The organism is Pilosibacter sp. NGB245 (genome assembly GCF_057397225.1).
Genome location: NZ_CM171584.1, coordinates 2,211,529 through 2,326,871 on the forward strand (window position 1 = coordinate 2,211,529; position 115,343 = coordinate 2,326,871).

General features: G+C 48.4%; 96 protein-coding genes, 1 tRNA gene, 1 other RNA gene and 6 pseudogenes (2 of these 104 only partly in view). 17 read left to right on the plus strand and 87 right to left on the minus strand.

The genetic code is table 11. From position 1 onward, the window contains the following. The 30 genes and pseudogenes from ACXMYH_RS10065 to ACXMYH_RS10210 form a co-directional block, all read right to left on the minus strand. On the minus strand, positions 1 to 737 hold the 5' portion of the coding sequence (locus ACXMYH_RS10065) for an IS3 family transposase (RefSeq protein ID WP_118655573.1). It extends 109 nt beyond the left edge of the window; 737 of the gene's 846 nt are visible here — the first part of the coding sequence; the start codon lies at positions 735 to 737; the stop codon falls past the left edge of the window. Then, the gene (locus ACXMYH_RS10070) at positions 731 to 1,084 is read right to left on the minus strand and encodes a helix-turn-helix domain-containing protein (RefSeq protein WP_118655571.1); all 354 of its coding nucleotides are present in this window, start codon (positions 1,082 to 1,084) and stop codon (positions 731 to 733) included. The genes ACXMYH_RS10065 and ACXMYH_RS10070 overlap by 7 nt, the downstream gene beginning before the upstream one ends. A 145-nt stretch (positions 1,085 to 1,229) precedes the next feature. Further along, on the minus strand, positions 1,230 to 2,348 hold the full coding sequence (locus ACXMYH_RS10075; RefSeq protein ID WP_118529645.1) for a galactose ABC transporter substrate-binding protein: 1,119 nt from the start codon (positions 2,346 to 2,348) through the stop codon (positions 1,230 to 1,232). A 247-nt stretch (positions 2,349 to 2,595) separates the two neighbouring features. After that, on the minus strand, positions 2,596 to 3,609 hold the full coding sequence (locus ACXMYH_RS10080; RefSeq protein ID WP_486554822.1) for a galactose ABC transporter substrate-binding protein: 1,014 nt from the start codon (positions 3,607 to 3,609) through the stop codon (positions 2,596 to 2,598). Between the two features lie 12 nt (positions 3,610 to 3,621). Then, positions 3,622 to 4,593 (minus strand): substrate-binding domain-containing protein, encoded by a 972-nt coding sequence (locus tag ACXMYH_RS10085; protein WP_486554823.1) that lies wholly within the window; start codon positions 4,591 to 4,593, stop codon positions 3,622 to 3,624. Then, positions 4,583 to 6,382, minus strand: a complete 1,800-nt coding sequence (locus ACXMYH_RS10090; protein ID WP_486554824.1) for a sensor histidine kinase — start codon at positions 6,380 to 6,382, stop codon at positions 4,583 to 4,585. Before ACXMYH_RS10090 ends, ACXMYH_RS10085 begins: the two co-directional genes overlap by 11 nt. Positions 6,383 to 6,413: 31 nt before the next feature. Then, complete coding sequence (locus ACXMYH_RS10095) at positions 6,414 to 8,060, minus strand: response regulator (protein ID WP_118529642.1); 1,647 nt, start codon at positions 8,058 to 8,060, stop codon at positions 6,414 to 6,416. A 139-nt stretch (positions 8,061 to 8,199) separates the two neighbouring features. Further along, positions 8,200 to 8,760, minus strand: a pseudogene (locus ACXMYH_RS10100) (site-specific integrase); the annotation flags it as partial. A 106-nt stretch (positions 8,761 to 8,866) separates the two neighbouring features. Continuing rightward, positions 8,867 to 9,970: an IS200/IS605 family element RNA-guided endonuclease TnpB gene (gene tnpB, locus ACXMYH_RS10105; RefSeq protein ID WP_486554825.1), complete on the minus strand. Its 1,104-nt coding sequence runs from the start codon at positions 9,968 to 9,970 to the stop codon at positions 8,867 to 8,869. A gap of 17 nt (positions 9,971 to 9,987) precedes the next feature. Next, positions 9,988 to 10,387, minus strand: a pseudogene (tnpA, locus tag ACXMYH_RS10110) (IS200/IS605 family transposase). A gap of 76 nt (positions 10,388 to 10,463) precedes the next feature. Next, a pseudogene (locus ACXMYH_RS10115) lies at positions 10,464 to 10,832 on the minus strand (site-specific integrase); the annotation flags it as partial. Positions 10,833 to 10,851: 19 nt separating this feature from the next. After that, positions 10,852 to 11,298: pseudogene (locus ACXMYH_RS10120) on the minus strand (restriction endonuclease subunit S); the annotation flags it as partial. 90 nt (positions 11,299 to 11,388) lie between these two features. Then, positions 11,389 to 11,880, minus strand: coding sequence for a riboflavin biosynthesis intermediates N-glycosidase (ybiA, locus tag ACXMYH_RS10125; RefSeq protein WP_486554826.1), 492 nt, complete (start codon positions 11,878 to 11,880; stop codon positions 11,389 to 11,391). Continuing rightward, positions 11,880 to 12,296 carry a hypothetical protein gene (locus tag ACXMYH_RS10130; RefSeq protein WP_182426731.1) on the minus strand — a complete coding sequence of 139 codons (417 nt, stop codon included), beginning with the start codon at positions 12,294 to 12,296 and terminating at the stop codon, positions 11,880 to 11,882. The genes ybiA and ACXMYH_RS10130 overlap by 1 nt, the downstream gene beginning before the upstream one ends. 5 nt (positions 12,297 to 12,301) lie before the next feature. Continuing rightward, a complete protein-coding gene (locus ACXMYH_RS10135) occupies positions 12,302 to 12,703 on the minus strand; it encodes a DUF3990 domain-containing protein (protein WP_243022215.1) in 402 nt (133 codons plus the stop codon). Between the two features lie 124 nt (positions 12,704 to 12,827). After that, on the minus strand, positions 12,828 to 22,334 hold the full coding sequence (locus ACXMYH_RS10140) for a Cna B-type domain-containing protein (protein WP_486554827.1): 9,507 nt from the start codon (positions 22,332 to 22,334) through the stop codon (positions 12,828 to 12,830). Positions 22,335 to 22,800: 466 nt separating this feature from the next. Beyond that, positions 22,801 to 23,742, minus strand: coding sequence for a translation elongation factor Ts (gene tsf, locus ACXMYH_RS10145; protein ID WP_486554828.1), 942 nt, complete (start codon positions 23,740 to 23,742; stop codon positions 22,801 to 22,803). Positions 23,743 to 23,843: 101 nt separating this feature from the next. Continuing rightward, entirely contained in the window at positions 23,844 to 24,569 is a 726-nt protein-coding gene (gene rpsB / locus ACXMYH_RS10150) for a 30S ribosomal protein S2 (RefSeq protein WP_147557269.1), read from the minus strand. A 527-nt stretch (positions 24,570 to 25,096) separates the two neighbouring features. Then, on the minus strand, positions 25,097 to 25,879 hold the full coding sequence (codY, locus tag ACXMYH_RS10155) for a GTP-sensing pleiotropic transcriptional regulator CodY (protein ID WP_118296924.1): 783 nt from the start codon (positions 25,877 to 25,879) through the stop codon (positions 25,097 to 25,099). Positions 25,880 to 26,276: 397 nt separating this feature from the next. After that, positions 26,277 to 28,379 (minus strand): type I DNA topoisomerase, encoded by a 2,103-nt coding sequence (gene topA / locus ACXMYH_RS10160; protein WP_486554829.1) that lies wholly within the window; start codon positions 28,377 to 28,379, stop codon positions 26,277 to 26,279. A gap of 21 nt (positions 28,380 to 28,400) precedes the next feature. Then, a complete protein-coding gene (gene dprA / locus ACXMYH_RS10165; protein WP_486554830.1) occupies positions 28,401 to 29,534 on the minus strand; it encodes a DNA-processing protein DprA in 1,134 nt (377 codons plus the stop codon). Between the two features lie 49 nt (positions 29,535 to 29,583). Then, entirely contained in the window at positions 29,584 to 31,119 is a 1,536-nt protein-coding gene (locus ACXMYH_RS10170) for a YifB family Mg chelatase-like AAA ATPase (RefSeq protein WP_486554831.1), read from the minus strand. A 351-nt stretch (positions 31,120 to 31,470) separates the two neighbouring features. After that, positions 31,471 to 32,400: pseudogene (locus ACXMYH_RS10175) on the minus strand (alpha/beta fold hydrolase). Between the two features lie 384 nt (positions 32,401 to 32,784). Beyond that, positions 32,785 to 33,696, minus strand: a complete 912-nt coding sequence (argF, locus tag ACXMYH_RS10180; protein WP_118515049.1) for an ornithine carbamoyltransferase — start codon at positions 33,694 to 33,696, stop codon at positions 32,785 to 32,787. Positions 33,697 to 33,699: 3 nt separating this feature from the next. Further along, entirely contained in the window at positions 33,700 to 34,878 is a 1,179-nt protein-coding gene (locus tag ACXMYH_RS10185) for an aspartate aminotransferase family protein (RefSeq protein WP_118651582.1), read from the minus strand. Positions 34,879 to 34,890: 12 nt separating this feature from the next. Further along, positions 34,891 to 35,760: an acetylglutamate kinase gene (gene argB / locus ACXMYH_RS10190; protein ID WP_118515053.1), complete on the minus strand. Its 870-nt coding sequence runs from the start codon at positions 35,758 to 35,760 to the stop codon at positions 34,891 to 34,893. A gap of 90 nt (positions 35,761 to 35,850) precedes the next feature. Then, positions 35,851 to 36,789 carry an N-acetyl-gamma-glutamyl-phosphate reductase gene (gene argC / locus ACXMYH_RS10195; RefSeq protein ID WP_215702692.1) on the minus strand — a complete coding sequence of 313 codons (939 nt, stop codon included), beginning with the start codon at positions 36,787 to 36,789 and terminating at the stop codon, positions 35,851 to 35,853. Positions 36,790 to 36,850: 61 nt separating this feature from the next. After that, complete coding sequence (locus tag ACXMYH_RS10200; protein ID WP_329751505.1) at positions 36,851 to 37,081, minus strand: hypothetical protein; 231 nt, start codon at positions 37,079 to 37,081, stop codon at positions 36,851 to 36,853. 23 nt (positions 37,082 to 37,104) lie between these two features. Beyond that, the gene (locus tag ACXMYH_RS10205; RefSeq protein WP_346011223.1) at positions 37,105 to 37,458 is read right to left on the minus strand and encodes a sigma factor-like helix-turn-helix DNA-binding protein; all 354 of its coding nucleotides are present in this window, start codon (positions 37,456 to 37,458) and stop codon (positions 37,105 to 37,107) included. Between the two features lie 7 nt (positions 37,459 to 37,465). After that, complete coding sequence (locus ACXMYH_RS10210; protein WP_107000081.1) at positions 37,466 to 39,295, minus strand: recombinase family protein; 1,830 nt, start codon at positions 39,293 to 39,295, stop codon at positions 37,466 to 37,468. A 90-nt stretch (positions 39,296 to 39,385) separates the two neighbouring features. Here ACXMYH_RS10210 and ACXMYH_RS10215 point away from each other — a divergent pair, with 90 nt between their 5' ends. The 4 genes from ACXMYH_RS10215 to ACXMYH_RS10230 all read left to right on the plus strand — a co-directional run bounded on the left by ACXMYH_RS10215 (position 39,386) and on the right by ACXMYH_RS10230 (position 42,626). Next, positions 39,386 to 39,760 (plus strand): TnpV protein, encoded by a 375-nt coding sequence (locus tag ACXMYH_RS10215; RefSeq protein WP_107000082.1) that lies wholly within the window; start codon positions 39,386 to 39,388, stop codon positions 39,758 to 39,760. Between the two features lie 234 nt (positions 39,761 to 39,994). After that, positions 39,995 to 40,360 carry a BlaI/MecI/CopY family transcriptional regulator gene (locus ACXMYH_RS10220; RefSeq protein WP_107000083.1) on the plus strand — a complete coding sequence of 122 codons (366 nt, stop codon included), beginning with the start codon at positions 39,995 to 39,997 and terminating at the stop codon, positions 40,358 to 40,360. 3 nt (positions 40,361 to 40,363) lie between these two features. Continuing rightward, entirely contained in the window at positions 40,364 to 42,295 is a 1,932-nt protein-coding gene (locus tag ACXMYH_RS10225; protein WP_233430164.1) for a M56 family metallopeptidase, read from the plus strand. Between the two features lie 151 nt (positions 42,296 to 42,446). Next, a complete protein-coding gene (locus ACXMYH_RS10230) occupies positions 42,447 to 42,626 on the plus strand; it encodes an immunoglobulin-like domain-containing protein (RefSeq protein ID WP_416346971.1) in 180 nt (59 codons plus the stop codon). A gap of 224 nt (positions 42,627 to 42,850) precedes the next feature. Here ACXMYH_RS10230 and mobQ read toward each other — a convergent pair whose 3' ends face one another. The 10 genes from mobQ to ACXMYH_RS10280 form a co-directional block, all read right to left on the minus strand. Next, positions 42,851 to 44,557, minus strand: coding sequence for a MobQ family relaxase (gene mobQ, locus ACXMYH_RS10235; protein WP_117504978.1), 1,707 nt, complete (start codon positions 44,555 to 44,557; stop codon positions 42,851 to 42,853). 346 nt (positions 44,558 to 44,903) lie between these two features. Further along, a complete protein-coding gene (locus ACXMYH_RS10240; protein ID WP_107000084.1) occupies positions 44,904 to 45,122 on the minus strand; it encodes a DUF3847 domain-containing protein in 219 nt (72 codons plus the stop codon). A 142-nt stretch (positions 45,123 to 45,264) separates the two neighbouring features. Next, positions 45,265 to 46,113 (minus strand): ATP-binding protein, encoded by an 849-nt coding sequence (locus ACXMYH_RS10245; RefSeq protein WP_107000085.1) that lies wholly within the window; start codon positions 46,111 to 46,113, stop codon positions 45,265 to 45,267. Further along, the gene (locus tag ACXMYH_RS10250; RefSeq protein WP_107000086.1) at positions 46,110 to 46,829 is read right to left on the minus strand and encodes a replication initiator protein A; all 720 of its coding nucleotides are present in this window, start codon (positions 46,827 to 46,829) and stop codon (positions 46,110 to 46,112) included. Before ACXMYH_RS10250 ends, ACXMYH_RS10245 begins: the two co-directional genes overlap by 4 nt. Positions 46,830 to 46,865: 36 nt before the next feature. Next, positions 46,866 to 47,237 carry an adenylate cyclase gene (locus ACXMYH_RS10255; protein ID WP_117504976.1) on the minus strand — a complete coding sequence of 124 codons (372 nt, stop codon included), beginning with the start codon at positions 47,235 to 47,237 and terminating at the stop codon, positions 46,866 to 46,868. A 2-nt stretch (positions 47,238 to 47,239) separates the two neighbouring features. Continuing rightward, entirely contained in the window at positions 47,240 to 48,157 is a 918-nt protein-coding gene (locus tag ACXMYH_RS10260) for a ParM/StbA family protein (protein WP_486554832.1), read from the minus strand. 244 nt (positions 48,158 to 48,401) lie between these two features. Beyond that, on the minus strand, positions 48,402 to 49,247 hold the full coding sequence (locus ACXMYH_RS10265; RefSeq protein WP_118655573.1) for an IS3 family transposase: 846 nt from the start codon (positions 49,245 to 49,247) through the stop codon (positions 48,402 to 48,404). Continuing rightward, positions 49,241 to 49,594 carry a helix-turn-helix domain-containing protein gene (locus ACXMYH_RS10270; protein ID WP_118655571.1) on the minus strand — a complete coding sequence of 118 codons (354 nt, stop codon included), beginning with the start codon at positions 49,592 to 49,594 and terminating at the stop codon, positions 49,241 to 49,243. Before ACXMYH_RS10270 ends, ACXMYH_RS10265 begins: the two co-directional genes overlap by 7 nt. 96 nt (positions 49,595 to 49,690) lie before the next feature. Next, complete coding sequence (locus tag ACXMYH_RS10275) at positions 49,691 to 50,323, minus strand: helix-turn-helix domain-containing protein (RefSeq protein WP_107000089.1); 633 nt, start codon at positions 50,321 to 50,323, stop codon at positions 49,691 to 49,693. A 99-nt stretch (positions 50,324 to 50,422) separates the two neighbouring features. Next, positions 50,423 to 51,718, minus strand: coding sequence for an ATP-binding protein (locus ACXMYH_RS10280; RefSeq protein WP_107000090.1), 1,296 nt, complete (start codon positions 51,716 to 51,718; stop codon positions 50,423 to 50,425). 583 nt (positions 51,719 to 52,301) lie between these two features. Here ACXMYH_RS10280 and ACXMYH_RS10285 point away from each other — a divergent pair. Continuing rightward, positions 52,302 to 52,664, plus strand: coding sequence for a hypothetical protein (locus ACXMYH_RS10285; protein ID WP_486554833.1), 363 nt, complete (start codon positions 52,302 to 52,304; stop codon positions 52,662 to 52,664). 14 nt (positions 52,665 to 52,678) lie between these two features. Continuing rightward, complete coding sequence (locus ACXMYH_RS10290; RefSeq protein ID WP_233430194.1) at positions 52,679 to 53,284, plus strand: transposase; 606 nt, start codon at positions 52,679 to 52,681, stop codon at positions 53,282 to 53,284. 189 nt (positions 53,285 to 53,473) lie between these two features. On the opposite strand, the gene ACXMYH_RS10295 is transcribed toward ACXMYH_RS10290, so the two are convergent. The 3 genes from ACXMYH_RS10295 to ACXMYH_RS10305 all read right to left on the minus strand — a co-directional run bounded on the left by ACXMYH_RS10295 (position 53,474) and on the right by ACXMYH_RS10305 (position 57,526). Then, complete coding sequence (locus tag ACXMYH_RS10295; protein ID WP_117504970.1) at positions 53,474 to 54,403, minus strand: CPBP family intramembrane glutamic endopeptidase; 930 nt, start codon at positions 54,401 to 54,403, stop codon at positions 53,474 to 53,476. 53 nt (positions 54,404 to 54,456) lie between these two features. Next, positions 54,457 to 54,744 carry a hypothetical protein gene (locus tag ACXMYH_RS10300; protein ID WP_107000094.1) on the minus strand — a complete coding sequence of 96 codons (288 nt, stop codon included), beginning with the start codon at positions 54,742 to 54,744 and terminating at the stop codon, positions 54,457 to 54,459. 469 nt (positions 54,745 to 55,213) lie between these two features. Next, on the minus strand, positions 55,214 to 57,526 hold the full coding sequence (locus ACXMYH_RS10305) for an NB-ARC domain-containing protein (RefSeq protein WP_117515771.1): 2,313 nt from the start codon (positions 57,524 to 57,526) through the stop codon (positions 55,214 to 55,216). A gap of 292 nt (positions 57,527 to 57,818) precedes the next feature. On the opposite strand from ACXMYH_RS10305, the gene ACXMYH_RS10310 reads away from it, so the two are divergent. Beyond that, on the plus strand, positions 57,819 to 57,962 hold the full coding sequence (locus tag ACXMYH_RS10310; protein WP_233430165.1) for a hypothetical protein: 144 nt from the start codon (positions 57,819 to 57,821) through the stop codon (positions 57,960 to 57,962). 20 nt (positions 57,963 to 57,982) lie between these two features. Here ACXMYH_RS10310 and ACXMYH_RS10315 read toward each other — a convergent pair whose 3' ends face one another. The 4 genes and pseudogenes from ACXMYH_RS10315 to ACXMYH_RS10330 form a co-directional block, all read right to left on the minus strand. Then, entirely contained in the window at positions 57,983 to 58,459 is a 477-nt protein-coding gene (locus ACXMYH_RS10315) for a helix-turn-helix domain-containing protein (protein ID WP_158553078.1), read from the minus strand. Between the two features lie 122 nt (positions 58,460 to 58,581). Next, positions 58,582 to 58,869 (minus strand): annotated as a pseudogene (locus tag ACXMYH_RS10320) (sigma-70 family RNA polymerase sigma factor); the annotation flags it as partial. A 182-nt stretch (positions 58,870 to 59,051) separates the two neighbouring features. Beyond that, a complete protein-coding gene (cas6, locus tag ACXMYH_RS10325) occupies positions 59,052 to 60,005 on the minus strand; it encodes a CRISPR system precrRNA processing endoribonuclease RAMP protein Cas6 (protein ID WP_118529624.1) in 954 nt (317 codons plus the stop codon). A gap of 69 nt (positions 60,006 to 60,074) precedes the next feature. Continuing rightward, positions 60,075 to 60,431, minus strand: a complete 357-nt coding sequence (locus ACXMYH_RS10330) for a hypothetical protein (protein WP_486554834.1) — start codon at positions 60,429 to 60,431, stop codon at positions 60,075 to 60,077. A 318-nt stretch (positions 60,432 to 60,749) separates the two neighbouring features. Here ACXMYH_RS10330 and ACXMYH_RS10335 point away from each other — a divergent pair, with 318 nt between their 5' ends. Together ACXMYH_RS10335 and ACXMYH_RS10340 are read left to right on the plus strand one after the other, a co-directional pair. Continuing rightward, on the plus strand, positions 60,750 to 61,277 hold the full coding sequence (locus ACXMYH_RS10335) for a DUF8052 family protein (RefSeq protein ID WP_118529623.1): 528 nt from the start codon (positions 60,750 to 60,752) through the stop codon (positions 61,275 to 61,277). Between the two features lie 210 nt (positions 61,278 to 61,487). After that, on the plus strand, positions 61,488 to 63,215 hold the full coding sequence (locus ACXMYH_RS10340; RefSeq protein WP_486554835.1) for a carbon starvation CstA family protein: 1,728 nt from the start codon (positions 61,488 to 61,490) through the stop codon (positions 63,213 to 63,215). A 248-nt stretch (positions 63,216 to 63,463) separates the two neighbouring features. Here ACXMYH_RS10340 and ACXMYH_RS10345 read toward each other — a convergent pair whose 3' ends face one another. From ACXMYH_RS10345 to ACXMYH_RS10360, 4 genes are all read right to left on the minus strand, one after another. Further along, complete coding sequence (locus ACXMYH_RS10345) at positions 63,464 to 64,774, minus strand: ABC transporter permease (protein ID WP_215702687.1); 1,311 nt, start codon at positions 64,772 to 64,774, stop codon at positions 63,464 to 63,466. Continuing rightward, positions 64,761 to 66,677, minus strand: a complete 1,917-nt coding sequence (locus tag ACXMYH_RS10350; protein ID WP_486554836.1) for a COG1361 S-layer family protein — start codon at positions 66,675 to 66,677, stop codon at positions 64,761 to 64,763. Before ACXMYH_RS10350 ends, ACXMYH_RS10345 begins: the two co-directional genes overlap by 14 nt. A gap of 87 nt (positions 66,678 to 66,764) precedes the next feature. Further along, positions 66,765 to 67,613, minus strand: coding sequence for an ABC transporter ATP-binding protein (locus ACXMYH_RS10355; RefSeq protein ID WP_486554837.1), 849 nt, complete (start codon positions 67,611 to 67,613; stop codon positions 66,765 to 66,767). Positions 67,614 to 68,063: 450 nt separating this feature from the next. Beyond that, positions 68,064 to 68,978, minus strand: coding sequence for a hypothetical protein (locus tag ACXMYH_RS10360; protein WP_486554838.1), 915 nt, complete (start codon positions 68,976 to 68,978; stop codon positions 68,064 to 68,066). A gap of 354 nt (positions 68,979 to 69,332) precedes the next feature. On the opposite strand from ACXMYH_RS10360, the gene pyrB reads away from it, so the two are divergent. From pyrB to ACXMYH_RS10375, 3 genes are all read left to right on the plus strand, one after another. After that, a complete protein-coding gene (gene pyrB / locus ACXMYH_RS10365; RefSeq protein ID WP_118529617.1) occupies positions 69,333 to 70,256 on the plus strand; it encodes an aspartate carbamoyltransferase in 924 nt (307 codons plus the stop codon). Further along, positions 70,250 to 70,672, plus strand: coding sequence for an aspartate carbamoyltransferase regulatory subunit (locus ACXMYH_RS10370; protein ID WP_142410475.1), 423 nt, complete (start codon positions 70,250 to 70,252; stop codon positions 70,670 to 70,672). Before pyrB ends, ACXMYH_RS10370 begins: the two co-directional genes overlap by 7 nt. 244 nt (positions 70,673 to 70,916) lie before the next feature. Further along, complete coding sequence (locus ACXMYH_RS10375; RefSeq protein WP_142410476.1) at positions 70,917 to 72,266, plus strand: ATP-binding protein; 1,350 nt, start codon at positions 70,917 to 70,919, stop codon at positions 72,264 to 72,266. A 221-nt stretch (positions 72,267 to 72,487) separates the two neighbouring features. On the opposite strand, the gene ACXMYH_RS10380 is transcribed toward ACXMYH_RS10375, so the two are convergent. The 19 genes from ACXMYH_RS10380 to ACXMYH_RS10470 form a co-directional block, all read right to left on the minus strand. Continuing rightward, positions 72,488 to 72,889: a hypothetical protein gene (locus ACXMYH_RS10380; RefSeq protein WP_486554839.1), complete on the minus strand. Its 402-nt coding sequence runs from the start codon at positions 72,887 to 72,889 to the stop codon at positions 72,488 to 72,490. A 211-nt stretch (positions 72,890 to 73,100) separates the two neighbouring features. Continuing rightward, the gene (locus ACXMYH_RS10385) at positions 73,101 to 74,219 is read right to left on the minus strand and encodes an RNA-guided endonuclease TnpB family protein (RefSeq protein WP_486554840.1); all 1,119 of its coding nucleotides are present in this window, start codon (positions 74,217 to 74,219) and stop codon (positions 73,101 to 73,103) included. Beyond that, the gene (tnpA, locus tag ACXMYH_RS10390) at positions 74,182 to 74,622 is read right to left on the minus strand and encodes an IS200/IS605 family transposase (protein WP_142410931.1); all 441 of its coding nucleotides are present in this window, start codon (positions 74,620 to 74,622) and stop codon (positions 74,182 to 74,184) included. The genes ACXMYH_RS10385 and tnpA (ACXMYH_RS10390) overlap by 38 nt, the downstream gene beginning before the upstream one ends. Before the next feature lie 268 nt (positions 74,623 to 74,890). Next, positions 74,891 to 75,628 carry an SLC13 family permease gene (locus ACXMYH_RS10395; RefSeq protein WP_486554841.1) on the minus strand — a complete coding sequence of 246 codons (738 nt, stop codon included), beginning with the start codon at positions 75,626 to 75,628 and terminating at the stop codon, positions 74,891 to 74,893. A gap of 102 nt (positions 75,629 to 75,730) precedes the next feature. Beyond that, complete coding sequence (locus ACXMYH_RS10400; protein ID WP_486554842.1) at positions 75,731 to 76,408, minus strand: hypothetical protein; 678 nt, start codon at positions 76,406 to 76,408, stop codon at positions 75,731 to 75,733. Then, positions 76,396 to 77,130, minus strand: coding sequence for a hypothetical protein (locus ACXMYH_RS10405; RefSeq protein ID WP_118532989.1), 735 nt, complete (start codon positions 77,128 to 77,130; stop codon positions 76,396 to 76,398). Before ACXMYH_RS10405 ends, ACXMYH_RS10400 begins: the two co-directional genes overlap by 13 nt. Before the next feature lie 210 nt (positions 77,131 to 77,340). After that, positions 77,341 to 77,685, minus strand: an RNA gene (rnpB, locus tag ACXMYH_RS10410) — RNase P RNA component class A. A gap of 134 nt (positions 77,686 to 77,819) precedes the next feature. Then, complete coding sequence (locus tag ACXMYH_RS10415) at positions 77,820 to 79,475, minus strand: uridine kinase family protein (RefSeq protein ID WP_486554843.1); 1,656 nt, start codon at positions 79,473 to 79,475, stop codon at positions 77,820 to 77,822. Between the two features lie 20 nt (positions 79,476 to 79,495). Then, complete coding sequence (locus ACXMYH_RS10420; RefSeq protein WP_118532985.1) at positions 79,496 to 80,296, minus strand: Nif3-like dinuclear metal center hexameric protein; 801 nt, start codon at positions 80,294 to 80,296, stop codon at positions 79,496 to 79,498. Further along, positions 80,274 to 81,071 (minus strand): class I SAM-dependent methyltransferase, encoded by a 798-nt coding sequence (locus ACXMYH_RS10425; protein ID WP_486554844.1) that lies wholly within the window; start codon positions 81,069 to 81,071, stop codon positions 80,274 to 80,276. The genes ACXMYH_RS10420 and ACXMYH_RS10425 overlap by 23 nt, the downstream gene beginning before the upstream one ends. A gap of 26 nt (positions 81,072 to 81,097) precedes the next feature. Next, positions 81,098 to 82,222, minus strand: a complete 1,125-nt coding sequence (gene rpoD, locus ACXMYH_RS10430) for an RNA polymerase sigma factor RpoD (protein ID WP_486554845.1) — start codon at positions 82,220 to 82,222, stop codon at positions 81,098 to 81,100. A gap of 24 nt (positions 82,223 to 82,246) precedes the next feature. After that, complete coding sequence (gene dnaG / locus ACXMYH_RS10435) at positions 82,247 to 84,013, minus strand: DNA primase (protein WP_118651548.1); 1,767 nt, start codon at positions 84,011 to 84,013, stop codon at positions 82,247 to 82,249. Between the two features lie 28 nt (positions 84,014 to 84,041). Beyond that, positions 84,042 to 85,049, minus strand: coding sequence for a deoxyguanosinetriphosphate triphosphohydrolase (locus ACXMYH_RS10440; RefSeq protein ID WP_486554846.1), 1,008 nt, complete (start codon positions 85,047 to 85,049; stop codon positions 84,042 to 84,044). Between the two features lie 357 nt (positions 85,050 to 85,406). Then, positions 85,407 to 86,870, minus strand: coding sequence for a M20 family metallopeptidase (locus tag ACXMYH_RS10445; RefSeq protein ID WP_486554847.1), 1,464 nt, complete (start codon positions 86,868 to 86,870; stop codon positions 85,407 to 85,409). Positions 86,871 to 86,993: 123 nt separating this feature from the next. Further along, positions 86,994 to 87,719 (minus strand): amino acid ABC transporter ATP-binding protein, encoded by a 726-nt coding sequence (locus ACXMYH_RS10450; RefSeq protein ID WP_117469609.1) that lies wholly within the window; start codon positions 87,717 to 87,719, stop codon positions 86,994 to 86,996. A gap of 10 nt (positions 87,720 to 87,729) precedes the next feature. After that, positions 87,730 to 88,419, minus strand: a complete 690-nt coding sequence (locus ACXMYH_RS10455; protein ID WP_118532977.1) for an amino acid ABC transporter permease — start codon at positions 88,417 to 88,419, stop codon at positions 87,730 to 87,732. 160 nt (positions 88,420 to 88,579) lie between these two features. Then, entirely contained in the window at positions 88,580 to 89,551 is a 972-nt protein-coding gene (locus ACXMYH_RS10460; protein WP_118532975.1) for a transporter substrate-binding domain-containing protein, read from the minus strand. Positions 89,552 to 89,912: 361 nt separating this feature from the next. Further along, positions 89,913 to 93,113 carry a carbamoyl-phosphate synthase large subunit gene (gene carB / locus ACXMYH_RS10465; protein WP_329752693.1) on the minus strand — a complete coding sequence of 1,067 codons (3,201 nt, stop codon included), beginning with the start codon at positions 93,111 to 93,113 and terminating at the stop codon, positions 89,913 to 89,915. Then, positions 93,113 to 94,186 (minus strand): carbamoyl phosphate synthase small subunit, encoded by a 1,074-nt coding sequence (locus tag ACXMYH_RS10470; RefSeq protein ID WP_486554848.1) that lies wholly within the window; start codon positions 94,184 to 94,186, stop codon positions 93,113 to 93,115. Before ACXMYH_RS10470 ends, carB begins: the two co-directional genes overlap by 1 nt. 354 nt (positions 94,187 to 94,540) lie before the next feature. On the opposite strand from ACXMYH_RS10470, the gene udp reads away from it, so the two are divergent. Next, positions 94,541 to 95,332 (plus strand): uridine phosphorylase, encoded by a 792-nt coding sequence (gene udp, locus ACXMYH_RS10475; protein WP_118532965.1) that lies wholly within the window; start codon positions 94,541 to 94,543, stop codon positions 95,330 to 95,332. Positions 95,333 to 95,431: 99 nt separating this feature from the next. After that, complete coding sequence (locus ACXMYH_RS10480; protein ID WP_215703563.1) at positions 95,432 to 95,764, plus strand: hypothetical protein; 333 nt, start codon at positions 95,432 to 95,434, stop codon at positions 95,762 to 95,764. 208 nt (positions 95,765 to 95,972) lie between these two features. Here the strand turns inward: ACXMYH_RS10480 and ACXMYH_RS10485 are convergent. The 12 genes from ACXMYH_RS10485 to ACXMYH_RS10540 form a co-directional block, all read right to left on the minus strand. Beyond that, a tRNA-Gly gene (locus ACXMYH_RS10485) sits at positions 95,973 to 96,043 on the minus strand. A gap of 269 nt (positions 96,044 to 96,312) precedes the next feature. After that, positions 96,313 to 97,551: a peptidoglycan-binding protein gene (locus tag ACXMYH_RS10490; RefSeq protein WP_215703564.1), complete on the minus strand. Its 1,239-nt coding sequence runs from the start codon at positions 97,549 to 97,551 to the stop codon at positions 96,313 to 96,315. A gap of 188 nt (positions 97,552 to 97,739) precedes the next feature. Then, complete coding sequence (gene ytvI / locus ACXMYH_RS10495) at positions 97,740 to 98,849, minus strand: sporulation integral membrane protein YtvI (protein ID WP_118532959.1); 1,110 nt, start codon at positions 98,847 to 98,849, stop codon at positions 97,740 to 97,742. Between the two features lie 85 nt (positions 98,850 to 98,934). After that, on the minus strand, positions 98,935 to 100,131 hold the full coding sequence (locus ACXMYH_RS10500; RefSeq protein ID WP_486554849.1) for a pyridoxal phosphate-dependent aminotransferase: 1,197 nt from the start codon (positions 100,129 to 100,131) through the stop codon (positions 98,935 to 98,937). Next, positions 100,128 to 101,465, minus strand: coding sequence for an O-antigen polymerase (locus ACXMYH_RS10505; protein WP_118532955.1), 1,338 nt, complete (start codon positions 101,463 to 101,465; stop codon positions 100,128 to 100,130). Before ACXMYH_RS10505 ends, ACXMYH_RS10500 begins: the two co-directional genes overlap by 4 nt. A 6-nt stretch (positions 101,466 to 101,471) precedes the next feature. After that, positions 101,472 to 101,735, minus strand: a complete 264-nt coding sequence (locus tag ACXMYH_RS10510; RefSeq protein WP_486554850.1) for an HPr family phosphocarrier protein — start codon at positions 101,733 to 101,735, stop codon at positions 101,472 to 101,474. A 15-nt stretch (positions 101,736 to 101,750) separates the two neighbouring features. Then, entirely contained in the window at positions 101,751 to 103,190 is a 1,440-nt protein-coding gene (locus ACXMYH_RS10515; protein WP_486554851.1) for a CdaR family protein, read from the minus strand. After that, positions 103,171 to 104,040, minus strand: coding sequence for a diadenylate cyclase CdaA (cdaA, locus tag ACXMYH_RS10520; RefSeq protein ID WP_118532949.1), 870 nt, complete (start codon positions 104,038 to 104,040; stop codon positions 103,171 to 103,173). Before cdaA ends, ACXMYH_RS10515 begins: the two co-directional genes overlap by 20 nt. Before the next feature lie 18 nt (positions 104,041 to 104,058). Beyond that, positions 104,059 to 105,021 (minus strand): ABC transporter permease, encoded by a 963-nt coding sequence (locus tag ACXMYH_RS10525; protein ID WP_118532947.1) that lies wholly within the window; start codon positions 105,019 to 105,021, stop codon positions 104,059 to 104,061. After that, on the minus strand, positions 105,018 to 105,467 hold the full coding sequence (locus tag ACXMYH_RS10530) for a hypothetical protein (protein ID WP_243022360.1): 450 nt from the start codon (positions 105,465 to 105,467) through the stop codon (positions 105,018 to 105,020). The genes ACXMYH_RS10525 and ACXMYH_RS10530 overlap by 4 nt, the downstream gene beginning before the upstream one ends. 256 nt (positions 105,468 to 105,723) lie before the next feature. Then, positions 105,724 to 107,220, minus strand: a complete 1,497-nt coding sequence (gene galT, locus ACXMYH_RS10535) for a UDP-glucose--hexose-1-phosphate uridylyltransferase (RefSeq protein WP_118532943.1) — start codon at positions 107,218 to 107,220, stop codon at positions 105,724 to 105,726. A 251-nt stretch (positions 107,221 to 107,471) separates the two neighbouring features. Next, a complete protein-coding gene (locus tag ACXMYH_RS10540; protein WP_118296977.1) occupies positions 107,472 to 107,990 on the minus strand; it encodes a Gx transporter family protein in 519 nt (172 codons plus the stop codon). Between the two features lie 139 nt (positions 107,991 to 108,129). Here ACXMYH_RS10540 and ACXMYH_RS10545 point away from each other — a divergent pair, with 139 nt between their 5' ends. Then, complete coding sequence (locus ACXMYH_RS10545; protein ID WP_118296978.1) at positions 108,130 to 109,158, plus strand: FAD:protein FMN transferase; 1,029 nt, start codon at positions 108,130 to 108,132, stop codon at positions 109,156 to 109,158. A gap of 72 nt (positions 109,159 to 109,230) precedes the next feature. Next, positions 109,231 to 109,605, plus strand: a complete 375-nt coding sequence (locus ACXMYH_RS10550) for a NusG domain II-containing protein (protein ID WP_243015976.1) — start codon at positions 109,231 to 109,233, stop codon at positions 109,603 to 109,605. A gap of 148 nt (positions 109,606 to 109,753) precedes the next feature. On the opposite strand, the gene ACXMYH_RS10555 is transcribed toward ACXMYH_RS10550, so the two are convergent. Together ACXMYH_RS10555 and ACXMYH_RS10560 are read right to left on the minus strand one after the other, a co-directional pair. Then, complete coding sequence (locus ACXMYH_RS10555) at positions 109,754 to 110,356, minus strand: hydrolase (RefSeq protein ID WP_118532939.1); 603 nt, start codon at positions 110,354 to 110,356, stop codon at positions 109,754 to 109,756. Between the two features lie 167 nt (positions 110,357 to 110,523). Then, a complete protein-coding gene (locus ACXMYH_RS10560) occupies positions 110,524 to 111,870 on the minus strand; it encodes a D-alanyl-D-alanine carboxypeptidase family protein (RefSeq protein ID WP_486554852.1) in 1,347 nt (448 codons plus the stop codon). A gap of 126 nt (positions 111,871 to 111,996) precedes the next feature. Here ACXMYH_RS10560 and ACXMYH_RS10565 point away from each other — a divergent pair, with 126 nt between their 5' ends. Next, a complete protein-coding gene (locus ACXMYH_RS10565) occupies positions 111,997 to 112,917 on the plus strand; it encodes an RluA family pseudouridine synthase (protein ID WP_486554853.1) in 921 nt (306 codons plus the stop codon). Positions 112,918 to 112,931: 14 nt separating this feature from the next. Here the strand turns inward: ACXMYH_RS10565 and ACXMYH_RS10570 are convergent, their stop codons facing one another. The 3 genes from ACXMYH_RS10570 to ACXMYH_RS10580 all read right to left on the minus strand — a co-directional run. After that, a complete protein-coding gene (locus ACXMYH_RS10570; protein ID WP_486554854.1) occupies positions 112,932 to 114,428 on the minus strand; it encodes an RsmB/NOP family class I SAM-dependent RNA methyltransferase in 1,497 nt (498 codons plus the stop codon). 126 nt (positions 114,429 to 114,554) lie between these two features. Then, a complete protein-coding gene (locus ACXMYH_RS10575) occupies positions 114,555 to 114,956 on the minus strand; it encodes a DUF6465 family protein (RefSeq protein WP_486554855.1) in 402 nt (133 codons plus the stop codon). Positions 114,957 to 115,325: 369 nt separating this feature from the next. Continuing rightward, a protein-coding gene (locus ACXMYH_RS10580; RefSeq protein ID WP_329752686.1) for a DUF5722 domain-containing protein crosses the window boundary here: on the minus strand, positions 115,326 to 115,343 show its 3' portion. It continues 1,644 nt past the right edge of the window; the window shows 18 of its 1,662 coding nt (coding positions 1,645-1,662); the start codon falls outside the window, past its right edge — the gene reads right to left on this strand; its stop codon occupies positions 115,326 to 115,328.

Here is a 115,343-nt window from a genome sequence, read left to right on the forward strand (position 1 = left end):
TTGAAGTGTTCCATGGATTGAAATTCTTGCAGATATAACAGTTCACTTTTGAGCAGTCCGAAGAAATTTTCTATCACAGCATTGTCCAGACAGTTTCCCTTGCGGCTCATGCTCTGTCGGATCCCCTTCTCGCGAAGCATCCGCTGGTACTGCTTGTGTTGATATTGCCAACCCTGATCAGAGTGGAGAATCAGGCGTGTTCCGGCCGGGATCTTTGCAAACGCCTCGTCCAGCATGGTGGTTACCATGCTGAGTACAGGATGATCCGATATGGTGTAACTGACCAGATCGCTGCTGTGCAGATCGAGAATCGGGGACAGGTAGAGCTTCTCTCCAAACAGGCTGAACTCCGTCACATCCGTGACCCATTTCTGATTCGGCTTTTCGGCATGGAAATCCCGATTTAGCAGATTTGGTGCGATTTTGCCCACTTCTCCCTTATAAGAGCGATACTTCTTCATCCTGACACGGCAAACTAAGCCCAACTCTTTCATAAGCCGCTGGACAGTCTTGTGGTTCACAGAGAATGTACGCTTGCGAAGTTCTGCCGTGATCCGGCGATAGCCGTATCGACCCCTGTTTTCATGGTAAATCGTTGTGATTTCTTCCTTAACAGATGCATATTTGTCTTCTTTCTGCATCTGCTTCAAATGATAGTAGAAAGTTGCACGGGGCAGTTGAGCGATTGAGAGCAGAATACTGAGTGCGTGTTTTTGCCTTAGCTTCTGAACTACCAGCGTTTTTTGTGCTGGTGTCGCTCGTCTTCCAAAACCAAGGCTTGCAAATTTTTTAGGTAATCGTTCTCCGCACGCAGTCGCTGCACTTCGGCCAGCAGATCTTCTTCTACCTGCTTCGGCAGCTGCTTTGGCGGACGACCCTTACTGCTGCGGCCACGCCGTTCGACGGCAAAGCCTTCCGGCCCTTCCTCCAGATAGATTCGCTCCCATGATTTGATTCGATCTCTGCTGTTTACCTCAAATCTACGACAGGTTTCGCTGTAACTTAATTTCTCTTCCTGCATAGTTTCAATCACCAGTTTTTTGAATTCCGGCGTATATCGTTTGTTTGGTACTCCTTTTGGCATAACAAAACACCCCACTTGTTAGATAGTATACCATACTGTCTAACAAATGGGGTGCAGTTCACTCCGGGTGGCATATTTTTTAAGTTTTAAGTTCAGAGAACCGGGTGTGCCAGACACACCCGGTTCTCATTTGTTACAGTATCAATTACTTTAACATATCAAGGATTTCCTGAGCGTTATCCTGAGTAACCTTCTCGTAGTTGACCATGTTGACAGCATCAACCTTCTCGCCGCCTAAGAACTTAACAGCGATATCGCTTGCAGCCTGAGCCTGTGCGAAGTGGTTATTGAATACAGTACCTGTCTGTTTGCCGTCGATTACGTTCTGAACAGCCTCTGTAAGAGCGTCAACGCCTACAAGGTAGATATCCTCGTTAACTTTACGTCCTGCTGCTTCGATTGCCTGTAAAGCACCAAGTGCCATAGCATCGTTGTTGCAGAAGATAACCTCGATCTTGTCGCCGTACTGAGTTAAAGCATCCTGTGCGATCTGCTGAGCCTTAGCCTGATCCCAGTCACCACGCTGTTTTAAGAGTTCCTCAACTTCTACGCCTGCATCTGTAAGAGCCTTAACAGAGAACTCTGTTCTGTACTGAGCATCTACGTTCTCCGGATCGCCCTGGATCATGATGTAGGAAACTTTGCCGTCGCCGTTGATATCGCCCTTGTTTGCTGTCTCAAGGATCTCTTCGCCCTGGTATGTACCGGACTGTCTAGCGTCGCAGCCTACGTATGTAGCGTTGATGCCTTCAGATTCCCATCTCTGCTCTTCTGCCTCATCCGGCTCACGGTTGATGTAAACAACCGGGATACCAGCTTCGTTACACATATCTGTGATCTCCGGTGCGGAAGAAGCCTGTACAAGGTTTAAGATCAGAACATCATATTTCTGTGTGATGAAGTTCTGGATCTGGTTTGTCTGCTCTGCCTGGTCACCCTTACCATCCTGAACAACTACGTTCTCAGCCTTGAATCCAAGGTCTTCTGTTAAGTAGCGGACTAACTCTGTTCTGTAAAGAGTCATGAAGTTATCGTCGAACTTGTAGATGCTGATGCCGACTTTCTTGTCTGCTACATCTACAGTTCCAGCTGCCTCAGCTGCAGTTGTTGCTGCTTCGGATGCTGCCTCAGAAGCTGCTGCGGTTGTAGCTGCCTCGGTAGCCGCTGCTGTTGTTGCTGTTGTGGAAGAGCTTCCGCATCCTGCTAAAGACAGGGCCATCATGGAAGCCAGTGCCATTGCTGTTACTTTCTTTGTCATTCTCATGTTTTTGAATCCTCCCATTCAAAAAATAATTTTGACCGTTTAGGCATTTTCCCTTAACGACAAGTTAATTATAGCTTGTCTTTGTGCATTTTTCCATACTTTTTTTTATGATAAATTATTGAAATTCTTTGATTTATGTAAAAAAACCACAATTTTTTGTCATATCACGGCAGAAAAACGCTTAATTGGCACTACCAGTCCCGGATCCAGGGCTGCTTTTCCATCAACTTTTACAAATGGATCCGGATCAGTTTGCGACCATATGCTGCGGGCACCAGAAGTATTTTTCCTGTGTGACCTCTTTTCCCATCGCCAGTTCCTCCGCCGTGTCAAAGATCCGCTTCGCATAAGCCTCCCTGTCCGATTCCACCGTTCCGAAAAGTTTTCCCTCGCGGAATGCCTCCTGACCGGCCGGAGTCCCGTCGATCCCGACGAGTTTGATCGTCCCGGCCATGATCCCCTCCCGCTCGATCGCATCGATCGCCCCGAGCGCCATATCATCGTTGTTGCAGATCACAAGTTCGATCTCATCCCCGTAATCGGAAAGCCATTCTTCCATGAGTGCAGACGCCTGGTTTCTCTCCCAGTTCGCGATCCCGCTCGTGATCCTCCGGATCGGGACACCGCCGTCCTTTAAGGTCTGGATCGACCACTCCGTCCGGATCAGGGAATCCTGGTGGTTCGTCTCCCCCTCAAGAAGGACGTATGAGACGACCCCGTCCCCATTCCGGTCAAGGGATGCCGGATTCTTCCGGTAGGCATCAACGAGGATCTGCCCCTCAAGGACCGCCGACTCTTTCGCATCCGCCCCAACATAATAGAGTTTTTCCCAGCGCTTCATATCCTCCGACACAGGTTCCCGGTTGAAGAACACGATCGGGATATCCGCCTCCATCGCTTTGTCGATGACACCGGAAGCTGCCGAGCGGTCAACCATGTTCACACAGAGCACATCACAGTTTAAGCCGATCATCCGCTCCGCCTGGCTGTTCTGGGTCATCTGGTTTCTCTTCGCATCCCGGACATCCAGGGTTACCCGGATCCCCGTCTCCTGTTCATACTCCTTTGCAGCCTGCTCCATGGAACTCCGGAGTGTCCCGATAAACGTATCATCCCCGCGGTACAGGAGAACCCCGATCCGGAGAGAAGTCTTTTTTTCTTCCTGCGCACCGTTTTCCAGAGCGGCCCGCCACACGGTGATCCCAAGCAGTGCTGCCGCCGCAAGCGCGATCATCATGACCGGAAATCTGTTCTTTTTCATTCTGGCATCCTCCTATTCCATCGGATACAGCAGTTTCTCATAGGTCCCGCTCTTTAAGATCCCATCATCGATATATTCCGGCGTCAGTGTGATCTGTTTCTCATTCCACTCTCCGCCTGCCGCCTGTACGGCTTTTTCCACGCTTAAGAATCCTTCATCAAAGCGGTTCCACGCCATCAGACCGGTGACGATCCCCTTGTCCATCTGGTTTAACAGTTTTGTCGTACTTCCGATCCCGTAAAGCGCTGTTACATGTTCCCGGTACACGCCGCTTCCCTCCAGAATATCCGCGAGATCCGACAGTGCGCCTACATCCATGCCGACTGCCATAAATTTTCCGTTTTCCGGGTACACGGTCCCCTCGATCGTTTTCCGGTAAGTGTCCTCATTTCTCTTCTCGATCAGACTGACTGAAAAGCCGGCCTGGTCGAGCACAGAACGAAGTCCGTCATATGTATCGGTATTTCCCGTGTAGGAAAGTCCTTCCGTAAACAGACAGACCGGAATCTCCGGTGTCTCATTTTCCACGATCTTCTCGCCGAGGCTCCGCCCCATCTCGTAGCGGTCCACCGAGATCGAACATGCGACCGAACTGCTGATCGTCGAGGCGCCGAGAAAGATCACCGGGCAGCCAGGCGAAATTTCATCCAGCTGCATGACCGCGTGATCTTCCCGCACCGGGGCGAGGATGATCGCGTTCGTTCCGTCCTTCACTTCACGTACGATGAGTTCATCCTGCTGTTTTTCATCATTTTCTGCATACAGCGTGATAAAATTCACATCCGCCTGATACTTTTTTTCCGCCATGTTCATGCCTTCGCGGAAATTTCCGTAATAATTGTCGTTCACCTGGTCGACGATCACCGACACCCGGAAGATCTCCTTTTTTTTCTCCTTGATGATCAGATCCGTCGAGGACAGCAGATACAGGATCACCAGCAGGATCACCCCGGCACACCAGCCGATCTTTTCTTTATTTGACATTGATCTTTTCCCCCTCTGCCGTCTCCGAGTAAGGGATCGCCTTCATGTGGATCGTCACGGTCGTCCCCTCGTCAAGCTCCGACTCGATCGAGAGACCGTAATCCGATCCAAAATACAGGCGGATCCTTTCATTGACATTCCGGACGCCGATCCCGGAGCCGCTCTTTGAGGCCACATGTTTTTTGTCGGAGAACATGTTTTCGATCTGCTCCTTCGTCATTCCGAGTCCGTTGTCAGAGACCTTCATATAAAGGTCATCGCCATCCCGGTATACATGGATCCGGATCTCCCCATCCCCGTCCATGAACTCCATGCCGTGATAGATCGCATTTTCCACAAGCGGCTGAAGGATCAGCTTTACACTCGCAAGGTCCATAACCGACTCATCCGCCTCGATCCCGTAGGTAAAGCGATTTTTAAAGCGCATATGCTGGATCGTCAGATAATTTCTCACATGTTCGATCTCATCCCGGACGGTGATGATGCTCTTTCCACGGCTCAGGCTGATCCGGAAGAATCTCGCCAGCGCCGTCACGACCTTCACAGCGTCCGCCTGTTTTTCATTCTCGATCATCCAGACGATGATGTCCAGCGTATTGTAAAGGAAGTGCGGGTTGATCTGGGACTGTAGGACGTCGAACTCATTCTTTCGCTTTGATTCATGCTCCGCGACGATGTCATCCATCAGCCGCCGGATCTGGGTCGCCATGTTCTGAATGGATGTGCCGAGATGGCGGATCTCATAGGAGCCGCCCACATAGACATCCGCATTCAGGTTTCCCGCCTCGATCTCGTTCACGGACTTCTCCAGCGCTTCGATCGGGGTCGTGATCCTCGTGGAGATATAGGCGTTGATCACCGCGAGAAGGAAGGCAACAAACACCACGATAAACGTGATCAGAAGACGCGTCTTCAACGCATTCAGGGTGACTCCGCCCGTCGGCGCCGCCCCGATGATCTTCCATCCGGTGTATCCGACCGTCTTGACAGTCACCGCCCGCTTTTTCCCCTGGAACATCTCCTCGTGGATCCCGTCGCGGTAGCCGGCCGCCGCCTTGAGGTTTTCCTCTTCCAGCCCGGAATACAAAAGCTGGGCTTCCGGATGGTAGATCAGCTCTCCGTCCGTTCCCATGAGATAGACATAGCCGCCGTTCCCGAGCGTGATCTCATCAAACAGCTGTTCCAGACTGTCATAGCGGATATCGATCAAAAGTACGCCCTGTTCCGTGGAGGAACCCTCCGTGATCTCGACCACGCGGGCCGCCGAGATCACCCAGCGGTACTGGTTTTCGCTCACATCAAAGACCCGCTGGACGTGGGGAACCGAAAAATGAAGGTTCTCCGTCTTGCTCAGTGCCGCCCGGAACCACGATTCCTCCGTCGGATCCACACCGGTCTTCAGGCGGGAAGCGGGAACTGCCTCCAGAAGCTCCCCGCTTCTGGAAAACAGGGCGATATTCTCCACATTGTCCTGGTTATTGTCGTAGAGCAGCATCATCTCCCGGTTGACGCGCTCGTTCTCCAGATCCGCATTTTTGATCACGTCGTAATACAGGGAATCGGAAAGCTTCATGATGCCGCGGAGCCACACATCCACCGAGCGGTTCACCTGGTCGATCAGGATCTGATTTTCCTCCTGCATCGTGTCGGACATCTGTTTTGACATCCGGCTGTACAATGACAGTCCGATAAAGATGCTGGCCGCAAGTGCCGTCACCGTAAAGTACACGAAGATCATATAGCGGATACTGGTCCGTTTCAGAAATCCGTTCTCGTTTTCTGGTTTCATACTGCTCTCCCCTGTTTTTATTCACCGCCCTTTAATTTCCGGGTCTGCTTCCCCTGAATTTTGTCGGTGAGACGCCGAATTTCTTTTTAAAAACGTAACTGAAGTAATTCTGCTCCTGATATCCGACCTTCGCGGCGATCACATATGTCTTGTCATCCGTCATGTTCAGAAGCTCCACCGCCTTATTGAGGCGGACGTCCGTCAGATATCCGATGTACGTCTGCCCGGTTGCCTTCTTGAACATCGTTGAAAAATACGCCGGGCTCATATGAAGGATCCGGCAGATCTGTTCGACCGAGAGATCCGGATCCTGATAATTTTCCATAATATACTGCTTGGCGCGTTCCATGCTCTGTCTCGTCGTGTTGTCGCGCTCCTTATTCATCGCGCCGTTGATCTTTAACGCTGCCCCGAGGAGCCATTTTGAGAACGTCTCCCGGTTCATGACCTGGTGGATGATCGTAAACGGATCCGCCCCCACCTTTGAGTCAGCAAAAAGCTCGTCCATCTCCAGATCATACTGCTGGATCAGCTGGACCAGGCAGTTTGCGACGCTCAGGATGTAAGTCTGGTATTGTCTCGCGTGAACCTTCGCGTCCGACATCCGTCCGATGATCCGCGCGGTCACTTCCCGGATCTTTTCCTCCGGCCCGAATTTGACTGCCTGGATCAGTGCTGACTCATCTTCCGAAGTGAACTGAAGTTTTCCGGTGTTCATCGGCTCCACGTCGTTGATATAGATCGTACTGCCGACACCGACGATCGCGCGATATCCAAGCGCGTCGAGTGCTGACTGGAAAGATTCACAGATCAGTCCAAGCTCCGTCCGGCTGTGACCGATCCCGATCGTGACCGGAATCATTAAGATCTTCCGGATCTCCTTGCAGATGTCGCTCAGGATATCGATCAGTCCGGTCTGGGAGTTTGTCTCATCCACCGCGACGATCCCTGCGATCTCCGCATCCGCCGCCCCCGAGAATGAAAACAGGGAAAAGCGGCAGTAATTTTTCAGATTTTCCTCCAGGATCTGCATCACGGAGATCGGGATCAGGTCCCGCTCTTCATGAAGCGGCAGGATCACCTCGCCGGAGACAGCCGAAAGCTCCGCCTTGACTGCGATCGAGATCCATTTTTTCGCACCTGCCAGCGGGATATCATACTGTTCCAGGCGCTCCGCCACCGTCATCTCATCCATCTGTCGGCTCACAAGATCCTTTAAAAACTGCTCCCTGAGGATCGGCAGACTGCGCTTGTAATTTTCCCGCAGAAGACTCACGTCCCGCTTCTGCTCAATCTCCTCGTCGAGACTCGCCTGGATCTTCTTTAAGATCGCCGTCAGCTCCTCCACATTCACCGGCTTTAAGATATATTCCGTCACATTTAACTTGATCGCCCGCTTCGCGTACTCGAAATCGTCATATCCGGAAAAGATCACAATCTTCATCGACGGATATTTCTGGCGGATCTTCTCCGCAAGCGTAAGACCATCCATATATGGCATCCGGATATCCGTGAGGACAACGTCCGGCTCCAGATTCTCGATCTTCTCCAAAGCGTCCTCCCCGTTCTCCGCATCGCCGACCACGGTAAAGCCTACCGACTGCCAGTCGATCTTTCGGATAATGCTCTTTCGCACTTCTTCCTCGTCATCCACAAGGATAATTCTGTATAAATCCATTTCCTGCTGCTCCTATCTGAACCGGCGGGATTCTTGCGCCGGGTCGTTTTCATGCCTGTTTTCATTTTACTATAGATCCGCACTGTTTGCAAATGGTTCGCTCCCTGCCAGCGCAGCCGGGATCTGTTTCTTTTTCGTTTTAGTTCAGACTGGACAGAGATCTCATGACAAGGTCAATATCCTTATTTTCCAGTTCCTGAATAATATGCAGGTATGTCTTCTGCGTTGTTGTCATACTCGAATGGCCAAGTCTTCTCGCCACACTTGCGATCGAGACACCGGTAAACAACAATAGTGAGGCATGTGTATGGCGCAGACCATGGATCGATATGACCGGGATCTTACACTTTTTGCAATGCCTGCTCAGGATATCATTTACCGTTGAATTGTACACCTTTGTTTTTGCGAAGATCGGCTGATCCTCCGGTAAATTTTTTACCAGCTCTGAGAACTGGATCACCGTCTGCCAGTCGATCTGGATCTTCCGGACAGATGATTTGTTCTTTGTCGGCTGGAATCCGCCGTCACCCTTATAATTCCATGTTTTGCTGATCGACAGTGTCTGATGGGAAAAATCAAAATCCTTCGGGGTCAGGGCAAGTGCCTCCGAAAAACGCATCCCTGTCTTTGCGACCAGAAGAATAAAATAATCCCAGTTGACCTGGTCCTTCAGATCCAGCGAAACAAGCAGCGTATGCAGGTGAACTACCCATTGTCTTAAGCCAATGGGCTTCCTGCTTCATCGACCTCGTAACCTACTATCTCCACAGGCGTTAATTTGGGCAGTCCCTGCCCTATATATTTCTTTATGCTATTTGTCTTAATCCTTCTGTCAGTATATTTTTCGCGGCATTGATATCCCTGTCATGTCCTGCTCCGCATTTCGGGCATATCCATGTCCTCACTGACAAATCTTTTGTATCTGGATTCTGATACCCGCAAACAGAACATAATTGACTACTGGCATAAAATGTATCTATTTTGATGTATTTCCTGCCATTCCATTTTGCCTTATACTCTAACTGTCTTGTCAGCTCATACCATGATGCATCACTTATGGCTTTTGCCAGATGATGATTTTTTACCATGTTTTTTATCTGTAAATTCTCTGAAACTATCACTTGGTTTTCGCTGATAATCTCATGTGAAACTTTATGTAGATAATCTTTTCTCATATTCCTTATTTTCTCATGGCATATTGCTATCTTTTTCTTTGTTTTATAATAGTTCTTACTTCTCTTTCCTTTATGTGACAGTTGCCTTTGCAGCTTTACAAGCTGTTTCTCGTATTTTTTTATAATTTTTTGATTCTCATATACCTTCCCATCGGAAATAATACATAAATCTTTAAGTCCTAAATCGATTCCTATGTTATGATTTGTATGTGCCAGTTCCTTATGCTCCGTTTCTACAAGTATGGACACATAGTATTTTCCACTGGAAACCTGCGAAACGGTCGCTGACTTAATCTGCCCACGATATTCCCTGTGTAACCTTGCTTTTACCGCTTTTAATTTTGGCAATTTTATCTTCCCTGTCTCAAAATCTACCGCTATATTTCCATTTGTGAAGTTTGTTGTGTATGATTTATGGTTATCGTGTTTGCTCTTGAATTTCGGATATCCTGCATGTTCCTTAAAAAATTTTTGATATGCAGCGTCCATGTGATAGATTGCGTTGGTCAGAGCAAATTTATCTATTTCTTTTAACCATTCATAGTCTTTCTTTAATTCTCTGTTACAGTAATTATTACAATCCGTTTTACTAACTGACTTTTTCTCTTTCTCGTATATTTCTTTCCGATATGCCAATGTCTGATTGTAAACAAAACGGCAACAGCCAAATGTTTTTGCAATCTGAATTCTTTGTTCGCTATTAGGATATATCCTGTATTTATATGCTTTTAACACCCACTGTCGCCACCTTCCTACCCTTGATTTTCTATATATTTTCTCAACATCTCTTCTGATACATTTCCTACACTGCAGACAAAATATCCGTCCGTCCAAAAAGTATGTTCTTTCCAGAAATGTTTTCGTAGATAATCCGGATATCTTTTCCAAATATGATAGGTTGTATAACTCTTCATCAGATTTACTATTTTACTGATAGACATTGTTGGTTCTGTTTCTATCATGTAATGAATATGATCTTTATCTGTCTCCATATATCTGATAATGACTTTATGCTTTTGACATATCTCATAAGAAAACTGCTTTATATCATCTGATATTTGTTTTGACATCAGCAATTTCTTTCTATACTTGCATACGAATATGATACTGTAACAAATATTTGTGTCTGTTTTTTGATTTCCACGTTTCCATAACGCAAGTATAGCACAAGCCTCCGCTTCCGGCTACCTTAACCCACCGTCTAAAGCCAGTGGGATTGCGGTAGCCCTATTTCAAACTGATTCAGATACTTGATCTTTTTTACCGAGGGCCCCTTTCCCTTTATAATTGCTTTTCTTGTCGGGTCCCGGTCGATCAGACCTTCATCCACCGCATCCAGGATGGCGCCCTTCAACTGATGATGAAAGTCCATGGTTGTCTGCCGTTCATGGTACTCCGTATAGTCATTTAACAGCTGCTGATAGGCGATACGGTTCATCTCTCTGATCTTCAGCTCCGGGATCAGCTTTTCCAGCCATTTCTGCGTCATCAGGTATTTGTCCATTGTGACTTTGCGGATTGCTCCCTTTTTATATACCATGATCCACCGGGCATAATACTCACAAAATAAATCTTCCTTTTTTGTTTCACTTAACATCGCTCGCGTTCCTCCATTTTCACAGCGGCACACGCTGGCAAAGGTTGATAAGGTTGTCGAGATTTGCAAAGTACTGACCACTTATCTGTTGTTCGTTATAAGAGGGAAAATCCACAACCAATTCTTTTACGATTACACCTGATAGATTTCCTTGCCCACCTTGCAAATATGTTTCTACTATGTTGCGTTTACTCTTTCGCAGCCATTGTGATAAATATTCTGCATCGTAATTATCCATTGGCTTAATCGCTAAAATAGCCTGATTTATCGCACCTTCAAGCCTTGCACGACCCACTTCACCGCTTGTAGCACCATATAAGGCATAAAGGATATCTCCTTTTGAAACGAGCCGTGTCGAAGAACCATTCAACCCTTTTTCGGATATAAAAAGTTCGGTGCTTTCGCTATTGATTTCAGCGGAACGGATAAATGGTATTTGACCATCATAATACTCTTTTACGCCAACCGTTGGAGTGCCGCCTGAGTACGATGTTGTTACTTCTCCAACCTTACGCTGTTCCCAAGCATCCGTCTTTTTCGTCCATTTTCCTGTCTTTTACTGCCCGGAATGATGCCTGATCTGATCCCGCGCCATCATTAACGCGTATCCAAGCAGATTTTGACCTCGCCACTGGGACGGATCAAGCCGTTTTGGATCGTCCATCGCAAGTCCAATTCCCCAGATCCGGTCTTTGACAGCACATTCTGCTAGAATCGCATCCCCGGTATTCAATAATTGTTCACAAAGTTCCGAATTTTGTGAAAATTTTTTGATCAGTCCTTCATATACCACCATCTGCCGGATTCCACTCCAGATCAAATCCTCATATCCGGCTACCATCCGCCCGAGTTCCTTGATCCTCGCAGCGTCCTCCGTTGCAAGGATCTTCTCCGCAATCTCATGATCCTGAAACCACACGGCTTTTCGGTACATCATAAACTGCTCCATCGATGTGAAGCAGATTCCGTCCACAACAAATTTTGATGGATACCAGTTGCTGAAAGCTCCATACTCCTCATCCGGATTGTGAAAGCCTATCACACGCATCAGACCCGCCCCACTTTCCGGACTGCAAGCTCCAGTTCTAGATCGTGCAGTCCATAGTATGCTTTTTCAAGAAAATCCAGAGGGATCTTCTTCACTAACTCCGCACTCGGAATATTGTAATACCACTGATAATACGCATAAAATTCACCGATCCAGTCCGGCATAAATCCACCGATCGACTTTCCCGGCTTCATCCGGTACTGTTCTGTCTCCGTAAAATAATCCCAGAGTTCTCTGGCATCCATGGTATTGACATATGCCTTCGCCTCGTCGATACTCTTTCGTGTTTTACTGGACATATACGCCTTAATAAAGTCTCCTGTATCTTTGTCTGGAAACGACTGTGCAACAAGATCAAACAGTTTTCCTTGATTTTCCACTACATCTTCCAGATATGCATCGGAATATGCCCTCATATCCATCACCTCTCAAGCAGCGTACTAAATACGTTTGTTACCGTATTTGCATCCGAATTTACCAGATCCCGCATCTTTTTTCGTGCCATAATATCTCTTGCGTTATATCGGTCATTGAATTCTGTGTACTCGACGGTTTCCAGCTCATCTTTTAATTCATGCAGTCCGGCATATGCCCGCTCTGTCTTGATACAGTACTGGATTCCGAGACCGCCGAGGGATAACAGTTCTTCCAGAATATCAACATCGATATTGTCACGCACAAACTCTTTCGCGATGTAAAAGTAGGACGCATTCGCTCGCCAGCCTTTGATCACGTCGTACGTTTCCGTGTCAATTCCATATGTCGATTCATCCCTTTCTCTCACTCCCAGTAAGAGTGCAGACTGCTGTGTCCAGTATACCATACGAGCGAAAATATTCCAAATAAAAAGAATATGCCTCGACACATTCCAAAGGAACTTCCTACAAAAAAGCTCCCCCGGACCGCCAGAATCTCTCTGCAGTCCGAAGGAGCTTTTTCATTTTCTGCTACTTCATATGTTCTTCGTTCTCGTCATCTTTCTTCACCCTGTGCAGCATGATCGCACCGAATGCGGAGAGGATCATGAGAACCGCCCATATCCAGGTATGGGTGGAATCCCCGGTTTTCGGGTTATCCCTGTCATCATGATCCGGCTCTGTGCCGGATTCTGTCACGGTTTCCGCCGTGGCAGTTTCTTCGATATTGGTTTCGGTCTCCGAAGAGGTTGTTTCCGTCCGGCTTTCCGCAGTCTCATCCGGTGAGGTCGTACCTGCCGGATCTGTCTCTGTCACAGTCTCCGTTGACTGCCCGGTCGGCATCTTCGGAGGACGTTTCGTCGGATCCGTCTCCTCCGGGTCATCGGAATCATGATGCCACGGTCTCGTCGGAGTGACAGGTGTTGTCGGACCGGACGGATCTGTCGGTGTCGTCGGCTGTGTCGGAACCGTCGGATCTTCATTTTTCCGGTTCTCAAACGCAGCTTCCACCGTATCTCCCGCCGGGATCGTTCCGGATGTTCCGGTTGCTGTAACCGTATATCCGTCCCGCAAAGCGTCATCTGCCTCGGTCACTGTGTAGGAAAATCCTGCCGGGATCTCCTCAAACCGGTACTCTTCCCCGTCCTTTAAGGAAATCTCTGAAACTCCGTTCTCGAAATTCCCATCCGTGAATGTTGCAGCATCGATTCCCGTCTGTGATACACCTGACAGTGTGATCGTGAACAGGAATTTCCTGTTCCGCTCTCCGCGGTTTCCGGATACCGTTTTTTTTACGGCAAGACCGCCGCGGGCCACATTGGTGATCCTGCCGCCGTTTTCGGAACGATCATCGGAAGAGTAAACAGTGTCATATCCATTTACCGGATCCTGGGTTACCCAGTAGGTATATGCCCGTCCATCCGCATCATAGGATGGAAGATCCTCGTAGGTATATGTCCAGAGATCACCGTTCTTGACAATCACCGGCGCCACTCCGTCAACCGTTTCCTGTGACGTTTCTGCCGTCTTCCGGCACAATCTGACCATGATCTGTTCCGGTCTCTGTGACGTTCCGGCGTCAGTCCAGACCTTATCAAACACAAAGGTGTGCTCTCCGATCTTCGTATTGATGATCGTATCACGGTCTCCCGCATAAAGCGCATTGCTTCCCGTATAGACTGCATGGTAGCCCGTCACCGGCTCCTCAGTCACACGGTACTGATACTTCTCTCCTGCTATGGAATAAAGGTCGAGTCCGTCAAAACGGTAGGTCCATTGATCCGGATCCGTCGTCTGGTCCCATGTCAGGGACACAGTCGAACCGTCCGCATCGATGTCCACTTTTTTCCATGCATTCGAATCGGTACTGCGCTCCAGGATCAGACCGACTGTACCCGGACGCAGACCATCCGCATTCTTCTCATCCTTCCAGACCTTTGTGCCTGAAACAGATGTCAGCGGAATGTTGTAGATCGTCTGCTTCCATGTTCCGTCCGCCGCAGCTTCCACTGCGCCGTACTCTGCGCGGTATCCTGTCACAGCCGGATCATTTACTTCTTTCGCATAGTAGCTGTAAACATCACCATCAGCGGAAGTTTCCGGAAGATCCTTCCACTCCGCCTCAAAGTGATTTGCCTCGTTCAGCTGGACCGTTGTTCCATCCACCGGTTCCTCCGTTTCGTTCTCTCCGGCTTTCCGGTATTTCCTGTGGAGACTCACGGTGACCTCAGCGGCACTCGGACTCGGTCCAACCCATTTTTTCGTCACTTTGAAGGAATTTTTCTTTGCGTTTACAAAGGTAAACAGGGATGCAGTCTGTCTGGTTCCGGCTGGATCAAATTCTGTATCCGTGATCGTCCTTTCCGTCTGTGCTATCTGGACGAACCCATCCGGCACGACTTCGATGACACGGTAAGAGATTGCCTTTCCGACCCGGAATGCCGGAAGATTCGTGATCTTAAACTTCCAGGAATCAAACTCCCAGTATGCTCCGTTGCCGGACGCATCCGCTGTTCCATCCATCGCATACGTCTTTGTCCCGACATCTGCCCACTTGTCCTCGTGGAGCTGATGATCTTCGTTGTCTTCTGCAACCTGGTGCTGGAGTTTCAGGGTGATCGGAGCATTTTCTGTTCCTCCCCACGTTTTCTCTACATAGAGAGTGATCTTCTTGGCCCCGTCATCCGGATCCGGATTCGTTTTCAGCGTGTTTGTCACCGTCGTTGAATCCGCCTGATCATTGTAGCTGACCTGGTAATCCGTTCCGCCTGTGAAGGTTCCTCCGTCATCAATCCAGGTCGATCCATCCCACCCGGTCAGTGGAAGTTCCCGCATCCGGTACTCGCACTCACCCGGGAGACCGGAGATCGATGTGCTCCAGCCATTACTCTCCGAAAGTGTCACAATGACCGGATTTCCACTGATCGTAAAGAGCTTCCAGTCTTCGTTTTCTCCTGCCCGGAAGAACAGGATCATCTGTGTCTGTACCGATCTCGTTCCGTAGGCATTGTCATTGTCACTCCATACCTTGGAAACTGAGAAGTCCTTCAGGTTTGTCCGGTTTGTGATCGTACTCGTTCCGGATGTCACCGTATCTGTGACAGACTGTAAAAGACCGTTTCCGGTAATCAGATAACTGCCGTCTGCCTGTCTGGTCACTGTCTGCGTAGCTGTGTCCGGTGTCTCACCGGGAACTTTATAGCTCACACCTGTCTCCACATACCGGTAATGCAGATAAACCAGTGTGCCATTTTCTTTCATGGCCGCCGGGAGCTTTACCGTTTTCCCGTTTTTCCATACAGCAGCATTGATCTTTCCTGTAAGTGACGGTGCCGCGATCCGCTCGCTCCAGTCCGCCGATGGATTTCCTTCATTGGCATTGAGGATCGCTGATCTCGCGTTTTCATCCGTAAACAGAGCATCCGCATCCATCCAGGAAGCGCTTCCGGCATCAAACGAAGCATCACTGGATGTCGCCGCCTGCAGCTTAAAGGAGGCTGTCAGATCATATCCGAGATAGTCGTTCGTCACAGTTTTTCCTGCCTTGTCCGTCCACTGCTTCGTGAATTTTGCAGTCGTCTGTAAGGAATTCGTGATCTCTGCTGTCTGGGACGGATTTCCCGTGCTGCCAAACTGGACACTGCCGTTTCCTGACGCCTGATAAGCCGCTGGTTTTTCCTCGCTGACGCGGTAGATCCACGGCATCCCGTTCGGCGCGTAACGGTCGAGTCCGCTCCAGATGTACTTCCACTGGTTGATCACAGACTTATCTTCCGTCGGCGTACTGTCCGTCACCCTTGTCCAGATGATCGCATTCGACTGTCCAGGCTGTGCATCCGCTCTTCGATCCAGTGTAAGATTCAGCGTATCCGGTCTTGTCCCGAATTGATTGTTGAAGTCAGCCCAGTTTTTTGTTAAGACAAGCTGTACCTTGTCCTTTCCATCCTCCTGAGGCGTGTTCCATTTCCGGTTTGCAAACGTTGCTGCTGCCGGAATTTCTGTGTTTCCTGCACTGCTGCGTCCGAAAAGTCCTGAGATCACCTGTCCGACTTTTGCCGCCAGAGACTCTGTGGTCATCCCATCTCCTCCTGACGCATTGGAGGCGGTCGCTGTTACATGCTCCACCTTGGTCCCTGCGTTCGAGGCAGTCGCAACCTGTTCAAAGGAAGTATAATCCCCCTTTACTGCCCAGGTGTCAAAGCCTTCCAGGAATCCGTCCTTGAGCTCCGTCACCGTGTACAGATAGTCCGTTCCGTTCGGCGCATAAAGATCCAGATTGTCGAAGACACATTCCAGAGAAACCGTGGATCCTGTCTTCTTATAGGCATCCTGCACCTCCTCGGAAGAAATGGTTTTCACCTGTTTCGTGAAACCTGTGTCCTCCACGACCTTCTGGGCACCATCCGCATAGGATGTATAGGATCTTGTCAGCTCAAACTTCACGGCCGGGAATGTCACCTTATCCCCATTTTTGGAAAGTTTCATGAGTTTCCGGACCTTCAGTTTTCCCTTCGGACCCTCGTAGGTATTCGTGATCACGTGGGAAGCTGTCGTGCTGCCGTCGTCATCTCTGACATAGAGCCCCATTCCTCCGACTGCTGCGTCTGCAGCCCCGGCAAGCAACTCCTTTCCGTCGGCACCTTTCACACTCTTCTCTCGCAAAACGTAGGTATATCTCTCTCCGTTTTCATCGTAACGCGGGAGTTCCTCCCCGTTTCCCGGAGTCTGGTCTTCAGAAACCGGAACAGTTTCTCCTGTGTTTCCGTCAGCAGCAAGCTGATACACATATTTTCCGATTCTGCTGATCTCGATCGGATAGGAACCGTCTGCGTTTTTTGTGATAGTTGTCCAGTCTTTGACGGTCAATTCTGAAATATTCGCCCGATCAGGGGCTCTATCCGGCCCCGGAGTTCCAAGATATTGGTCGAGCACAAATGTGATCTCCGGATAGTCTTTTGCCGGATAATTGTTTGGCAGGCTCTTATAGCTCTTGGATCCGAGAATTCTCGCATCTTTTAAGAGTGAGTTAATGATCGTTCCTTCCTCGACAACCGCATATTTTCCGGCATACTCCGGAAGTCCGGTTCTGCCGCTCTGATCGATCGGATTTAATACTACCCGAATATCATCCGGACTATACGGCGCATAGCTTTCATCTCCCGGTTTTCCGACTCCTCCTGATGTTCCGATGATATCGGTCTTGTCCGGGTTGCTGGCGCTGGCAACCGCATACTGCGCGATCGCATAATCGAGCGCATTGGAATCTACCTCCGTCCGCTCGAACGCATAATAATAGATCTCGTATCCTTGTGCATTGTACTTTGGAAGATTCCTGATTGTTGCAGTCCAATGCTGTTCATCTGAATCCTGATCGGTCTTGACCCACCGGTAATCCTTTACCACGACATCAGACGGGCTCAGTTCCTTTTTCAGATTTCCGTCTGCATCCGCTTCACGTTTTAAGATCGTCAGATAAATATCCGGGCGGGTATTCTGTTCTCTGGAATATGCATCATTCCATTGTTTTTTCCAATGAACCGTCTTGACTCCGGAAAGGCTGTTGCTAACGGTGACAACCTGATGGTCATTGCGCGTAACCTCCTGATTTTCCGGTGCATCCAGCGCAACCGTATATGTTTCCGAAGTGGTCCGGAGATATGTACTCCAGAGATCCCACAAATTGGATTCTGTCGCACCGGTAACAGGATTCTGAGCCGGGATTTTCTTAAGGATCGACTTTACATCTGAAACCTTCCGGTATACCGGAGTTCCCTCTTCCGTCACCTTTGTTACCCACGCTTCCTTTACCTGATACCGGATAACCTGCCCTTTTGCATTGTACTTTGGAACCCCATAAAATGCATAGTGGTCACTTCTTATCACAGAACCGTCATTCTGATGGCTCTCCAGCGACATCGTCTGGACAGATTTTGCCGATTCCCGGCGATCTGAGTCGTAGATCGTTTCGACGTTGTGTCCATCCACCAGGATCGTATCTCCCTCATTTCCCGCCTTTCTCGTGATCTGCCCACCGGAAGCGGTTCCGGCCGGATCATCAAAGTCAAGATACATGGACAGTTCCAGCGAAGCATCTGTATGCTGGGCATTGTATATATCCAGTGCGTTTTTCATTGCATCTCGGAGCGCACCGCTTCCATCATTCCAGCGTTTTTCCACATCAATATCAATTTGAGCGATACGGCGGTTCTTCACAACAAATACTGGATCATTTCCAATCTTTGTCTTTTTATAGGAGACTTCATAGCGGTGGTGCTTCAGGTCCACACTCCCGTAAGCTCCGTCGTAATCGGAAACATTTGAGATCCGTGGGTTTGTCACTGTAAACTGCGTCTCTTCCCCACCCGTTCCGTAAATCTCTGTTTCCAGAATGTAGACATCATCTGCATGGACTGCTCCCAGATCCACATAGGTATACCAGATAGATCCCGGTCCGAGGATGACAGGTGATCCCACCGATTCCCCGGTTCCGTTCCGGTATGCCTGCACCGCAACATTTCTCCGGTGCTGGATATCTCCGTCATCCAGCCATTCTTTCATGACGAGGATGCGGTTATTATTTCCTGTTCCCACCGCATTTGTCAGCGTACTTCTATAATCCAGGTTTCCGTTGACCTTTTCCGTCCGGATGTCCGCTGCGTGATATCCATCCGGCTCTTCCTCAATCAGCATATATTCATACTGATGTCCGGAACGGTCAAATTCCGGAAGACCGTAGATCCGCACATGACTCCATGCAGACGTGTCCGCCTGTTCCGGCACACAGATCCCGATATTTTCACTGCCCTCATCGGTCGGAAAATCCGTGATCCTCCCGCCGTTTTCGGTCACTTCAAATGTCAGGTAAGCATTTCCCGCTATCATATCTGCAACCGATGTTCCGCTGTAGAAACGATACAGGCGGAATTTCAAGGTTGCGCCCGCGGGTGGATTTCCCTCCCAGTTCTTGACAACATCGTAGTCGACCGTATCCTTGATCCGGTTTACGATCACCGTTCTGTTTTCCGCATCGGAAGCACTTGCAGTCTCACAGATCGACTCATATGCCACCTGGCGGCCATTCTGAGTGAGGGTAAACGTTCCGTTTTCAGAGCCTTCCGGATATTCGATCTCCCGTCTGATTCCATTCTGGGTGATCTCCCGCTCCACAAAGCGGTACTCCAGCTCATTTCCGTAAATATCATATTTCGGCATGGTTCTGCTTCCGCTTCTGGTGACATTGACCGCATTGAAACCGTCCAGTGACAGCTCCTCTCCCGGAACTTCCGTCCACGCTCCGGCAGGCGTCACCGTATTTCCAGCCGGGTCTTTCTGCTCTTTGATCCTGGACTGCAGTCCAAACGTTACCTTTACGTCCTGGAGGTTTTCCTGGAATGCGGCCGCTTCCCATGTTTTGGATACTGGCACTGTGACAGTATCGATTTTACGGTTATAGAGCGTTCCTCCATCGTAGAGATAAATGTTATTGACATCTGCACGTTTTCCGTCTTTGTTTTCCGTGCTTACCCTCGTTCCGTCTCCCTTGATAAATACGTCGTCATAATAACCAGTCTGGTCATTGTACGCTCCGAACAGCTGTTCATAGCCTCTGCTGTCATCATTTGTGAAATATTCTTTTGTAACATACGCATAAGCATATCCGTCCGTATCATACTTCGGAAGTGTCTTTTCACCATTTTCCCCATAGCCGAACCGAATCTCCTGGGTATTATTTTCCGGATGTCGGTCCAGAGGCAGGCTCATTGTCTTTCCGTCTTCCCCATACACCGGAGCTGCTTTCGTGTAGTCTTCATGTCTTTGCGGATAACGCCAGAGTTCAAACTCTCCCTCTGGTCTCTCGTCCTCCGAGACATCCGTACGATTTTCCGCCCAGATCTTTGTCGCCTCGTATCCTCTCGTTCCGGTAAGTGTCAGGACCAGAGTTCCTCCGCTGTAAAGCCTGTCGGTCCGCTCCTGATATCCCACAGTTGCAGAGTTGTCGTAGGAGATCTGGATATAGTCTCCCTCTTCCATGCCATCCACACGGAAACGGTTTAACGGGTTTCCGTTCTCGTCGGTATCTCCGGCCCACTCGATCGTATACACAAATGGATTCCCATCCAGATTATACCGCCAGCCCATATCGATCACATATTCTCCGTCACCTTTTGCATTCCTGTCTCCGATCAGTTTCAGAGTTCCGTTCTCCAAAAGGTCGTCAATCCTTACGACTTCTACCGGATTTTCACTCACCTGACCTCCGGAAGTCACTTGATAAATGCACAGTTTAAAGTATCTTGCCGCTTCATCCTTTGTGATATCGTAATAATCGGTATATCCCTGGCGGATATCCGTCTTCAATATGACGGTCCTGCGGATCAGATAGTACCATCCGCACTGATCAACGGTCCCCTCATACTCACCAATATTGTCGTCATTGATTTCCTTCCGTTCATATCCGTCAACGGCAGGCTGCGACCATTTCCAGAGTACCCGGTATTCGCTTCCGTTTTTCACAACCGTGCTCGGAAGATTGCTGTATGAAATCTGCCAGGTGCTGTTCCCTTCATTTTTTGTGATTGCAGGCTGCGGCATTTCTGTCAGTCCGACACCCGCAAGAGATGCCCCCGGCTCCAGTTTTGTTCCGTCGCCGTCTCCCCAGTCCGCATCCTGCGCAACCAATTTATAGGAGAGTTCCGGCATGATTTTCGAAGGCCGGATTCCTTCATCGTTATTTCCGTTGTCGATCCAGAATACCGTCTGCGGACCGAGCCCAGCCCGTCTCTGGAGAACGGTCACACCCCCTCCGGCAGCTCTCGAAATCCGGATCACAGCCTCTGCGTCTGCTCCGCCTTCCGCACCGGCGCGGAGCGTGATGCTTCCCTTTAACACTTCTGCATCTTCCGTTGCCCGGAGACGTTCTTTTTCATTCCCCGTAAGCAGTTCCAGAATTCCCTGCTTCTCCTGCTTTTTTGCCCAGACCAGACTGTCCGGATCGATCTTCAGCTGAAAATCGACCGTCTTTTTCACAACCGCGATTGAATCGTCATCTCCGGTTTCATCGCTCTCCACAGACTTATCCGCTGTGTCTGAGACCGGAACGATCCGGAACTTCAGTGTATCTCCATCTGCAGAAAACTCTGTCACCTTCATTTCCGAAGAAAGTCCCACGATCTCTGCCAGTTTTTTCCCACTGTCATCTCTGTAAAGTGCATTGCTGGATGTCGCCGCAGCCTTTGGGAAGGAAAGATCTCCATTCAATGTCACGGACGCATGATACGTAAGGCCGGCATCCGGCAGCTTCATTTCAAAGACTGCATCCGGATTTTCGACTCCGTCCACACAAGCGAGTTTCTCCTGCGCAGCACTGACTTCCGGCACTGCAGTTTCCGTCAATTCTACCGCAAGAAAACGGATCGGTACCGTCTCGATACTGATCTTGATCCCATTCTCATCCGTCATGATGTTTTTCGTATTTCCCGATGCAGAGGAATTGGACGCTGTGCTCTTCACCGGATCTGAATCTGTATACCGGCTGTCGCTCTTTCCATTGTAGGAAAGGATCACATCTGTCTCTGAATCCACATCGATCGTCTGATCATCTGCTGATTTCGGCATGCAGACTGTAAATTTTTCCTCCAATGTGTGGCTTTCAACTGTTCCCTTCAGGGAGAGAAGCCAGAAATTCCAGTCCCCTTCCGGTTCTTTTTCCAGTGTCCACACATGATCTCCATGTTCATAGGTCAGAACTCCGTCCTCATTCTTCGTGAACTCGACGAATGCCGCTGCCTCCTCCTCTGTCAGGCGGATCTGCAATCCTACATCTTCCACCTGCGCCGGATCAATTTCCACCTTTAGCGTTATCTCGCCATTCTCGCCGGAAGGCACCTCTTTCTTTTGAGGTTTCCAGCCCACTGTTATGGCGGGTTTTTCCGCTGCAAAAACCTGCATCAGCTCATCCACAGGCACAAGCGAAAAAACCATCAGAAATACGAGCAGAAGACTGATCCAGCGTCTGCCCATCTTTTGATAGATCCCCATCTTATTTTCACTCCTTTGCAAAGTATCTGCCTTTCTCTTCCCTTTGCAAAGCTTTTTCATTTCCCCATAGCAACAGGCAGCGTCCTCTTTACAGACATTGCCCGTTTAACTTTTCTTATCATACTCTTTTCGTTTAAAAAAAGTCAACATCTTCTGTATGCCAAGAAGGATTTTTTTCCGATATTTTCTTCATTTTTATTCGTATTTTGCCAGGTTTTCCGTGAGTCGGAATAAATTCAGTAAACCGCTTTCTATGACTGTCCGCATCTGTGCATACATTTCCGCTGTAAGCAAACAAATGAAAGCAGCCCTCCATGGACCTGCCAGATCCATAGAGGGCTGCTTTATCATCTAAAAAGCCGTATGCCGTTCGTTGCCGGGTTTGTCCGGGAAAAAATAAGCCGCACAGTCCCGTATTTCAGGACCATGCGGCTTATAAACGTCTGTATCGGAATACAAACTTTTATTATTTGCCCATCTGTTTTGCAACTTCCTCAGCGAAGTTCTCTTCCTTCTTCTCAAGACCTTCACCAGTCTCGAAACGAACGAAGCTCTTGAGCTCGATGTTAGCGCCACTCTCTTTTGCAACCTGAGCTACGTACTGAGCTACGGACTGCTTGCCGTCCTCTGCTTTTACGTAAACCTGGTCTAAGAGGCAGATCTCTTTCATCTCTTTGTTGATACGTCCCTGGATCATACCCTGGATAACCTTCTCCGGCTTGGATGCTTCCTTCGGATCGTTCTGGATCTGAGCCATAAGGATGGATTTCTCATGCTCGATGAAGTCTGCGCTTACTTCATTACGGCTTGTGTATTTCGGATTAAGAGCTGCAACCTGCATGCAGACGTTCTTAGCCATCTCTTTAACAGCGTCGTTTACAACGTCTGTCTGAACGTCAAGAAGAACACCGATTCTTCCGCCGGCATGGATATAGGAAGCAACGAAACCGTTCTCCTCTGTAACCTGTTTGAAACGACGGATGCTCATGTTCTCGCCGATGATGGAGATCTGGGAGGAAAGAGCTTCCTTAACAGTAAGGCTCTCGTCTGCTGCCCACTTCTCATCCATGAATGCATCCATATCTGCTGCTGTTGTTGTAAGAGCCTGAGCTGCAACCTGAGCAACGTATGCCTGGAACTTTGCGTTCTTTGCAACGAAGTCTGTCTCAGCATTAACCTCAACGATAACAGCTTTCTTCTCGTCTGCTGTCATAGCTGTGTCAACGATACCCTCAGCTGCGATACGTCCAGCCTTCTTCTCTGCGCCTGCAAGTCCTTTTTCTCTTAAGAACTCAACAGCCTTGTCCATGTCGCCGTCTGTAGCTGCAAGAGCCTTCTTGCAGTCCATCATTCCAGCGCCTGTCATTTCTCTTAAATCTTTTACCATTTTAGCTGTAACTGCTGCCATGTTTCATTTCCTCCGAATCATATTAAAGAATCAAAATAAAACGTGTCTTTTCAGAAGAAGGTGCTGCCACTGACAGCACCTTCCGGATTCCTTATAACAACTTAAGCCTCTGCGTTCTCCTCAGCTGCTTCTGCTGCCTCAGCCTCGCCCTGCTTAGCCTCGATGACAGCGTCTGCCATCTTGGAAACGATAAGCTTAACGGCTCTGATAGCATCGTCGTTACCCGGAATTACATAGTCAAGTTCTTCCGGATCGCAGTTTGTATCAGCGATACCGATCAGAGTGATTCCAAGTGTGTGAGCTTCCTGAACACAGATTCTTTCCTTCTTCGGATCTACGATAAAGATAGCGTCCGGGATCTTCTTCATTTCCTTGATACCGCCAAGGTTCTTCTCAAGCTTCTCCCACTCTTTCTTTAACTCGATAACTTCCTTCTTCGGAAGAACGTCGAAAGTTCCGTCCTCAGACATCTTCTCGATTGCTTTTAATCTAGCGATTCTGGACTGGATGGTCTTGAAGTTTGTAAGCATACCGCCAAGCCATCTCTCGTTTACATAGTACATTCCGCAACGCTCAGCCTCAGCCTTGATTGCATCCTGAGCCTGTTTCTTTGTACCAACGAAAAGGATTGTGCCGCCCTCAGCTGCGATATCAGCAACTGCCTTGTAAGCCTCATCAACTTTACCTACAGATTTCTGAAGGTCGATGATGTAGATACCGTTTCTCTCTGTGTAGATGTACGGTGCCATTTTCGGGTTCCATCTTCTTGTCTGGTGACCGAAATGTACGCCGGCTTCCAGAAGCTGTTTCATTGAAATTACGCTCATGTTATTTTCCTCCATTTGGTTATTTACTTCCGCCTGCATCTCACTTCCACAACCACCTGAAAAACTCAGGCACCACTTGCAGAATCCGCAGACGTGCATAATATCAGCTTTTTCACTATATCATAAGTCAATTTCCCCTGCAAGTACTTTTTTATTATTTTTCCAACTTTTTTTGTGTCTTTTTTTGCGTCTCGCGTTACCCAGCGGTGAGCTTCCGGGCTGGTGTGCATGATCCGGGGATCTGGCTTCCTCTTAGCGCGCAGGTGACTGCGTTGAAGAACAGGCAACACTTGTCTGAGCGCAGCGAGTTGTGTTGCCTGTTCTTCGCCCTTAGCAGTCTCCCGGGCGCTTAGAGGAACCATCCCCGCATCCCCGGCACACCAGCCCGGAAGCTCACCGCGTACCTTTCGCCAAGACACCTCAAAAGACATTCTCCCCTATTCCACCCAAAAAAGAGGCGCAGCCCTAAATCCCGCCGCACCTCTTTTTACATCTTCTTCAATTACAACCAAAACCACTTCTATCAGCTATTTCGCATTAACCGCCTTCAACGCCTTCAGCTCATCAAACACCACATCATTCAAAACTTTAATGTATGTTCCCTTCATACCCGAAGACCTCGACTCGATAACACCCGCACTCTCAAACTTCCGGAGCGCATTCACGATAACGGATCTCGTAATACCAACCCGGTCTGCGATCTTGCTGGCAACAAGAATTCCCTCGTTTCCGTCAAGCTCCTCAAAGATATGGGTAATTGCCTCCAGCTCGGAGAACGATAACGTGCTGATCGCAGATTTCACGATCTGTACCTTTCTTGTCTCCTCCGCGTTCTCCTCATTTACAGAACGCATCATCTCAAGGCCGACAACCGTAGTACCGTATTCGCAGAGAATAATATCATCGATATCATACTGCTCGTCGGATTTGTACATAAATAAAGTTCCAAGACGCTCTCCCGCAATATCGATCGGAGCGATGATCGCCTGGTATTTCTTCACGTTCTCCTCAGCGAAACCGAGAGTCGCAAGATTTACATTTTCCTTGGTGGAAAGGACACTTAAGAGGCGTTCGTTAAACATTTTATCGACATAGCCGCCAACTTTGTCCTCAATCAACTCATGGATCTCATCGACACCAGGACAGATGCTTACACCCAGGACTTTTCCTTTCTTGCTGATCACGAGAATGTTCGACAGCAAAATTTCGCTTAAAACTTTACAGATGTCGTTAAATACGACCTTGTGCGAATTGTTGTTGTGGAGCAGTTTGTTTATTTTTCTGGTCTTATCCAATAATTCAACACTCATTTCCGAAAACCTCCTTTACTTTCTGATATCGTACGAATAATATTTGATCGATTAAATTGTAACACGATATTTCCAGAATTTCAAGACTTTTTCGGATAATTAGGATAAATCGAAATAAATTGTCAAGTCCTTATCAATTTTTTGAAGTTCAAACTGTCTGAATTGTATCATTTGTAGCGATAATTATGCAGTTCAGTGCATTTATCGGCAAATTTCACTGTCAGAAGAGACATTTCACCTTTCCACACCAGCTGACCCGATGCCTGCATCTTCTTCCAAACATCCGCCGTATGCAGGTTTGATTCACAGCTCTTACAAGAAACATCCGGCAAATGCGTCTCGCACATCCCGCCAGAGCCTTTTTATCACTGCCGTTCATCCTGTAACCGGCAGCAGATTATTCAGTTGCAGTCTTTTCCTCTTCCTTTTCCTTCATCGGCATCACAAAACCGCACTGCTCATTTGCGCAGACGAGTTTGTTTCCTTTTTCCACCATGTAGCTTCCGCATTCCGGACATTTCTCAGTGGACGGTTTCTGCCAGGACATGAAATCACAGTCCGGGTTGGCCTCACAGCCGTAATACTTTCTGCCTTTTTTCGTCTTCTTGATGATGACTTCTTTTCCGCACTTCGGACACGGGATGCCGGTCTTCTCAAGATACGGCTTCGTATTCCGGCACTCCGGGAATCCCGGACATGCGAGGAACTTACCGTGAGGACCGTACTTGATGACCATCCGTCTTCCGCAGACCTCACAGATCTCATCCGATTCCTCATCCGCGATATGAACCGTCTCAAGCGTTCTCTGGGCCTCATCCACCGCTGCCATGAGATCCGGGTAGAAGTTTCTGACGATCGTCTTCCACGGGGTCAGTCCCTCTCCGACGCTGTCTAACAGGAACTCCAGGTTCGCCGTGAAAGCGATATCCACGATGCTCGGGAAGCACTGCTTCATGATCCGGTTGACAACCTCGCCGAGCTCAGTCACATAAATATTTTTATTTTCCTTCACCACATACCGGCGTGCAAGGATCGTTGTGATCGTCGGAGCGTAGGTACTCGGACGTCCGATGCCCTGTTCCTCCATCGCCTTTACAAGCGATGCCTCCGTATAGTGGGCCGGCGGCTGGGTAAAGTGCTGGGCATTTACAAGATCGGCAAGCTCCAGCTCCTCGCCCTTTTCCAGCTTCGAGAGGATCTGATTCTTCTCTTCCTTCTCATCCGCCTCGATATAGACAGACATGAAGCCGTCAAATTTCAGTCTGGACGCTGTCATCGTAAATTCATTTCCGCCCGCCATGATCTTAACAGAAGTCGTCTCATAGACAGCTGCAGACATCCGGCTCGCGGTAAACCGCTTCCAGATCAGCTGGTAAAGACGGAACTGATCTCTCGAAAGAGATTCCTTCACCTTGACAGGTGTCAGAGAAAGATTCGTCGGACGGATCGCCTCGTGCGCATCCTGGATCTTTCCGTTATTCTTCTTTGAATTCTCTCCCGTTGACAGATATGCTTCCCCATAGTTCTCAGCGATGAATTCGCCTGCCATCTTCTCCGCTTCCTCCGCGACACGGGTGGAATCGGTACGCAGGTAAGTGATCAGACCGACCGTGCCGTGTCCTTTCACATCAACGCCCTCATAGAGCTGCTGTGCGAGACGCATCGTCTTCTGGGTGGAGAAGTTTAACGCCTTGGACGCCTCCTGCTGCATGGTACTCGTTGTAAACGGAAACGGCGGCTTCTTCGTACGCTCACCGTTCCTGATATCATTTACGATAAATTTCTGTCCCTTTAAGGACTCTAACAGGGCATCCAGCTCGGCACGGCTCCTGATCTCTGTCTTTCCATCCTTATCTTTATGGAAATGGGCCGCTGCCGGCTTCTTTGTCCCCGGTGCTTTCAACATCGCATCGAGACTCCAGTATTCCTCCGGAATAAACGCGGAGATCTCCTCTTCACGGTCACAGATCATTCGGAGTGCCACCGACTGGACACGGCCGGCACTCAGTCCGCGTTTTACCTTTTCCCAGAGGATCGGGCTGATCTTATAGCCCACGATACGGTCCAGGATACGCCGCGTCTGCTGGGCATCCACAAGATTCATATCGATATCTCTCGGTGCCTTTAAGGACGCCTTTACCGCGTTTTTCGTGATCTCATTGAAGCTGATTCGGTATACTTTTTTATCTTTTACCTCATCGAGCTTCAGCGCTTTCATCAAATGCCAGGAAATCGCCTCTCCCTCACGGTCAGGGTCAGTTGCGAGATAGATCTTATCTGCTTTTTTCACTTCTTTCCGGAGTTTCGCAAGGATATCGCCCTTGCCCCGGATCGTGATATATTTCGGTTCATAATCATTTTCCACATCAATTCCGAGCTGGCTCTTCGGAAGATCTCTTACGTGTCCGTTGGACGCGTCCACCTCATATGTGCTTCCCAGGAATTTTTTAATTGTTTTAACCTTTGCAGGAGACTCCACAATCACAAGACTGTTCGCCATATTTTTCACATCCTTCTGCAATCATTCCGCTTTATAATATTGATTCCCGGTTCCAAAAACAAGTCCCGCAAGCTCCAGCTTTAAAAGGGCTTCCATACATTCTGTCACAGAGAGTCCGCTCAATGCGGCGACCTCTTCCAGATGTCTGGGGCGCGAATCAACCGAAGCATACACCAAATTTTCGTTCTTGGCAAGCCTATTTTGTGAAAATTTATGAATCGTTAATTTTCTTTCGTATTTCATCCCGAGGAATTCCAGCACATCCGACGGGCTCAAAAGCAGGCTCGCACCGCCCTGGATCAGGCGGTTGCAGCCCCCGCTCAACGGGTCATTTGCACGTCCCGGAAGGGCGAAAACCTCCTTTCCCTGTTCTAAAGCAAAATCCACTGTGATCAGCGATCCGCTCTTCTCCCTCGCTTCTATTATTATGACCGCGTCAGCAAGAGCGCTGATGATCCGGTTTCTCAGCGGAAAGTTCATTGCCACAGGGCGGGTCCCCGGGACGAACTCTGAGAGGATACCGCCGTTTTCCTCCATGGCATGAAAAATTTTGTAATTTTCCCGCGGATAACAGATATTTACCCCGCATCCCAGAACCGCGTAGGTGGGTTTCCCGCGCTCGATCGCGCCCCTGTGGGCACAGCCATCCACTCCCGCCGCCATGCCGCTGATAATGTTGACTCCCGCATTGGCAAGTTCCCCGGCATAAAATCCGGCCGCCTCCTTCCCATATTCCGTGCAGGCTCTGGCGCCGACAATGGCAACCGCCGGGACCTCGTTTTCCGGAAGATTTCCCTTTACGAAAAGCGCCGCCGGGCGGTCTTTATATGGAAGGAAACGTTCCGGATAGTCTGTGTCTCCTTCCGCGATAAAGCGGATCCCCGTCCGTTCCAGCCCATAAAATTCCTTCAGCCATGCAGATTCCTGCTCTCTTGCCTGCAAAAAGACCGTCACGCGCTTCTCTGTGAGAACTCCCGCTTTTTGGATTTCCTGTTCCTTTGCCGTCCAGACCTCCTGATATGTTCCGAACCTTTCCCTTAACTTCCCGATCGTCGCACTGCCGAACCCCGGAACATGGCAGAGACAGTAAAACGCTTCCCGCTCGGTAAGTGTGTTGTAAGCCATGATCTTATGTACCCCTTTCCTTTCATTCATAGAACTGTTCCGCACCCAAAAAGTTCCGGACAAGCTTCGTTTTCAGGCATTAATTCCCCCAGAACTTCTCCCGGCTCTTCACATAGGACACCGCCTCGCACAGATCTGAAAGCCGGATTTCACTCGCACCTGCAAGATCCGCCGTCGTTCTTGCGACTTTTAAGATCCTGTCATGCATTCTGGCGGAAAGCGCAAGCTTTTCGAAGATCTCCTCCATAAAGGTCTCCTCCTCCTTCCCCAGAACGCAGTATTTCCGGATATGCCGCCCCGCCATCTCCCCGTTGCAGCGGATGTTTTCCTCCATAAACCGCTCTTTCTGGATCTCTCTCGCCTGCTCCACCCGCGCCCGGATCGCGCCGGAAGCTTCATTTTCTCCGCCGCCTCTGATGTCCCCGTAAGTAACCGGGGATGCCTCCACACAGAGATCGATCCTGTCCAGCAGTGGTCCCGATATCTTCTGTAGATACCGCGTGATCTGTCCCTCCGTGCACCGGCACCTCGCAAGGTCCGGAAAATGACCGCAGGGACATGGGTTCATCGCAGCCACAAGCTGAAAGTTGGCCGGATATGTCACCGTGGCCTCCACTCTCGAGACTGTCACCTCCCGGTCTTCGAGCGGCTGCCGGAGTGTCTCGAGTGCCGCTCTGGAAAACTCCGGCAATTCATCGAGGAACAGGATCCCGCCGGTGGCAAGCGAGATCTCCCCCGGCTTCGGTCTCCTCCCGCCTCCCGTCAGTGCCTGGACCGATACCGTGTGGTGGGGTGCGCGGAACGGCCTGATCTTTACAAGCGGCTCTTTCTCCGTCAGAAGTCCGCTCACACTGTAGATCTTCGAGATCTCGATGCTCTCCGCCACGTCCATTCCCGGCATGATCGTCGGCATTCTCCTCGCAAGCATGGTCTTTCCGGCCCCCGCAGGTCCCACGACCAGAAGGTTGTGCTTTCCGGCGGCTGCCACCTCCGCCGCCCGCCTAAGGAGCGGCTGTCCCGATAATTCCGCGAAATCCACATCATAGCGGTTCATCGTATCCTGCAGCTCCTTCATGTTTACCGGTGGTTCCGGGCGCATCGACTGTTTTCCGGATAACATATCCACCAGATATTTCAGATCCCGGACACCGTAGAGCGAAATCCCGCCGATAAAGGATGCCTCCTTCACGTTCTCAGCCGGAAGAAATACCCGTCGGAATCCACTCTCCCGTGCCTGTGCCGTGAGCGCCATAACGCCCGGTATCCCCCGCACAGTCCCGTCCAGCCCCAGTTCCCCGAAGAATACCGCATCCTCCAGGTCCTTTGCCTGGAATCCTCCGTATGATGACAGGATCGCCGCGGCGATCGCCAGATCAAAGCCGGTTCCTTCCTTTCTAAAATCTGCCGGAGACAGATTGACCGTGATCTTCTTTGGCGGCAAGGAGAGTCCAAGATTCTTGATCGCCGTCCGCACCCGGTCTCCGCCCTCCCGGACCTCCGAGGCCAGATATCCCACAAGGATCAGCCCCGGAAGTCCGTCGCTGACGTCCGCCTCCACGGTCACGTTTTTCCCCTCCATTCCGAGGAGATATATGCTGTTGATCTTGCTGAACAAAAAATACTCCTTTCCAGTCTTTGGTTGTCATCTCACCACCTATAGAGATAGGAGAATCCTTGATGTTGTTAGTTGAAATCATCCCTGAAATCGAGAATATTTTCACCGTTTTTGATAAAATAGATATGGTTTAAGAATTTTAAGAATTTAGACTGTGAAACCTGTATCCGTTCCCCTCTCACGCCTGCAGAAGAGAGCGGATTTCCTCTCAAATATGGGGCGTCCGGCGGAGGATTCCTTCCTATTTCCGCCAGCCCCATATGCATCGTCCTCCCACCGCGCGGGCAAACACCCGCCGCGTGGCCTTACCATTTGAGCTTTCATCCATGTTTTCGCCGTCATTGACAGGAATCAGCCCTCATGCTCCCCGATCCACTCCAGGATATCCGCGGATACCTGGTCGCGGTTGAGTTCGTTTAAAAGTTCATGTCTCGCATCCTCATAGAAGCCGATGGAGAGATCCTCCGCTCCTGCCTTGTCGTATCGCTCATAGACGCGGCGCACGCCTTTTGTCTCCTCTCCCACCGGGTCTTTGCTTCCGGACAGGATCAGGATCGGGAGATCTGTCCGCATTTTTCCGGCTTTTTCAAGCTTTGCCGTTTTTAAGATCACCTCAAAGAAGTCACGGTACGCCCCGGCTGTGAAGATAAAATCTGTCAGCGGATCGTCTCCAAAATCCCGGTCTTTCTTTTCATCCCTGGAGAGCCAGTCGTACGGCGTCTTCACAGGTTTAAATTTCCTGTTGTAATTTCCGAGGGACATCTCATAGAGCAGTTTGCTCCGGCAGCGTGTTCCTCTCTGTCTGCAGATCGTGTCCGCCAGCAGATAGCCAAGCCGGACCTCCGCGTCCTTCGGAGCTCCGGTCCCGAGTAAGATCACTCCGTCGATCCCGTCTTTATAGACAGTCAGATATCATCTCGCGAAAAATGATCCCATGCTGTGCCCCAGAAGGAAGATCGGCACACCTGGATATTTTCTCTGCGCATGGACCGTCACGCGGCGCATATCGCGGATCACCGAGACGGCTCCGCCATGCTCCCCGAAGTATCCGCGGTCTTCCGCTGCCGCTGCGGTCTTTCCGTGTCCAAGATGATCATTTCCAAGGACATAGATCCCGTGTCCCGCTAAAAATTCCGCAAACTCCCGGTATCTTCCGACATGTTCCATCATTCCGTGGGCAATCTGAACGATCGCTTTCACCTCACCGTTCGGGATCCACTCCATACAGTGAAGATTCGCGATCCCACTGCTGGACGGAATATAAAATTCATGAATTTCCATTTTTCTCCCTCCTCACACCAGATCTTTTTGCCGTCGGCAGGATCCGCAGACGGGATCCGGTCTCCGGTCAGGATCAATGCCCCGCCAGTTTTCATACGTGTTCAGCTTATCTATAAGTATAACACGCATACCGTATTTTCCCCAGGAAACATCTGTTAAAATTTCATAAAGTTTATATAAACCTAAAAAAGAATGTGCCTCGGCACATTCTCGCGCCGAGCGCGGTCGCTCGCGACGATCTTCATCTTCGCGCGAGTGCGCATCATTGGCACGTAGTGCCTTTTTGTTCAACAGGGAAGTTCCATCGAACTTTCCTGTTGAACAAAAAATCCCCCGCAGGTACTCCCGCACCCACAGGGAACTTTCTGATTTTTATTTTTCCGCTCAGTCTTTCTTCATCAGCTTGACCATAACAGCCTTCTGTGCATGAAGACGGTTCTCCGCCTCGTTGAAGATCTCGTCGGCATGTTCCTCGAAGACTTCCTCTGTGATCTCCTGTCCGCGGTAAGCCGGGAGGCAGTGCTGGACCATCGCACCTGCATTTGCGGCTGCGAGGAGCTGTTTGTTGACCTGATAATCCTTAAATACTTTCTTTCTCTCCTCTTTCTCCGCTTCCTCACCCATGGAAGTCCATGTGTCCGTGATCACGATATCCGCGCCGGATGCTGCCATGAACGGGTCTGTCTCCAGGGCAAATTTATCTGCGTAGCCCTTTGTGAACTCAAGGACTTCTCCGTCCGGCTTATAACCGTCCGGTGTCGCAACTGCAACATTCATGCCGACCTTTAAGCCGCCGACGATCAGGGAGTTTGCCATGTTGTTGCCATCGCCGATGTAGCACATCTTAAGACCTGTGAAGCTTCCGAATTTCTCACGGATCGTCATAAGGTCTGCAAGTACCTGGCAGGGATGGCAGAAATCAGTCAGACCGTTAATGACCGGGATGGAGCCGAATTTTGCGAGATCCTCGACTTCCTTCTGTTCGAAGGTACGGATCATGATGCCGTCAAGGTAGCGGGATAATACACGCGCTGTATCCTGAACCGGCTCTCCGCGGCCGATCTGCAAATCTTTTGATGAGAGGAACAGGGCATGTCCGCCCAGCTGATACATTCCTGTCTCGAAGGAAACTCTCGTTCTTGTGGAAGACTTCTGGAAGATCATTCCCAGAGTCTGTCCCTCTAAGTGTCTGTGCGGAATGTTGTGCTTTCTCTCATATTTTAACTGGTCCGCGAGATCCAGGATCCCGGTGATCTCCTCCGTACTCAGATCCAGTAATTTTAATAAATGATTCATGATTTAAAATACCTCCTTCATGGCCTCAAGTGCCTTATCGATCTCTTCATATGTAATGACTAACGGCGGAAGCAGACGGATCGCGTCCGTTCCGGCTGTCAGCACGAGAATGCCCTTTTCCATGAGCTTTGAAACGTATCCGGCACGCTTTTCCGGATCTACGATGATGCCGAGCATGAGTCCCATGCCGCGGACATTTTTGACTGCCGGGGAGTGGAATCCCAGGACTTTTTCCTTGATGTAAGCGCCTTTTTCCTGAACTTCTTTTAAGAATTCCGGATCATTCACCGTGTCGAGAACGACATTTGCGGACGCTGCACTCACCGGGTTGCCTCCAAATGTGGAACCATGGGTTCCAGGTCCCATCACGTCGGCACACGCTGCAGATGTGAGCACGCCGCCGATCGGAAGTCCGCCGCCGAGTCCTTTCGCCATCGTCACGATGTCAGGGGAAATCCCGTACTGCTCGTATGCAAAAAGACTTCCGCATCTTCCGATGCCGGTCTGGACCTCATCCACGATGAGAAGGATGTCATGTTCCTTACAGAACTTTGCAACCCCCTGGACGAACTCTTTGTCGAGCGGGAGAACACCGCCCTCGCCCTGGATCATCTCCATCATGACCGCGCAGCAGGCCTTGTCCGCTTTTGCGGTTACATCCGCCAGGTCATTTGCCTTCGCATAGTCAAAACCTTCCGTGAACGGGAAAAAATACTGGTGGAACTTCTCCTGTCCGGTTGCCTTTAAGGTCGTCACGGTTCTTCCGTGGAAGGACTGGATCAGTGTCACGATCTTGTTTCTCCCTGCCCCGTATTTATCGAAGGAATACTTTCTCGCAACCTTGATCGCGCCCTCGTTCGCCTCTGCTCCGGAGTTTGCGAAGAAGATCTTTCCCATGCCGGTTGCCGTCACAAGCTTCTCAGCAGCACTCACCATCGGCTCCGTGTAGTAGAGATTTGACGCATGCATGAGCTTTTCCGCCTGTTTTGTGATCGCACCGACGATCTTCTCATTTCCATGTCCCAGGCTGTTGACGCCGATCCCGGACGTGAGGTCCACATACTCTTTTCCGTCTGCGTCCCAGAGCGTCGCGCCTTTTCCGTGGTCAAGGACGATGTCAAACCGTCCGTAGGTATGCATGATATATTCTGAATCTTTTTTCTTGATCTCTTCTGCAGTCATTCCTTGTTCCTCCTATGAAAACATGGTTCCAACGCCTTCGTTTGTGAGCAGCTCGATTAAGATCGAGTGCGGCACACGGCCGTCCTGGATGTTCGCACGCTCTACGCCCTGACGGACGCACTCCACGCAGCAGTTGACCTTCGGGATCATGCCTCCCTTGATGACGCCCTCCTTGACCAGGGACGGAACATCCGAAACTTTCAGGCGCTTGATAAGTGTCGTGTCATCGGACGGATCTCTTAACAGTCCGCGCACGTCAGTCAGCATGATCAGCTTTTTCGCCTTCAGCGCGATCGCCAGTTTCTCCGCCGCCGTATCCGCGTTGATATTGTAGTTGCAGGTGTCATCGATTCCCGCTGCAACGCAGGTGACAACCGGAATGTAGCCTTTTTCCAGCATATCGAGAACAATCTGCGGGTTTGTCTTTACGATATCGCCCACATAGCCGTACTCGGTGCCGTCCGGATCATTTAATTTGACTGCCTCAAATAATCCGCCGTCCATACCGCTTAAGCCGACGCCTTTTCCTCCGGCATTTTTTAAGAGCGTCACAAGGTTCTTATTGAGCTTTCCGCAGAGGACCATCTGGACTGCCTCCATGGTCTCCTGATCGGTGTAGCGGAGTCCCTTGATGAATTTGGACTCTTTTCCTGTCTTCTTTAAGAGTTCCCCGATCTCCGGACCGCCGCCGTGAACCAGAACGACCTTGATGCCGACCAGATTTAAAAGAACAATGTCGCGGATGACCGCCTGTTTTAATTCTTCATTGATCATGGCATTTCCGCCGTATTTGACGACCACGATCTTTCCATAGTAATCCTGAAGGTATGGGAGCGCCTCAACGAGAACGCCAGCTCTTGTTTCCGGTTTCAGATTTTCCATAACGTTTTTCTCCTCTCTTATCATCTATATCACGTTTCTGACTGTTTCGGACTCGCCTGCATCTTTTTTTCTGCAGACATCCATTCCTTTTTACAGATTTAATCCTGCCGTCTCCTCAAATCCGAGCATCAGGTTCATGTTCTCGACAGCTGCACCGGATGCGCCTTTTCCGAGATTGTCAAACAGCGCCGTGATGATCGTCTGGTCCTCATGTCCGTTGACCACGATTTCCATGCTGTCCTTTCCGGCCATAGTTCCCGCCGCGATCATCGGATCGTCCCAGCCGAACGGATGGACTTTTACAACGTTCTTTCCATTATAATGAGCTGCAAGTGCCTCATGGATATCCTTTGCAGTCGGATTTCCCTTTAACATTGAATTCTGCAGCATCACAGTGACCGCCATTCCTTTATAGTAGTCATCCACGATCGGGCAGAACACCGGCGGAACGTCGAGTCCGCAGATCTTCTGCATCTCCGGCAGGTGTTTATGTTTCAGGCTTAAGCCGTAGATCCTCGGGGTATTGTAGAGAGTCGGTTTCTCCGGAGATTCGTATTCCGCGATCATCTTTTTTCCGCCTCCGGAGTAGCCGGTCAGGGAGAATACGGTGAGCGGTGTCTCCTTCGGGATGATCCCCGCCGCAACGAGCGGATAGACCGGGATCACAAATCCCGATGCATGGCAGCCCGGGTTTGCCGTATATTTCGCATGAACGATCGCATCCTTATGTGCGTCGGAAAGTTCCGGAATTCCATATGCCCAGCCCGGAGCTGTCCGGTGTGCCGTCGATGCATCGATGATCCTTGCGGAATCTTTTTCCACAAAGCTCACCGCCTCTTTTGCCGCCGCATCCGGCAGACAGAGGAACGTGATATCCGCGGCGTTGATGAGTTTCTTTCTCTCATCCGCATCTTTTCTCTTTGCCTCATCGATCAGCAGGAGTTCAATATCGTCTCTCAATGCAAGTCTCTCATAAATCTGGAGTCCGGTGGTTCCTTCTTTTCCGTCAATGTATACCTTTGGCTTCATAATCGTTTCTCCTCTCGGTCATAATTTGCTGGATCCCAGTCAGCTTTCCTTCCGGTCCGTGTTAAAAAAGGGACCGGAGCTTTTCTTCTCTGCATGTTTTTGTGGGGGCAGATGCATAAAGCTGAATATTTTCTGAATAATTATGCATAATTATAATCCTATATGTATATTTATGCAAGGGGTTTTTTATTCTTTTTTGCATTTTTATAATTTCTTTCCAAACAAAAACAGCACAATGATCCTTTTCCAGACCATCATGCTGTTCTCCCGATCCTGTCTTTTGTTTTTCCATGATCCGGACTCATACCGTCCGTTTCACTCTCCGTATCCGAACGCCTCCCGCATGCGGGCAACCGCCTTTTTCTCGATCCTGGATACATAGGATCGGGAAATTCCAAGCTGTCCGGCGATCTCCCGCTGCGTGTGCTCATCTTCCCCGAACAGGCCGTAGCGCATCCGAATCACCTTTTTTTCCGTCTCCGTCAGACGGTCCCGGTATGCCTCATAGAGTATCTTCACATCCTGTCCGATGATGACCGTCTCCAGCACTTCCCGGTCTCCGGATTCCAGAACATCAAACAGACTCACCGTCTCCCCGTCTTTATCCGCACCGATCGGGTCATAGATGGAGACTTCCCTGGAGAACTTTTTCCCCGACCGGAACATCATCAGGATCTCATTTGCTATCCTCCCCCCAATGCGTTTTTGATGCACTGAGGGGATTAGTTTTTCCCAGGCGGTCATCCTCCGTATCATCATCTTCGTAATCTACATCGGAAAATGCCACCAATTCATCATTATCGTCCTCATCGTCTGTATTATCAGAAGCAGCAGAAGCGATTTCCGGGTATTCGATTTCATCGTCCTGCACACCGAACAGAACCACATGGGCATTGACTCCGTCCCAGATAACCTTACGCACGATGGTGCGGATGGCTGCTCGTTTCTGTTCTATGGTCATTTCATCAATGCCGTCCTTAAAGACAGTCAGCAGCTGGCGCATCAAGTCAAATTCAACATCACTGAGAGCGTGCTGCGTAGTCAGTCCTTCCAGCTCCTGAATACGTTTTTCAAGGGACTGGTATTCTTCGTTCAGTTGCTCAATTCGCTTTGTTACATGAGCCTTGGCAGGGCTGTCACCCATTTCCACGAGAGAATCCACCAGTGAATTGATTTTCTTCTCTGTTTCTGCCTTCTCTTTTCTCATATCGGAAATCCGCTGTTCGTAGTCCATGCGATTGCCGGTATAGAATTTTCGGCTCTGCTCCAACTGACTGACAAAAGTCTCCTTATCATCTGCAAGCATTTTTACCTGTTCGATGATTGCCATATCCAGTGTATTGCCGTTTGCGTTTTTGCTGTTGCACACGGTACGCTGGCTGCGCTCTTTCATTTTGCACACATAGGTGTAAATCACCTTGCCGTCAGCAGTTTTTCGCTTGCTCATCTTCGGATACATACGCTCACCGCAGCTGCAGAACAGCAGACCGGTCAGCAACGCTTCGTTACTGCGTGGTTTTCTGAAAGACTTGGACTTGTTGCGTTCCAATGACTCTTGAACCTGCACCCACACCTTGCCGGGAATTAGTCCGGGATGTTTGCCAACGGACACAATCCATTCACTCGGCGGTAACGAGATACTCGCTCTGCCTTTTTCCTGATCGGTACGATTATATGCCATCATGCCGTGAACACCGTCAAAGGCATCATGCTCGGAGAACAGGTCTGTATCATTCTTTATAAAGAAATCATACGCCTCTTGGTCAGCGACCATGTAGACCGGATTCTGCAAAATCGCTTTGACCGAGAAACGGGTAAAATATTTTCCGTTCTTTGTCTTGAACCCTTGCTTAATCAACGCCGCTTCTGTCAAAGTCAAAGAATCCGTTTCCACATACAAATCAAAAATCGTTTTGACTATATCTGCTTCTTCCGGAACAAGTTTCAACTTGCAGGCTTTCTTTGTCTTTCCGTCCACTGTAATGCTTTTTATAGCTTCGGATTCAAAGCCGGTAGGGGTTGTACCACCTAACCAGCGTCCGGTCTTTGCCAGCTCATGCATATTGTCACGGATACGCTCGGCAATGGTTTCACGCTCCAACTGAGAAAAAACAGATGCAATATACATCATGGCTCGTCCCATCGGGGTGCTGGTGTCAAACTGCTCCTTGATGGAAATAAAAGAAATATCCAAACGGGCAAGTTCTTCAATCAATCCAGAGAAGTCGCTGACATTACGGCTGATACGGTCAAGACGATAGACAATGATTGCCTTAAACTGTCGCTTTTTTGCTGCATCCATCATTCGTTTGAATGCCGGACGGTTCAGATTCCCTCCGGAAAATCCCTCATCTTCATATACTACGATTTTATCTACAGCGGCATCACCAAAATGCACACGAACATACTCTTTGCCAAGTTCAACCTGATTGCCAATACTCTCGCCTTTCCCTGTAAATTTTGATTTACGGGAATAGAGGGCGATAACATCTTCATTTTGTCGCATCTGCTTTTCCTCCTTCTCTTGCTATGTGATGTATCATGTGCTATTATAACATAAAGTAAGCACCAAGTAAACATGACAGGAGGGTTTTCTATGAAATCGATTTTTGAAGAATTAGGCGGCACCTACACTTTAGGCGAGGACGGAATGTATTATCCGAACCTGGAGCTTCCGGTTGAAGAAGAACCACATTACGGTAAGTATGGTCGTATGCGAATGAATTACATAAAAGAGCATCGCCCGGGGTTGTATACGGAGCTTTTGTTCGACGGAAAGCTGGTATCACACTTGAACGACATTGATGATACGGCTCGTCAACGGATGGAGCTGCTGACTCGACAAATGCAGGAGCAGCATGGTGTAAACGAGGAATTAAAAGCTCTTGATCAGATGATCTGGGTAGGTGCCTGCAATAACATCCGCAATGCTGCGGAGGAAATTGTTTTGAATGAACTAATATATTGCTAACGCCAAGGGAGAGAGCTTGTACACATCATGGGTACAAGTTCTCTCTTTTCCCTTGAATCCGAGTTGGACAGAAGTTGTTTTGACATCCCACCAGCTTGTCGGAAAGTTAGAAAATGCAGAAACCCAAATACTTGTGAAACTATTATGAACATGACTGTTTCCTATTGACATTCCAGTTTATTTAGAGTAAACTATAATTAGTTTATTGACTATCAACTGGAAGGAGAAATCTTTATGGCTGAGATTAAAATGGGCGTAGTGGAATCCCACTTCGCTGATATTATTTGGGCGAATGAGCCTTTGCACTCCAGAGATTTGGTAAAGCTCTGTGAGAAGGAACTGAATTGGAACCGTTCTACCACTTATACCGTGTTACGCAAACTCTGTGAGCGTGGGATTTTCCAAAACAACGGAGGAACTGTTTCCTCTGTGCTGACCAAGAACGAGTTCTATGCTGTTCAGAGCGAGCAGTTTGTAGATGAAACCTTTGAAGGCTCCCTCCCTGCTTTCATTGCGGCTTTTACACAAAGGAAGGGTATTTCTCAACAGGAAGCTGCGGAGATTCGACACATGATTGATGCAGCCGCCGGAAAGGAGTAATCTATGAGTTCACTCTTTTTGAAAATTGTAAATATGAGTATCGCCGCATCTTGGCTGATCCTTGCGGTCGTACTTTTGCGTGTAGTTTTGAGAGAGGCACCTAAGTGGATCAATGTTCTGCTTTGGGGTGCTGTTGCAATTCGACTCTTATGCCCGATTACCATCGAAAGCAATTTGAGCATGGTGCCAAGCGCAGAGGTTTTTCCGAATGAGGTCGTTTCCGGACCATCCTTTGATGTGAATACAGGTTTCAATATCGTAGATACACAAATCAATGATTACCTTGGCGACCGCTACTTTGAAGGTGTGACGGTTCCTGCAAACAACGGAGCTAACATAACAACGATTCTCAGTGTTGCATGGATAGTTGGCATTTTCACTTTTGCTGTATTTGCTCTTGTGAGCTACCGAAAAATCCACAACAAGGTTCGTCCATCGTTAAATGTGCGGGACAACATTTGGATTTGCGATGATATCCAAACACCATTTATCCTAGGCTGCTTTAAGCCAAAAATCTACATTCCGTCCGGAACGGATGAAGTGCAGCTTCCCCATATCATCGCCCATGAGAACGCTCATTTAAAACGCTGTGACCACTGGTGGAAGCCGCTGGGGTATCTGGTTTTAGCAATCCATTGGTTCAATCCGCTTGTATGGATTGCGTATATTTTACTTTGCAGAGATATTGAGTTGGCTTGCGACGAGAAAGTCATTCGAGAATTAAATCAGAGCGAGTCTATTTCCTATTCCGAAACATTACTCTCTTGTAGCGTAAATAGAAGAACGATTTTGGTTTGCCCGCTTGCCTTTGGCGAGGTTGGCGTAAAAGAAAGGGTGAAGCGTGTGTTGAATTATAAAAAGCCTGCGTTCTGGATTGTTGTCGTAGCAATAATTGCTGCTATCGTTACGGCGGTTTGTTTCCTGACAAATCCCAAAACGATTGGTGATTCTATAACACTTGTTGAACAGTCTACACCCGGAAATGGTAATACTTTTACCTATGATACTACCTTTGGTCAAAGTGTAATGAGCGGCACTGTTTATGCCGAGCAGTGGAGTAATGGCACTTGCACAAAATCTACGCCTGCCGTATTAACGAGTGAAGTCGATGAGATAAACATCTTATTGGATGTTCGTCGTGAAAACGGTCATTCAGTAGGTGTTGATATTCAAGTCGATACCAACGAACATGGTGGTTCCTTCATCACATATTTTGCATTCCCTGAGAATTATTCCATCCTCGGATGGAGCTGCAACGGTTATGAGTTGAATAAACCTATTCTAATCCAATCCGAGGCGGAAAAAATTTTGGCAGCTATGGTATTTGATGTGGGAAATGGAGTGAGGGTATTTAGTCCCGAAGTGCTTGTCAATGAACCTGAAAGATTGGAAAATGTAGATTATGCAATCGTGATTCGTGCTTCATTTGATAGTACCAACTTGGGCAATGAAAATTCGGAACATACTTCTCACTCAGCAGATAGTGGTGCTGTGATTCCGATGGTTATGGTGAATGACACACTCTATCTGTACACAGGATTTGAAAATACAGATGCTCACCACGATGTGATGAATGGCAAGATCACATCCTCTGTTCACGGGAACACCAAGCCTACCGTAAATGATCAATCGAATTTTGGCGAGGGATACGCATATCAGTACGGTGCTGCCGAAGGAACCATTGAAATCTACATGGATGGTAAATGGTGCATCTTTGCTACTGAAGAAGTGCGACAGGATATTCAATTTCCTGTTGCTGATGGAGATGTTAACGGATCAAACGGAGCTGAGTCGGGAGAAACTACATCAGTAGTGGCAGGAGTTTCAATGGTGGATGCTTCTAAGATTGCCAGCATTGCTGTAACCAACGGCAATACCGGAGAACAGAAAACAGTTACTGGAAAAAAGGCATATAGCGATGAATACCTTGCCTAACGTGACTATGATGATGGAAAAGTATAAATCCCGGGAAGGCGATATTGAAATTTCAAATCAAAGTGGAAAAGGACTGAAAACCTGGGAATGGTATGATATTCAGAAGTGGGAAAACGGTGAATGACACAGGCTGGATCAGCTGACGGATGGATTGTGGACAGATACTCTATACCAGATTCCAGCGGGAGAAATTACGGCTTTTTCTACGAATTGGAAAACGTGGTATGGCGACTTGTCAGACGGTAAATATCGCATCATAAAGAAAATATATGAAACGATAGAAGATGAAATCCATACTCATTATCTGGCAGTAGAATTTGAAATTCGATAACTGTCCAAGTACAATGTCAAATATAATTATTGCATCCTTAGTAAAGGAATACCATCGCAGATACTTCCAAAGTAGCAGCGATGGTATTTTTTCTGTTGAAAATACTGTGTAGTACGATATGTACACAGGAAGGACAGTATATTTTTCACTGGCTCAGATATATTGTAGAGCAGCAATCCACCACTACCATTCCAAAATCGGAGTGGTAATGGTGGATTTTGTTATCATCGCTCGTAATCTTTTTGCTTTCTTTTGGGAGGTTTTTGCATCTGTGATTCTGGTTCTTTGCGCTGAAGCATTTGAGTAATAGAAGGCTTTCTGGTAACTTCCCCAAGCATTTTCTTCACTTCCAGCTTGCTCTGACGCATCATATCATAATCATATTTAACGCCGTAGATTTTTTGAAGCTGACTGGCTGCGGATTGCTCTTTGCCAGTGCGAAGCTCCATTCTGGTGTCGGTCAATTCGCCTGCATCCACATCGGCAACGGTTTTTTCCAAATCCCTGTATCTCTCCAGTGTTCTGTCCAGTTCGGCAGTGAATTTATTTTCTGCCTGTTCCAGTGCGTCCATCTGTGTATCAAGATTCTTGACTTCCTTTTTGAATTTGGAGAAGGCTGCATCATCCGCACATTCCATACTGTTCAGAAGCATGGACTTTTCGGATTTCAATTCCTCCAAATCCTCAGTCAGCGTAGCAACCTGCTCCGACAATTTCTGATGCTTTATCACATGAATAAAGGGTAGAGAATCCTGTTCTGCACGGAGCTGCTTTCGCTCTGTGTTTTTCTCTTTGATTTCCTGTTTGATTTCCGTATATCGTTCCACGACCGGTTTTACAGCATCCACATAGTCAGAGATTTTCTGCTTGCTGATACGGATATGGCTGATGCGGTACATAAGAACAATCATATTCTCACGCAGGGATTCCAGTGCATTTGCCAGCTCCGGAATCGAAGTTTTTACTGCAGCAGCCAGCTTTTTGACCTTCGCTTTCAGCTCCCGGAGAAGGGCGTTGTCCGCCTTGATCTGGCGATTAATTTCGCAGCGGTCAGAAACGATACCCATCGCTTCCAGCTTTCGTGCGTGATAGCCCTCGTGGATGGTTGGCAGTTCATCCAATCCCCGTGCGGCGTGACTGCGGTGATCGATCCGGGCATCTATCTCCGGATACTGTGCCAAATGCCGATTGGTAACGGTTGCCCATTTTTCCCGCCAGATGAGTAGCTGTTCATCGCTGTTCCAACGCTGAGAAATTGGATTCTGTCTGCCATACTTTGTACTTTTGGGATACTTGTTGGCTCGTTCATAACCTTGCTTCTCAGCTTCTGAAGGTGCCATATACACCTTTCGCTCGCCAACCAGATATTGATACTGTTTCTCCCAGCCCTCCGCCTGTGCGATCTTATATTCAGCAGAGGTAAATCCCCATTCTGCGCCATCCCTCACGCACAGATATTCTTTTTCGGTTTTATGCTGCCATTTACCGTTTTCCTGTAAGGGGCGAATCGTCAGCATAATGTGGGCGTGTGGATTGTGTCCGGGCGGATATGGGTCATGGATTGCAACATCCGCACACATTCCCTCGGCCACAAAATTGTCCTGAATAAATTCTGTGAGAAGGCTCTGCCAGTCTGTCTTTCCCAGTTCTATGGGAAGTGCTACCACAAATTCACGGGCAAGGCGGCTGTCCTTGGTCTTTTCGTTTTCCTCCACCGCATTCCACAGAATGCTTCGGTCACTCCACGCAGCCGGAGCGATTGGCGGAAGAAATACTTCCTGCCAGACAAGCCCTCGTTTTCTGGTGTAATCATGCTGAATCCCATCGTAGTCGTTGTATATCTGTGAACAGCTCAGATATGCGGAAGCCGCCACAGCGGAGCGCCCGGCTCCACGGCTGATGACCTTTGCTTCCAGATGATAGATTGCCATTCTTCATCACCGTCCTTTCGCTTTTGTTTTTGTTGCTTTTTAGAAAAAGCAAATGGGGCTTGGCAACAATGCCCATCTCTGCAACAAAGCTGCCGGTGGCAGGTTTTTGCAGACAGTTGGTGGAATACCGTCGGTTAAAGCGACGGTATTTTTTATAGGTGGTAACACCGACCACCAGCTGCGTGGACAATGACAGCAAGCTCGCAGGATTGTGGCATTGTCCATAAGGCTCCCGCAGGAGCCGCATCCGCCTCGCAGAGCGCACGGCCCCGAAGGGGATACCACCGCCCGATGTTATCGGGTGGTGAGTAAGTGCGCCCTTCGGGAATAGAGATACTTTCGTACCTCAATGTTTTTCCGTAACTTCTGCACTTAATCGTCTTTCCAGCTCCATTTTTAGATTATCCAAGTCCATTATCTGTGCTTCCGGGAATACGTTTTCCAGAATAGCTCCCTGCTGAATCAATCTTCTTGTGCGCTGTTTTCTCTCTTTCTGACGGTTTCTGGCTTCAACCGCTTCCTGTCTGTGTTTCGCCTGCAATAATTTCTTTTCATCCTCGGTCATATTTACGTCCTTTCTGACCATATCCGGTCTAACTGATTTTTATTTGGTACTTGTTTTAGAAAAGAATGGTGCCGGGATTGTTGCTGCATGAGCGGAATTATCAATGCACCGCTGATTAGGAGACAATCCGGCACCGCCGGTCTTACGTTCCAGTACCGCTTTCCAGTATTTTCCGTGCTTCTTTCATGCTTTCAGCGGCATTTCTCTGCCGGATATTCTGATTGTTGATTCTCAGCGGCACACACCGTTCCAATACTCGGTCATAGATACGGGAGCGAGTCAGATCCTGCGGATTTTTCAGTTCCTCCAAGGTCATATTAGTTGTCACAATCAGTGGCAATTTGCTGCGATATCGGCTATCAATGACATTGAATACCTGTTCCAAGGCAAACTCCGTACTGCGCTCAATTCCCAGGTCATCAATAATCAGCAGACTGTACTGGTTCAGGCTGTCGATATATTGGTTCTTCTCCTCGGAATACAGCCCGGACAGGGCGTTGAGAATCCGGGAGAAATTGGTCATCAGCACCGGAACACCCTGCTCCAGCAGAGCGTTGGCGATACATCCGGCAAAAAAGGATTTTCCGGTTCCCACATCGCCCCAGAGAAGCAAGCCGATGGATTTTGCCTTCATTTCGCTCCAATGGACAACATAGTCATGGGCTTTCTGCATTTCCGGGTTGTAACCCTTATCATTGGCAAAGGTGTATTCCCGCAGGGACTTGTCCTGTAAGCCGTTGGCTTTCAGACGGGACACCTGATCCAGAAATTCACGGTGCTTTCTCTCCGCTTCCTCTTTATCCTGGACTTCCTGCTGACAGCGGCAGCGAATGGGAACCACCATTTCCTTTCCAAGAACAACCACATGGTGCTGCCTGGGTGTTTTACATTTGGCGCAGTGGATGAGGTTGTCTGATTCATTGCGGTATTCATCTTCCTGCAAAGGGCGGTCAGAAAAGATATTCTGAATGGTGCCAGTGATTTGGTTCATAGGCTTTCATCCTCCTTACATTCATAGCTGCGTCTTACGGGAGCCGGGTGATCCTGCGTATACCAGCTGTGAATCGTAGCAGCGTGGTCTTGATACCGCTTCCCGCTGGAACGTATATAGCCAGACAGCTTTTCGATATATTCCCGGTATAATGGTATTTCCTTTTGAAGCTGTGCCAGCTCCTTTTCATTCAGGAAAACATTTTGATATTTTCCGTAAGCGGTGCGGTCAGCCTTACTCCCTTGTTTCTTTATCTTGTTATTGTTCTTTTCATTATTACTTCCGGACACTTTTCTTTCCCTTACAGAGACAGTTTCCTGTCCGTCAGACGGATAGGTTTCTGTCTGTATCAGGGAAAGATTTCTGTCCGTCTGCACCAGATATTCCGGTGGGACTTTTACATAGATTTTGTTTGGCAATCCCGGTCCCTGACGCTTGCGGAAAATCAAATCCGTTTTTTCCAGAACTGCCAGAGCGGTCTTAACAGACATTTCGCTTTTGTGCATGGTTTCTGCCAAATCCTTGATTGGAAAGAATATGAACGCACGCCCACGCTCATCTACCCAGCCTTCGTTTTTCTGTGAAAGTCTTGCTCTATCCAACAAAAGTACATACAGTATTTTTGCGGTTTCACTCAGCTGCTCCATATCCAGTAAAAATCGTGGAAATGCCATATACGGCGGTATCAGGGTATCCTTTATTAGAAACTGTGTCATGCGTTCACCTCCTTCCGTTGTCAGAATAGATACCGGTTATTCCCCAAGAAAATCCCAGTCAAGGTCTGCATCTTCCGGTTCGGATGCTGCAACAGCTACCTGCGGTGTAATCTGAGCAATACCAACCATACAGCCTGCCAAATATACCGGTAGGGTCCTGTTCATGGCATTTTCCACCGCTGTTACAATCTGCTCCACGAAGCGTTCCTCACGCTCTCTGGTTTCCAGATACGGCTCATCTTGCTTCTTGTAGTAACGGTCAAAGTAGTCCACCAGAGAAATGGCGATAATCTGGCTGTAGGATTTGAATTTCTTTTTATCCATCGTTTGCAGATACTGCCACGCCCGGTTCTGCACATCCTTGTCCAGATTGAAACGAAGATTTGTGCTGCGGATATTCTCACTCATGCTTACTCCTTCCTGCGAAGGCTGGCATGGGCGAGATATTCATATCCCTTAGCAGTCGCACAAATATCATCCAGAATGGTTACACGGGTTTCATCGTACTGCCCGAAGTTTCTGACCAGACAGACACCACCGCCAACAATATACAGTCGCATCAGTTCCGGATTGTATTCATAGCGGCGGAGTGTGGCGAAAATATCCGCTACATACCTTTTCGCAATGGCAGTGATACAGTCCAGATAAGGCTTGCCGATGTCCGCTGTTCCATAGCGAAGCACCTGCTCAATGGTGACTTCTTCGATTTTGACACCAAAGCTGTCCAGCACGGCATTTTTAGCAGCAATCATACACTGGTTCACACCAAACTTCTCTGTCCAACAACGGCTCTCCACCGCCTTTTTATTGTTGATATAGAGAATGTTCATGGTGCCGTTTCCGATGTCTGCAAGGAGATTGGTTCCCTTGAAATCGCCCAATCTGCTGACAATAGCGGGATAACCTTGAGGGAACAAACTGCATCCGACAAAATGGAGCTTGTACTCCTTACCATTGAAATGGAAAGATACATATTCATTGCGGAGCAGGTAAGTTCGGAAATCTTCACGCTGTTTGCGAACCCAGGTCAGCGGCAGACCGGCAGCCAGATGAACATCTGCTTCACGGATGCCATACGCATTCAGCTCTCTGGCAACTGCCATCAGAGTCAAAAGATAATAGTCCTCATCCATGGCTTTGTCCGGAATAAATTCCTTGTGTCCCTCTCCGATGCGGTAATAGGTGCCGTTGTATTCCAGAATGTTACCGGAGAAAATCGGTTCTGTGTCATAGGCAGTAATGCCGGTAGGGGTGACGGTGTTTGCTGTTTTGATGTTGCCGTAGCCATGATCTACGGCGATAATTTTGATGCTTTTCAGTTCTTTCATTTGCTTAATTCCTCCTCAAAAAATTTGATAGTCATAAAAAATGCCCTCTTTTCAGTAGATTTGCTTTGAAGTGGCACCGGATTTTTGAATTTGGTGCTGTTTTCATTGCAATTTCATTCTACTGGAAAGAGGGCAAAAGCACATTGAGCGTGGATTGAGTGGAAATTGAGCAAAAAAAGAAGCAGCCACACACCGTAGTGAAGTGACCCCCAAAAGTTAGACAATATTTTGAAGTAAAAATTGTTCAAGCAGCCGAAAGGGCTTGCTGTCTGTGAATTGCAGGCGGCAAGCCCTTTAGCTTTGCCTTGATCCTGCGGTTGTTGTAGTAATCCAGATATTCGATCAGTTCCTGTTTGAAGTGTTCCATGGATTGAAATTCTTGCAGATATAACAGTTCACTTTTGAGCAGTCCGAAGAAATTTTCTATCACAGCATTGTCCAGACAGTTTCCCTTGCGGCTCATGCTCTGTCGGATCCCCTTCTCGCGAAGCATCCGCTGGTACTGCTTGTGTTGATATTGCCAACCCTGATCAGAGTGGAGAATCAGGCGTGTTCCGGCCGGGATCTTTGCAAACGCCTCGTCCAGCATGGTGGTTACCATGCTGAGTACAGGATGATCCGATATGGTGTAACTGACCAGATCGCTGCTGTGCAGATCGAGAATCGGGGACAGGTAGAGCTTCTCTCCAAACAGGCTGAACTCCGTCACATCCGTGACCCATTTCTGATTCGGCTTTTCGGCATGGAAATCCCGATTTAGCAGATTTGGTGCGATTTTGCCCACTTCTCCCTTATAAGAGCGATACTTCTTCATCCTGACACGGCAAACTAAGCCCAACTCTTTCATAAGCCGCTGGACAGTCTTGTGGTTCACAGAGAATGTACGCTTGCGAAGTTCTGCCGTGATCCGGCGATAGCCGTATCGACCCCTGTTTTCATGGTAAATCGTTGTGATTTCTTCCTTAACAGATGCATATTTGTCTTCTTTCTGCATCTGCTTCAAATGATAGTAGAAAGTTGCACGGGGCAGTTGAGCGATTGAGAGCAGAATACTGAGTGCGTGTTTTTGCCTTAGCTTCTGAACTACCAGCGTTTTTTGTGCTGGTGTCGCTCGTCTTCCAAAACCAAGGCTTGCAAATTTTTTAGGTAATCGTTCTCCGCACGCAGTCGCTGCACTTCGGCCAGCAGATCTTCTTCTACCTGCTTCGGCAGCTGCTTTGGCGGACGACCCTTACTGCTGCGGCCACGCCGTTCGACGGCAAAGCCTTCCGGCCCTTCCTCCAGATAGATTCGCTCCCATGATTTGATTCGATCTCTGCTGTTTACCTCAAATCTACGACAGGTTTCGCTGTAACTTAATTTCTCTTCCTGCATAGTTTCAATCACCAGTTTTTTGAATTCCGGCGTATATCGTTTGTTTGGTACTCCTTTTGGCATAACAAAACACCCCACTTGTTAGATAGTATACCATACTGTCTAACAAATGGGGTGCAGTTCATAGTGCATGACTGCTATACAAAATCATTTTTCCTTTTATTCTTTTGGCAAATAACTTTTGTCTATTGAAAGATTAACACAAGTTGCTACTGCAATATAGATTACTAAAATAATAGCCTCTAATACCAAAGTATTATACGGACGAGGGTAGAATCCTGCCGCAACACTTACGATAAATCTAATCGGGAAATAAAGTCCCAACCAAGCAGAAATTTTGTAAAACTTTCTACGGAAGTTCTTTGTTTTTTCTGTTGCACTGGATACTTTCTTCTGATACGCATATTCAAACCCGCCAATGGCTGCAACAAACGGCAGGAAACTTAGAAATGCAAAAAACACATTTTGAAGAATGAACATTGTCATAAACTGCATCAAAAGTATCATCACTTCAAGTGTCACCAGATAGATCATAATCTGACCGAGATTATCGTTTTGAACTTCTTTTATCTTCGGCAAGTCATTATCACTTTGGTAATCATCGTTCAGTAAGTAATCTGTTGTAACATCAAACAGCTTGCTAAGTTGAAGAATGTTATTTGCATCAGGCATCGCAGCTCCTGATTCCCAACGAGAAATAGCTTGTCTTGATACATCCAGTTTTTCAGCCAAATCCTCCTGAGACATTCCATTGGACTTTCTCAGTCCTACAATTTTATCAGATAGTTTCATATGAAATCCTCCTTTGCTTGGTGACTTCATTGTACTTAAAATCACTATAATTCACCACCACACCGACTTTGCATATCCGCAACAAGAGTTTACATTGTACTATTTTTCAAGAATTTGCGGGTCAAGAAGGAAATCATAGATATTCACGGTCAAAATACCATAGTTATCATAGTACGGCTGTACAATATCTTTTGTAATAACAATCTTCTTGAAAGAATCGTCTATCTTTCTAAACGGTCTGATTTCCTGAGTACGTTTCGCTTCATCAGGTAATGAATAAGCTGACTGGATATAATATCTGGAAGAACCGAGATTGCATACAAAATCAACTTCCAGCTGTTTACGGGTTACCTTTCCTTCTTGGTCTTTTTCCGCAATAATAACAACACCAACGTCCACGCTGTATCCACGCATACGCAGTTCGTTATAAATCACATTTTCCATGGAATGTGTCTGCTCAAACTGACGGAAGTTAATCCTTGCGTTGCGAAGCCCAAGATCAGAGAAATAGTATTTCTTTGGAGTTTCAATATATGCCTTACCCTTGATGTCATATCTCTGTGCTGATTCAATCAGGAAAGAATCCTCAAAACAATCCAGATATTTCTTGATCGTTTTTGAAGTGATTTTAGATTTTTTTACAGTCTTAAAGGTATTCTTTAACTTCTCAGGATTGGTCAGAGAACCAATAGCAGAGGAAAGGATATTCAGCAGGTCTTCCAGTTCTCCAATATTTTTAATCCGGTTACGTTTGAAAATATCTCGAATATAAATTTCGCTAAACAGGTTTTGCAATGCTGCCGCCTTATCGCTGCTACTTTCACGAAGAACGACCAGCGGGATGCCTCCGTAAAGCATATATTCAGACAATCCCATATACTTGTCGCCTTTGAAAACCGACATAAATTCCGAAAAACTCAGTGGATACATATGGACTTCATCTCCACGTCCGGCAAACTCCGTAACAATATCTTTGGACAGGAATTTTGCATTACTTCCGGTTACGAATACATCCATATTATCTTTGCGAAGATAACCATTCAATACAGATTCAAAGCAGTCCATCAGCTGAACTTCATCCAAAAGCAGATAATACATTCCATCCGTGGTAACTTGGGAACGGATATATGCCATAAATTTCTCCGGATCAACTCCACGTTTTTCTTTTTCAATTTTGATAAGGCTTTCTCCAATCAAATACAGGTCATCTGCGGAATCAAACGCAAAACGAATAATATGGTCAGCAGGGACACCGGACTCTAACAAGTGATTATAGAAAATATTATTCAGCAGATAGGACTTTCCACATCTGCGAATACCTGTAATTACCTTAATCAATCCATTGTTCTTTCTTCTAATCAATTTGTCTAAGTAAAAATCTCTGCGAATCTCCATACGATAACCTCCTTAGGAAAGATTTTTGCAACTTAATACAGTTTTCTGTTCTATATTACCATATCGCAACCTTCAAATCAATATGTATAACCGGTTTTAGGAAAGATTTTTGCAACTTAACACAGTTTTCCGTTCTAAAGCCTATTATATGCTTCAATCAGGATATTATCCCTGTATTCTCTCATTGTTTTATTCTGTTTCAACAAAGGAAAAGCAGCCACACACCGTTAAGTACATGGCTGCCCAAGGCAGTTCTTTATTTAATTTGAGGCTACGACAGACTGCGATTTGAAAAATGATGATTTTATAAACTATATACCCACTAATCCCATTGTAACTTAATCTTGCCATCTGCTTTTTCAAATTTAAGTATTAGATCTATAAATGAGTAAATCCTAAATTTTGCACAAAAGAAAGACACCCTCTGCTGAATGATGTATAATTGAAGTGCGACCAACAACCTACTCATTCAAACAAGGGGGTGCCTATTGCAAACATTATACATCATTCCAATAAGATTTACAATTACTTTAAAGTTCTCAACCTCAACTGTTTTTTATCCGATATTTACCTGCAGCATTTTATGGCTATCATTCTTTCTACCTTTTTGCGTGGATACCGTGGCAAAACAACGGATTTCGCCTTGACCAGCCAACATCATAGAACGATTGTGGCTCACTTCCTGAATCAGGGAAAGTGGAATGATTTCCTTTTTCAGGATGCCCTAAGAAACAGCGTTGCATATTTGATCTACCGGGAGGCGACTATTTCCGGTCAGCCTATCTTTTGCATTGTGGATGATACGATTGCTTCCCATACAAAGCTTTCGTCACAGGCTTTGCATCCAATCGAAGTTGCGTATTTTCATCAATCTCATCTGAAAGGCAGACAGGATTATGGGCACCAGATCGTGTCCGTCATGCTTTCTGCAATGGAATCACTCTGAATTATGCCGTTATTCTGTATGATAAAACAAAATCAAAGATCCAGATCATACAGGATATTGCTGCAGAACTTCCTATTGCACCGATAGTTTCCTACTTCCTTTGTGACAGCTGGTATACTTCAGCCAAAGTCATGGATTGCTTTGCTAAAAAAGGATTCTACACCATAGGGGCTTTAAAAACCAACCGAATCCTCTATCCTTGCGGAATCCGTCAGAAAGCCAGTGCATTTGCCCTTCACTTGCGGAAAACAGATCCAAACATCAGCCTTGTGACCGTTGATAAAAGGCAGTTTTACGTATATCGGTATGAAGGGAATCTGAATGATGTTCCCAATACAGTGGTTCTACTGAGCTATCCAACACCATGTTTTGGGATTCCAAAAGCACTGCGGATCTTTGTTTCAACGAATGCAGCATTATCCACGCAGGAAATCCTGAGACTTTATACCCAACGCTGGCAAATTGAACTGTTTTTCCGACAAAGCAAGAAAAAGCTTGGTCTGGATAAATATCAGCTGCGTTCCCAAAAAGGAATCCAGAGATACTGGCTGATGATGTCATTTGTCCATTATATGTGTTGCACTTGCAAAGGAACCTATATTTTTTTACATATAGAATAACTAACTTCTTCCCAAACAGGATCCTTTAGATAATCTATTGCATCCGAAATAATAATAAGCAAATCCATATAGCATTTGGGTGATGATTCCTCTTTTTTATATAAACTCAAAATATACTCAAAATAGCCATCAATAAAGTTGACAGACCATTTCTGCGACTCACTACCTTTCATGAAATAACACCTACCTTTATAAATTTAGTCCAAAAGAAACCAACGATATCAGCCATGAAACTCCAAAATAAAAAACAAATGACATAATTCCAGCTGTATTAAAAAAAACTACTAATCTACTTTTTTCAGAAATAATTTTTTCTAATAATTTCTTTTTACAATAATACAAATGTAAAAGTATATTCTTCTTACTACAGAGCAATAGCAGGATTAAAAGCATTAAAAAGAGTCCTGCATTTAATAACATGGTTAAAACCATATTCATTGAAAAGGAAAACAATTTATTTTCCCACAAGAAAATCCCCAGATTATGAATAACATGAAAAGTAATAGCATACCATAAATTTCCTGTGAGGCAGACCAAAACACCTGAAAAAAAACCAATCAAAAGAAATATTAATAATAACCCCTGACCATGCATTATAGCAAACAGTATAGTTGTTGCTAAAATTGCAAATCCCTCCCCATAAGACTTCAGCTTAGACCATAGAATTCCCCGAAAAATCCATTCCTCTACCAGAGGTCCCAGTATTACACCTGTGAAAATATCTAAACCACTGTGTAAACTTTTATCATTCATCATTACGATGTCTTGAAATACTTTTGCATACAAAAACAAAAAGAATGCACAAAAAACATGGGATAAAAATATTACAAATGCCGTTAATAAACCTTTTTCCAATACGGATAATTCATATTTGTTTTTAGAATAACATGTATCCAGCAAAGACAACCTTCCCCATTTTTTCATTCCCACCCATACGATACCAGCCCAAAATATATAAAAAGCCATATTTTCAGCAAAAATCGGCATTATTCGCATAAGTATTAGCGAACCCAAATACGCAATCAATAAGATCCATCCTATTTTGCCGGCAATTATTTTTAATTCACATTTCCTTTGTTCGTCCATCGTGCATATATTCTCCATATAAAAATGTCCCATAATTATCCTCCTGGTTTTAATTTGCTCCTTGCAACTTTTAAGCAAAAATTATACTATAACTTATTAAAAAACTCTTCACGTTTCTTTAATGTTCGAATAGCAATCCTGATTAGTTGCAGATATTTTGCTTCTAAATTTCTCTTTCCAGTTAAGCGGTTACAGAGCATGTGGCATATTGAAAGCAAAATGTGTTGTTTTGTCTCAGTTAATGTAGGTGCAAAATACAATGCTTTTTTCAGGAATTGTAACTTTTCTTTTCTTTTTAAATAAATTGACAAACTTTCTTTTAATCGCTCATCAATATTTTCTATAGCTCCCTTATCCAGTTGGAAAAGTATCATTATCTTTTCCGATGTGCAAAGGAAAGTCATGACTTTAGCACTTTTATGAAATCTATAGCGTAGTTTTGTGCAATTTTTCAAATTTGCTCATTTATAGTATTAGAAAATATCTACATTTTTCATCGACAGTCAACATACCGGTTTTTATCTCTGGTGTCAAATCTAATATGGTCTCTTTATTTTCATTTTCTACAATAACATGGATACTTCCTTTTGAGACATCGCCATCCAACTTAAAAGTATATTAACGACTTTCGTTAAATTTTATTACCTTTTTTACATATCCGCTACAAGATGAAAAAGAAACTTCGCATTTATTTTTCCCTCTGAGTGAAACAACAAATAATAAGGCTCGTTTTGCGTTCAAAATCATATATCCGTTGACCCATAAAAAATAAAACAAAACCAACATTGAAATAAATACAATCGCTAATTTCATGAATTCACTCATGCCAACACCTCACAAAATTCAATTTTTCGCATCCAACCACTGTCTACCTAATTGCACCCCAGCCTGAGTATAAGTTTCTAATATGTCCTGCTTCTTTTCTTCAATCAGTTCCGGTTCAGCATCAAACAGCACCTCATAGATAGCCAGAGCGTTCTTAAAGTGTGTGGTAGCTTGCAGCACATCGCCGATTGACAGACAGATATTGCCCATAGCTTCTTGTACAACGGCATAATCACCGGACACATCAGAGTTAGATTCTTTGATGACACGAGACAGCCTTTGTAATGCAGATAACCCGAGGTACGGCTCACCCATATCCGTCAGCAGTACCGCATAATTGGTGATTTGCGGAATACTGTCATGATAAGGCGCCAAGCCGTATTGCTCAAGCAAGTGAATACCCGTTTCCATATGCTGCTTTGCCAGTTCCAACTTACTGGTCTGCTTATACAGACCGCCAAGGTTTGCATGGAGATTCGCTGCAAGAAGGGCGTTCTCTGCGGTCACTTCGGAGATCAGCGTCACAGCTTCTTTTTCCAGCTTGATTGCCTTTTCCGGTTTCTTCTCATTAGCGGCACGGAAGTCCAGAAGCAAAGCACGGTCAGAAACAGAACCAATGGTATTGTCTTTCAGCATAGAAGCCAGTTCTGTCAAAATCAATTCCATTCCAGATTCATAGCCATACTTCTGCATATACGGAAAGGAATCTTCCAAAAACCGGAGATAGGATGCAGTATCGTCTTTTTCAATCGAAGTCACGATATTATTGACCGTCTGGAACAACTGTTTGTAATAGGAAACTTCTTCGCCATGCCGTAGACAAAGTTCCTGCAAGCTGTTGAGCAGGGTGTGGCAGTTCCGGACAGAAGGCTTGGTTTCTGTAATTGCTACTTCCTGAATCATCGGATGCAAGGCAATCGAATGACAGGACTTTGTCTGTATGAATCCTTTTTCCACCAGATCGTTGATGGTATTCATATTCCGAAGCATCAACCAGCCTGCAAACACACGGGAACTGATACCGGTTGTCGGTACAAACGCCATGCTCCGCATAATATCCTGTTCATCACCGGCAAGCTGATACAAGGAAAACAATGTATGGATATGGTCATAGTAAGTTGCCTTGCGGCTCTGACCGTCCTTGGTGATGCCGATTTTATCATCAGCATCCAAGGATGTTTTTTCTTCTTTCAGCTTTTCCAGCAAATCCATCGGCTCCAGAATACCCGTTTCAAGCAGTCGAGCTGCCAGTTCTACCGCCAACGTGTGACTGTGAACCGTATCAATGATTTGTTCCAATACACTCTGGTATTTTTCTGCGTCCGAGAAAAAGCAACCGGCAATGGATAATAACGCCTGCTTGCCTGCAATTTCGGTTACTTCCATGGAATCGTAGTTATCAAATCTGCTGCGGGTCGTGAACAACATACGGCAGCGATATTTCATCACAACAGAAAGAGTGCTGTCCTGAGAAGCCGTAGTATTAAAATTATCTACAATAAACAGCGTATCTTCTTTCAATGTACGCAGGAAGCGATTGTGTTTGCGGAAGCGTTCCTGCTCGCTGTCATCCGGAAGGTCATCAGCAAAATCCATATCCGCTATATCCTGCATCAGATTACCGGTATAGGTCAGATACAGAACATTGGTGTATTCCTTGCGGTGCTGCTTTGCATAGGCTTTTGCCAGTTCGCTCTTACCGATACCGGCGATGCCATGAAGAAATACCTTTCCATGCTCCAATAACAATTCGTGAAGCATTTCCAGTTCTTTTTCACGTCCGCAGAAATGTCGGCAAGGCTTTGGTGCTCCTTCATCAGCAATGAAATCACTGAGAATTGGAGAAAGCTTTCCGTCAGCAAGGAGATTCTTTACCTTTGGGTCACGCTTGATAAACTCACGCTCCATGCCGAAGCAAAGAACATCCGCTATAAACGATGCTTCATCCTCTCGGCTATCACAAGGATAGTGCCGGGAGCATTCTTTTTTTACTCGTTCCGAAATGGTATCATCCTGCATTAGCAGTCGGTATACTTCCTGTGCAGCCATAGAACTATCATACATTGAAAGCAGTACATTGTTTTCCAAATCTGCTGCCAGTTTTTCACGATTGCCATCTCTGGAATAAAACTGCGTTATTTTCGGACTGATTTTTGCCTGCCCGGTGAACCAGCGGCAGACCAATGCCATATCAAATGTAATCGTTTCCTTTGTTTGGGTAAACAAGGAGCTAAAAACATCTTCTAACAATGCAGTTTGGTTTGTATCGTAATCGTCGCTGATAAAGCGTCGAACAATGGTCATGACTGAACTGAAATCACATCTTTCCATAAACAGCCCTCCCTTCGAAAAGTAGTCAATTTATGGTCAATTGGCACTCAATGTGCCTTTGACAGTTTCTTGATAGAATGACATCACGAAAGAAGTTCCGAATATCTTACCTTTTATTATAGCATCAATTCCTATTTTTTGAAGTAGCAAAGCGGCTGCAGTAATGTGGTTATAGCGGACAACTTCTCTCTCATAAACTGAAATACCGAGGGAGGTGCGTGGTATCGCAAGAAAGAGTGCTCCAATCAATGTAATTGTCCATTATCCTAAAACAGAACAGGGGAAACGTGAATTGGCAGAGCGAGTAGCCGGTGTCCACGCAGATATGGTCAATCAGTATATCAAAAAATTAAATTGTCCATCCGATCAAAAGGCGGAGTTGCTGGGTGCGGTTATCGCATCCGCAAAAAAGGAAGCAGGTGAGCAAACCGATTAAGGCCCCCTCACCTGCTTTTCTTATGCTTTTATTTTCCCTTTGAAATACTTGTTCCAGGAATTGATGTTCATTCGCTTTTGATGATCTTCCCATGCTCGAAGCAGATTAGGTGAAATTCCCATCAGCCGAGCAAACGGTTTCTTTTTTAGTCCCAAACTTTCACGATATTCTCGTATCATCTTTCCTTGTCCTTTATATAAGAAGCGATTGTAATCATCCAGCAGGTCATCCACCGGTACTCCATATAGCTCTGCCAACTTGTCCACAATCTCCTTTGGATAGTAGTCAACATATCCGACTTCAAAATCTATGTAATGTCCACGGCTGATACCGATCAGCTCTGCAACTTCCTTTTGCATCAGGCCCATGTGATGACGGCACCAACGGAGCCTGTCCGGTACATTGGGAATATCTTCGTAGTTCTGATACTGCTGATTGAACAGCTGTGCTTCCAAGATCTTGCGAGGGGCGATCGGTCGGAAACTATGGATATACATAGGTGCATACCTTACGCAGCCGTCCAAAGCAGAGCAAAGGATATACATATTCTCGGATACCTGTGCCAAAATACGCCATCTCGGTTCTTTTCGGCTCTGGGGATACTGGTTTGGAACCATAAACGCATCCGTGAGAGGATAGCATTTTCCACGCATTTGACGGCATAGGTCGCCAGTCTTGATCCTTTTTCCGCATTAAACGTATTGACTGCCTTGATCAGGCCGATGGTTCCAACTGACAGAAGATCGTCCGTCTCATATCCGGACTGCTGGTATTTTTTGACCACATGTGCGACCAGCCGAAGGTTCCGGCTGATCAGCACCTCTCTGGCTTCCAGGTCGCCCTCTTTGCAGCGTCTTAAGTATTCCCGCTCTTCCTGCGCGCTCAGTGGTTTCGGAAATGTCTTCAAAGAAAGCCGCCTTAAGCTTCATTACTTTATTTTATGCGGTGGACGCGCGGCGGGTGCTTTTACATCTTTTCCTTATTTTCTCCGCTTGCGGCCAGCTCATATCCCAGCTCTCTTCCCAGTGTCTGGGCTATGTCCTTCACCTCACAGGCTTTCATCACTTTCTGCCTGCAAAGGCATAAAGGTTATCGTCTCTGTACCACATACCGCCCAAAATCAAAGCTGTTATTTCTTCCTATATGGAACAGTTCTCCTGCCAGAAGTTCTTCCAGTCTCTCCTCCGGAACCTCTTCGAAGATCACATATCCCTGAACTCCGCTTAATTCCATTCCTTTTCTGTGCGTGCTGGAATATCGTCTGACCGAGGTCTCTGCCGATCTCGCGTCGATGATCTGCGGCCACGTCTGCGGTTTTTCCAGTTCTGTCCCGATCTCATCGAAGGCGCTCATCATCTGGATCTTCCGGTGGATCGCGCGCCAGATCGCTTCCGCATCAAAACATTTCAGATCGATCCGGTCCTTCCGCAGTGCCAGAGGTCTCAGGAAATGGACCAGATAATCGCCGTTCTGCGCCGGCTGTTCTCCCGAAAGTTCCCATTTTCTCTTCCGGATATACTCTCCGACCGTGTGTACCCGGAAATGTTCCATATGGATCTCTGTATCATCCAAAAGCAGCTGTTCTTCTTCCGTGTAGACCGCCGCGATCTCAAACTTCGCCTGTTCTTTCCCGAGTCCGCATTGTCCGAGGCGCCAGAACGCATCCAGATACTGGGCGAACAGCGGGATATTGCGCCCAAAAAGCTTCAGGCGGAACACGAACCCGTGCCCCTCGTCCATCACCGTATCCAGATTGTCGCATTCGATCAGATACCCAAGACTCTCCTTTCCCGTCACATACCCGGGTTTCAGCCGCATCGGTGTGTAAAAAGCATTCCAGACCATGCAGTTGTCCTGAAACCGGCACGCTTCACAGTCCCGGTCCGCAATGCAGTTTTTCCGGAGCAGCATCTCCCCAAGACCTCCTCGCAGCGCGGAAACCTTGTTCTCCGGCACCGCGACTCTCTGATAAAATCTCAGACAAAACGTCAGCGTGATATACGGGATGTCCATCCAGGTCATGTTTTCCTCATTTTTTCTCATATCGTTACTCCTAATTTCTGGTCATATTTCAAAACAGCCAGTCATTTTTGCTGCTTCAGACAGAACCCTTTAGTATTCCCTGAACTGGATAAACTGAAAGACGCTCTTCTTCTCCGTTCCCATCTTTCCATATACTTCCTCCACCACACGTTCACTGCAGGCAGCAACAACCCGTACCCCGGCTTTCTTCAGTCTTTCGATCACATGATAGCTGAGGCAGAATTCTCCCTGGCACATCACGCATTCCGGCTGCTTTTCAAGGATCATGGCTGCATAGTGTTCCGCCAGATCCTGAACCGCTTTCCTGTCTGCATGGGCGCTCACCGCCGGGAAAGGCAGGTCCTCGATCAGTCCGCACTTTTCTGCTTCCGTCTTCTGTTTTTCGCCCCACATGCTGCTCGGATGATTTGAAAAATTTATAAACATCTCTTTTTCTCCTTCTTTAACCGATATCTCCTGGTCCCGGATCGGAACTCTGTACTTACATTGTAGTATAGGAATTTCACAAATATTTGTCAAATGCATTCCTGATTTCCAAATTACCCGCACACGGTGTCCTATCCATTTTCCCCTCCACTTAATTTATAAAACTAATTTTTTGTTTCTTTCCCTATTTATCTCGTAAAAAACTTGCATAATTATGTATTCAGAGTTATAATAATAAAGCTTTTTATAAAATTTTTATATTTTTCATAAAAGTATAATAATTCATGCACAAAATCAATATTAGAAATGGGAAGCCGAATGCAATACACAAGAGAGTCCGCGATCGAGCGGCTGTTAAAAAACTACGAACCTTTTTACGATATTCATATGATGATCAATGGCGATCGCTCTCCGATCACAGCCCGCTGTGATTTTTTTGAGCATTCCGGACAGTATGTCATCTCAAAAAAGGCGGAATTGTGGTCCGCGGAAAACGAGGAATTTCTCTATCTCGTCAACATTCCGCATCTGACTTTAGAGACCTTCGAGGAATTAAAATCCGAGATCCATGCTGACGGCATGAAACGGATCCATGTCGGTCCGGGCCATATGGCTTCCTATATTACGGCAGTCTTTGTCTGCGATACCTGTGATGAGGACGCAAGAAAAGCCTTAAAAAAATGCCGTATTTACAAAAGTTTTCATTTTTCCCTGCATGGCTGGATGAATTTTCATGCGGCGTTGGTGGAGGTGGCTGACGGGAAGGTCACTTCAAACGCAAGCGGTCACCATGTTGCGAAAATTTTGAAAAAAGTATTATATGATACCAGGGGGAAAAGGTCATAAATCCGATGCAGGCTTGCCTGCAAGAGGTTTTTTGACCTTGGACCCCGCCAAAAACATGAATAAGCAGCCATTTTTCGCAGAAAAATGAGCGGATTATGAATGTTTTTGAGTATTGTGAGAGCACAAAGTGCGGAACAATACGGTATCAAAGGGGTCAAAAACTTTTGACCCCAACATTATTATATTTTAAAAGAAAAGGAGATAGCAACAATGAATTCATTAGTACTTCTCATCGTCTGTGTTGCCATTCTTGGCATCGGCTATGTCTGCTACGGCGGCTGGCTGTGCAAGCAGTGGGGCGTAGGCGAAAGCAAAACAGAGACACCGGCTCATACAATGGCAGACGGTGTTGACTATGTACCGGCAAAAGCTCCGGTTCTTATGGGACACCATTTCTCATCCATCGCAGGCGCAGGCCCGATCACCGGACCGATCGGCGCAGCTATGTTCGGATGGCTTCCGGTGACCTTATGGATCCTCATCGGAGGTATTTTCTTCGGCGGTGTCCATGACTTCGGCGCACTGTTCGCATCTGTCCGCAGCAAAGGACAGTCCATCGGAGAGATCATCTCCGCGAACATGAGCAAACGTGCAAAGCAGCTCTTCATCATCTTCTCTTACCTGACACTGATCTTAGTCGTAGCAGCCTTCGCTTCGATCGTTGCTTCCACATTCGGCGCAGTTTACGATGAGAGCGGCGCTCTTGATATGGCGAAATCTGCGACTCCGGCAACCGTAGCGATGATCTCGATCCTGTTCATCCTGATCGCGATCGTATTCGGTTTCTGTGTATACCGCCGCAACATGCCGATGGGAATCGCTTCCGTATTCGGTGTTCTTGCGATCGTTCTGATCATGGCGATCGGAATGAACTTTCATCCGATCTACCTCTCCACAAAGGCATGGATGTGGATCGTTGGTCTTTACATCGCCATCGCTTCTGTAACACCGGTATGGATCCTTCTCCAGCCGCGTGACTACTTAAGTTCCTTCCTGCTTTACGCAATGTTAGCAGTTGCAGCATTCGGCGTCATCGTCGCTCATCCGACCTTCGACTCCTCTTTCCCGGCTGTGACAAGCTTTGCAGTTGACAACGGAAACGGCGTTCAGTACATGTTCCCGGTACTGTTTACAACAGTTGCCTGCGGTGCGATCTCCGGTTTCCACTCTCTGGTATCTTCCGGTACCACATCCAAGCAGCTCGATAAAGAGACAGACGCGAAGCCGATCGCTTACGGCGGAATGCTCCTTGAGTGTGTTCTTGCAGTTTTAACTCTCTGCGCGATTGGTTATGCTTACAAGTGGAACGCAGTTCATCCGGATCAGGCATTAAAGGGCGCGACAGCGATCTTCGGAGGCGGTATCGCTCACATGATCGACGATATCATCCCGGGAAGCTACAGCATTTTAAACTCCTTACTGGTACTTACATATTCCGCGTTCTGTCTTACTTCCCTTGATACCGCAACACGTCTTGCGCGTTTCATGTTCCAGGAATTCTGGCTTGAGCCGGGTGAAACTGCTGCCGACATCAAAGAGGGCTGGAAAAAGGTTATGGTAAATCCGTACTTCGCTACGATCCTCACGGTTGTTCTTGGCATTCTTCTCGGCATGAACGGATATGGAAAGATCTGGGGACTGTTCGGAGCTGCCAACCAGCTTCTCGCGGGTATCGGCCTCTTAGCCGTTGCCACATGGCTCGGAAACATGGGCAAAAACAACAAGATGTTCCTGATCCCGATGGCATTCATGATCATCGTTACGATCACCTCCCTTGCACTCACAGTTAAGAACCAGATCGGCATGATTGCCGCAGGCGGCGCTGACTGGGGTCCGTGGGCACAGACGATCCTCGGAATCCTTCTGATCTTCCTTGCGATCATCCTTGTTATTGAAGGTGTACAGACACTGTCCAGACAGAAGGCGGCCAAGGCTTAAGTGCCGGGTAAATGATCAGATATTTTAAGAATTGAAAAAGACACGTCATACAGGTTTTAAGTGAAATCTGTATGGCGTGTCTTTTGTTTTACCGGATCTTTTAATCCCGATTTTTCTGTTGCCTGTCAAACGTCCGCCTCTCCGTGCGCGGTTTTACAGTGGAATTTTTCTGCCACTTTCCAACCTGCCTGTGGACTGGCTGAAATGTCAGATTTTTAAGGTGTCAGCGCACCCGGGACTCATTTACCTTATTCATTTCTGATCGCCGCCAGCGGACTTAATTTCATCGCCCGCAGTGCCGGGAAAAGTCCGGCCAGCATGCCGATGAGGACCGCAAAGACCACAGCGGATCCGGAAAGCCACAGCGGGATCCTTGAGATTGCTCCAGAACCGCCGGTCATGCCGGAGAGACTGGCTCCCAGAAACTTATTGATCGCCGCGGAGACGCTGTAGCTTAAGCCAAGTCCCAGAACGCCTCCCATAAATCCGATAAATCCTGCCTCCATCAAAAACATCGTCCGGATATCTCCAAGCGCACATCCCAAAACCTTCAGCACACCGATCTCCTTCGTTCTCTCATAGATGGACATCATCATCGTGTTTGCAATTCCGATGGCCGCCACAAACAGCGATACAGCACCGATGCCTCCGAGGACCGCCTGGATCATATCCGTCTGCTGCTGGGCCTGTTCGAGCCACTGCATGCTGCTGTAGGCCTCGTAGCCCATATCTGTGATCGCTTTCTGGACCTCCGTCACATGCTCCATATCGTCCACATTCACGTAAATCATATTGTAGACAAAATAATTGTAGGGTTTTCCCTTTTTATTTGTCGGCTGTCCGGGGATCGGGTTCTTCCGGTAGATTTTTTTCAGCTGGGTCTTTAACAGATCAATATCCGTGTAGATCTGGTATCCATACTCAGAAAATCCGTTCTCACCGCCATCCACCAGAGCGCAGGCCGGGAAAAGATACTTTTTCTGGCTGCTTTCATCCCCGTTTCCCATATTCTGGAGCATGGTAAAAAACGGCTTGTGTATAAGATCCACTTTGGAAAGATCCTCGCCGTCCCAGCTTCCCTTTCCGGTCTTGCTGTTATAAAAGTTGTCGGAAACCATATTTCCGACGATAAATTCCAGAGTCGCCGCATTCTTGTCCGGAAGTTTTCCCTCCGCCAGCGGAATCTGTTCCAGCTCCTCTCTGGGCATTCCCACAATGTTCGAATATCCCTGATAAACTCCCTGCTTCAGATTCACATCTGTCTCCAGAATCGGGGACACACTCTTCACATGTGGGATCTTCGCAAGCTTCGTCACCGTGGCGTCCACGAGGTAATCGTCCTCGGACTGGTTCCCGTATCCGGAACTGATCTGGATCCTTGTGAGACTTCCGAAGGAAGCATAGGATTCCACGGTATTTTCCTTCAATCCGATTCCCAGAGAGACCATGACTACGATGGAGGCCGTGCCGATGACAACACCCAGAACGGTAAGTCCCGTCCTGAGTTTCCGTCTGCGCAGGTTATTGATGCTCATGATGAGCAGATCAAAGAATCTCATCGTCCATTCCCGCTTTCTTCTTTTTGCGTCTGATGACCACAAGGATCACAGCTGCAAGGACCACTCCCACGATTCCCACCGGAATTGCGAGATGTTTCAGTTTATCCGTCGTGGACGGTTCCGGCTGTATATCGTCACTGCTCCAGGTATCATCAACATTGCTTTCATCCATGCTCTGATCCTCATTTACCATAAGCTGGATCTCTTTCTCGACCGTGGAGACTTTTCCGTTCTCATCCTCATATGTAATGGAGAGTTTTACCTTTCCATCATCCGCGGTCGGCGCGATTCCGTTGATCATCGTATCCACGTTTCCGCTTTTTCCGGGTTCGATATTTCCCACATAGCACTCATTTTTCTGGATAGAATCAGCCTCAAAGACCGCGTTCACATTATAGAGCATGACTTTTCCGGTGTTGTTGATGGAGAACATCACGTTTGACTCCTCGCCGACGGAAATAGCATCCGGCATGACCTCGATGGTACCGGTATTTAACCGTGCCTCCTGCTTTAATCCAACCGCGATCTTTACGGCTTCCTTCGCGTTCTTAAATTCCGGGCTGTCATACTGCTCATTGATCGTGATCGTGTAGGAACGCTGTTCCGCTGTGGGACTTGAAGAAAATTTTATCGTCAGCGTGTCGGATGCTCCCGGTGCCAGAGAATTGACAACCACGGAGTTTGAACCGTTCACCGTCGTAAATACCGGACTATCGCTCACTGCTTCCGACTCGAAGGTAAACAGGATGTTGCTGGCTACGATACTGTTGGAAGCATTTTTCATGCGCACCTTCAGTGTAAAATCCTGTCCGGCATAGATCTCCGCAGGATCCGTCTCAAAGCTGTCGACGATGATACGCGCCTTTGTTCTTTCGTTCTCGCCTGCTTCAGAATCCAGAGAATCATCCTCGTCTTTTCCATAGACCCGCACATAAAAGGTGTCCTCAACAGGCGCAGCAAAGTTTCCATTCTCATTTTCCCGGTAACGGATCTTAAACTTGATCGGGTAATAGCCGGATTTCGCCTTTTCCCGCACCGCCATGCTGAACGGAACTGCCACCGTCTGATCCGGGTTCATATTTCCCATCTGCCGATCATAATTTCCGTCATTGATCTCAAACGGAAACTTCGTGATATCCTCAGAGAGCTCCATATCGACACGCACATCGTAGGCGGTCTTATAACCGGTATTTCTCACGTTTACATCGAAATTCATGACCTCGGAATAGTTCGCGGACGGGGTGGACTGATTCTCACCGAGGGCGAATGCTACCGGCTCGGAGCTGTCCTCATTTGTCTCGCTGGTTCCCGTTGTCTTCTTTGTCTCGATCCACGCCATCATGGTCTTTGCGTACTCGGAGGACATTCCGTCCTCGCCCTGAGCGCGCTTTGAGATGTAGATCAGGATCGGATAATAGCCCTCTTCCAGACCTTTTTTTACATTGACATTCAGGTTGACGGTCTTTTTTGCTTTTTTATTTACATGACCAACCTTGTAATGGCGGTTTAAGGAATCCGTCACCTCAAAGGGATAGATCGTCTTCATAGACTGAACGATGCTGCTCTCCTCGCTGTCGCGGTCCTCCGTCTTTGTGATCTCATCGGAGTAGTGATTCCGAAAATCATCCTCGGAGGCGATCCAGATCTCCGTCTCGATCCAGTCCTTGTCCTCCATGTTCATGAGTGTCACAGAAACAGTTCCGTTTTTTCCGATATATAAAGTCGGTGTCTTTCCAATCACAAGGCGGACGGTATCATTGTCATCGTCCATCCGATATACCTGCGGGATCGTCTCCGCCGCTTCTGTTGTCTCCTTCGCCGCGAATGCAGTTGCCGGGACTGCGCCCATCAGCATGCACACGGCAAGGAATGTTGCCATCCAGCGTAATCCTTTTATTTTCATACTGTTCCTCTCCTCCTGGCTGTTCTATTTTAGTTATTTGTGCCAGCTTTCCATATTTTTGCGTTTATTCCAAAATTTTGTCGATTGTTATTCTGACTTTCCCTCTATCCGGTGTTCTTCTGATTCCACAACTGTCTCTATTTGCTCTTCTGCTGCCGGATTCTTAGATTTCCCCTCCGCCTGCGCCTCTGCCGCCGCCTGCATGGATTCCTCTAACTGCACAAGATCCACCTCGTGGTGATTCTCCTCGATGCTCACGATCTTTCCGTCGATAATCTTAAAGATCCGGTCCGCGTAGGTCGCCAGATTGTTGTCGTGGGTAACCATCACAAGCGTCTGCTTCTGTTCCCTTACGACCTTCTGCATGAGTTTTAAGACTTCCATCGTTGTCTTCGAATCCAGGTTTCCCGTGGGCTCGTCCGCGAAGATGATCTGCGGGTTCATCGCCAGGGCTCTCGCGATTCCGACTCGCTGCTGCTGTCCGCCGGACATCTGATTTGGCATGTGGGTCATAAATTTTTCAAGTCCCACAAGCTTTAAATACTGTTTCGCCCGCTTGATCCTCGCTGCCCTCGGCATTCCCCGGAACGATAACGGCAGCGCCACATTTTCCACCGCATCCATCGTCCCGATCAGGTTGTAGGACTGAAAGATAAATCCGACCCGCTCCCTGCGGAATGTTACAAGCTGTTTCTCATTCAGCTTTTCGATATGTTTTCCGGCGATCACGATCTCACCCTTTGTCGGATGTTCCAGTCCCGCCAGCATATTTAAAAGTGTCGATTTTCCGGATCCGGACGGTCCTGTGATCGCGCAGAACTCGCCTTTGTGGATCTCAAAGCTGACCCCGTTCAGCGCATACACTTTTTCTTCGCCCATGCGGTATACCTTGTACAGATCCTTTACCCGGATCACCGCTTCGTCGCTCTGCTGCATCCGTCCGCCTCCTTTTTCTACAATTTTTACACAGCATTCTTTTCCGCCGCGCCTGTCATTCCTGACGTTTCATCTTGACGTCAAAGTTCTTTTTGTACCTCAAGTATACTGTCTGCATCATGTTCTGACTATATAAAATTACTTAATTATTCTTACAATTTCTTACCATATTTCAGATTGGCGAAATCCATGATGATTCCTGTCTGTTTTAAGATCATCTGTTCAGAAAGTTTCTTCCTGTGAAAAGCAATTCTTACAGATCAGAAATATGACCTGTCACATTCGGGCTCTTTGTGCAGTCTCCAGCGAAGACCTTCCTCTTCGTACAAGTGTACATCTCTCATACATTGCATTTTTTGTGCAGCGGGAAATTCCTTTGAAATTTTCTGTCATAGAAAAAGGAACTCTGTCCATTTTTTCAAACTTCCAGAATTCCCTTGTATCCCTGCACTATTCTGATTTCTCCACAGCCGGATCCTCCGTCATCGGGGACTCCGTGTTTTCCTCATCTGGCTCCGCGCTTTGCGGATTCTCCTGCGCATCCTCTTTCCCGCCGGAAAGTCTTCTCCGGAACTCCTTCAGATACTCCTCCAGCGACACATACTGTCCATTATTCACCCGGTAGGACGGATTCCACATCCTCACAACGCGGACAGCCGCCTCGTCTTTCTTTGCCTCTTTTATCGGACGGTATTCCCGGTCCGCAAAAAAGACATCTCCCAGGACCAGATCTTTCCATTTCATATAGATCTCCCGGTTCTTTTTCTGCTTCTTATTCTGGAACACTTCCATCACGATCAGGCGGAAGAGGTCCTCTCCGCAGCAGACCACGGTCTTCGGGTTTAAAAGCCGGATCTGCTTCTTGATAAACTCCATATAGTACTGACCATAATCCAGGCTGACCTCATCGGCCGCGCCCTTTCCGCCGCGCTTATTGAGATAGAGGACCGCCGCCTTCTCGCGGAGCTTTTTCCCGGTAAGTCTGCACTCTTCCCCCGGATGACGTTCCTCCCAGAGGACCTTCTGCATGCCAGTGAGATACTCCAGATATTCCACCCGGCCAGACGGACTCTTCCCGGAGAGAAAGTCGCCCCGGATATCCGAGACCACCGGCATCGTCTCGCCTTTCTGGATCATTTTCCGCATGTTCGTCTCTTTTAATATATAAAGGGTCCCGTCATAGTGCACCGGGTCCACGATTCCGTCAATATGAAAATTTCTCTGATCCAGTTCCGGATAACAGGTCTTTCCGTCCGGATCTTCCTCCATCTGCTGCATCAGCTCCCACAGCACATAAAGTTCCTCCAGGGAGCGGCATTTTGCGACCTGACCTTCCAGGATGATCTGCTCCATCGTCTTTTTCATGGTTCCTCCAACGATCCGTTCTGCCCGGTGCGCCTTCGCTCCGGCTTCCTTTTTCCCGGAAACACAGGCCTTCCAGAGGCATCCGCTTATTTTTCTTTTGTGCATTGCACTCACTGATCTTCATTTTATCATAATTTTCTTCAAAAAAATAGTGGAAATTCCACTCCGGATTCGCTATAATAATAAAAATGTTATCGTTCCTGCACTGCATGAACGATAACAGATTTTGCCGATGCTTCGCATTCCGAATCGGCAAAATCCACTCCCCCTACTATAGCTGTACGGAATTTTCAGTTCAGAAAATTCCTACCCAGCATGGTAACGCAAAACACTTGGAAGGAGATTACAAACATCATGAGACACATGTTAAATCCTCTTGACTTTTCTCTTGAGGAGACGGACAATCTCTTAGAGCTTGCCGCCGACATTGAGAAAGACCGTTCCCGATACGCACACGTGTGTGACGGAAAGAAATTAGCAACCCTTTTCTATGAGCCAAGCACAAGAACCCGTTTAAGTTTTGAAGCGGCCATGTTAAACCTCGGAGGTTCCGTTCTCGGTTTTGCTTCCGCCGATTCCAGTTCCGCGACCAAGGGTGAAAGTGTTTCCGATACAATTCGTGTTATTTCCTGTTACGCAGATATCTGCGCAATGAGACATCCAAAAGAAGGCGCAGCCTATGTTGCCTCCACCAAATCTTCGATTCCTGTTATCAATGCCGGAGACGGCGGTCATCAGCATCCCACACAGACTTTAACTGATTTATATACGATCCGTTCCTTAAAGGGCAGACTTTCCAATATGACGGTCGGACTCTGCGGAGATTTAAAATTTGGCCGCACGGTCCACTCTCTGATCAATGCACTCTCCCGCTATGAGGGGATCCGCTTTATCCTGATCTCCCCGCCGGAGTTAAAAGTTCCGGATTACATAAAGGAGAGCGTTCTCGACGCGAAAAACATCGAATACAGAGAGACAACAAGCCTGGATGATGCGATCGCCGACCTCGATATCCTCTACATGACAAGAGTCCAGAAGGAACGTTTCTTCAACGAGGAAGACTACATCCGCATGAAGGACTGCTACATTCTCGACAAAGAAAAGATGAAACTCGCAAAACCGGATATGTACGTTCTGCACCCGCTCCCGCGTGTCAATGAGATTTCCGTCGAAGTCGATGATGATCCGCGTGCCGCATACTTTAAACAGGTCCAGAACGGCGTATATGTCCGTATGGCTCTCATTATGACATTACTGGAGGTAGAAAAACCATGTTAAATATCAGCGGAATCCGGGAAGGTGTTGTCCTTGACCATATCCAGGCAGGAAAAAGTATGGATATCTACCGCTACCTGCGTTTAGGCGAGCTGGACTGCACCGTCGCAATCATCAAGAACGCGAAGAGCAACAAGATGGGCCGGAAAGACATCATCAAGATCGAGGGACCGCTCGACGCCATCGACCTCGATGTTCTCGGCTACATCGACCACAACATCACCGTCAACATCATCCGCGATGACAAGATCGCCGAAAAGCGCAGCCTTCATCTCCCGAAGATCTTAAAGAACGTGATCCACTGCAAGAACCCGCGCTGCATCACCTCGATCGAGCAGGAGCTTCCGCATATCTTCTATCTCGATGATAAAGATCATGAGGTGTATCGGTGCAGATATTGCGATGAAAAGCATGGCTGATCGGTGGGATCTGGCTGACTGTTGTTGATCAGACGATCTGGCTTAATTTTAGAGACCGCAGCAATCCAGGTATCGATTGCTGCGGTCTTTCTTGTTGTCTGCTTTTCTTGACAAATACACGTATACCCATCATATAATTTATTTTTGTGTTATATTTAAAATTATTCGCTATTTTTTTGTGATATTATAATTGATATTCGCTGTTTTTTTGTGTATACTCATAATAAAGAACGGAGGTGCACACATGTATTTAAAACGAAAGGTAGACAATTTTCTCTGTGAATGGAAATCCGACCCGCACAGAAAACCACTGATCATCAAAGGAAGCCGCCAGGTTGGCAAAACAGAATCCATCAAACATTTTGCGGCCGAAAACTATGAAAGTATTATAGAGATCAATTTTGTAAGAGACGAGAAGTATAAGGGGATCATTTCTGACGGTTACGAGGCAGCTGATATCATAAAAAATATTTCCCTGATCGATCCGTCAAAGAAATTCATTCCGCAAAAAACATTGATCTTTTTTGATGAAATTACTGAATTTCCTGAAATTGCTACCTCTCTGAAATTTTTTTGCATTGACGGGCGGTTTGACGTCATTTGCAGCGGTTCCATGCTCGGTGTAAACTATCGCAAAATCGAGAGCAACAGTGTTGGATATAAGAAAGATTATGAAATGTTCTCTCTTGACTTCGAAGAATTTTTATGGGCAAAAGGCTATGATGATGCAACTGTCCAGAGTATGCTTTCTCATATGAGGGAACTGCGCCCGTTTAATGAGCTGGAAATGAAAGTGTACCATTCCCTGTTTCTTGATTTCTGTGTTCTGGGCGGTATGCCTGCCGTAGTGGCGGAATATATCCAGAGAAACACTTTCGAAAACTCTCTCGACACGCAAAGACAGCTGATCGCCGACTATAAAGAAGATATCCGTAAATACGCGCAGGGGATCGATCAGACGAGAATCTTAAATGTTTTCAACCGGATTGCTCCACAGCTCGCAAAAGAAAACAAGAAATTCCAGATTTCAAAAGTGGCGTCCGGTGCGCGGTTCCGTGATTACCGCGGGTGTGCAGAATGGCTTGTCGATGCCGGTATGGTAAATATCTGCTATTGTCTGGAGTTTCCGGAACTTCCTCTGGGCGGCAATTATGATCCGGATATTTTTAAATTATACTTTGCCGACACCGGTCTTCTTGTGTCCATGCTGGATGATGAATCCCAGGAAGATCTGCGCGCCAACAAGAATCTCGGAGTCTACAAAGGTGCCTTATATGAAAATATTGTCGGGGAAGCTTTAGTCAAACAGCATTATAAGCTTTATTATTATAAAAAAGAAACATCTACACTTGAAGCAGATTTCTTTATCCGCTCCATGACTTCCCTGATTCCACTGGAAGTGAAAGCTGCCAGCGGAAGAGCAAAATCCATGAACACCCTGATTAATTCGGAGCGCTATCCGGATATCCGCTATGGCTTTAAATTTTCATCCCAGAATATTGGTCACGAAAACTGTACTTACACCTTCCCGTATTTCTGCACCTATCTCCTGAAACGATTCATGGCAGATTTTCATCCGGAAGAAGAACTCTGACAAAATTAGATCGATTTTTGCACAACAAGTGAAAAGGAATGTGCCTCGGCATATTCTCGCGCCTCCCGCGGTCGCTTGCGACAGTCTACATCTTCGCGCGAGTGCGCATCTTTGGCACGTCAGTGCCTTTTTATGTAACAGGAAATTCCTCGGGATTTCCTGTTACATAAAAAAAGACCACCTCCATCCGGCTTTTCAGCCAGACAGGGTGGTCTTTTTTCTTAGAACTGGATCACGCCAATCAGCGTTGATAAGATCAGTACCGCAATGCTCGCCGGCCATACAAGGCGCAGGGAGTAGCGGATATGCTCGCTGATGGAGACGTCTGCAAGACCGAGGCCCACGTACACTGCTGCAACGGACGGGCTGATCGGAGTTGCCATTGTGGCTGATAAAAGGAAGGTTGCCGCTACCGTTTCCGGCGTGATGCCGAACGGCTGTACTACGCCGATAATGATCGGGAGAAGTGCGTAGTAGAAGGCATCCGTTCCAAGGATCATCAGGAGCGGTACGGAGAAGAGTGCCATGAACCAGTGCATGTGCGGTGCGATCGCTGCCGGAAGTGCATTGACGATCGTCTCTGCCATCGCTTCCACCATGCCGGAGTCCTTGATAACTCCCATGAAGATTCCGACAGCAAATAAGGTGACAGTCATGACCATGGCATTGGAGCCGTACTCTTTGATCTTTTTGCTCTGTTCCTTGACGCTTGTGACATACTCCCACCACTTAGCTCACGCTTGAAGTGGGGGCTTCTCGTTCGATTGCCCCGTTGGGCAAAGCATTCACGAGCGATCCCCGTGTGTCCCACGGTTCTTTTTGGCTGATATCTTTTTATGATGCTTTTTCGCTCTTTTCCAATATGATCCCGGACATTCTCAGACCTTCCCTGCAGATGTTGACTGCCGCATTTTCATCACGATCCATCCGGTTTCCGCAGCTGCAAAGATATACCCGATCTTCCAGTTTCAGATCATGTTTTATTTTTCCACAACAGCTGCATATTCTGGAACTGGGATACCAGCGGTCGATGCGGACAAGTTTCTTCCCTTCCCGTTCCAGTTTATACTGCAAAAAATCTGTGAACATTCTCCAGCCGTTATCATGGACACTTTTTCCAAAATGATGTTCCCCACTCATCGTCTTCAGATCCAGATCTTCAATACATACGATATCATAGAAATTGGTTATCTTTCTTGATTCCTTATGCAAATAATCTTTTCTCTGGTGAGCGATATGCGTATGGATCCGCGCCACTTTTTTCTGCTGTTTTTTATAACGATTGCTTTCTTTCCGGCAATGGCTCAGTTTTCTCTGCGCTTTCGCCAGTTTTTCCTCGCTGTTTCTGAAATAGTGCGGATAACCTGCATGTTTTCCATTGGAATCTACATATAGTTCTTTCATGGAAAAATCGAGTCCGACGGCCTGCCTTATGTTCCTTGTTTCCACCGGCTTTTCTTCACAAAAATACAGAAGAGAAACATAATACCGCCCATCAGCTTCCAGACAGACGGTTGCGCCTTTCAGGCAGGCATCTCCCCGGATCTTACGATGCTGCCGGATCCGGATCCAGCCTGCCTTTGGGAGCTTCAGCTTCCCCTCTTTTAACAGGATATTTCCATTGACACTGTTTGTGGTATAGCTTTTAACAGGATTCTTTTTTGACTTGAATTTCGGAAAACCAAACGATGGATCCCGGAAAAAGTTTTTATAAGCAGTCTGCAGATGCAGCTGGGCATTGCACAGAGCAAGGCTGTCCACTTCTTTTAGCCATGGAAATTCTGCCTTATATTTTGCCGGAGTAACCTTCAGATTTTTTCCGGTCTTTTCATAACATTCCTTCTTTTCTGCCAGCATCCGGTTATATACGAACCTGACACATCCAAATGTTTTTGCAAACAGTTCCTGCTGTATTTTATTGGGATAGATCCGAAACCGGTATACTACGTTCATATTTTTTCTCCCCCTGTGTCTCGATGTACTGACGGATCACTTCGATCGGAGCTCCGCCGGCACTCAGGAGGCAGAAGCTCTGACTCCAGAACATTTCCTTCCAGAGCTTCTGCCGGATCTCCGGATACTCTTTTTTGATCAGACGGCTGCTGGCACTTTTATAGGCATTGATAAATTTACTGAGTTCCGACTTCGGATGGGCACGGAACATGATATGAACATGGTCCTCATCGTGATTCCACTCTTCCAGGGTGATATGATATTTGGGCGCAATGTATTCAAAGATTTCTCGTGCGCGATCCGAGATCGGATCATTCAGGACCTTTTTCCGGTACTTTACGACCAGAATCAGATGATAATAGAGTAAAAATACTGAATGTGCATTATTGTCAAGTTCTCTCATATTTATCAGCCTTTCTTTCTATTTCGACTGATTTAATTATATCACAAATGAAATCATTTGTCTATTACATTCCAGAACATTTGTTCTGTTTGATCTGCAATCTATTTTCCCTTCAGGCTTCAGGCTTATTCATTGTATGCAGGATTGATGATATAGCACGACTGCAAAAATCAATATATGAGAAGTTTACAACACACAGCACAACTATGTGCAATAATCTGATATTTACATGCCAACTATGGCACTATGCAAGAGATAGCAATTCATCTCACCACCTATAGAGGTGGGAGAATTCTTGCTGATTCTTGTTAAACCAGTAGATGGCGTCATAGGTTACCTTCTTCTCCTCTGCCTTTTTCTGTTCGGACTCGATCTTTGCCGCATTTCCGGCGCCGTTTTTCTTTTCGATCATGGCAACTACAAATACGATCACAAATGCCATGAGAACCAGACATGCGATTCCCGGAATGATAAAACTGTAGAGATCACCGGCTTCCACACCTGCAACACTCGCTGCACGCATCGTCGGACCGCCCCACGGAACGATGTTCATCACGCCGTAAGCGCCGCACATTGCGCCGAGCAGAGCCTTCGGGCGGATTCCCATCTCCTTGCAGATCGGTAAGAACGCCGGAACTACGATTAAGAATGTAGTCGCGCCGGATCCGTCTAAGTGTGCGACGAAGGTTGTGAGCACTGCCGCAACGAGGATCGTTGTCACATTCGTTCCCGCTTTTTTGATCAGGAAATTGATGATCGGATCAAAAAGTCCTTTATCGGACATCAATGTGAAATATGAGATAGAAAAGACGAACAGGATCGCTGTGCTTAACATGGAATTCATACCTGTTTTCACAAAACCCGCGATATCTTCCATTCCGAATCCTGCACATGCCGCTGCGATCAGTGGGAGAAGGATGAATGCCACAGGCGGAGCCATCTTTTCCCGAATGAGCACGTACATTAAGACGATCATGAGTACAAAGCCGATGATTGCCAGTTTCATATGTAATACCTCCAAATATTCGTGATACCCCTGTTTTTCCAGCCCGCGGTCAGCGCGCAATTTCACGCTGACCGGACCGGCAGTATTGTATTATTTTAATATTTACGCTTCCTTATAGGAATTGATCAGGCTTCCCGCTAAAAGAACCTTCTTCTCTGCCTCGGTTACGCCGTTCAGCTCTAACTCAAGGTCGCGGATTGCGCCGTCTTTTCCGATCACTTTTGCCGTAAATCTTGTCGCACCGTCTTCCACTGCTTTGCGGATTCCCGGAAGATACAGGTACTCACCCGGCTCAAGAACGATCTCTTTTTCCGGACATGTGAACGGCAGAATTCCCCAGTTGACGCAGTTGCTGCGGTATCTCTTTGTCGCATACTCGATGCAGATGTTTGCAAGTCCACCGAGTACTTTCTGGCAGCTTGCCGCGTACTCTCTCGCAGAACCATCGCCCGGTCTCTTTGCGTAGAGGACAGATCCGATCCCGGTTGTCTTCATGAGTTCCTCGACCGGAGTGTCAACACCGACCGCCTTGAGTACCTGATAGAAGGTTCCTGCTTTCTCCTTATCGCCTGCAACTCTCGCCTTCTCGAACTCCTGTGCGGCTTTCGCGCGTCCCACATACTGCGGATCCTTCCGGATCAGGGTGAACTCAGAGATCTTGTACGGGTTGGAACGGTAGGAAGCTGTCTCACCGGACGGGATCAGCTCATCCGTTGTTGTCACCTCATCGCGGATCACGCTGGCAACCTGAAGAAGAAGGTTCTCGGTCAGTGCCGGCATCTTCGGCCAGTCTTTGATGGACGGACCGTAAACGATCTCTGTCTCCGGTTTTGCTTTTCCAAATCCATTTTGACGGCTTTTTTCACAGCTGCCACTGTCTTTGCCGCCGTCGTCGGATCGATCATACCGCCCATATCTTCCAGGTGGACTGCGGTCGCTCCGATATTCACATAATCTTTTGCTGTCTGTACAAACGATTCAACAGTGTGTACCGGGCTGGAAGTAAACTGAATATTTCCTTCCACGCGTTTTCCGGCTTTTAGCGCTGCCTTCGCAGCACATGCACAGTTTCTGATATCGTTTAAGCCGTCAAAGATCAGGAAGATATCCATTCCATCCTCAGCCGTCTTTGTCACGAATCTCTCGACCACATCATCCGGATACGGAGTATAGCCTAAAAGATTCTGACCGCGGAGCAGCATGCGCAGCGGTGTTTTTTTACAGACTCTCTTGAATGCCTTCAGGCGCTCCCACGGATCTTCATTCAGATAGCGGATGCAGGAGTCGAATGTTGCTCCTCCCCACATCTCGATGCATTCGTATCCGAAGTCATCCATCTGCTCCAGGATCGGAAGCATGTCCTCCGTTCTCATTCTCGTTGCGATTACAGACTGCTGACCGTCGCGGAAATCCACCGACGCAAGTTTCACTGGTCCGTATTTTTCCGTCCCTTCCCATGTTCCGGGAGTATCGGCAGTTTTTGCTTTCTTCCAGAATCCCATAATTTTCATCCTTTCCCTGTGTATGATCCTGTCTGACTGATCAACCATTTCTCTTTCTGAATTCATCATATCATCCGGCTATCATAAAGTAAAATTTCGTTTATTTATCTAATTGCATAACTTTTTTTCATTGTTTAGACATAAAAAGACCGCCTTCCAAAACCTCGCGTTTCCGCTAAGTTTCAAAAGACGGTCTTAATTTCTTATTCAATTCTGAGCAAGACGATAAGCCGGGTTATGTCGTTGGATGGTCATCTATCTAGACCGTCCGTCACCGGACGGCTCAAGCGGCCTACCCGGAAGCAGACGGGCCGCCTTATGCTTCCTGTTTGGCCTTGCTTCGAGTGAGGTTTGCATGTGCCCTCCCTGTTACCAGTGAGGCGGTAGTCTCTTACACTGCCTTTCCACCCTTACATGTTTCCATGCGGTTTATTTCTGTTGCACTGTCTCTGAAGTCGCCTTCGCCGGACGTTATCCGGCACCCTGCCCTTTGAAGCCCGGACTTTCCTCTCCTGCATCCCTTAGAACTGCAGCAGCGACCATCTGTCCTACTCAGAACTTGTTTATTTTAGCATATATTTATTTTGATGTCCAGACGTGTGTTTATATTTTTTTCGTTACGGCTTTTACAGATAATGTCCATATGGATGCACACTCATATGAAAATGCCACAGAAAAAGCGGATACAACTACACGTTTAGGCAGCTTCCCCCGATAAACTCCCTGAGAATCGAAGTCTTCGGGATCACATCACTGTCGATGGCAAGGAAATAATCCAGGAATTTGAGGAGCCGCTTCGCCTCATCATACTCTTCCCGGTCTCTCGGGATATTGAAGAGTAGCGGTTCCGCATAGAGCTTCAATACCGCAAGCTCATACACAAGCGCGGAGTTAAACATCACATCGGCGCTCTCCTGGTACGGGAAGATATTCTTGTCCTCGCCGCGGCGCACCGACGGCCAGCGCTCGATCGTCTCTAACGCGGAGGTTCCTCTTGTTCTCGCGTCCCGCACCATCCGGCGGATCAGTCGTCCGTCAGTTGTCGGGATCCGGTTGTGCTCATCCACATTCAACTGGGTCAGGGCGCTAATGTAGATCTTAAATTTACTGTCCTTCGGAAGTTCTGAGGACATCGCGTCATTCAGGCAGTGGATGCCCTCGATGACGAGAATATCCTTCTTTCCAAGCTTCAGCATTTCGCCTTTGTATTCCCTCTTACCGGTCTTAAAGTTAAACCGTGGAAGTTCGATGGTCTTGCCGGAGAGCAGAGCGTTCATATCCTCATTAAACTGCGGAATATCCACACACCCGAGCGCCTCAAAATCCGGCTGTCCGTTCTCATCGAGCGGATACTCTTCCCGGTTGCGGAAATAATTGTCCACGGAGATAGGATGCGGATTATATCCGAGCGCTGCAAACTGCGTCGAAAGCCGGTGGCTGAATGTTGTTTTTCCCGAAGAAGACGGTCCTGCGATCATCACGATCCTGCGGTCCGGATCCTTCACGGCCTGTTCCGCAACCTGACCGATATTCTTCTCCTGGAGTGCCTCCTGCATCAGGATCAGATCCTGTCCCTTCCCGTCCGCGATCATCTTATTCAGAGCACCGACATTCGGGACCTCAAGACTGTCACTCCAGCGATACGATGAATGAAGGATCGAGAACAGCTTCTCCCTGACCGCCGGATGCTCCACATGCTTCGGATCCGATTTCACCGGAAGCAGCAGCAGAAATCCCGCATGGCACGGCACCAGATCAAAATACTTCACATAACTCGTGTCCGGGACCATATACCCGTAAAAATAGTCCTCAAACTCTCCGATACTGTAAATATTCACCCGCGATGCCCGCCGGTACTGGAACAGCTGCTCCTTATCATGCATCCCATGCTTCCCGAACAGCTCCACCGCATCATCCGTGTTGATGCTCCGCTTCTTGACCGGGATTGCCGCATCCCGCAGCTTCTCCATCTGCGCCTTTACCTTTAAAAGCAGCTTCTCATCCACCGGGACATCCCCGACAAGCTCCCCGTAAATTCCGTTTCCGAGCGCAAAATCGATCTGGATCTTCCTGATCTTCTCTCTCTGGACTACCTCATAAAACGCCTTCAGCATCAGAAAGATCGCACTGCGCTCATATGTCTTATACCCGGCATTCCCCTCCGCCGTGATAAACGAAATCTCCGAATCCTCCGTCAGAGTCTTATCCAGCTCCCTGAGCTTTCCATTCACTCTCACAAGCAGAATGTCATTCTCATACTGATCCTGAAAATCCCTCGCGATTTCCAGATATGTAGTCCCCTCCGGATAAACCTTCCCGATTCCATTCGCCTTCACAACTGCCATAAAACCGCCTCCAATCCATCCTATATCACCACCGCCGGAAACTTCACCGCCATCTTCTTGATCGCAACTTCCTCCGGCAATTTATCCCGCAAAAATCCCTCCATAAAGTCCATAAACACATGCTCCAGCCCATAATGCCCCGCATCAATGATCATCATCCCCTGGGCCGCCGCATCGATTCCCTCATGGTGACTGATATCCCCGGTAATAAACACCTGCGCTCCTGCCCGAAGCGCCTCCCGGATCTCACTTCCTCCGGCACCCGGACAAGTCGCCGCTCTCGTCACCGGCTCATTCTCATAAAGCTCACTCCCGTAGACCGTGACAAACGGCAGTCCAAACCGGTTCTTCACTTCTCTCGCAAGCTCCGGCCCCGTCATCGGCTTCTTCAAAGTTCCGGTCTTTCCGATTCCATAAGCAGTTCCCGAAAGCTCTCCCATAAGCTCCAGCGGCTTCTGATCCACAAAATTCAGCCGGTCCGCGACAATATCCGCCATACATCCCGGAGCCGAGTCAAAATTCGTGTGCATCGCATAATAGGACACATCCGCCTGGATCAGGGAGACAAGACGTCTTCCGATAAAATCCTCATCGGAAACATGCTTCACCGGCTTAAAGATCAGCGGATGATGACTCAAAAGCATATCCGCACCGATCTCTTTCGCCCGCTCCACCGCCGCATCGTCCGCGTCCAGTGTCAGCAGGATCTTCTTTACATCCTTATCCATACGCCCAGCAAGAAGTCCCGGATTGTCCCAGTCACAGGCACAGGACTTCGGCGCAAGCGTCTCTAAAATCTCAATGATCTCCCTGCATTTCATGCTGTACCTCCTGATTTTCCCTCAACTGTACTTTTAACTCCGAAAGACGTTCAGCCGCCCGCTCCGAAGAACCGGCCTTTGCGGAAAGATCCCCGATAAAACGAGCGAGCTTTTCCTCTTCCTCTTTCAGATATGTAAGAAGCACCGAATTTTTCGTCCGGATCAGATAATCCCCGTAGAGCATCCGGCTGTCCTCAGAAAGTCCGGAAAGCCCACTGGCGGAAGCTGCATCCTGCGCATTCCCATCTGCCTGATCTGCACCTTTCAGAGCATCTGCCGCCTGATCAGCGTCACCGGAGCCTCTTCTTCGGACATCCATCACCGTATAATACTTCCCGTCCTCTAAGAGCATATCTTCCCTGCGGATCTCAAACCCGTTTTCCAGAAGCCATCTGCGGACCTTAAAGATCTCCGACTGCGGGGACAACACCCACTGGGACACGGAATCCCACATGTGCCTTCCGTTCTCCAGGATCTTAATGATCAGCTCACCGCCCATTCCGGCGATCACGACCGAGTCCGCCTCCCCGGGAAGCAGCTTTGCCACCCCGTCTGAGAGTCTTGTCGCGATCTTCTCCGAAAGTCCTGCGAGCGCAATATTCTCCGCTGCACGGGAAAGCGGTCCCTTCCGCACATCCATCGCAACTGCCTTTTTTACGATTCCTCTCCGGACAAGTTCCACCGGCACATGCCCGTGGTCCGTCCCAACGTCTGCCGCGGATTCTCCCGTTTCCACGAACGAGAGCACCATCTCCAGGCGTTCTGATAATTTCATATATGTTTCTCCATTCTTTTTTTCGCTTATTCGTCCAGATAATCCTTTAAAACCTTGCTTCTGCTCGGATGGCGCAGTTTCCGGAGTGCCTTCGCCTCGATCTGCCGGATCCGCTCCCTCGTCACATTGAACTGTCTTCCGACCTCCTCCAGCGTCCTCGGTCTCCCGTCATCCAGACCAAACCGCAGCCGCAGGACCTTCTGCTCCCGCTCCGTGAGCGTTGAAAGGACCTCCATCAGCTGTTCATGGAGCAGTGTGTACGTCGCGGCATCCGCCGGCACTTCCACGTTGTCATCCTGGATAAAATCTCCAAGATGGCTGTCCTCCTCCTCACCGATCGGCGTCTCCAGGGACACCGGATCCTGGGAGATCTTCATGATCTCTCTCACGCGGTCTACCGGCATATCGAGCTCTTTCGCAAGCTCCTCCGGCGTTGCCTCTCTTCCGAGTTTCTGTACCAGCTGGCGCTGTGTTCTCACAAGCCGGTTAATCGTCTCGACCATATGGACCGGGATCCGGATCGTTCTCGCCTGGTCCGCGATCGCGCGGGTGATCGCCTGACGGATCCACCAGGTCGCGTAAGTGCTGAACTTGTATCCCTTCCGGTAATCAAACTTTTCCACGGCCTTGATGAGTCCGAGATTTCCCTCCTGGATCAGGTCCAGAAGCTGCATCCCGCGTCCCACATAGCGCTTTGCGATGCTGACCACAAGACGTAAATTGGCCTCGGCGAGCTTCTTTTTCGCCGCCTCATCCCCAAGCTCGATCTTCTTTGCCAGCTCGATCTCCTCATCCGGGGAGAGCAACGGCACTTTCCCAATCTCCTTTAAATACATCCGGACAGGGTCATCCACGCTGACTCCTTCCGGAACTGAGAGGTCGATATGTTCCATATCGATCTCATCCTCCGGGTCCGGATCTTCATCCTCTGTGAACAGATCCGGATCCATATCGTCATCGTTTGACATTTTTAAAACATCAACATGCTTTTTATCCAGGAAGTCATATATGCGGTCCAGCTTCTCAGGTGTCAGTTCTTCCCCCGCGAACGCATCGTGAATGTCCCTCTCTTCCAGGACATTCTTTTTGCTCTTTGCGAGTTCCAGAAGTTTTGATAGCTTCTCGTCAAATGTAAGTGTCTTTTCCTCCATAATTCCATCCTTCCCGGCTGGATTCTAGTCCAGTGTGATATTCAGGGCAGCAAGTTCCGACTGCTGCCTGATAATTTCCTGTAATTCTCTGATATCTGCAGTCTTTCCCTTCACATCCAGACTGTGTTTCTTGATCTTTTTGACTGTCTCGGAAAACGCTCTCCTCTGCTCCTCATTATTTAAGGATTCACTGAGTGTCGCATGGAACAGGGCAGCTACTTCCCTGTATTGTTCCTCGCCCTCGATGAAATGATTCAGGATCTGGGCAGGGTTCACGCTTCCTGTTTTTTCATATTCCTCAAACACCATGGACGCTGCTTCCCGATAGAGTTCATCATCGAAATCCTCCGGCGTGATGATGCCGCGGATCTTTTCGAACAGCTCCGGCCGCTCGATGAGCCATGTGAGGAGCAGTCGCTGGGACTTCCGGATCCCGTCCTCCTTCTCCTTTTTCTGTCGGATCCGCTCTTTGTCATACTCGCGCTCTCTTGTCGTCACTCCGATGAGTCCGCCCATGGAATTCACGAGATTTTTGAGGTCTGCCTCCGGGATCATATACTCCCTTGCGACGGCTTCCGTATAGTTATCCCTCTCAAGCTTTTCCGGGAATTCCAGCAGCTTCTTCGCGACGGCATTATAAAATCCTGTCTTTGACTCCGGATCCTGCATGTTGTACTGGTTCCGGATCACCGAGATCTCGAACATGAAACTCCCGACTGCGTTGTCGATCCGCTTCTGGAACTCCTCTTTTCCGAGGTTCTTGATAAACTCATCCGGATCTTTATACGGCTTCATGTTTAAAACCTTGATGGACATCCCGACTTCTTTCAGGATCGGGATCGCCCGGAGCGCCGCTTTCACGCCAGCTCCGTCGCTGTCGTAAGTCAGGATCACCTGATCCGTATATCGCTTTAACAGCATCGCGTGCTGGGACGTAAATGCGGTCCCTAAGGACGCCACGGCATTCGTAAAACCCGCCTGGTGCATCGCGATCACATCGACATATCCCTCGCAGACCAGCATATATTTCGCCCTGGACGTTCTTGCGAAGTTCAATCCATAAAGATTCCGGCTCTTATCGAAGATCTTCGTCTCCGGGGAGTTTAAATACTTCGGCTCCCCATCCCCCATCACACGTCCGCCGAAGCCGATGACGCGGTTGTTGACGTCCAGGATCGGGAACATAACGCGGTTCCAGAACTTATCCCTTGCCCCGCGCTCATCAATAAAGAAGAGGCCTGTCTCTTTTAAGATATCATCGTGATACCCTTTCGATCGCATATACCGGTACAGATCATCCGGCACTTTGCTGGAATATCCAAGTCCGAAATGGCGGATCGTATCATCGCTCAGCCGCCGCTTTTCCTTCAGGTAATCATATCCGATCTTGCCGGATGGCTGCTTTAGCTGGTAATAAAAGAAATTTGCGGCAAGGCGGTTGATCTCCAGGAGCGTATTTTTTAAGCTTGCCTGGGCCTTTGCTTCCTTCGAATATTCCATCTCCGGCAGTGCGATCCCGGCGCGGTCCGCCAGCATCTTCACGGCCTCCACAAAAGTATAATTTTCATATTCCATCACGAAGGAGATCACGTTTCCTCCTGCTCCGCAGCCAAAACAGTAGTACATCTGCTTCGATGGGGAGACAGAAAACGACGGGGATTTCTCGTTATGAAACGGGCACAGGCCGAAATAGTTTGCACCCTTTTTCTTCAGATTTACATACTGGGACACGATATCCACGATATCATTCCTCGTCCGTACCTCCTCGATCACTTCTTCCGGATAATACACGTTTCATCCCTCCCACAATGCGTATTTTTTATATCTTCCATGCCTTCGGCACAAATAATTCCTCAAACCGGTCGATCGCGTATCCGTCGCTCATCCCGGCAATATAATCGCAGACGACCCGCTCTTTCTTCTCACCGCGGGTCTCCATCATCATCCGGAATTCCTCCGGAAGCTCGTCCACATGTTTCAGATAATATTCATAGAGCGTCACGATCAGCTGCTGCGCTCTTCCCTCCTCGCCTTTTGCGGCCGGATTCCGGTAGACATGCTCGAACATCCACTCTCTCATCCCGCGCATCGCCCGCTCCACATCCGGAGACATGAAGATCGACGGCTTGTCCATGCTGTTGTTGATGATATCATGGATCATGATATTCAGGCGGTCCTTTACCGTATCACCGAGGACATCCGCAAACTCTCTGGGGATATCTTTCTCGGTGATGATCTTCCCGCGGATCGCATCATCGATGTCATGATTGATGTACGCGATCTTATCAGAGAAGCGGACGATCTTTCCCTCCAGCGTCGCAGGGTTTCCTGACGTTCTGTGATTTAAGATCCCGTCGCGCACTTCCTTCGTGAGGTTTAATCCCTGTCCTTTTTTCTCCAGGACCTCCACGATCCGGACACTCTGTTTAAAGTGGGCGAAACCGTCCTCACAGATCTCATTTAATATGTACTCGCCGGCATGTCCGAAAGGCGTATGTCCGAGATCATGTCCCAGCGCGATCGCCTCCGTCAGGGATTCATTCATCCGAAGCGCCTTTGCGATCGTCCTGGCGATCTGGGAGACCTCCAGCGTGTGCGTCAGCCTCGTGCGGTAGTGGTCGCCTTCCGGGGCCAGAAAGACCTGTGTCTTGTCTTTCAGGCGGCGAAATGACTTGCTGTGCAGGATACGGTCACGGTCCCGCTGGTAGGCAGGACGGACATCGCAGGGGACTTCCTCGCGGTCCCGCCCCAGCGTCTCACTGCTCAGAGCAGCATACGGGCTGAGATTCCGGCGTTCCCATTGTTCCATCGTTTCCCTGATATTCATATCCGCTCCTTTCTGCCGCGAAAACACATCAGCAGGCTCCACGGCCGCAGCGACATCTTACGCAATCTTCAATTCAGAAAATTTCCGCCACCGAAAGCAACCATTTGTTCTCCTATCTGAAAATATACTTTTATATTATACCACATTTTTGCGTGTTTTAGAACCGCGATTCCTATCTTTTCGCTGAAAAATGTGTAAAAAATCTGTAAATTGGCGAAATCTGCAGATATGGTTTCATTTTACGGAATTGGCCAAACCAACAAAAGCCGGACAGCTCTGTGCAGCAAACGTCTGCTGCATGATCTGTCCGGCCGGACTTACGACCAGTCTATTCTGTTTTCGTAACCGTCTGCACAATTACATCTTCTCTCCCGGAACGACCGGAACCGCGTCCTTCGGGATCGGGCAGATGTAGCCGCCGTAGCGTTTCATCTTCTTATTGAACTCATCTTTCGCCGCCTGAAGAACATTAGGCTTCTCCATGAGATCGATCGCCGTCGCTGCGATGACTTTTCCTGCCAGCAGCATGTTCTTGTGGGCAATGGATGTCCGTCCGCAGGAGACATTCTGCCAGGAATGTCCAGGCGCCTGTGCCGGGAATGTGGAAGTGTTGATCTGCGCGGTCGGAACGCACCAGCTCACATCACCGACGTCCGTGGAGCCCATTCTCGGCTTCTCGGAGTACAGGTACGGAACAAGGAACTCATTCATCGGCACGGTGCCATGTTTGGACTTCTCATCCACAAACTCGTAGATCTCATCGCTGTCCTTCGTCGCATCTCCCGGAAGATCCGCAGACTTCATCTCAACAGAATCGTAAAGCGCCTTCGCATACTTTAACTCTTCCTCTGTGTAATGGCAGACGCCAAGGTCATTGAAGTTTTCCCACATCAGGGATTCCAGGACCTTGTTCGGGACTGTGTTGGAGCAGCCGTCGATGAACTTTTTCTCCATCTTTGTGTCCGTCATCATGGATGCCGCAAGCGCGATCCGGTCAACCCGCTCCTGAAGCTCCAGGGCATCTTTGACCCAGATGGAACGGACCATGTAGAGGACCTGCGCTCTCGGCTGGACAACGTTCGGAGAATCTCCGCCGGCATCCGTGATCGAGTAGTGGATCCTGGAGCTGTCCGGCATGTGCTCTCTTAAGAACTGGACGCCGATGTTCATGAGCTCCACCGCATCGAGAGCAGAACGTCCCTTTTCCGGTGCACCGGCTGCATGGGAGGCAACTCCGGTGAACTTATACTCGCTCTGGATACAGGTGTTGCAGGTTCCGGATGTGACCTGGTTCACATTTCCCGGATGCCAGGTGAGAGCCGCATCACACTCAGCAAACACGCCGTCTCTCGCCATGAATGCCTTTGTCGCAGCGCCTTCCTCGCCCGGGCAGCCGTAGAATACGACCTTGCCGCTTCCCTCGCCTTTTTCTTCCAGATACTTTTTAACTGCAAATGCTGCCGCCATGGAACCCGCTCCAAGAAGGTTGTGACCGCATCCGTGGCCGTTTCCGTCTGCGACCAGTTCTTCTCTCTTCTCTGAGCCTGCGACCTGGGAAAGGCCTGTCAGAGCGTCATACTCGGCAAGGATCCCGATGACCGGCTTTCCGGAGCCGTAGGAGGCGCGGAATGCAGTCTCAATATTGTCGAATGGGTGATCCACGGTGAATCCCTCTTCTTTTAATACCTTTGCGTAGAGATCGCCGGATTTGTACTCTCTTAAAGAAAGTTCCGCGTAATCCCAGATCTTATCGGATACGTCTGTGATCACGCCGGCTTTTTCATCGATATAGTCGAATGCTGTCTGTTTGGATGCTGACATGTGATATTCTCCTCTCTTAAAAAATCCCGCCAAGACCGGATTTCCACATCCTGTCTCAGCGGGATCCTGTTCCTGCATATCGTACTGCAAAACAGCTTTCCCGCTGCTTTCAGATCAATCTTTTTAATACAATACCTTGCTCAGGAATTCCTGTGTACGCGGATTCTGCGGATGATTGAAGACCTCATCCGGAGTGCCTTTCTCCGCGATCACGCCGCCATCCATAAAGAATACGCGGTCGGAGACCTCCCTCGCAAATCCCATCTCATGGGTTACGATCACAGTAGTCATTCCTGTCTTTACAAGGTCCTTGATAACATGAAGAACCTCTCCTACCATCTCCGGATCAAGGGCGGAAGTCGGCTCATCAAAAAGCATAACATCCGGTTCCATCGCCAGCGCGCGCACGATCGCAAGACGCTGTTTTTGTCCGCCGGAAAGCTTCTTTGGGAACTGGTTCTCCTTATCCGCAAGACCAACGCGGTTTAAAAGCTCCCGCATCATCTCGTCGGCTTCCTTCTGTGTTTTCTTTCCGAGAAGGACCGGGGCGAGCGTTACATTCTTTCCAACTGTAAGATTATTGAATACATTAAAGTGCTGGAATACCATTCCCATCTTCTGGCGATGCAGGTTGATATCCACATTCTTGTCGGTAATATCGGTTCCCTCGAAATAGATCTTTCCGGATGTCGGTGTCTCAAGAAGGTTTAAGCAGCGTAAAAATGTACTTTTACCGCCGCCGGACGGTCCGATAACAGAAACGACCTCGCCATGATTGACATGCTCGGTAACACCCTTTAATACCTGAAGACTGCCGAAGGATTTATGCAGATCTTCTACACGAATCAATTCTTTTTCATTAGCGCTCACTTGCGTTCATCCTCCTCTCCAGTAAAGCAATCAGCTTGGACATGATAAATGTCACGCCGAAGTAAATGATACCAACGATGGTTAACGGCTCAAGTACACGGAATGTAAGACCGTTGATGGTCTTAAACTGGGTCATAAGTTCTCCGATAAAGAACGTGGACGCCAGAGATGTCTCCTTGACGATCGCTACGAACTCGTTGCAGAGTGCCGGAAGAATATTCTTAACTGCCTGCGGGAGAACGATATGGATCATGGTCTGGCGCGCGTTTAAGCCAAGGGAACGGGCAGCTTCAGTCTGTCCGACATCGACAGCCTGGATACCTGCGCGGACGATCTCACAGACATAAGCGGTAGAGTTTACGCAGCATGCAGTCATAACGCATGTAAACTCGCTTAAGTTGAGGAACGGGAGCCAGGTCGGCAGCATAAAGTAGAAGAAATATAGCTGCAGCAGGATCGGCGTACCGCGGATAATTTCGACATAAACGGTAGCGATCAGCCGGAGCGGCTTAAATTTTCCGATGCCCACGTTGCTGCGGCGCATCAGTGCCATCAGAGAACCGAAAACGGTACTGATGAGGACGGTGAGGAGACCCATAAACAGTGTCATTCCAAGACCCTGTAAGAATAAGTTCCAGTACTTCATCCAGACTTTTAACATGACGTTAAGAAACTCCATCTGGAAAACTCCTTTCGTAGATAAAACTTGAAAACAGACAAAGGTCTTTCCGGCATTTTCACCGGAAAGACCGAGCTCTGTATTTTCTGTAACCTGAAGTGATAACCGATTCCGTCCTGCGCTGATCTTCCATCACGGAACGAAACGATCCGCTCCGAAATTAGTGCGTCTCGATACCGAGCTTATCAGCAAGAGCAACTGCCTCTTCCCTCCACTGCTCATAGAGACCTTTCTCGTTAACTTCAACGATCACTTCGTTGATCGCATTTAAGAGATCATCATCGCCTTTTTTGACTGCGATAACGTTACCTTCACTTGAATAGTCAAACATGAAATCTGCCATTGCGATATCGTCGTATGTCTTTGCAAGGGATTCACCGTTATCACCGGATACAGCGAGTGCGTCAACCTTGCCTGTTGTTAACATCATAACACCGTCTGTTATATTTGTCACTAACTGGATCTGAACGTCAGACGGAAGCTGCTCTGTAGCAAGCTTGTTCTGTAAGGTTGCGTTCTGGGTAGCAACCTTCTTGCCTGCGAAGGATTCTGCTGTATTGTACTGGGAAGCAAGTTCCTTCTTAACTAAAAGGCCCTGACCTTTCTTCGTGTTTACATTATAACGCTCGGAAAGTCCCATAGCCTCTGCACGCTCATCTGTGTAAGCGAAGCCGGAGATACCCATATCAATGTTTCCGGAAGTAACTGCCTGCTGGATTGCGGAGAACTCCATCGGCTTGATCTCAAGTTCTACGCCAAGCTTCTCAGCGATGTATTTTGCAAGCTCCACATCGGCACCGACATACTCGGTTGTTCCACTGCTGACATCCTTGAATTCCCACGGAGCGAAATCAGGGGATGTTCCCATTGTGATCTTTCCTGCCGCAAGAACTTTTCCGAGATGGCCCTTCGGATCTACATTCTCAAGTGCCTTTAAGGAACCTTCCGCTGCGGCTGCTGCCTCTGTCTTATCTGCTTCCTTTGATTCAGCCGCTGTTGTCGCGTCGGCTGTTGTTGTCTCAGCTGCCGTTGTAGCTGCTGCCGTTGTCTCAGTGGTCTTGGAGCTTCCGCATCCTGTAAGAGCAGCAATGACCGCTGCTGTTGTCATAGCTAAAACGATGTTCTTCTTCATAATCGATCCTCTCCTCTTTGTTTCTATCTTTTTCTATGTCTCACATGTGTGATGTTGATACGCATTATAATGTATAATTATTCTTTTGTAAAGCACTTTTTTATGTTTTTTTTACAGATTATGCATTTTATACAATATTCAGTGCATAATTATATTGTTTCATGCAGTTTTTTCAATGTTTTATACATTATCAATGCATATATTCATCTTGATAAAGCGTTAATATTTCTTTTTTTTGCATAGCGCGTCACCTCTTTCAAATTTCCGGCATACATTTCCGGCATACGCTGCTGGGGCAACGTAAAAAGCAGCCCATCTCACTCCAGCGTGAAACGGGCTGCTCTTCTATTTTTTACCAATATCAGATTTCAGCAATATTGATCAGTGTAAGTTCTTTTGCACGATTTTCCATACTTGTCACAAGCGCTCTCGCAGTATCGACCGCAGTGAGAACGGTAACGCCTGTCTCGATCGCATTCCGGCGGATGATAAAGCCGTCATGGCTTCTCTCTGCGCCCTGTGCTGGGATATCGATGACAAGGTCGATCTCATGTCCAAGGATCAGGTCAAGAAGGTTCGGAGACTCCTGCTCGATCTTTCTTACCGGAATGACCTTTACGCCGTGCTCATTGAAGTACTTCGCGGTTCCTGCGGTACAGAAGATGCGGTATCCCTGTGCCTTGAATCTCGCTGCGATGTCGAGCATCTCTTCCTTGTCGGAATCACGGACAGTCATGACCATGTTCTTGTACTTCGGAAGCTTGATGCCTGCGCCCTGGAATGCCTTGTAAAGAGCTTCATTAAAGGTCTTTGCGATACCAAGACACTCACCTGTAGATTTCATCTCCGGTCCAAGGCTGATATCAGCGCCGCGGATCTTCTCGAAGGAGAATACCGGCATCTTCACTGCATAGTAATCTGCCTCTTTCTGAAGGCCCGGTGTGTAGCCGAGTTCGCGGATCGTGTGGCCGCAGATGATCTGGGTTGCGAGCGGAACAATCGGGATTCCTGTTACCTTGCTGATATACGGTACGGTTCTGGAAGAACGCGGGTTTACTTCAATGATGTAAACATTCTCGCCATCAACGATGAACTGGATGTTGATCATACCTTTGACATGAAGTGCTCTCGCAAGCTTCTCGGTGTAATCCACGATTGTCTTCTTATTGTTCTCGGAGATGCTCTTTGCCGGATATACGGAGATACTGTCACCGGAATGGATACCGGTACGCTCGATATGCTCCATGATACCCGGGATCAGGATGTCGGTGCCGTCGCAGATCGCGTCAACCTCGATCTCCTTACCCATGATGTATTTGTCGACCAGGATCGGGTGTTCCTGGGCGATCCGGTTGATGATGCCGATAAATTCATCGATATCTTCGTCACAGATCGCGATCTGCATGCCCTGTCCGCCAAGAACGTAGGACGGGCGGACGAGTACCGGGTAACCTAACTCGTTTGCCGCCTTTTTCGCTTCTTCTGCGGTGAATACGGTATGTCCCTTTGCTCTCGGGATCTGGCATTTCTCAAGAATCTCATCGAAGAGCTCTCTGTCCTCTGCCGCGTCAACATCCTCAGCAGCAGTTCCAAGGATCGGAACGCCCATCTTCATTAAGGCCTCGGTCAGTTTGATCGCTGTCTGTCCGCCGAACTGGACAACGGCTCCGTCCGGTTTCTCGATATCGACGATGCTCTCGACATCTTCCGGTGTCAGCGGCTCAAAATACAGCTTGTCTGCGATATCGAAGTCTGTGCTGACGGTCTCCGGGTTGTTGTTGATGATAATGGTCTCAAAACCTTCTTTTGCAAACGACCATGTGCTGTGTACGGAACAGAAGTCGAACTCGATACCCTGTCCGATACGGATCGGGCCGGAGCCGAGAACGAGGACTTTTCTCTTCTCAGTCTCACCTTCCGCCTCATTTTCACTTCCGAAGCAGGAATAGTAGTAAGGAGTCTCTGCCGCGAACTCAGCCGCGCAGGTATCTACCATCTTGAAAGCTGCGCGGATATTGTTGTCATGGCGCATCTTCTTGATCTCGTCTTCTGTGAGACCTGTGAGTCTTGCGATCACGTTATCCGGGAACTCGATGCGTTTCGCTTCTTTTAAGAGTTCTGCGTCGAGGTTCTTTCCGGCTTTCTTTAAGGCATTCTCCATCTCAACGAGGATCATCAATTTATCGATAAACCAGATATCGATCTTCGTGATATCATGGATCAGCTCGTAATCGAAACCGCGGCGGAGTGCCTCTGCAATAACCCAGATCCGGCGGTCATCCACGTTGTGAAGCTGCTCTTTTAACTGTTCATCGGTGAGTCCGCTGTAGTCGTAAGACATTAAGGAATCCACATGCTGCTCCAGGGAACGGATCGCCTTCATCAAGCCGCCCTCGAAGTTCGTGCAGATACTCATGACCTCACCGGTCGCCTTCATCTGGGTTCCCAGCTGATGGCTCGCGCTGATGAATTTATCGAACGGAAGTCTCGGCATCTTGACAACGACGTAGTCAAGCATCGGCTCGAAACTTGCGTATGTTTTCTTTGTAACGGCATTCTTGATCTCATCCAGTGTATAGCCGAGAGCGATCTTCGCAGCAACCTTTGCGATCGGGTATCCTGTCGCCTTGGAAGCAAGTGCGGAGGAACGGCTGACACGCGGGTTTACCTCGATCACGCAGTACTCGAAGCTCTCCGGGTGAAGCGCATACTGTACGTTGCAGCCGCCGGTGATGCCGAGCTCTGTGATGATCTTTAAAGCGGAGGTACGGAGCATCTGGTACTCTTTATCTCCCAGTGTCTGGGACGGAGCAACAACGATACTGTCACCGGTGTGAACGCCGACCGGGTCGATATTCTCCATGTTGCAGACGGTGATCACGTTGCCGGCACTATCACGCATTACCTCGTACTCGATCTCTTTCCATCCTGCGATGCAGCGCTCTACAAGAACCTGGCCGACACGGGATAAACGGAGTCCGTTTTCAAGGATCTCCGCGCACTGCTCTGCGTCATAGGCGATACCGCCGCCGGAGCCGCCGAGTGTATAAGCCGGACGGAGAACAACCGGATATCCGATCTTTTCCGCAACAGCAAGACCGGTCTGTACATCCTCAACGATCTCGGACGGAGCGACCGGCTCACCGATCTTTTCCATGGTCTCCTTGAACATCTCACGATCCTCGGCCTTCTTGATCGTCAAGGCTGTGGTACCGATGAGGCGCACGTTGTTTGCCTTTAAGATGCCTGCTTCCTCGAGTTCCATCGCGAGGTTTAAGCCGGCCTGACCGCCCAGTGTCGGGAGAACGCTGTCCGGTTTTTCCTTCTTGATCAGCTGCTCAACAACCTCGGTTGTCAGCGGCTCGATATAAACGCGATCAGCGATATCCTTATCGGTCATGATCGTTGCCGGGTTGGAGTTTAAGAGAACGACTTCGATGCCCTCTTCCTTTAAGGAACGGCACGCCTGTGTTCCCGCATAGTCAAATTCTGCGGCCTGGCCGATAACGATCGGACCGGAACCGATTACAAGTACTTTCTTGATCTCTGGATTCTTAGGCATTATCTTTCCTCCTCCATCATGCGTAAAAAGCGGTCAAACAGATATCCGGAATCCTGCGGTCCCGGGCATGCTTCCGGGTGGTACTGAACGGTAAAGATGTTCTTGCCCACGTACTTTAATCCTTCGTTTGTCTTATCGTTTACATTCACGAAAGCCTGGACTGCAACCTTCGGATCGAGGCTGTGCTCGTCCACTGCATATCCATGGTTCTGGGAGGAGATGTAGACACGTCCTGTCTCAAGGTCCTTGACCGGGTGGTTGCCGCCGCGGTGACCGTATTTTAATTTGTAGGTATTGGCGCCTGTCGCGAGAGCCATGAGCTGGTGACCAAGGCAGATTGCAAATACCGGGATATCTGACTCGTAGAACTTGCGGACTTCTTTGATGATCTCCGTGTTCTCAGCCGGGTCTCCAGGACCGTTTGACAGCATGATCCCGTCCGGATTTGTCTTTAATACTTCCTCCGCCGGAGTGTCCGCCGGATATACGGTCACTTCGCAGCCTCTCTTATTTAACTCTCTCGCGATATTTTTCTTCGCGCCGAAGTCCATGAGGGCAACTTTCTTTCCGGTTCCCGGGAGAATATATTTCTCCTTTGTGGTCGTCTTTAATACAACGCCTGTTACTTTATACGCCTTGATCCGCTCTTTCACTTCCTCGAGATCAAATGATCCGTTGGTCGTGATCATGCCGTTCATGGTTCCTTTTTCTCTTAAGATCTTTGTGAGGGCTCTTGTATCGATACCACTGATACCTGGAATATCCTGTTCTTCTAAGAAATGCTGAATCGTGTCCCCACTTCTGAAATTACTGGGGATCCTAGATAATTCTCTGACAATATAACCATCCGGCCACGCCTGTCCGGATTCCATATCTTCTTTACAAATACCGTAATTACCAATTAACGGATAAGTCATTACCACTGCCTGTCCTGCGTAGGACGGATCGGTAAGGACTTCTAAATAACCGGTCATGGATGTGTTAAAAACAATTTCACTGATCACTTCTCTGGTAGAGCCGATGCTTGTTCCTTCAAACACGGTTCCGTCTTCCAGTATTAAATATGCTTTCATGACGCCACCCTTTCTTATGTGTTCATTTCGCTGCTTGATCCGGGCATACTCATCTCAGCCCAAATTTTCACTATTCTACCATGAGTATCGATATTTTTCAACTGGTTTCGCGGATTTTTTTCAAGTTTTTTCAAATGAAAGTTAGCAGTAGCAAACCACGGTGATTTTTCAGGGATTGCCGAACATTCTTAATTCCGGTTTCTGCATAAAACACCATCACAAAGCATTTGCCCTCCGTCGGTTTTATCATCTATTGTTTTCCCCATCCCAAAATGTTAAAATAGAAAAAAATCGAATTTTTCTGAGCAGCGGCGGAAACCGGATCTTTTCCGCTCCGCTCAAAAAGGAGGTTCTATGAGCAAACTTGTTTATGCAAAAGAAAAAGAATACCATATCGGCGTCAGTGCAGGGGAAGTCGGACGCTATGTGATCCTTCCGGGTGATCCGGGACGCTGTGAAAAGATCGCCAGACATTTTGACAACCCGGTAAAGATTGCCCAAAACCGGGAGTACACAACATATACCGGATATCTTGACGGCGAGAAAGTCAGCGTCGTCTCCACCGGAATTGGCGGACCATCCGCGTCCATCGCAGTCGAGGAGCTTGTCCACTGCGGTGCGGACACCTTCATCCGGGTCGGTACTTCCGGCGGAATGCAGAAAGAAGTTCTTGGCGGGGATCTCGTGATCGCGACCGGTGCGATCCGCTTTGAGGGGACCACAAAAGAGTACGCACCGATCGAGTACCCGGCCGTCCCGGATTTCGATGTCGTAGCGGCTCTGAAAGAAGCTTCCGAGGAACTCGGATACCGCCATCATCTCGGCGTTGTCCAGTGCAAGGACAACTTCTATGGTCAGCATTCCCCGGACTCCATGCCGGTCGCCGATGAGCTGAACTCAAAATGGAAAGCCTGGATCGCCTGCGGCGCCCTCGCCTCCGAGATGGAATCCGCAGCCCTCTTCATCGTCGGCAGCGTCCGCAGAGTCCGCACCGGCTCCGTAATGCTCGTGATCGCAAACCAGACAAGACGTGAACTCGGCCTTGAGGACGTCCAGGTCTACGATACGGAGGCTGCTGTCGTGACGGCGGTGGAGGCGATGAGGAAGCTGATCCGGAAGGATAAAGCGGCATCCGCTGCGAAGTAGGACTTTTTTCCATCCATTCCCAGTTCTGTCAGCAGAATTTTATGGTAGAATCTGTTTTGTAACATTTTTGTAACATTTCAAATAACAGGAGGTTTTACCATGAAAAAACAGATGATGGCAGTTCTCGCATTTTCCGCCATGATGACACTCACAATGCCTTTCGCGTCCTTCGCCGCAGGCCGTTCCTGCCAGACTGCGTTTCCTTCCGGAAGCACCTGCGCTTCCAATGGAAACTATGCTGTTTCCGTGATCCGGATGCAGAACGGCTGTGCGATCTCAAATCTCCGTGCTGCCGATGTGTACCGGATACTCGGAGCAAGCTGCACAGACCAGACATGCGGCAGCACCTGCAGTTCCGGGATTGGATGCGATACGGGCTGCAATACAGGCTGCAGAACGAATTTCTGTGGGAATCTGAGTTTCCGACGCTGATTTCTCAAAGAACCGGCCACACACTTTCACGTGGCCGGTTCTTTTTATAACAAGTGAAAACACACTTTGCAAGTTTCCCCCTTGTTATCGCGACAGTCGTCGAGGTCTCGCGCAAGCGCGGACTTTGGCTCGTTGTTTGCCTAAATAAAAACAAGCCTCTGCACACTGGGATTTCCAATGAACAGAGGACTGAATCTGCTACCTATAAAGCAGATAACGGGAATCGAACCCGCCTTTCCAGCTTGGGAAGCTAGCGTTCTACCGATGAACCATATCTGCAATCTTTTTTTAACATGTGTATCATAGCACATTTTTTTATATTTCACAAGGCTTTTTCTGGTAAATTACAGAAAATCGTTCCTGTTTTTCCGACAACATTGTTTTTTATGCCGCTTCCTGTCTACAAAAAAGGACGGCAATCCATGAAAATCCGGGGCTTTTTCAGAGGAGGAACTCTCCATACTTTCTCTATCGTGAAAACAAGCGCGGCAGTGGATTTTGCCGATCCTTAATACAGATTGACGGCAAAATCCTGCCCCGTCTCCAATCTATGACAGCTCTGCGATCCTGGTGATTCCCACATAAATGTGGGAGATCTTATACCAGGTGGCAAAGTCCACCACTCCGGTCTGCGGCAATCCGAAGATCGACTGAAATTCCCGGACTGCTGCCGCGGTAGCCGGACCGTAGATCCCGTCAGGGGAAATATCCGGAATTGCGGTATACACGCTGGAGATTGCGTCTAACTGCTCCTGCAGCTGCCGCACCTTATCACCGGTGGCACCAATCTTCAGATCATATCCCGGCCACGATGCCGGGATGCCGGAAATCTGTTCCGCCGTATTGATATACATATCATCTCCATAAAAATTCCGCAGGATCTCGATCGGACTATACCCCGCTTCTCCGAGCTCGCAGCTGCCCCATTGCGTTAACCACCCCGGACACCGAACCTTCCGCCCATCGCAATACTGTGTCAGGATCGGCTGTTTCACTCCCGGCCGCGAAAGATAATTATCAAAAATATCATCCACCACGACAGAGATGGACTCAAAAATATTCCGCCCATAAATCCATTTATGATCATACGCGGTTGATGATGTGATCGTAAAATCATATCCCTGGTTGCGGTACCATTCCGTGTAGACGCGGTTTAACGTGAAGGACATGATCGCCAGCACATTCGCAACGATCGCAGAACGCGGCCACGTCGCATAGATCTCACTGGAAGCCACATTTTTGATGTAATCACGGTAAGGAACATAATAGTCCGGTGCAGACGCATTGGTCGGTGCGCCGTCATGCACCACGATGGTCTGTGGGACAACAACTCTGGAGAGTACGATCTCTCCTGTTTCCGTGACCGGTTTGATCTCACTCTCCGCGATTTTTGGAAGATAATCCCCATAGAGCGTATGATCCGGGATCGTCACCGTCTCCGTCTGCTCTCCGGTCGGTGCATTGGAAAGCGGACGCAGACGGATCCCCTGGATCGCCGTCGCATCCGCCAGAACTTCCGTCCCGGAAACAAGAAACGGTTTGAATCCCGGAGCCGTGATCCGGATCGTGTATTCCGCGTACGGGCGCTCCGTCTCCTCCGGCGATAAGGAAAGTTCCGGCGGCGGTGCATCTAATGAAAGATTCTCCGTCTGCCCGGAACTGTTCGTCCGCGTCTCCTCGATAATCTTATCCGGCTCTTCTGTCCTGGCGATCGCAACATCTGCATCCTGCACCGGAAAACTGTTCACATCAGATACAACATCAACTTGCAAATATCCCTGTGCCATACTATCCTCGATCGATCGAATATCATTTTATTTTATGCCGTGACAGACCGGATGATTCATCACCGATAAAAACAGGCATTCCAGAACCTTCTTTCGTTCCAAAATGCCTGTTTTATATTTACGCAAACAACGAGCCAAAGTCCGCGCTTGCGCGAGACCTTGGCGACTGTCGCGATATCAATGGGAATCTAGCCCTCCATCAGTTTCCTGATCTCCTCCGCAAGCAGTTTCACATTCCGGATCAGTCCGTCAAACGCTCCGTACTCATAAAAACGGATAAACAGGATCCCGATCGGCACTGCGATGATCATTCCGGCGATGCCGCGGAACTTGAAACCAAGATAAAGGAAAAACAAAGTTGCTAACGGCGGAAGTCCCATACTGTCACCGACGATCTTCGGCTGGATCACCTGGCGGATCCCCTGTGTCAGGACATAAAGTACGATGAGACCGACCGCATACCCGTACTCACCGGTAAACAGCTTCACCACCGCCCACGGGATCAGCGCCGTTCCCGTTCCAAACATTGGAAGAAAATCAAGGATCGCGATCCCAATCCCAAGAAAAATCCCATACGGGACCCCAAGGATCAGCATTCCGATCACAAGAACGATCGCGATCACGAACATGATCTTAAACTGTGCAAGAAAATATCCGCCGATCAGCGTCCGGGCATCCTTCCTCACCATTCTCCCATACTTTAACACCGGTTCCGGTGTAAACTGCTTCACTGTCTCCACGATCCTGTCATGATCCGCAAGAAACAGATACGACGAGAGACAGATGATGATCGCATTGACAAACACCTCCGGGAGCGTGCGGACCACTCTTCCGCCCGCCGATGCCGCGATCTTCTGAACAAAGTCCCCGATGTAACCGCCCGCGTTCTCCAGGATCGCACCGATCGTATTTTCCGTGTCCGCCGGAAGATACTTCAAAAGACCGCCGATCCGGGCATACGCCTGATTGACCTCGCCCTGAACAGATCCATAAATTTCCGGCAGCGCCTGGACAAACTCCGTCATCTCCTGAAACAGCCAGGAACACAGCCCATAAAATCCAAAGATCACGAGTCCAAGAACCCCGACGACCAGGATCACCGAACCATGGCGGCGGACGATCTTCAGCTTTCTCTCAAGAAACCGGACCAGCGGATTCGCGATCATCGCCACGATCCACCCGATCACAAACGGCAGGAAAAACACCACCAGCCGCAATCCCCATACGCACACCGCGTAGATGATCGCTAATGGCACAACAATATTTAAAATAATTCCCATATACTTTCTGAAATTCATTTTGCGGACCTCCTATCCACGTAAAAATCCTGCTTTTCTCATCTACAGTATTTTACCCAGGCAGATCCCCCTTTATATATCATTCTTACTTGCAGAGCCCATACTCCTTCGCGATCTCCTTAAACGCCGGCAGTGACCTCTCGATCTGCTCATAAGACACGCAATAAGCCAGTCTCACATACCCCGGACAAGCAAACGAACTTCCCGGAACCACCAGCACATGATGCTTCTTTGCCACCTCGCAGAACTCCTTCTCGTCCTCAACCGGTGACTTCACAAACAGATAGAACGCTCCATCCGGCTTCGCACAAGTAAACCCGTACTCCGTCAATGCCCCGTAGATCAGATTCCTGTTCTTCTCATAAGTTGCAAGATCCACCGTCACATCATGCTGGATGCAGTACTGGAGTGCCTTCTGGATCAGGGACGGCGCATTCACACACCCGATCACACGGTTTGCGATCGTAGCCGCACCGATCAGCGCAGCGGAGTCATCCACCTCATCCGGGATCACAACATATCCGATACGCTCACCCGGAACAGAAAGAGACTTACTGTAAGAGTATCCCACAACCGCATTGTGGTAGAACTTTGTCACAAACGGAACATCCACTCCGCCGTAAGCAAGCTCGCGGTACGGCTCATCAGAGATCAGTACGATCGATGTGCCGAACTCCTTCTCCTTCCTCTCCATGATCGCAGCCAGTGCTTTGATCGTCGCCTCATCATAGACAACACCTGTCGGGTTGTTCGGATTGTTGATGATGACAGCCTTCGTTCTGGCAGTGATCTTCGCCTCAAACTCATCAAGCTTCGGCATAAATGTCTCCGTATCCGGAGAAATGATCACTACATTTCCGTCATAGTTTCTCACATACGCATTATATTCCACAAAATACGGTGCAAATACGATCACTTCATCGCCCGGATTCAAAATACTCTTTAAGATGATATTTAAACCGCTGGCCGCACCGACCGTCATGATCAGGTTTTTGAATGAGAAATTCGTTCCAAAACGCTTATTTAAAGAATCCGCGATCGTCTGGCGGACATCCTCAAAACCGGCGTTGCTCATATATCCATGGAGTGTCATGAAATCCTCATTTTTCACCACATCAAGGATCGCCTCTGTCACCTGCGGGACCGGCACATTCGGATTTCCAAGGCTGAAGTCATAGACATTCTCTTTTCCGTAAATGGCCGCCATGCGCTTTCCTTCCTCGAACATTGCACGGATCGCGGAATTGTTTGCCATAAATGGTTTCATTTTTTCTGATATCATAACTGTTTCCTCCGTTTATTTTTTATCTCTAAGAAAATTCCAAAGGCACCGGTCACCGCAAAGTAAAACCAGGTCGTCGGATTGGAATACCAGGTTGTAAAGAACGAGAGCATAAAATAGAGAGCCGCCTGGGAATAAAACAGATACCAGGCCGGATTTCTTCCCGGATAGATCCTCGAAGAAAGCCACGCAGACAGGACTCCGAGTACCGATGAAAAGAAAAATACACCGGCGATACCAAAATCATAATAGGCATCGTAGAACAAGGTGACCGTCGTCAGCTCCTCCTTCGTCACGTAGATCGGCCAGTCCACGAGCACCGGCTTTAAAAATTTAAGCCCGGAGAGAGCCCAGAGCGGGAACATTCCCTTTAATCCCATCGAATGGGCGGGAAGCTGCTTTACAAGACAGTCAAAATTGTCGTAATTGTTTGCAATGTACATGTACGGCTGCGTGATAAAGATCGGCGTAGCTGCATTCTTCATCTCGAAAATCCCGTTGAGATACGTCACATCGTGACTTCTCGCGATCGTCAGGATCACATAGAGTGGAACAAGTCCTGCCGCAGCAAAGAAAAGATACCGGAGTTTTCTGTGTCCGCTGACGATCATAAAGGTCAGCACCGCAAGGATCACCGCAAAGATCAGCTGAAATCTCGATACGCAGAGCACCGGGATCAGAAGAGCGACTCCTGTCAGAATAAGCGAAAGGATCTTTTCCGTTTTTTTCATCTCTCTCTTGTAGAACCAGAGAAGAACCTCCATCGACGGGACCAGCACACAGGAAACCGTCAGATAATGAACTCCTGAGATATGGAAATAGGAATATGCATGGGGCACCCCGCGAAGCAGGAACGGAACATATCCCAGGCGGACTGCTTCAAACAGAAACGCCGCAAACGACAATGCTGTAAGTCCGGCAATCGCTATAAAAATATGATCCCCGTATTTTGCGGCAGCTGCCTGCGTAAATCCGCTCTGCAGACATTCTTTCTGAACATTACCATCCTTTGCGGATTCCGTTTTCTTTCTGCTGAACCGCTTTTCTGCAAGTTCATACACATTCCAGAATGCCGCAAATGCGACAAAAAAACATGCCCAGGTTTCGAGGCTCCACTCTGTCTGGAGTCTGGAAAGCTTCAGACAGGAAATCCCCTCTCCGCCTACATAGAACAAGGAAAACAGCCCGCGCAGATGGAGCGGGTTTCCACTCTTTCCGTATTCTCTCAGATAGAGATAGACCGCTGCCAGGAGCAGCGACATCCCCGATAAGGTAAAATGGGCGCTGAATGCAAAAAGCATGGCAGCGCCGTAACAGATCACATAAACCAGCATATCAGCCTACTCTCCGAGACCACTGTTGATCAGCTCTGTGATCGCGGCCATGGCTTCCTGCTCATCCGCTCCATCACAGATCAATTCGATCTCATCTCCGCACTTTACGCATGCCCCCAGCACGCTCAGTACACTTTTTGCATTTGCTGTCGTGTGTTCATATTCAAATTTGATCGAACTCTGAAACCGCAATGCCGCCTTGCACAGAAGCCCTGCCGGTCTCAAGTGCAGACCGGTCGGGTTTCCAATTGTAACTTTTTGCTTTACCATAAGTATTTTTAACTCCTAATTTCGAAATAACGTCTGAAGTCCGATTGCCTGATGAGCTTCTGTTGTCTCTGGCGGGACGATCACCGCATGTCTTGTCGCTGCTGCGGTGGTCTCCTCCTCTGTCTCCGCCTCTTTGCTGCTCTCTGCAGTAATCTCAGACGCTTTAGTTGTCTCCTCTACGGTTGTCTCCGGTGTTGTCTCTGCCGCGGATTCCTGCTCTTTTGTAACATTTACCACACAGCTGGAGATTCCCAGCAGATCATACGCCGAATCCAGTTCTCTGTTCAGTGTAGGCTGAATCTGATGACTTCCCTCTCCCATTCCTGAGACATTCAGACTCAGATCATCGGATGTGAACCGCAGGCTGTCAAGTTCCTCCTGAAGCGCTCGGATCCGGATCGTAACGGTTGCCGGTTCCGCCTGATAGCTGTAGGAACTGTTAGCGCCAACATAACAGTCAGAACTGATGCGCACCGTGTATTCCTGCTCTTTTAACGGCTCCACGGTCAAAGTCACCGTGATCTCGGAGCTGTCCATTCCGGCAAGGGAAACTCCCTCCGGCAGGTAATCATTCAGATCGATCGTCTTTACGATGTTCGCCTTTGCTCCGGTAACATCCAGCTCTTCTTTCGGGATCGTGATGGTATTTAAGGACGCCAGAGCGCTCTTTAATCCAACTACCGGCACACTCTTAAGCGCGCATTCCACACCTGAATAACGGTAACCGCTCGCCACCTCACCGGTGACATCGAAGTCCAGGCTCAGATTCTTCACCTTCAGGATCTCCATGGTGTAATCCACGCTCTTGCAGTTGCTGATCAGACGGTCGCTGATCGTAATGCTGTTGTTATTTGCATCATAGAACTTCGGCTCCTCCGAATCGCTCCAGTCTGCATTCTTTCCGTCTAAATTGATCTCGACCCCGACACTGCTGATCTGCCCGATCAGGGATTCCGGACCTTCCACCGTAAGTGTTTCCGGTGAGAGTGTCACTTTACCGGTCTGGTAACCATCCTCGAGCATTCCCGTCGTCGTAACCCCGATCGTAAATGTCTTTCTCTGAAGAGGTTCCGTCTCGATCTTGATGGTCCCGCTCCGGCTTACCGGGGTAGATACCAGGTACTCCGAGTGATTTAAGACCTCGATCTTGATCGGGATCGCTCCTGTCACAGACCACATATCCGTCATATCCGCATAGGCACGGAAATCTGAAGAACGGATCCGATACGCATTCGTCGTCTTTACCTCATACTGCACTGTCGTCGTCGACTTTCCGACAACCTCGTAAGTCAGATTATTCTTTGTGAGGACATCACTGTTGACGATCTCCACCGGCACCTCGACCGTATCCGTCATGACCGGATCTGCCACATTGACAACTCCCAGCCAGACTAAAAAAGCACACAGGAAGGAAATCAGCAAAAGCCCCCATCTTTTATTCTGCTTTTCTTTCATTTTTATGCCATCCCTTCAGAAGTTTGAACGGGCCGGATACAGTCTCCTCCTGCGGCTTCGCAGCGATCGCAAGTTTCAGCTCTTCCGGACTGTTGATCCTTCTTAAACTTCCGCGTTCTGCCAGCGATACCCGTCCGGTCTCCTCCGATACGACCACCGTCAGACTGTCCGTGCTCTCACTGATCCCCAGAGCTGCGCGGTGTCTCGTTCCGAGATCCTTACTGATGCTGAGGTTATCAGAAAGCGGCAGGTAACAGGTCGCAGAGGTCACACGGTTTCCGCGGATAATGATCGCTCCATCGTGAAGCGGCGTATTATGCTCAAAAATATTGATCAGAAGCTGGCTCGTCACGATCCCGTCCACCGGGATCCCTGTTCGCTCGATCTCCGGAAGCGGAGTGTCGCGCTCGATCACGATCAGCGCTCCTGTCTTTACTTTTCCCATCTCGAAGGCAGCGCGTGTAATCTCGTTTACGGTCTTTTCCGTATATCCCTCCTGGAGTCTGGAATTCTCGGAAATAAAAAGATCTGTGATGATGTTTTTGCTTCCGAGCTGCTCCAGCGCTTTCCGGAGTTCCGGCTGGAAGATAATGATGAGAGCCGTCAATACGAGCTGGCCCATATGGTTGATGATCCAGGTGATCGTATTCAGATGGAACATCGCCGCCAGCAGATAGAATCCGACAATGATCATACCACCCCGCAGCAGCACTCCTGCTCTCGTCGACTTTACCCACAAAAGGACTTCATAGATCAGGACTGTGAGGATCAGAATTTCAAAAAGATTCGACAATGTGATCTTCGGAATAAATGTAAACCAGGAATACATATTCCCAAGAAATTCTGTCATTTTGTTACCTCCGTACAATTATTCACGCGTTTCATTTTTCTCGCGTCTCACGTTTTTTCTCGAATAGATCCGCTGTACCTTTACGTCCGGTGCGGACACCGTGAGCTTCGGGACAGCTTTTACATAATAATAGTAATCATCATCTTCATACTGCAGATACTCTGTTCTCGTATAATCCACTGCGAATACAAAGAACTGGTAGATCAGGGCGATCACCACCGAGACAACGATCCCAAAGATCATGGAACCGGCAGATACCGGAAGATTGAAGTTGAAATCTCCCACAAAGATCACAGCAAGCTGGGTGATCACTCCTGCAACGATGGCGATGGACCAGGAATAATCCACCGAGAGATTTTTGATAATGAGCACGACAAGGATCGCAGCGGCAAACGCAGCCACCATGACCCACATGAGTTCATTTCCGAACACATTTTTTACGATCTGGATAAAACGGTCCGCCATCTCCGTCATGGAGCTTCCGGTCAGTGTCCCCGCATTCTGCTTTAAATACATCAGGATATAGTAAATGCAGACACCACAGCACACCGGAACGATCGAGACCAGACTTCCGGAAAGACCTACGACGAGCGGGACCACATACGGGATCCGCAGGAAAAACAGCAGCGGAGTCAGGAGCAGAAGATATCCGTCCCCCGGGCGGAAACCATAGTAAAGGACAGTAACCGCGAGCATGAATACAAAGATGATCAGGGCGATCTCCAGAGACACCTGGGAAACATGGATCAGGATAAAGATCCCGGCTAAAAACGCAGTCACTCCGTACGGGATAAAGGAGGCGATCAGTCCCATTACCACCGGGATCAGCGGATTTTTCAGCTTTGTCATAAATCCCACATTCGCATTGATCAGCCAGAAGGTGAGAAATCCCACCAGAAATCTTACGACCGGTACGATGTAAATATTATATTTCCCATAAAATTGTTTCAGTTTTTCCTTAAATACTAAAAGTCCGATCACTTACTCTTTTCCTCCCCGTTTTCCTTCACTCCCTGCTGGTTGTACTTTTTATCCAGCCGCCGGAGTTTTGCCTGGTAGATCTTCAGTTTTCCCACCGCCTCATCATAGCGTCTCGAATAGATCTTCCAGGTCACGACAAGATATGCGAGAAGTCCTGCCACATAGTAAAATACAAGGCGTGCACCAAGTGAAAGCAGATCGTCGACTGCCATCGCATTGATCAGATCATCAAAACGGTAAAGGACCCATAGCATCAGGCACAGGCAGACGGTCAGTGAATACGCGATAAACGACCGGATCAGGTGGCTTCCCACATAATCGCTCTTAAAATACCGGTTCGCAGGAATGGATTCCTTCATCATTTTCTTTTCAAACATGGCGATCCCCGTCATCAGACGGATCTTCTCCTCATTTAACATGTCAGTCTCCTTTTCACGTTCCGGCATCAGATACAGGCTGCTGAAAAGACCGTTCCTTTTGATTTTTCTCTGCCGCCGCTGCCGTTGAGTTTCTCATCTTCCACTCTCCTCACCACCGGCAGCGACAGGAGAATTTCTGCTGATTCTCGTTAAACAGTTATCAAGTATAACATATTTTCCTGCGCTTGGCGAGACACCGTCCTTACATTTATGAAAATATTAAGGAAAATGTAACGTGATCGCAGTGATTCACTCCCATTCTGCATATGCGTCCGCAGGATCTTCAGTTCAGGGACGCGATAAATCTTCCGAATGCCTCCCGGCCTGCCTCTGTGCGTTTATAGACACCGGCATCCTCCAGAACATTCGCAAATACATGACCGACCTCATCCTGCAGGATCTCCATCACATTGTCTTTTGTGATCTTCTCGTATTTCGGAAGGAATTCCTCCACCCAGTCCGCATGTTTCGCGATCGACTCTTCGCTGCGGATGTCTTTTCCTTCTACAATATAAGCTGCGAGCAGGGCAAGCTCTTCTTTCAGTCTTGACGGAAGGACCGCAAGACCCATGACTTCGATCAGTCCGATGTTCTCTTTTTTAATGTGATGCAGCTTCGGGTTCGGATGGAACAGGCCGAGCGGGCGGTCCTCGGTGGTGCGGTTATTTCTGAGCACCAGGTCCAGCTCAAACTTCCCATCGCGGAATCTCGCGATCGGGGTGATCGTGTTGTGCGGTTCTCCGTTTGTATCCGCATAAATATCCGCATCCGCATCTGTGTATCCGCGCCATGCAGTCAGGATCTTGTCTGCAAGATCGATCAGCCGCTCTTTCTTTTCCCCACGGATCCGGATCACGGACATCGGCCATTTTACGATCCCGGCTTCCACATCCTCGAATCCATTGACTGTAAAACTCTTTTCCACCGGCGCCTTCGCCATTGCAAAGGTATATCTTCCGCCCTGGAAATGGTCGTGGGTTAGGATGGAACCGCCAACGATCGGGAGATCCGCATTGGATCCCAGGAAATAGTGCGGGAACATCGTGACGAAATCAAATAATTTCTTAAATGTGTTCCGGTCGATCTTCATCGGCGTATGTTTTCCGTTGAAGACGATGCAGTGCTCATTATAATAGACATACGGAGAATACTGGAATCCCCAGTTCTCCCCGTTTAAAGTCAGCGGGATGATCCTGTGGTTGTTTCTCGCCGGATGATTGACGCGGCCCGCATAGCCGACGTTCTCCATGCAGAGCAGGCATTTCGGATATCCGCTCTGTTTCATGTTCTTTGCAGCTGCGATCGCTTTCGGATCTTTCTCCGGTTTGGAGAGGTTTACCGTGATATCGAGATCCCCATACTCTGTCTTTGTGATCCACTTCAGATCTTTACAGACGCGGTAACGGCGGATATAGTTGGAATCCTGGCTCAGTTTATAGAAATAACCGGTCGCATCCTCCGGGGACTTTTCATATTCACTGTGGAACTTTTTTACGACCTCACTCGGGCGCGGCATCAGGCAGTTCATGAGCCGCGTATCAAAGAGATCCCGGTACACAACGCTGTTGTTTTCAAGGATCCCGTGTTCTGCCGCGTAATCGGTCAGCTCATTTAAGGTATCTTCCAGGCTGATCGTCCCCACGATCTCGCCAGGCTCTTCATATTCATCCATGCCGAGAACTTCCAGGATCTGGTTTCTGGCGTAGATCTCGTCTTCTTTTTCGATCAGGCCTGTTTCTTTTCCATACTGTACCAGTTTTTTTACTGACATTTCAATCATGATGTATCCCCTCCGATTTTGCGGTTATATGTTAGCTTGCATGATAGTTGATTGGCTGGTTTTTGTGCGCTCTTCTTGTTTTTCCGATGGAAAAACGAGAAGCATAGGGCGGTCGCCCTATGCCCGATTATTCCGCATCATTCTCTCAGACAAGTAAACTTGCCTGAGAGAATGCTCCGAAACAATCGGGCGCACCTGCAACCTGTTACCATTCATTATAGTAAAAATATCCCCTCAATACAATCGGTATTTTATTTTTTTATACCGCGCATTGCGTGCATCAGGCGTTCTGTAATGATCCCGCCGACAACTCCGATCAGGGTTCCTGCGATGCAGCCGGCGGCGAGGAGGAACGGGAGATAGTAAAATACGCCTGCTGTCTGGACAATGACAGCTGCGAATGTGATCTGACCGATGTTGTGGGCGATGCCGCCGAGGACGCTGATACCGATCTGGGAGAGTTTTCCCGTTTTCTTTAAGATTGCCATCACAAACAGGCTGAGAAAGCTTCCTGACAGCCCGTAGATCATACTGTATGGATTTCCAAAAGATAAACCCACAAGAACGATGCGGATCAGGGTCACCGCGATCGTTCCGGGGATCCCGATCAGGTAAAGTCCCACCACCGTCACAAGGTTCGCGAGTCCAAGCTTTACGCCCGGGACCGGGATCGGAATGGGGATCAGCGTCTCAACAAAGCTGAGCACCATGGCGAGTGCGATGAGAAGTCCGTACAATGCGATATTTATCGCCTTTTTTTCTCGATACATAGGATCGATCCCTCGTCTTTCTTGACTTTCAAAAGTCTGTTTGTTAGAATAAAAAATCAGATATTATGAGGATCCGGCGTAACGGCTCCTCATTGATCGGAAAGTTACGATCATCCATCAAATTACAGGAAGTACAAATATGAACAAAAAAACAATCTTCAGCATCTGTGCCGCCGGTCTCATCCTCGTTTCCGGCATGGCACTGAGTGGATGCCAAAATAGTGACGGTCCGGGTCTTCTCACTCCTGAGACTCCTTTGAGCCGTTCCGATTTTCTGCTCAACACCTTCGTCACCATCACCCTCTACGATTCTGACGACTCCTCTATCTTAGACGATTCGATGGCACTTTGTAAAGAGTATGAAAACATTTTCAGCAAGACGTTAGAGACCAGTGAACTCTATCAGATCAACCACCGGACTACGGACACCGTCACGGTTTCCGACGATATGGCGGCGCTCTTATCGAAAGGTCTGGAATACTGCGAAAAGTCCGGCGGCGCTTTCGACATTACGATCGAACCGCTGAGCTCCCTCTGGAACTTCACGAGTGGCGAGGCTGTGATCCCGGATGCGGCGGACATTGAAGCGGACATTCCGAAAGTGGATTATCACAACCTGGTCCTCTCCGGAAACACCCTGACGTTCCTTTCCCCTGACACCACGATCGATCTCGGATCTATCGCAAAGGGATATATCGCCGACCGTATCAAGGATCAGCTTCTGGATGCCGGCGTGAAGAGCGCAATCATTAATCTCGGCGGAAACGTTCTCTGCGTCGGAGAAAAGCCGGATGGGAGCAAGTTCCACATCGGACTTCAGAAACCGTTTGCGGACCGCGATGAGACTTTTGAGGTGCTTGGCATCGATGATCTCTCCGTTGTCACTTCCGGCGTCTATGAACGCCATTTTGAGGTTGACGGAAAAAATTACCATCATATTTTAAATCCGGCAACGGGGTATCCTTACGATAACGGGCTGATCTCCGTGACGATCCTTTCCGAAGAATCCGTGGACGGTGACGGTCTCTCCACCACCTGCTTTTCTCTCGGACTTGAAAAAGGACTGGAGCTTGCAAATTCCCTCGACGGGATCTATGCATGCTTTATCGATGAGGATTATCACGTTTATTATTCGGACGGGATGGAAGACTTTATCATTAAACAATGATCCCCGGCTCAGCGCATCCGGGATCCGCAGGCACTGCAGCCTCATTGGTTATTGAGTTTTCAGGAGATTTTTATGACAGAAAATAAAGACATGAAACACACACTTTTTAAGAAACAGGACCTGATCCTGATCGCCGTGGTCCTTGCGGCTGCCGCTCTTCTGTTTCTCGGGACAAAGCTGATGCATAAGAGCCCGGCAGAAGTCGTCGAGATCTCTGTCGACGGAAACGTCGTCGAGACACTCGATCTCGCAAAAGATCAGGAACTCACGATCGATGGTGCATCCGGCGGCACAAACCATCTGATCATCAAAGACGGGGAAGTCTGGGTCTCCGAAGCGACCTGCCCCGATAAGATCTGCGTTCACCAGGGGAAGATCCATATGGACGGCGAGATCATCGTCTGCCTGCCGAACAAAATGACCGCACAGATCAAGAGCGTGAAATGACAGGACCGGGAGGGAAACCCGACCGGACGATAGAAAAGTTTTCCCACCAGCTTAAAAACCTGAGGAGCCCAAAAAGCTTCTCAGGTTTTCACTTGTTATTTCTCTGTTAAATTTCCTGTCCGTACTCCATCTCACAGGCTTTCCGCTTTTATTCCGCCAGTCCCATCTCTTTCATCTCTTCCGCAACAGAGTCCTCGCAGGATCTCATGGCGAGGATCGTCATCTCCATCAGCTTCGGCAGTTCCCAGCCGAGATTTTCCGCCCCTTTTGTGATGACGTCTCTGGAGCATCCGGCCGCAAACTTCTTATCCTTAAATTTTTTCTTTAAGCTGGATACTTCCATATCCTTCGTGCTCTTTGAAGGGCGCATCTTCGCTGCCGCCCAGATCAGACCGGTCAACTCGTCTGCCGCAAAGAGGACTTTCTCCATCTCATGCTCCGGCTTTGCGTTGATCCACTCGTGGATGCCGTATCCGTGGCTGCAGACTGCATGGATCACCTCGTCTTCCGCTCCGCCTTCTTTTAACAGGCGCGGGGCAATCAGACAGTGTTCTTCCGGGTATTCCTCAAAATCAATATCATGAAGGATTCCGCAGATCTCCCAGAATCCGGCTTCATCCCCATATCCAAGCTCATTCGCGTACCATTTTAAAACTCCCCCGACGGTAAGTCCGTGGAGAATGTGGAACGGTTCTTTGTTGTGTTTTCTGAGGAGCTCGATGGCATCCTCTCTTGTAAGTTTTGTCTGCATGCTTTTATGCCTCCGTACTGATAGATTTTCAGTAACTGTCCGCTACCCTTGCAGTTACCAATTTTCTTTTCTATCAGTATAACAGGATTTCCCTATAATTCAAGTATGTATGATAACAGGATTCCCATCACATGTTACTGCCAGAACGTTACTGTTCGCGACCAATGTCAGTAGAGCCAGAACTTCATCATCACGATCCTCTCTGCATATCCAAAATCCCACCGGTCAACCTTCCCGTCTGTCACCACCGGATCACTGTCCAGAATAATCCCATCAATCATATAATCTCTCTGCCCCACCGGCATGCCCTCCTCCACCGGTGCATCCACAGCCTTTGCTATCTTCGTTCTCACCCGGATTTTTTCATCTTTCCCCAGCAGGACACGGAGTGTTTTCTCATCTGCACTCCCATTCTCGATCCGAATCTTCACCTCCGGCATTACACCGTTTTCCACTGAAATCACCGCAGATTTCCCAAGCCCCTGTTTTTCGATCTCCTGATATTCAAAATTTTCCTCCCCATATGTCACAAGCTTCCTCATATCCTGCCACTTGTATGTCTTATGGGGCGGCCATCCGCAGCCTAACAGTGCTGCAATCAATAATTTTTCTCCTTTTTTTACCGCCCCCACATAACAATACCCTGCTTTTCCCGTAAATCCGGTCTTTCCGCAGACCGCACCCGCCATGGATGTCAGAAGAGCATTGTGGTTCATACAGGAAAAGCTTCTATCGCCGGAGAGATCTGAAAACGTATGGGACGGTGCTCTTGTGATGGCAAGAAATTCTTCCTTCGCCGGAGAGAGCAGGATCCCGTATCTGAGAATCCGCGCCAGATCTTCCGCCGTTGTGGAATGGATCTTTCCGCTCTCCCTCTCCGTTGCGTCCAGTCCGTTGGGCGTCAGAAAATATGTATCCTCACACCCGAGTTCCACCGCTTTCCGGTTCATCATATCCGCGAAATTCTCCACACTGCCTCCAACGGCCTCAGCGATTGCTGCGGCGGAATCATTGTGGGATTCCAGCATCATGGAGTACAGGAGATCTCTCAGGCGGTATCTTTCCCCTTTTCTCACATGCAGCTTTACCTCCGGCATCGATGCCGCGCGATCTGAGATCAGAACTTCCGTGTCCGGCCCGGCGTTTTCCAGCGCCAGAATACAGGTCATGATCTTCGTGGTACTGGCCATCGGAAGGACTTCCGTCTCGTTTTTTCCGTACAGAACGCGCCCTGTATCGCCGTCCAGCAAAACAGCGGCACGGGAATTCAGAAGGAGAGGATCTGTCTCCGGCTGCGCTGCCGCCGATTCCAGCGCAGGCTGACCAGCCTGACTCCCGCTGTGTTCCGCATACGGATAATTTCCGGGAACTGCAGCCGAAAAAACCAGGAACGCTCCCAGACAGAGCTGCACAATCAGGGACGCACCGCGCTTTCTCTCCATCTTTTCTGTCGGTCTGGTCCATTTGCCGGCCCACGACCGTGCCTTCTCCGCAATATTTTGATTCTTCCACATGTTTCAGGACTTCCGATGCATATTTATCACAACATATGCGTCTGCTTTCTAAGACTTGCCGCGCAATTTTTCCTGTGGTACAATGAAATCTGCTGACTGCCCGTATTTTATCAAAAAGGATATTTCATGAATGTAATTTTAACCTACAAAATCACCGAATCGGAAAGCGGCCGGTCCATCGCTGCATTTCTTCTGGATTCCGGCTATTCATCCCGCCTTGTGGTCCACCTGCGGAACACCGCGGAAAGTTTCTTCCTAAATGGGAAAACCGTCTTTTCCAACACAGTCCTCCAGCCGGAGGACTGCCTGGACGTCCATGTTACGGAGAAAAAGGCTTCTGAGCAGATCGTTCCGGTTCCTGCGGATCTCTCTGTCGTCTTTGAAGACGAACATGTCCTCGTGATCGACAAACCTGCCGGAATGCCGGTCCATCCATCTCAGGGACATTACGAGAACACGCTGGCAAACGCGATCGCCTGGTATTACAGGAATGAGGAGACACCGTTCGTATTCCGCGCCGTGAACCGTCTGGACCGGGATACCTCCGGGCTTATACTTCTGGCAAAAAATCCCTACAGCTCCTGTATTCTCTCTGAGGCCGTGAAGGATCATGCGATCCACAGGGAATACGCCGCCGTCGTTTCCGGAAAGACAGCTGACTCCGGCACCATTGACCTTCCGATCGCCAGAAAAGACGGCTCTACCATTGAGCGCGTCTGCGATCCGGAGCGGGGTGAGGCTGCCGTGACCCATTATCAGACCATCGCATACAACAAGGACGCCGACCTCTCGTTCATCCGCCTCCTGCTGGAGACGGGAAGAACACACCAGATCCGCGTCCATATGAAAGCCATCGGGCACCCACTGCCGGGGGATTTTCTCTACTGCCCGGACTACCGTCTGATCGACCGCCAGCCGCTTCATTCCACCTATCTGAGCTTTTCCCACCCTGCGACCGGGGAGAAGCTTGAATTCTCTGCTCCGCTGCCGCAGGATATGCAGAACCTGTTTCCGGACATCAAAAATCCGGAAGGGCCTGTCTTTTAACGAAACAGGTTCCGTCAGCCTCCCTGAATCCTCAAGCCCTTCGGATAATGGTTCTTGAGCATTCCTCCGGCTGCTTTCGCAAACCCAAGTGACATGCCGCCGGTCGTCACGAGAACCCAGCCTTTTGCCGGGATTCCCTGATTTTCAAAATCTTCCTCCCGCAGCGTCTCTCCGCGGAGATATTTCAAGGCAAGAGCCCCAAAACCGACCTCCACCATCTGCTTCACTTCCTCTTTCTTTAAAAACAGGGCCAGAGCATGGGACGGTTCAAGCCTGCCTTTTTTTGCTGTTCCAAGATGTAACCCCGGTCTTAAGACCCTGAGCCCCTTAAGGTCCGGCATCATCTCCGGAACGAGGTAGAGATTTTCTCCAAACAGCAGAAATTTCTTTCTGTCCTCCAGATCTTCTGCATCCATCAGATTCTCTTTTTCAAACTCACGGAATGCGGAGACTGCCTCAGAAAGGGCGCCATCGTCTTTTCTGTTGTCTTTCCTGCTGCCCTTCTTCCGTTTCTCCACGATCTCCGCAGCGTTCTGACTATCTGCCTCCGTCACAGTGTCCCCGGAGTTCTCTCCTTTCACAAGCAGTGCCAGAAAATGTCCTTCCCCATCCGCAAGATGCGGCCAGATCCTGACTGTCTTTTCCAGCTCTTCGTTCCCGTCTGCCCACTCCGGGTGTCCGGCAGAGAAGTACTTCGCAAGTTCCGGCTTTTCCACAGAGAATTCCGGATGGCGCGAGAGGAATCTCGCTACACTCTGTTCATTCTCCTCTGGTGAAAATGTACAGGTGGAATACGCGATCCGTCCGCCATCTTTCAACATGGCTGCCGCGCAGTCCAGAATCCCGTCCTGAAGCCCTGCGCACTGTTTGACATGGTCCGGGCTCCACTCATTTCTGGCATTCTCATCCTTTCGGAACATTCCTTCTCCGGAACAAGGCGCGTCCACCACGATCCCATCAAAAAACTCCGGAAACGCAGGCACAAGCTGAAACGGATCCATGTTCGTCACCACCGCATTTCCGATGCCGAGGCGCTCAATATTCTGGGATAAAATCTTTGCCCGGGCCGGATGGATCTCATTGCAGATTAAAAGCCCCTGCCCGCCCATTTTTCCCGCAAGATGGGTGGATTTTCCTCCGGGTGCCGCACAGAGATCCAGAATCCGCTCTCCGGGCTTTGGGGCTAATGCCTCCGCTGTGGACATGGCACTTGGTTCCTGAATATAGTATGCCCCCGCCTCATGGAACGGATGACGTCCCGGGCGCATATCTGCCTCGTAGTAGAATCCTTCCTTCGCCCAGGGAACTTTTGCAAGTCCTCCCAGGTATTCTTCCAGAGGCGTTCCCGCCTCTGCCGTCCAGCCATTTTTCTGTTTTAACGGATTGACCCGCAGACCGAATTTCCGCTCCGCGTCATAACTTTCAAAAAACGGTTCCGCGTCACTGCCAAGAAGCTTCTCCATCTTTTTCACGAATGCTTCCGGAAGCTTAATCTTCTTCTCTTTTTCCATAGTCTCCTGATCTCAAAAGCGCCCGTCGGGAAAATCCCGGCGGACGCTCTTTCTTAGTCTCTGTTCTTTTACGGACCGTAATCTCTATCTGCAGCAGTCCGTAAATCTGTTTCTTTGAAACTCTGATTACAGTTCGATCTTGTAATCGTCCGCGCCGACACCGTTTACTACATAGTAAGCAGCGCTCTCTTCCGGCTTTACATAGATCTCGATAGTCTTGATATCGCCGACTTTATTGCCTTTCTTTGTGTAGGCTTTCTTAACAGCCGCGATGAGATCTTTCTCTGCAACTTCCTTGCCGGCGAACTGTACAACTACGGATGTCTTGATGTCCTTTGCTGTTGTTCTCTTTGCCGGAGTCTTCTTTGCAGTCTCCTTCTTCGGCTCCTCTGCCTTCTTGGCTTCTGCCTTTGGAGCCTCAGCCTTTGCTTCTGCCTTAACTGTTGCCTCTGCTTCTACAGTGTTATTGCTAACCGGTGCTGCAGCCATTTTCTTTGCTGCGGCTGCGATTGGGTTCTTCTTTGCCATAATGATATCCTCCCGAAAAATGTTGACACACCAAACTGTTTCCTGCCATTTCCTGAGTTGTCGTGCTAAGTAATTGTCATAGCGCATTATAAGCCCTCGTCAGGATTTTGTCAATAAAATCCCGTAAAACTGGCATTTGTAAGCAAAATAGAATCCTGCTTAGCAGGATTCTCCGCCTGCGGCGGGTCGCGTTAGCGACATCATTCCATTCTGCCGCAGTGCGATCCCCCGGAGGGATTTTTTGCTCTATAGGAATCATAACTTTCGTACTTTAATGTAACATGGTCTTTCCTATAGAGCAAAAGATCCGGCAGAACACATATCTGAAAGTGCCCTGCCGGATCAAAATACCAGCTTTATTCTTTTGAATTATTCCTGCAGCTTAAA

Excerpts from the sequence above, each read along its gene's own strand:
- argF (WP_118515049.1), bottom strand. The coding sequence starts at position 33,696 with ATGAATCATTTATTAAAATTACTGGATCTGAGTACGGAGGAGATCACC.
- ACXMYH_RS10545 (WP_118296978.1), top strand. The coding sequence starts at position 108,130 with ATGAACAAAAAAACAATCTTCAGCATCTGTGCCGCCGGTCTCATCCTC.
- ACXMYH_RS10280 (WP_107000090.1), bottom strand. The coding sequence starts at position 51,718 with ATGGAGATTCGCAGAGATTTTTACTTAGACAAATTGATTAGAAGAAAG.
- ACXMYH_RS10445 (WP_486554847.1), bottom strand. The coding sequence starts at position 86,870 with ATGTCAGCATCCAAACAGACAGCATTCGACTATATCGATGAAAAAGCC.
- ACXMYH_RS10205 (WP_346011223.1), bottom strand. The coding sequence starts at position 37,458 with ATGATGTTCCGGTCGGGGAAAAAGTTCTCCAGGGAAGTCTCCATCTAT.
- cdaA (WP_118532949.1), bottom strand. The coding sequence starts at position 104,040 with ATGACAGAATTTCTTGGGAATATGTATTCCTGGTTTACATTTATTCCG.
- ACXMYH_RS10245 (WP_107000085.1), bottom strand. The coding sequence starts at position 46,113 with ATGAACCAAATCACTGGCACCATTCAGAATATCTTTTCTGACCGCCCT.
- ACXMYH_RS10250 (WP_107000086.1), bottom strand. The coding sequence starts at position 46,829 with ATGACACAGTTTCTAATAAAGGATACCCTGATACCGCCGTATATGGCA.
- ACXMYH_RS10345 (WP_215702687.1), bottom strand. The coding sequence starts at position 64,774 with ATGAGATTCTTTGATCTGCTCATCATGAGCATCAATAACCTGCGCAGA.
- ACXMYH_RS10565 (WP_486554853.1), top strand. The coding sequence starts at position 111,997 with ATGAATGTAATTTTAACCTACAAAATCACCGAATCGGAAAGCGGCCGG.
- ACXMYH_RS10555 (WP_118532939.1), bottom strand. The coding sequence starts at position 110,356 with ATGCAGACAAAACTTACAAGAGAGGATGCCATCGAGCTCCTCAGAAAA.
- ACXMYH_RS10575 (WP_486554855.1), bottom strand. The coding sequence starts at position 114,956 with ATGGCAAAGAAGAACCCAATCGCAGCCGCAGCAAAGAAAATGGCTGCA.
- ACXMYH_RS10425 (WP_486554844.1), bottom strand. The coding sequence starts at position 81,071 with ATGAAATTATCAGAACGCCTGGAGATGGTGCTCTCGTTCGTGGAAACG.
- pyrB (WP_118529617.1), top strand. The coding sequence starts at position 69,333 with ATGAGACACATGTTAAATCCTCTTGACTTTTCTCTTGAGGAGACGGAC.
- ACXMYH_RS10490 (WP_215703564.1), bottom strand. The coding sequence starts at position 97,551 with ATGGCACAGGGATATTTGCAAGTTGATGTTGTATCTGATGTGAACAGT.
- ACXMYH_RS10550 (WP_243015976.1), top strand. The coding sequence starts at position 109,231 with ATGACAGAAAATAAAGACATGAAACACACACTTTTTAAGAAACAGGAC.
- ACXMYH_RS10375 (WP_142410476.1), top strand. The coding sequence starts at position 70,917 with ATGTATTTAAAACGAAAGGTAGACAATTTTCTCTGTGAATGGAAATCC.
- ACXMYH_RS10340 (WP_486554835.1), top strand. The coding sequence starts at position 61,488 with ATGAATTCATTAGTACTTCTCATCGTCTGTGTTGCCATTCTTGGCATC.
- ACXMYH_RS10295 (WP_117504970.1), bottom strand. The coding sequence starts at position 54,403 with ATGGGACATTTTTATATGGAGAATATATGCACGATGGACGAACAAAGG.
- ACXMYH_RS10185 (WP_118651582.1), bottom strand. The coding sequence starts at position 34,878 with ATGACTGCAGAAGAGATCAAGAAAAAAGATTCAGAATATATCATGCAT.
- ACXMYH_RS10095 (WP_118529642.1), bottom strand. The coding sequence starts at position 8,060 with ATGGATTTATACAGAATTATCCTTGTGGATGACGAGGAAGAAGTGCGA.
- ACXMYH_RS10470 (WP_486554848.1), bottom strand. The coding sequence starts at position 94,186 with ATGAAAGCATATTTAATACTGGAAGACGGAACCGTGTTTGAAGGAACA.
- ACXMYH_RS10200 (WP_329751505.1), bottom strand. The coding sequence starts at position 37,081 with ATGGAAAAACAAAAGACAGGATCGGGAGAACAGCATGATGGTCTGGAA.
- argC (WP_215702692.1), bottom strand. The coding sequence starts at position 36,789 with ATGAAGCCAAAGGTATACATTGACGGAAAAGAAGGAACCACCGGACTC.
- mobQ (WP_117504978.1), bottom strand. The coding sequence starts at position 44,557 with ATGGCAATCTATCATCTGGAAGCAAAGGTCATCAGCCGTGGAGCCGGG.
- ACXMYH_RS10380 (WP_486554839.1), bottom strand. The coding sequence starts at position 72,889 with ATGGGAGTTATCAAGGACTCCGGCATGGTGGAAGCGATGGCAGAGACG.
- ACXMYH_RS10415 (WP_486554843.1), bottom strand. The coding sequence starts at position 79,475 with ATGGCAGTTGTGAAGGCGAATGGAATCGGGAAGGTTTATCCGGAGGGG.
- ACXMYH_RS10560 (WP_486554852.1), bottom strand. The coding sequence starts at position 111,870 with ATGTGGAAGAATCAAAATATTGCGGAGAAGGCACGGTCGTGGGCCGGC.
- ACXMYH_RS10530 (WP_243022360.1), bottom strand. The coding sequence starts at position 105,467 with ATGCCGGAACGTGAAAAGGAGACTGACATGTTAAATGAGGAGAAGATC.
- ACXMYH_RS10090 (WP_486554824.1), bottom strand. The coding sequence starts at position 6,382 with ATGAAACCAGAAAACGAGAACGGATTTCTGAAACGGACCAGTATCCGC.
- ACXMYH_RS10500 (WP_486554849.1), bottom strand. The coding sequence starts at position 100,131 with ATGATATCAGAAAAAATGAAACCATTTATGGCAAACAATTCCGCGATC.
- ACXMYH_RS10460 (WP_118532975.1), bottom strand. The coding sequence starts at position 89,551 with ATGAAGAAGAACATCGTTTTAGCTATGACAACAGCAGCGGTCATTGCT.
- udp (WP_118532965.1), top strand. The coding sequence starts at position 94,541 with ATGAGCAAACTTGTTTATGCAAAAGAAAAAGAATACCATATCGGCGTC.
- rpsB (WP_147557269.1), bottom strand. The coding sequence starts at position 24,569 with ATGAGCGTAATTTCAATGAAACAGCTTCTGGAAGCCGGCGTACATTTC.
- ACXMYH_RS10240 (WP_107000084.1), bottom strand. The coding sequence starts at position 45,122 with ATGACCGAGGATGAAAAGAAATTATTGCAGGCGAAACACAGACAGGAA.
- ACXMYH_RS10255 (WP_117504976.1), bottom strand. The coding sequence starts at position 47,237 with ATGAGTGAGAATATCCGCAGCACAAATCTTCGTTTCAATCTGGACAAG.
- ACXMYH_RS10275 (WP_107000089.1), bottom strand. The coding sequence starts at position 50,323 with ATGAAACTATCTGATAAAATTGTAGGACTGAGAAAGTCCAATGGAATG.
- ACXMYH_RS10140 (WP_486554827.1), bottom strand. The coding sequence starts at position 22,334 with ATGGGGATCTATCAAAAGATGGGCAGACGCTGGATCAGTCTTCTGCTC.
- ybiA (WP_486554826.1), bottom strand. The coding sequence starts at position 11,880 with ATGCGTGTGATAGGCTTTCACAATCCGGATGAGGAGTATGGAGCTTTC.
- ACXMYH_RS10480 (WP_215703563.1), top strand. The coding sequence starts at position 95,432 with ATGAAAAAACAGATGATGGCAGTTCTCGCATTTTCCGCCATGATGACA.
- ACXMYH_RS10360 (WP_486554838.1), bottom strand. The coding sequence starts at position 68,978 with ATGAAAAAGACGATGGAGCAGATCATCCTGGAAGGTCAGGTCGCAAAA.
- ACXMYH_RS10080 (WP_486554822.1), bottom strand. The coding sequence starts at position 3,609 with ATGAAAAAGAACAGATTTCCGGTCATGATGATCGCGCTTGCGGCGGCA.
- ACXMYH_RS10305 (WP_117515771.1), bottom strand. The coding sequence starts at position 57,526 with ATGGAAAGATGTGATTTCAGTTCAGTCATGACCATTGTTCGACGCTTT.
- ACXMYH_RS10260 (WP_486554832.1), bottom strand. The coding sequence starts at position 48,157 with ATGAAAGAACTGAAAAGCATCAAAATTATCGCCGTAGATCATGGCTAC.
- codY (WP_118296924.1), bottom strand. The coding sequence starts at position 25,879 with ATGAGTGTTGAATTATTGGATAAGACCAGAAAAATAAACAAACTGCTC.
- argB (WP_118515053.1), bottom strand. The coding sequence starts at position 35,760 with ATGGAAAATCTGAAACCGGAAACAAGAGCTGGCGTTCTCGTTGAGGCG.
- ACXMYH_RS10420 (WP_118532985.1), bottom strand. The coding sequence starts at position 80,296 with ATGAAATGCAGGGAGATCATTGAGATTTTAGAGACGCTTGCGCCGAAG.
- cas6 (WP_118529624.1), bottom strand. The coding sequence starts at position 60,005 with ATGAGAAAAAATGAGGAAAACATGACCTGGATGGACATCCCGTATATC.
- ACXMYH_RS10335 (WP_118529623.1), top strand. The coding sequence starts at position 60,750 with ATGCAATACACAAGAGAGTCCGCGATCGAGCGGCTGTTAAAAAACTAC.
- tsf (WP_486554828.1), bottom strand. The coding sequence starts at position 23,742 with ATGGCAGCAGTTACAGCTAAAATGGTAAAAGATTTAAGAGAAATGACA.
- carB (WP_329752693.1), bottom strand. The coding sequence starts at position 93,113 with ATGCCTAAGAATCCAGAGATCAAGAAAGTACTTGTAATCGGTTCCGGT.
- ytvI (WP_118532959.1), bottom strand. The coding sequence starts at position 98,849 with ATGAATTTCAGAAAGTATATGGGAATTATTTTAAATATTGTTGTGCCA.
- rpoD (WP_486554845.1), bottom strand. The coding sequence starts at position 82,222 with ATGGAGGAAAAGACACTTACATTTGACGAGAAGCTATCAAAACTTCTG.
- topA (WP_486554829.1), bottom strand. The coding sequence starts at position 28,379 with ATGGCGAACAGTCTTGTGATTGTGGAGTCTCCTGCAAAGGTTAAAACA.
- ACXMYH_RS10440 (WP_486554846.1), bottom strand. The coding sequence starts at position 85,049 with ATGAATATCAGGGAAACGATGGAACAATGGGAACGCCGGAATCTCAGC.
- ACXMYH_RS10270 (WP_118655571.1), bottom strand. The coding sequence starts at position 49,594 with ATGCCAAAAGGAGTACCAAACAAACGATATACGCCGGAATTCAAAAAA.
- ACXMYH_RS10400 (WP_486554842.1), bottom strand. The coding sequence starts at position 76,408 with ATGCCGGCACTGACCGAGAACCTTCTTCTTCAGGTTGCCAGCGTGATC.
- ACXMYH_RS10355 (WP_486554837.1), bottom strand. The coding sequence starts at position 67,613 with ATGCAGCAGAGCGACGAAGCGGTGATCCGGGTAAAGGATCTGTACAAG.
- ACXMYH_RS10220 (WP_107000083.1), top strand. The coding sequence starts at position 39,995 with ATGGCTGAGATTAAAATGGGCGTAGTGGAATCCCACTTCGCTGATATT.
- dprA (WP_486554830.1), bottom strand. The coding sequence starts at position 29,534 with ATGAATGAAAGGAAAGGGGTACATAAGATCATGGCTTACAACACACTT.
- ACXMYH_RS10330 (WP_486554834.1), bottom strand. The coding sequence starts at position 60,431 with ATGTTTATAAATTTTTCAAATCATCCGAGCAGCATGTGGGGCGAAAAA.
- ACXMYH_RS10540 (WP_118296977.1), bottom strand. The coding sequence starts at position 107,990 with ATGTATCGAGAAAAAAAGGCGATAAATATCGCATTGTACGGACTTCTC.
- ACXMYH_RS10515 (WP_486554851.1), bottom strand. The coding sequence starts at position 103,190 with ATGAAAGAAAAGCAGAATAAAAGATGGGGGCTTTTGCTGATTTCCTTC.
- ACXMYH_RS10130 (WP_182426731.1), bottom strand. The coding sequence starts at position 12,296 with ATGAGGGCATATTCCGATGCATATCTGGAAGATGTAGTGGAAAATCAA.
- ACXMYH_RS10215 (WP_107000082.1), top strand. The coding sequence starts at position 39,386 with ATGAAATCGATTTTTGAAGAATTAGGCGGCACCTACACTTTAGGCGAG.
- ACXMYH_RS10405 (WP_118532989.1), bottom strand. The coding sequence starts at position 77,130 with ATGGGATTCTGGAAGAAAGCAAAAACTGCCGATACTCCCGGAACATGG.
- ACXMYH_RS10510 (WP_486554850.1), bottom strand. The coding sequence starts at position 101,735 with ATGGTAAAGCAAAAAGTTACAATTGGAAACCCGACCGGTCTGCACTTG.
- ACXMYH_RS10075 (WP_118529645.1), bottom strand. The coding sequence starts at position 2,348 with ATGAGAATGACAAAGAAAGTAACAGCAATGGCACTGGCTTCCATGATG.
- ACXMYH_RS10070 (WP_118655571.1), bottom strand. The coding sequence starts at position 1,084 with ATGCCAAAAGGAGTACCAAACAAACGATATACGCCGGAATTCAAAAAA.
- ACXMYH_RS10350 (WP_486554836.1), bottom strand. The coding sequence starts at position 66,677 with ATGAAAATAAAAGGATTACGCTGGATGGCAACATTCCTTGCCGTGTGC.
- ACXMYH_RS10505 (WP_118532955.1), bottom strand. The coding sequence starts at position 101,465 with ATGCTGGTTTATGTGATCTGTTACGGCGCTGCCATGCTTTTTGCATTC.
- ACXMYH_RS10225 (WP_233430164.1), top strand. The coding sequence starts at position 40,364 with ATGAGTTCACTCTTTTTGAAAATTGTAAATATGAGTATCGCCGCATCT.
- ACXMYH_RS10455 (WP_118532977.1), bottom strand. The coding sequence starts at position 88,419 with ATGGAGTTTCTTAACGTCATGTTAAAAGTCTGGATGAAGTACTGGAAC.
- ACXMYH_RS10315 (WP_158553078.1), bottom strand. The coding sequence starts at position 58,459 with ATGTATATCCATAGTTTCCGACCGATCGCCCCTCGCAAGATCTTGGAA.
- ACXMYH_RS10300 (WP_107000094.1), bottom strand. The coding sequence starts at position 54,744 with ATGATACTTTTCCAACTGGATAAGGGAGCTATAGAAAATATTGATGAG.
- ACXMYH_RS10570 (WP_486554854.1), bottom strand. The coding sequence starts at position 114,428 with ATGGAAAAAGAGAAGAAGATTAAGCTTCCGGAAGCATTCGTGAAAAAG.
- ACXMYH_RS10385 (WP_486554840.1), bottom strand. The coding sequence starts at position 74,219 with ATGAACGTAGTATACCGGTTTCGGATCTATCCCAATAAAATACAGCAG.
- ACXMYH_RS10210 (WP_107000081.1), bottom strand. The coding sequence starts at position 39,295 with ATGCGACAAAATGAAGATGTTATCGCCCTCTATTCCCGTAAATCAAAA.
- ACXMYH_RS10085 (WP_486554823.1), bottom strand. The coding sequence starts at position 4,593 with ATGTCAAATAAAGAAAAGATCGGCTGGTGTGCCGGGGTGATCCTGCTG.
- ACXMYH_RS10135 (WP_243022215.1), bottom strand. The coding sequence starts at position 12,703 with ATGGTATACTGGACACAGCAGTCTGCACTCTTACTGGGAGTGAGAGAA.
- ACXMYH_RS10370 (WP_142410475.1), top strand. The coding sequence starts at position 70,250 with ATGTTAAATATCAGCGGAATCCGGGAAGGTGTTGTCCTTGACCATATC.
- galT (WP_118532943.1), bottom strand. The coding sequence starts at position 107,220 with ATGATTGAAATGTCAGTAAAAAAACTGGTACAGTATGGAAAAGAAACA.
- tnpA (WP_142410931.1), bottom strand. The coding sequence starts at position 74,622 with ATGAGAGAACTTGACAATAATGCACATTCAGTATTTTTACTCTATTAT.
- ACXMYH_RS10395 (WP_486554841.1), bottom strand. The coding sequence starts at position 75,628 with ATGAAACTGGCAATCATCGGCTTTGTACTCATGATCGTCTTAATGTAC.
- ACXMYH_RS10285 (WP_486554833.1), top strand. The coding sequence starts at position 52,302 with ATGGCTATCATTCTTTCTACCTTTTTGCGTGGATACCGTGGCAAAACA.